The following is a 115,343-nucleotide window of genomic DNA, read 5'->3' as shown; positions in this document are numbered from 1 at the left end:
CCAGGGCCAGCCGCACCACGCGGCGCGGTCCGGCCCGTCGGCCCAGCCGGGCGGCGAGCAGGGAAGTGACCAGCATGGTGACGGAGACGGGGAGCAGCCGCAGTCCGGTCTGGAAGGCGTTGAAGCCCTGCACGACCTGGAGGTAGAGCGGGATGGTGAAGAACAGCCCGAGCAGGATCAGGTTCTGACTGAGCAGGGCCAGCAGTCCGGATCGCAGCGGGGGCCGGTGCAGGAGGTCCAGGTGGACCAGGGGTTCGGTGCCATGGGCCGCCCGTCGGTGCTCCCAGCGCGTGAAGGCGGCCAGGACGAGCACCCCGGCGCCGATGACGAACAGGGTCGGTGCGAAGCCCATGACGGTGAAGGGCGGGTTGCGGGGCTGCACCCAGCCCCAGCTACTGCTCTGCAGCACACCGAACACGCCCAGCCCGAGGCCCGCCGCCGACAGCACGGCGCCGACGGCGTCCATCGGGGGGCGGGGCCCGGTCCGGGGCGCTTCGGTGATCGCCCGGCGGAAACACAGCATGGCCAGGACGACCACGACCTCGCCGGCGAAGACGAGCCGCCAGGTGAGGTACGTCGTCACCCAGCCGCCCAGCAGCGGGCCGACGGCGATCCCGGCCCCGGCCAACCCGCCGATGACGCCGTAGGCGACGGCCCGGTCCCGGCCCCGGTAGGACTCGGCGACGAGGGCGGCCATGGCCGGGAGCACCATCGCGGCGCCGAGTCCCTCGATGACCGACCAGCCGAGGGCGAGGACCCACAGAGTGGGCGCGACGGCGGTCAGGGCCGAACCGGTGCCGTAGACCACCAGCCCGAGGAAGAAGAGCCGGCGGCGGCCGAGGATGTCGCCGAACCTGCCTCCGATGATCATGAAGGCGGCCATGACCAGCGCGTACAGCGTGATGACGGCCTGGATGGCGGTGACCTCGGTGTCGAAGTCCTCGACCAGCTGGCTGATCGAGACGTTCATGACGGACGTGTCCAGAACCATCAGGAACTGCGCCGTCCCGAGCACGATCAGAGCCCGCCACCGCTTCACGGCATCCACCTCGCCGAGTCGGCCCGGGACGCCGACGGGCGCCACCCGAGCAGCGCCCGTAACCGACCGGCCGCCACCCTCCATCCCAGCTCAGAACCCCTACTGCCGCCTCACCCGCCACGGGCGAGGCGACGCCTCACAGGCCCGATGACGACGATCCGCCGGACCGACGGGCCCGTCGCGACGACGGCAACCCACGCATCCGGCGCACCACCTCAGAATCGGCCACGATCAGCCCCGGGGAGAATCTGGGGAGTTCCGACCGCAATCCCTCAGATCCTGGGCCTGCCCGCGGTTCAGTCGGCGCATCCGGATCGCGTTCAGGAGGGCCTTCTCATCGACTTTCTTCCTCCGCACCGCTGTGTCGGCCAGCCCGGTTCTTCAGAGGAGCACTCGATCGGAGCCGGTGTCCGCGAGGAGTCGTGTGGTCTGCGGGGACGGGTAGTGCAGTCGCAGGGACGTGTGGGTCTCGGCGGCGTGCCGCGACGCGTCGAGGAAGACGCGCAGGCCGCTGGTGTCGCAGAGGCCGACGGTGGTCAGGTCGACGTCGATGGTGGTGATGCCGTCATACAGGCACCGCTCCAGGGCGGTCCGCACCTGGGGCGCGGTGACCGGGTCGATCTCGCCGGCCAGGGTGATCAGTGCGCGCGTGCCCCGGTCGTGCCGGTAGATGTTCAGCTGCGGAAGAGTCATGATGCCTCGGTTCGTAGGCCCCGGCCGCCACTCGCAGATTCGACGGCCTGGTGGAAACCGGCTGGTCACCTGTGGTGAGTGGTAGGGCTGCGTCGGCGGCGCGGCGGGAAGCGGCCACGGCCCCCGTCGCGGTGGTCCCGTCGCTCGCCGGAGGTCGGCGACTGGGACCGGCCGGGTTCCACGGGTGGTAGTGGCGTGCCGCGTCCGCGGCGGCCGGGCAGGGGGGCGCTGTAGCGGTGCACGGCGATTCTTTCGGCGTGCTGGATGTTGAGCCGGTGGATCACGTATGCCGCCGCTGCGATGAGGACGATGAAGGCGGCGGCCGTCAGGAAGGCGTTCATGGCGGCCGCCTCACATACCGACGATCAGGCGACTGGGCCGACTGGCTCGACTGGGCGGACCGGGCTGGTGCGGGACGGCCGCGGAGGCGCCGCCCTCGTATTCCCATGCCTCGTCCGGGTCCAGTGGCTCGTCGGTCGCGGCGACGCCGTGCCGGGCCTCGTCCGCGGCGATGAGCGCGCTCGCGGTCAGGGGCGGGCCGTCGCAGTGGGACGCGGCAGCCATCAGCCGGGCCGCCGACTCCGCTCCGGTTTCGGGCGGGATGATCAGCAGGTCCCAGCGGCCGGTGCCGTAGGAGAGCAGCAGCAGCTTGTGCGGGTCGATTTCCGGGGTGAACCAGCCGATCTTGACGTTGTGGCCGTCCACGGGAATCCGGCGCGGGATGACCGGCCAGTACTTCGGGTTGACGGCGATGCGGGTGATGCGGCCCCACAAGGGGTCCAACACGTCGGTCAGCGCGGGCAGTTCACTCAGCAGATCCCGGGAGCGGGGCCACCAGGCACCGTCCAGGAGGCCACGGGAGGCGCCGTCCGTCTTCAAGGCGAGACGTGCGGCCGGGGTTGCGACGGGCTCGGGGTGCGGCAGGGTTGGGTTCAAGGTCGCCGACATGATGCGGACCCGTCTCCGGGCCACCTCTGCGGCGGCCCGGGTTTCATCTTTCGCCGAGAACGACCCGGCGTGGAAGCCGGTGTGCGAAATGCCCTCGGTACTGTCGACACTACTCCGCGCTCGCCCGCGACGCGGAGTAGTGGCCGCCTAGATGTGGAGCAGTCTCTGGGTGATCTCCCGGTACTGCCTCAGTGCGTGCCGAAGTTCTTCGGACTGTGCGTTGGGGTTCTGTTCCTGCCAGCCCGCGCGCAGGAGACGCCGTCGTTCCGCGAGGGCGTTCACGAGCTGTGCGGTGGCTTGGTCATAGGCGCTCTCGGCCTCTTCCAGCGCCTCGAACGGGGTGTCGGCGAAGGTGTTGAGGGCGTGCCGGAGGCGCTGGACGATCTTGTCCTGTTCGCCCGACGGGAGCAGCGGCTCCGGGCTCGGGCTGCGGCGTCCGGCCGTGCCCGAAGTCTGGCCGACGGACTGCCGGGCGCGTGTCTGGTCGTACATCATCGGGAGCCACTTCCGTTCCGCCTGAAGGCGTCCTTGGTCTTCTCCACGGCCTGTTCCAGGCTTCCGGAGACGCGGTCGTTCCTGCCTCGGCGCTCCAGTCGCGTGTTGCGGGTGACCCGGCCGAGCTCTTGCGTCATCCTGCCCTTCATCGTCTGCGCCTGGTTGCTGATGCTCCGTGCAACGGTCATGACCGGCCTCGCTGTTGTCCGGTGAGTGGGTTCTCGCGGGGACCGGGCGAGGCGGAAGGGCGGAAGGCTTCGCCGTCTGTTCCGCAGGTGCATGACCCGGCACCCTGCGGCCTTTCCGCCTCCGGCGACGGTCCGTGTCAACGCGGTGGCCACGCGATCCGGGCCGCCTCGTTACGGCCGGAGCGGCGGCGCATATGGCCGCATCTCCGCCGCCAGCCGGTCGGGCCGTCCGGTGTCGGCGTCGGCCGATGTGGAGGAGGCGTCGACCAGTTCCGCCGTCATGAGAGCGGTCGCGGTCGACTGCGGGGCGGTGCTCGCGCTCGCCGCGGCCATCAGCCGGGCGGCCGATGGGGCGCTGACCTCCGGAGGTATCACCAGGAGGTCCCAGCGGCCCGACGTTCCGGACAGCAGCAGGATCTTGTGCGGGTCCAGCTCCGTGGTGAACCAACCGATCTTCACCACATGGCCGTTGACGAAAATCCGTTGCGGGATGACCGGCCAGGAGCGGGGGTTGACGGCGATACGGGTGATCCGCCCCCACAGCGGGTCCAGTACGTCGGCCAGCACGGGCAGTTCGTCGCTCAGGTCACGGGAGCGGGGCCACCAGGCGCCGTCCAGCTCGACCTGCCCCGGGGAGGGGCCCACGGGTTTGAGGGCAAGGCGTGCGGACGGGGCCCTGAAGGGCACGGCGCGCGGCGAGGGATGGTCGGTGATGGCGGACATCGTGCGAACCCGTCTCCGAACCCCTGCGCGTGAGCAGTTGCCCGGTGCCGTTGCTCACCAGGAACGACACCGGTATCGGGGCCGGTGCGCGAAGTGCTCCCGATGGGTTCACGCTACTCCCCGAAGCGGCCGAACGGACCGCTTCCGGAGATACCCTCACTTCCGGCGGCCGTCCTTGCCCGAGGAGCGGCTGGTCTCCAGCCAGAAACGCGCCGGTTCTGCCGCGCTGGTGGTGTCCACGGTGAGCTCGAGGCGGGGTCCCTCCCTCGAAGACTTGACGCCGGTCAGCCGAGGTGGCCGTCGTGCCAGTCCGGTGCCGACGCCGGGATGACCGTGCTGTCGAAGGCGCCGGAGATGACCTGTGCCGCGAGTTCGGACAGGCGCAGGTGAGCCAGGACAGTGACCACGGCGGTCACCTCCCCACGATGCTCTGCTGAATTCCGACGCTTCCAGGCGGGGACGCATGGGGCTGTTCCTCCATTGACCGTACGGTCCGTTCGGCCTACCCGGGGAGTACGCTGAAACCACCGAAGATATTTCGCGCACCGGCTTCCACGCCGTGTCGTTTTCGGCGATCGAATATGCCGGGCCGGTTGCGGCCGGCCCGGGGCAGGGTCCGCGTCATGACCGCGACCATCTCCCCCTCGCCGACGCTCGAAGCCGTTGACCGGTCCTCCTCGTCCTCGCCCCGTCTGTCACTGGCTCCCGTGGGTTCCGCACCGGCCCTGCTGGACGGCACCTGGTGGCCCCGCTGCCGCGATCTCGGGGCGGAACTCCCCTCCCTGACAGCCGTACTGGACCCGTTGTGGGGGCGGATCACCCGGGTCACGATCAATCCCACCCACTGGCCGGTCGTCCCGGCCAAGGTGCCGGTCGCCGGGCACGTGGTGAACGTGGGCTGGTTCTTGTCCGAGCAGGACCCGCACGAACTGCTGCTGCTCTCCTACCGCATGGGCCGCTGGAACCTCTTGGTACTCCCGCCGCAGACCACTCCCGTCACAGCCGCCTGGCTGATGGCCGCCGCGAGCGACCCACTGGGTACGTCGACCGCGAGTTGGTTGATGGAGGAGGCGGCGCGCCTGCGGATGGTGTCCGAGACCGACCGGGCCGTGGAAGCGGTCTGGGACTCCGAAGGAGGACATGAAGCCCGCGAGCCGGCCCCAGGCCCACGGATCCCGGCCGCCCCCGCCCCGCTGCCGCATCAGCCGACGGGGTGGTGAGGACCGTGGAGATATTCGTGACCGTGGTCGTGATCCTGGCGATGATCGCTCTTGGGGTGCTCCTCATCCACTTGCTCAACGCCCAGCACGGCGATCGCAGCGCAGCCTTCCACTACGGCCGCTCCGGAATGCCTGCCCCGGGACCGGCTCGGTCGGTTCCCCGCAGGACGTCACGGCCGGACGAGGACGAGCGGCACCGGCGACGGGTGCGGCTCCGCACGCAGCGCCGCACCCGTCAGAGGGCGGGGTGAGCCCATGGCTCCGGCAGGCTCTTCCGGACCGTCACTGAACTGATCACACGGACCGAACCGACAGCACAGCCCGCAGCCCGAGACCCAGGCCGCAGCACCGCACAGGACGGGGTTTTCGCGTGTCCCGTGCCCGAATCACCCGGGCTGCTCCGGCCCGGGGTCCGCGCCCCTCCAGGACACGATGCCCGCCGGGCACGGACCTTCCGTCCGATCCTATGGCGCATCCCCGGACCCCCGATCCGCCACCGCGTTCGCGAACTCGGGCTGGCGGACCGGCCATCCACCCACCACCGCGCAGCCCCACATCGGCGGAACGCCGCGAGGACCGGGCCCGTCCCTGCCACGCGGCACTCTCCGACAGACACTCCGAACCGAGGAGCCATGCCCCTTCCCCGGCTGAACGTCCACCGGCACGACCTCAACACCCGCGCCCTGATCACCCTCGCAGGAGAGATCGACCTGAACACCGCCCCGCTCCTCAGCGCCGCACTGGCCACATGCGCGCGCGACGGCATCCGCACCACCGACGTCGATCTCACGGCGGTCACCTTCTGCGACGTCAGCGGACTCAACGCCTTCCTCGCGGCATCCCGGCACGCCACCGAGGCCGGAACGACCCTCCAACTGCACTATCCGCCGCCGGCCATGGCCCGCATCATCGAGATCACCGGCTCCGGCTTCCTGCTCCCCGAACTCCACGCCGCTCGGCCACCATCACATCGGGTTCTCGTCACCGCGGGCGGTGCGCCGTGACGGCCCCGCTCTCCCCGAAGTCGCCACAAGGAGAGGGAAGCACCCGGACTCCCGCCCACGCGCTACGTCTGCGCCGGCTGAACCGCTGGCAGACCGAAACCCTGCGAGAAGACCTGGCAGATCTGTACGTGGAGTCCACTCGGGCACAACCAGGCCAGGAGTACCGGGGCCGGGAGGCGTTTCTGCGGCGGCTCACCCGCGACATCCGGCAGCTCGGATTCTCTCTGCTGATCGCGGAGGACATGACCTTCGCCGGATGCGCCTACGGCTTCCCCGTTCCACGCCAGGGGACATGGTGGAGGGGGTTCGACGGGCCCCTTCCGCAGAGCGTCGAACAGCTCACCGCGTCCGGACACGTCTTCGCCCTCACCGAGATCGTGGTGCACCCGCACACGGACGACCAGGGCCTCGCCCGCAGACTCCAGGAACGGCTGCTCGCCGACCACCATGCCTCGCTCGGGGCGACGCTGGTCGCCCAGACCGATGCCCCGGCCTGCGACGCGTTCCTGTCGTGGGGATGGCAGGACATCGGGACGATTCGCCGAGCACCGGACCCCACCGCCCTGCGGCCGTCGGACCCCGAGTTACTGCGGGCCCTGGTCCTGCCCATCGGCCCACGCACGGCCGCTCGCCCGGACGGCCTCGCCCACGACAACCGCACCCAACGACCCGGCTGACGACCACCATGTTGCCGGTTCAGGAGACCTACGTGCAGATCCGGACCCGGCAAGCCCGTCGGTTTGGACTGAAGGATCTACCGCTCGCTGAACAGAGCGTCGTGATCCATCTGACGGTCCGGCGCGCTCGCTGTCCAGAACTGGATACCGCGGCCGAACATGTCGGCGGCTTCGGCGAGATCCTGGCTCACCGGCTGGGCCACACGCTCCCCGCATGGATCGAAGCCGTCAGTGCCAGCCAGCTGCCCGGTCTCAAGGCGCCGTGAACCGCATCAAGAAGATCAAGAGGCAGCTCTACGGCCGTGCCGGATTCGAATTGCTCCGCAAGCTGATCCTGCTCCAATAGCGTCGCGCCCAGACTCTGCAGCCAACCCTGGTCACGTCAGCGAGTGTGGTGGGCCGAGGAGATCACCGCGAGGCCGCAGATTCCGTCGAGACCGCGAAGGACAGAATGTCGGAGAGACCGCCCTTAGACCAGGCCGAGGAGCGACTCCAACATGAGCTGAGCCGTGGACAGCAGCCCCTCGCCGAACTGGACTTGGACGAGGTGTGGCTCAGGTTCGTGCGCTTCGGCTCCCAGCGCTTCGACACCGCGGACACGCCGGACGCCGATGGCCTTCTCTTCCAGTACGGGACTCACGCCTTCGAGGGACCGCCCGTCTTCACGCTGGACCTGGCCCGGCAGTTCGAGATCAACGACGCTTCCGGCGAGCATGATCATCACATCCAGCTCCACTGCGAACTTCGCTACGAGCCCGTCCCCCAACTTCGGGCGCTGGGGCACTTCGAGACCTGGTTCTTCCACGACACAGACGACGAACTCGACGCCTGGGCCGACAGCCTTGGCCGCCAGGAATTCTGGCCGATCGTCCGCAACTTCCACCCCCAGGAAATCCGGGTCTACCAAGAGCAGGCGTGATCACAGCCGCGAAGCGAGGGTGAGGTCGGTGGTGGGTCAGTAGGGTTGGGCGTGCGGAGGTTGCGGCACGGGCGGGGAGCTTGCCATGTTGTGTGGGTCGCGGGCCGGGTTCGGTCTGGAGTTCCACGTCGAACAGGACCCGGGGCTGCTGTGCGTCGATGTCTTCGTCGGCGGGCTTCATGTGAACACGTGGGACAACGCGTTCTACCCGCCCCTCCTGGTCAAGAAGCTCAAGGACGAGCTCGCTCGCTTCCGTACGCCGACCCCGCCGCCGGTGGACCTCACCTCGCCGTCCGAGTCCTTTCGCACGGCCGAGAGTTGGATGTACGACGACGCCGGCACCGAGGCCGAGCCCGGGGCGGCGCTCGCGCGATGGGAGTTCCTGGAGTGGGGGGAGTGCACCGACGAGGTGACAGCGTTCGCGTTCCCTGACGGGGACCGGGTGCACCTCGCCTGTCGGCTGCGTGAGGGAGGCGGCGCCGCCTCGGACACTGGGGCCCGGCACGAGCCCACGGTGGTGTCGCTGCACCGGACGGTCCTCGTCGAGACGCTGGAGCGCGGCCTCGCCATCGCCGAACGTGAGTGGGCCGCCCGGAAGTCCACGCGTTGATCAGGCCTTCGTCGGCCATGCCTCGCGGTCCAGCAGATCCAGGACAAGTGCCGCGATGTTCCACGCGTCGTCCTCGCCCCGGTGATGGCGTCCCTCGAGCGGCAGTCCGGCGATCCGCAGCGCCTGGCTCATGCCGGGCTTCCTGCGCAGCCCGTACGCCGCGGTGAACACGGCCTTGGCATTGGTGTGCGTGCGCTCCGTCGGATAGCCGAACGGGTAGGCCACGCCGTCGGCCTGACTCTGCCGAGCGAACTGCCGACGGTCGTACTCGCCCCAGCTCGCCCAGGGCCGCTCCCCCGCCCCGTACTCCTCGACGAGGATCCGGCATGCCTCGGCGAAGGTGACGCCCCGTTCCACCTCGGCCTGCGTCAGGCCGGTCAGTTCCGTGCAGAAGTCGCTCACCGCCGATCGGACGGGGCGGACCAGGACACGGTGCCGGGACACACGGCACCGTGCCGACACGTCCACGACGGTGAGACCGATCTCGATGATCTCGTTCACCGAGCCGGGCGGTGGTTGTCCGTCCCAGCAGGTAGCCTCCACATCGATGACGTTGAGCAGGGCAGGTTCGTGGCGCATGGGGACGAGGGTAGGGATGCGCGCCCTGTTCCGGCACCTCGATTTCCTGTCGCGCTACCGTTGCGCGTCGTCCCCACGAGAGCACCGGGAGAGCGCATGACCGACTCGGCTACGGCCCGCGTGACCTTGCTGGTGTTGTACTCGCCCCGGCTTGAGGAATGCCGGCGCTTCTATCAGGACCTCGGCCTGGACTTCACCGCGGAGCGACACGGCCAGGGTCCCGAGCACCATGCCGCCGTCCTGGGCGACGGTACGGTCTTCGAGCTCTACCCGGCCCGTCCGGACCGGCGGACGGACGCGCTGCGTCTGGGCCTGGCCGTGGACGGCGCGAGGGCCACTCCCCCGCTCGCCCGGGGGCGCCATCTGCTCACCGACCCGGACGGCCGCACCGTCGAGGTCCACGTCACCTGAACACCGCGGCCGTTGGACGGATCGTGTGGGAAGCAGGCGCCGGTCCTAAATTCCGTTGACGGGCGCGTCGGCCGGCCCGGACGATCAAGCGCGTGTCTGCCGCCCTGGCGCCGCTGCGCCACCGCCCGTTCCGTCACCTCTTCATCGGTACGACGGCCAACCTGCTCGGCAACGGAGTGGCGCCGATCGCCCTGGCGTTCGCCGTCCTCGACGCCACCGGCTCGGTCGGCTCGCTCGGGTTGGTGGTCGGCGCCCACTCCCTCACCAGCATCCTCTTCCTGCTGTTCGGCGGGGTGTTGGCGGACCGGCTGCCGCGCGGCCCGCTGCTGGTCGGCAGCAGTGCGGTCTGCGGCCTGAGCCAGGCGGTGATCGCCGTCCTGGTCCTCACCCACAACGCCGCCATCCCCCTGCTCATGGTGCTCGCCGCAGTCTCCGGCGCGTCAGGTTCCTGCTATCAGCCCGCCGCCCAGGCCTTGTTGCCGCAGACCGTGCCGGCCGAGTCCCGCCGCGCGGCCCTCGCGCTCTCCCGCATCGCGGCCAGCAGCGCGGTGGTCGTGGGTGCCTCGCTCGGCGGCGTACTGGTCGCCGCGATCGGCCCGGGCTGGGGCCTGGCCGTCGACGCGCTCAGCTTCGCGCTCGCCGCCACGTCCTTCGCGCTGGTCCGCGTCCAGGCCGCGCCGCCCCCGCCCAGCCCCGGTGTGGTGCATGAACTGCGCGTCGGCTGGCTGGAGTTCACCTCCCGTAGCTGGGTGTGGGTGATCGTGGTGTGCTTCTGCTTCCTCAACGCCGGCCTCACCGCCTCGTTCACCGTCCTCGGCCCGGCCGTCGCCGACAGCACCGGGATCGGCCGCAGCGGCTGGGGCCTGGCCCTCGCCGCGGGCTCGCTGGGCGCGGTCGCCGGCGGCGTACTGTCGCTGAGATGGCGGCCCCGGCGCGCGATCCTGGTCGGCTGCGCGCTGATGGGCCTGACGGCGACGATCCCGCTGCTGCTCGCGCTCGCCCCCTACACCTGGCTGCTGGTCGTGGCCAACTTCGTGGCGGGCGTGGGCGGTGAACAGGCCGGCGTCGCCTGGTACTCGACCCTCAACGAGCAGATCCCCGAGGACCGTCTCGCCCGCGTCTACGCCTATGACGACCTCGGCTCCTACCTCGCGCTCCCGCTCGCCCAGTTCGCCGCCGGATCCGCCGTGCTCCTCCTCGGCCTCCAGGCCACCCTCTACGCGGCTGCCGCGCTCATCCTCCTCGCCACTCTGGTCATGGTCGCCACCCCCTCCATCCGCGCGCCGGCTCCGGCCACCGCGCGGCCGCTGCCCGCCGCGGAGTGCCTCACGCCCCGTACGGTGGAGCCATGAGCGATCACTCCGACACGGCTGTCGTGCCCGTCCAGGCCTATGAACCCCCTTAGAGGTCGTTTCTTTTGGTGTGCATGAGGGCTGGCTGCTGGTGAGTGGTGGGTGTGGCCGTGGCTGGTGTCACTGCGTGTGTGGGAAGGCTGTTCCAGCCAGAGTCTTTGCGGCGAGGCGTACAGCGTTCTCCCAGGCCCGGACCTCTTCGGGGGACATGAAGTCGAGGTGGTACTCCAGGCCCACGGCCGCCACGAACTCCCGCTCAGGATCTGTCAACGCCTCGATCCCCTGCCAGACTCGATCTGCGGCCATCTTCGGTGACAAGGCACCGGCGGTCAGCTCTGTCGCCATGTGATGCAGGAGGCAGCGTTCAGCGGTCTCGCAGTCCGGGATCTGGATCCCGAGCTCGTCCATGGTGTGCCCGAAGAGCTGGCGGATCTCTGCTGGGTGCTCGCGCCGGGAACGGCCGGCCAGGTCGCGCAGTGAAGGAGAGTCGTGGCCGGCAGCCAGTAGGTGGGCCGCCAACATGGGCAGGTCTTCCTCGCAGATGAGGTTCGCCGCGTACTTCCAGGCGATGGTGGCTGGCTCGTCCATGAGCGAATCCTGACCGAGGGGAACACCTCTGACCAGTGAGTTATCGGATCCGTGTGAGGCGCCGATTGCCGATGAGGAGGGCAGCGATGCCCACGAAGGCCAGGAAGTGCTCGGGCTTGCGCTCGTAGCGGCGGTGGAGACGGCGGCAGCCTGCCAGCCAGGACACCGTTCGCTCGACCACCCATCGGTGGCGGCCGAGTCGTTGTGAGGATTCGATGCGTTTGCGGGCGATGCGGTGGCGTATGCCGCGGCTGCGGAGCCATCGGCGCAGGTGGTCGTAGTCGTACCCCTTGTCGCCATGGAGTTTCCCAGGTCGCCTGCGACGCGGGCCCCGGCGGGACCGGATCGGCGGTATGCCTCGTACGAGCGGCACCAGGCCCTGACTGTCGTGCAGGTTGGCTGCGGAGATGCCCAGGGACAGGGGCAGTCCTTTTCGGTCGGTGATCAGGTGGATCTTCGATCCCGGCTTGCCGCGATCGGTCGGATTCGGTCCCGTCAGTAGCCCCCTTTTGCGGCCCTGACGCTTACCGAGTCGATTGCACATCGGGACCAGTCCAGCTCACCGAGCGCGCCGAGTTCGTCGAGGATGACGCGGTGCAGCCTGGCCCAGACGCGGGCACGGCTCCACTGCGCGAAGCGCCGGTAGACCGTGGGCCACGCCGGGCCGAAGACCGGCGGGAGTTGCCGCCAGGTGCAGCCCGACGTGGCCACGAAGATGATCGCCGCCAACGTCTCGCGGTCGCCCGCCCGTCGTCGGCCCCCGCCCTGGGGACGTATGACCTCCGTAGGAGGTACCACCCGGCGAAACAGCTCCCACAACTCGTCCGGTACCAGCCGCTGGACCAGGTCTGCCATGCACTGACCAACGACCACCCCAGGCCAAAAGAAACGGTGTCTTACTACGCGGCTGTGTTCACCACGGTGCGCACCCAGGAACAGGACGGCTACGCCGAGACGAACGCGCGCATGGAGGAGTTGGTGAAGGACATCCCCGGATACCTGGGGATGGACCATGCGCAGACCCCCGGCGGGATCGGCATCACGGTCAGCTACTTCCGTGACGCCGACGCGCTGACGCGGTGGCGTGACGACCTGGAGCACCGCGCGGCGCAGAAGCGCGGGCGGGCCGAGTGGTACCAGAGCTACACGCTGCATGTGGCGAAAGTGGAGCGGAGCAGCGGATTCACGCGAGCGGAGGTCGCGCAGGGCCCGACGGCGGGCTGACCGGGACGGAGGGGGTCAGCGGGCGGGGGCAGCGAGAACCTCCGCGAGGTCTTCGGCCGACTCGGGCGTGAGGCGGTAGAACCCCTGGAGACTGACCGCCCGCTGCAGCCGGCCGTCCACCACGTATTTGAGACCCCTGGTCTGTTCTCGGCGGTTGCGCCAGGTCAGTCGGCCCAGGAGGTCGCCGGGTATCGCCATGTCGAAGCGCACGGGCGTGGCGTCCACGTGCACGGCCTCGGCGCCGCAGCCGCCCGCGCCGAGCGCCGCCCAGTCGTGGTGTCCGGGGAAACCCGGGTCCCGCCAGGTCGCCGGAGCGGCGCCGCAGCAGCCGCGTCGCTCCCTGTCGACCACGCGCATCCGGCTCACCACCAGCACCTCGCCCCGGTTCACGTGCAGCGCGTACACCTCGTCCCCGGGGCGGGCGCCCGACCAGGCGGGCAGCGAGGAATGGACGCCGCTGAAGGCGACGGGCGGGCGCTCACCCTCGCGCCCCGCGGCGCGCAGGGCACGGCATGTGTCATGGGTCCACAGGACCGTGAAGGCATCGGACATGCCGAGATCCTACGAACGGGCACTGACACCGCCGGCCGCCTCCCGCGCGATCTGGTCGAACTGGGCACCCATCGCCTCGGACAGGGCCTGGGCCGCGGAGAGCGGGCGGACCATCACCGTGAACTCGTCGATCTTCCCCTGGTCGTCGAAGTGCAGGAAGTCGCAGCCCTGGAGCTGCTTGCCGGCGACGGTCGCGGTGAAGACGAAGGCGTGGTCGCGCCCGTCGGGGTCGGCTATCTCGCGGACGTAGGTGAAGTCCTCGAAGACCCGGGACACACCGCGCAGGATCGCGGCGGTCATCGCCTTGCCCGGGTACGGCTTGAACACGACCGGGCTGGTGAAGACGACGTCGTCGGCCAGCAGGGCGGCGACGGCCTCCATGTCACCGTTCTCCACAGCCTCACGGAAGGCGTGCATGAACCCACCTCTCACAGATAGTCATATACAAGAAATTGATTAGGTGAGGAGGAGAGTAACAGCACTGCTAGCGTGTGCTCATGGCTTTGCGGAACGCGGTGATGGCCGCGCTGTTGGAGGGCGAGGCGTCCGGATACGACCTCGCGAAGGCGTTCGACGCGACGGTCGCCAACTTCTGGATGTCGACTCCCCAGCAGCTCTACCGGGAGCTGGAACGCATGGAGGCCGAAGGGCTGGTCACGGCCCGCGTCGTCGAGCAGGAGCGCCGGCCCAACAAGCGGCTGTTCTCGCTGACCCGGGCCGGGCGCGAGGCCGTGCACGCCTACACCGCCGAGCCGCCCGGGAAGCCGGAGGTGATCCGGGACGAGCTGATGGTCAAGGTGCAGTGCGTGGACGTCGGCGACAGCGAGGCGGTGCGGGCCGCCGTCGCCCAGCGCATGGAGTGGGCCACCGCCAAGCTCGCCCGCTACGAGAGGCTGCGCCAGCGCCTCCTCGACGGGCGCTCGGAGGAGGCGTACTTCGCCGAGGCCGAACGCGTCGGACCGTACCTCACGCTGCTGCGCGGGATGGCTCTGGAGCGGGAGAACCTCCAGTGGGGGGACATGGCCCTGCGCAGACTCGACCAGCGCGCGGCCGCCGCACGCTCACGCTCCTAGCGAGGCCGTGGCCGCACACCCGGCGAGGCCGTGGCCGTACGCCTAGCGCGCGGGCGCGGTCACCGGCAGGAGGGTCGGTCTCTTCGCCCGGCGGCCGTCGCCGGAGGAGCGGCCGCGCAGGCGGCGGCCGATCCAGGGGCCGAGGAAGGCACCGGCCCAGCGCACCTCGGCGCCCACGGCCCGCCAGGCGGCGGCGTCCGTCCCCTCGGCCGGCAGCGGGAGCGTCCAGGTGTCGTCACTGCCGGGCAGGTCGAGCGCCTGGGCCACGGCGGCCGCGATACGCGCGTGCCCCAGCGGACCCGCGTGCAGCCGGTCCGCGCTCCACAGCCGTGGATCGGTCACGACGGGGTGCGCGGCCGTCTCCGCGACCACCACTCCGTGGCGGGCGGCGGCCTCCCGTACGCGATCGTTGAGCGCGAGTACCCGGCGGCCGATCGGGCGGGCCAGCGGGGTGATGCGCCCCACGTCGGGGGCGGTGAGGGTCACGACCGTGGCGCCCTGAGCGGTGAGAGCCGCGAACATCGCCTCCAGATGGCCGGCCACCTCGTCGAGGTCGACGCGCGGGCGCAGCACGTCGTTGACCCCGGCGACGACGGTGGCGAGGTCCGGCCGCATCGCGAGTGCCGGGGCCAGTTGTTCAGCGCGCACCTCTGCGGCCTTGCGGCCGCGTATCGCGAGGTTGGCGTAGCGCAGGCCGGGGCGGTGACGGTCGAGCAGCTCGGCGAGCCGGTCCGCCCAGCCCCGCAGACCGCTTTCGTCGTCACCGTCCCCGAGCCCCTCGGTCTGACTGTCGCCCAGGGCGACATAGCGCAGATACGCACCGCTCGGCACGGACCGACCGCCTCTCGTCGACGCCGACCGCTCGTGGCGTCGGCGGTTCGTCGTCTTGTTGGTCAACGATGCACCTAAGTGCATCGTTGACCAACAAGATAGCAGTCGGCTCACGGCCGCGCAGGGGGTGCCGGGACGTCGGAGACCGTGGTGAGGACCGCCTCGCCGAACACCTCGGCCACCTCCTTCCACTCGACGAGGGACATCGTGAGGGGCGGCAGGAGTTTCAGTACGTGGCCCCGCCCCGACGTCTCGGCGACGATCCCGGCGCGGAACAGCGCACGCCGCACCCCTTCGGCGGTGTCCGCGTCGGCGAACCGCAGCCCGCTCATCGCGCCCTTGCCCACCACGTCGGCCACCCGGGCCGGGAGGGCCGCGACCAGGCCGGCGAGGCTGGTGCGGATCGCCGAGGCCAACTGCTCGGCGTGGTGGGTGAATTCGGGGTCGGTCCAGTGGTCCAGGGCCGCGGAGCCCGCCACGAAGGCGAGGTTGTGGCCGCGGAAGGTGCCGTTGTGCTCGCCCGGCGCCCACCGGTCGATCTCGCGGCGGATCAACAGGGCCGCCATCGGCAGCCCCATACCGCTGAGCGACTTCGACAGGCACACCAGGTCGGGGCGGAGTTCGGGGGTGTCCTCGAAACTGAAGAAGGTCCCGGTGCGCCCGCAGCCCGCCTGGATGTCGTCCACGATCACCAACGCGCCCACGGAGTCGGCGAGTTCACGGATCCGTACGAGCCAGTCATGGGGGGCGGTGTGCAGGCCGCCCTCGCCCTGGACGGTCTCCAGCAGGATCGCCGCGGGCGGGGCCGTCCGCGCGTCCCCGCCGAGGGCCCGTTCCAGGGCGGTGACGGGGTCGGTGCCGTCCGGGTGGGCCGCGTCGCCGTAGGGCAGGATCGTGACGTCGGTCAGCGGTACCCCGGCCGCTCCGCGCAGCAGCGGGGAGGTCGTGGCGGCGAGGGCGCCCAGGGACGCTCCGTGGAAGCCGCCGGTGAAGGCGATCACCTCGGTGCGCCCGGTGACCTTGCGGGCCAGCTTCAGCGCGGCCTCCACCGCAAGCGTCCCGGCCGGCCCCGGGAACTGCACCACGAAGTCGCCCAGCCCCCGGGGCTCCAGGACGAGGCCGGTGAAGCGTTCCAGGAAGTCGGCTTTCGCGGTGGTGTGCAGGTCCAGCGACTGGACCGGCCCGCCGGCCGCGAGGTAGGCCGTCACCCGTTCGACGATCGCGGGCGGGTTGTGGCCGTAGTTGAGGGATCCCGCCCCGCAGAGCAGGTCCACGTAGCGACGCCCGGTGGTGTCCCAGAGGTGGTGTCCGATGGCGCGTTCGAAGACCACCGGGAAGTCGCGGCAGTAGCTGCGTACGTTCGACTCGTGACGTTCGAACACCGTACGGGGTGCCCGGTCGGTCTCGGTCATGTCAGCACGTACCTTTCATCGGTTTCGGGGCCGCGTCACTTGACCAGGACCGTTCCGTCGCCGGGACGGTGGTCGCGGGAGCGGCGGAGGTCGCTGAACGCGAAGGTCCGCTGGAGCCAGCGGTCCGCGCCGTCGTAGCGCGGGGTGAACGCCGAACGCCCGTGCAGGGTCACCCTGTTGTCGACCACGGCGAGGTCTCCGGGACGGAGCAGCACCCCCGTGTACGTCGCGTGGGCGACCGTCGCCAGTTCGGTGAGGGCGGCCTGCCCCTCGGGGGTCAGGGGCCGGGTGGCCGCCTCGTCGAAGCACAGGTCCGGGTCCTCGGGGTCGCCGGTGAGGACGGCGTGGACGGTGCCGGTGTCGCCGCGGCCGAAGGACGGGGGTGCCTGGGTGACGTACTCGGGGCGGCCGAGCGCCTCGCGGGTGGCGGGGGTCAGCCGGGGCAGTACGCGCCGGACGCAGCTGGTACGCAGTTCCGCCACGCCCTCGTGGTCGGGGCGCAGGCACAGCAGCATGACGTAGTCGGGGCGGTGGGGGTGGAAGGCGTTCTCGGTGTGGAAGGTGAGCTCGACCGAGCCCACGTTGCCCTGGACCTCCTCCTCTCCCGGCACGGGGACCACGTCCTGGACCAGGGCGCCGGACTTCTCGGCCGCGAACGCGGCCGGATCGCCGAGGCCCGCCGCGAACAGCAGCAGGGTCGCCGCGGGCAGTGACGGGACGCGCTGCACCGAGCCCTTCACCATGGGGGTGGGCGGCAGGTCGGCGGCGCCGATGGGCAGGCGCCGCAGGACGAGGGCGCCGTCGGGGCCGGAGTTCCTGCGGAACTCCCGTACCAGCCGCCTCACTTCGGCCGGGGCGTCCTCCCAGGCGTGGCGGGCGAGGGCCGGCCAGTCGGGGTCGTCGACCCGCTCCCCCGCCCGGTCCAGGAGGTCACCCGTCACCAGGGCCAGTGCGGCCAGGTCGGGGGCGGCGAGGCGGACCGTGTCGTCCCCGGCCGTGGGGTGCGGGGTCCGCGCCGCGCTCGCGGGCGCCGTCGTCGATTCGACGCTGATCACGTCGTGTTCACTTCCGTTCCGTGCGTTGCGTGGTTGACGTGGGGTGGTCAGGCGTTCATGGCGTCGATGAGGCTCTTGGGGCGCAGGTCGGTCCACTCGCGCTCGATGTGGTCGAGGCAGGCGGGGCGGGTGTCCGGGCCGAAGGCGATGGTCCAGCCGGCGGGTACGGCCACGGAGTCGGGCCACAGGGAGTGCTGGCCCTCGTCGTTGACCAGGACCCGGTAGGTGCCGTCGGGGTTCTCGAAGGGGTTGGTCATGACGGGTCGGTGTCCTTTCGGGAGCCCGGGAGGCTCTTCGCCTCCCGGGTGCGGGTGTGGGTATGGGGAGTGGGGCCGAGGGCGCGGTCCGCCGGAGGCGGTCCGCGCGGCTCGCGTCAGCGTTCGACGAAGGCCCAGTAGCGGGAGATCGCGTCCTCGTCGATGTCCGGGATCGCGACCGCCAGGTCGCGCAGCCGCTGGAGCGTCCGGTCGTTCTCGAACGCCAGGGTCGGCCGCTGTGGGTCCGGCGTGTTCCTCGCGTGCTCTTCGAGATAGGCCTGGTAGGGCAGGATCGGCAGGTCCTCGCCCCGTTCGCTCGCGCGCCGCAGGCGCCGCAGCCATACGGTGAGCGGGACCGCTTCGGTCACCGTCCCGCGCATCCGGTCGTAGCCGCTCATGAAGGCATCGATTCCGACCCGGTGCGGGTGGTGGAGGTGGTGCACGCGGGCGGTTCCGGTGCCGGTGAGGATCAGCCCCACCACGGCGCGGGCCAGGACGTCGACGGGGAGCAGTGCTTCCTCACCTTCCGGTCCGGCCGGATGGCAGCCGAGCGCGGCGCTGCTGGTGAGCAGCCGGGAGAACATGTCGTCCGTGCTGACGGCACCGGTCGAGGTGTGCGCCCAGATCCGGCCGAGCCGGTGGATGCCGCCGGTGGCCCCCCGCTCGAAGGCACGCTCCACCAGCCTGTCCGCGACCCATTTGCTCGCCGCGTAGCCGTCGCCGAACAGGTGCTTCTCACCGTCGATCGGGGAATCCTCGCTCACCAGCCGGGGGGCTCGGCCGGGCCCGAACACGCCGAGGGTGGAGAGGTGGTGGAACGCCTTCGGGCGGCCCTCGGCGGCCAGGCGCAGCAGGGTTCGGGTGCCCTCCACGTTGGCCGGCTTCAGCAGGCCGTACGGCGAGAGGTGATGGACGTGTGCGCCTGCGTGCACGATCGTGTCGACGCGCTCGCGCAGGTCCGCCCAGTGCGAGGCGCCGAGGCCGAGGTCTCCTGCCGCCAGGTCGCCCCGGACGATGTTCAGCCGCGCTTCGTCCGACGCGGGCCCGAGGTCGATGCCGTAGCGCAGCAGGGTTCCGGTCAGCCGCTCGCCGGCCTCGGCGTCGGTCCGGGCCCGGACGAGGCAGTGCACGCGCGCCGACGTCCGGTCCAGCAGCTCCGCCAGCAGGAAGGCTCCGACGAACCCAGTGGCCCCGGTCAGCAGGATCTCCCGAGGGCTGTCGGCGTCCGGGGCGGCCTGCCGCGCGTCGGGCGGACCGGCAGGGGATGCGCCGGACGTGAAGCGCAGGGCGGGGCTCAGCTCGGCCTCCGAGTCCGGCACCCACGACGCGGCTCGCGGTCCGTCCTCCGTGAGGTGGCGGGCCAGTCCCGCCGGGGTGGGTGCTTCGAGGAGCGCCGACAGGCTGAAGCGGATTCCCAGAGCCTCACCGATGCGGCCTGCCAGCCGGGTGGCGAGCAGGGAGTGGCCGCCCAGCGCGAAGAAGTCGTCGTCGGCGGAGACCTCGGGCACGTGCAGTGCCTCGGCGAACAGGGTGCACAGCTGGGCCTCTAGTGGGGTGCGGGGTGCCCGGCCGGTGCCGGCGGCGACGTCCGGCGGGGCGGGCAGCCGCCTGCGGTCGAGCTTGCCGTTGGGGTTCAGTGGGATTTCGGCGATCTCGATGATGGTGGAGGGGATGAGGTGGGAGGGGAGGGTCGTGGCGAGCTTGGTTCGTAGGGCGTCGGGGTCGAGGGGGGTGTGGGGCGCTGAATGGGTTGGTTTTTCGCCGCGGGTGAGTGGGGGCTGGTCGCGCCCCGCGGCGAAGCCGCTATTCGATGCTGCCCCGCGCCCCTTACGGGGCGCTGCTTGCCCGGGGGCTTTGAGTGGCACGACGTAGGCGACCAGGCGTTTGTCGCCCGGGCGGTCCTCGCGGGCTATCACCGCGGCCTGGGCTATGCCGTCCAGTGCCGTCAGGGCGGACTCGATCTCGCCCGGCTCTATGCGGTAGCCCCGGATCTTGACCTGGTCGTCGACGCGGCCGGCGTACTCCAGGACCCCGGCGCGGTTCCAGCGGGCCCGGTCGCCCACCCGGTACATGCGGGTGCCGGGCGGGCCGTACGGGTCGGCGACGAAGCGTTCGGCGCTCTGGCCGGGCCGTCCGGCGTAACCACGGGCGAGTCCGGTGCCGGCGAGGTACAGCTCGCCCCACACCCCGTCGGGGACGGGCTGGAGGTGGTCGTCGAGCACGTACACGCGTGCGTTGCCGATGGGGCGGCCGATGGGTACCGGGCCCGCGCCGAGGTCGTCGTCGGGTTCGAGGCGGTGGACCACGCAGCCGACGGTCGCCTCCGTGGGCCCGTACTCGTTGACCACCACGGCCCCGGGGTGCCTGGCGCGCCACGCCTGGAGGGCGGTGCCGTCGAGGGCCTCGCCGCCGATGACCAGGTTCCGGGCGTCGCTGACGCGGTCGGGCAGGGGCTCCAGCAGCCGCAGATGGCTCGGGGTGACCTTGAGCAGGTCGGGGGTCTCGGTGTCGTGGTCCAGGTCCGCGAACCGCACCCGGCCGCCCGTGACCAGCGGGGTGAACAGGGTGGTCACCGGCATGTCGAAGGCGAGGGACGTGTGGACCAGGGACTCGCCGGACGCGGCCGGGTACATCGTGGCCGCCTCGCTCAGATAGGCCGCGAGCGAGCCGTGTTCGACGACGACTCCCTTGGGGCGGCCGGTCGATCCGGAGGTGTAGATCAGGTAGGCGGCCTGGTGGGGGTGGACGGGCAGGCCCAGGTCGTCGTCGGGGAGATCGTCCAGGCCGACGGGGAAGGTCTCCTCGTCGAGGACGATCCGCGCGGCCGCGTCGGCGACCAGCGCGTCGATCCGTGCCCGCGGGTTGGCCGCGTCGATGGGCAGATAGGCCGCGCCGGTCTTCAGGACCGCGAGCAGGGCGACGACCACCTCGGGGCGGCGCGGCAGCACGACGGCGACGACGGTCTCGGGTCCGGCGCCGCGCGCGATCAGGTGCCGGGCGAGCCGGTTGGCGCGGCGGTTCACCTCCTCGTACGTCAGCTCCGTACCGTCCGCGACGACGGCCACGGCGTGCGGGGTGCGGGCCACCTGGGCCTCGAACATCTCCGGCAGTGGCGCCCCGGGCAGCGGGCGGGCCGTGTCGTTGCGGCGGACGAGCGTGTCGTCGCGTTCGGCGGGGGTGAGCAGGGGCAGGGCGTGCAGGGGGCGTGCCGGGTCTGCGGTCACCTCCTGGAGCAGGCGCGGAAGGCGGGCGGCGACGCTCTCGGCGGTGGCCCGGTCGAACAGGTCCGAGGCGTACTCGACCGATCCGGACCAGCCGCCGTCGCCGGTCTCGACGAGCGTCAGCGACAGGTCGAACTTGGCGTGGTCGCCGGGCACGTCCCCGACGGTCACCGCGAGGCCGGGGAGTTCGGGTGCGACGGGCTCCTGGTTGACCGTCAGCATGACCTGGAACAGGGGGTGCCGGGAGCGGGAGCGCGCCGGGTTGAGGACCTCGACCAGGTGCTCGAAGGGCACGTCGGTGTGGTCGTACGCCGCCACGTCCGCCGCGCGCACCCGGTCGAGGAGTTCCTCGAAGGTGGGATTGCCGGAGGTGTCGGCGCGCAGGACCAGGGTGTTGGCGAAGAGCCCGACGAGGCCTTCCAGCGCGGTGTCGGGACGGCCCTCCACGGGTGTGCCGATCACGATGTCCTCGCCGGCGCCGAGCCGGGTCAGCAGGGTGACGAGCGTGGCGTGCAGCACCATGAAGGCGCTGGCGCCCCGGTCGCGGCCGAGCGAGTCGACCCGGCCGCGCAGCCCGGCCGGGACCGTGAACGGCACCGTGCCACCGCGCCGGGAGGCGACCGCGGGTCGGGGCCGGTCGGTCGGCAGCTCGATCTGGTCGGGGATCCCGGCCAGTTCCCGCGTCCAGAAGTCGACCCGGTCCGCGGGCAGTTCGCGCTCCCACAGGGCGTAGTCGGCGTACTGGACGGGCAGCGGGGCCCAGTCGGGGGCGTGGCCGGCGAGGCGGGCGGCGTAGGCCGTGGAGAGGTCCTCGGCGAGGGGCCGCATGGACGAGCCGTCGCCCGCGATGTGGTGCAGGAGCAACAGCAGGGCGTGTTCGCGTCCACCGTCGGTGAACAGCACGGCGCGGACCGGGAGTTGGTGGTCGAGGGAGAACGGCGTCCGGGCCGCCTCCGCCAGCCCCGCGGCGAAATCGGCCGGGTCGCAGGACCGGACCGCGAAGCGCGGCTTGGTGTCGACGACGACCTGGTGCGGGCCGTCCGGCCCCTCGGCGATCACCGTGCGCAGCACCTCATGGCGCTCCACCAGGTCGCCGAAGGCGTCCCGCAGGGCGTCCCGGTCGAGGGTGCCGGTCATCCGCAGGACGACGGGGATGGTGTACGTCTGCGACGGGCCGTCGAGCCGGTCGAGGAACCACATCCGCCGCTGCGCCGCCGACAGCGGCACCCGGTCGGGGCGTTCGCGCCGGACGAGCGGAGGCCGGGGTGTCCGCGTCGGCCGGTCCGACAGCAGGTCCGCGAGTCCGGCGACCGTGGCGTGCTCGAAGACCTCCCGGATGGACAGCTCCGCTCCGAGGTCGGCGCGGATCCGGTTGACCAGCCGGGCGACGAGCAGGGAGTGGCCGCCGAGCCGGAAGAAGTCGTCGTCGGCGAAGACCTCGGGGACTCCGAGGACGGTGGCGAAGAGGTCCGCCACCCGGCGCTGAAGGCCTTCGGCGGGTGTCCTGCCCGTGCCCTCGGCGGTGCGGTCCGGCGCGGGCAGTGCCTTGCGGGCGATCTTGCCGTTGGCGGTCAGCGGCAGCGCGTCCAGCGGGACGAACGCGGAGGGGACCATGTAGTCGGGCAGGGCCCGGGCCGCGGCGGCGCGCAGGGCGGTCGGGTCCGCCGGGTGCCCCTGGCCCGGTACGACGTAGGCGACGAGGCGCTTGTCGCCGGGGGTGTCCTCGCGGACGACCACGGCGGCGGCGTCGATGCCCGGCTGGGCGGTGAGGACGGCCTCCACCTCGCCGAGTTCGATGCGGAAGCCGCGGATCTTCACCTGGTCGTCGACGCGGCTGACGAACTCCAGCCGTCCGGCGGCCGTCCAGCGGGCCAGGTCTCCGGTGCGGTACATGCGGGTTCCGGGCGGGCCGAAGGGGTCGGCGACGAAGCGTCCGGCGGTCAGACCGGGGCGGCCGTGGTAGCCGCGGGTGACGAGGTCGCCCGAGACGTAGAGTTCGCCGGCGGTGCCGACGGGTGCCGGGCGCAGCAGCGCGTCGAGCACGTACATCCGGGTGTTCCAGGCGGGCGTGCCGATGGTGACGACGCCGGGCGGCACGGGGTCGCCGGGTTCGATGCGGAACAGGCTGCAGCCGACGGTGGTCTCGGTGGGGCCGTACTCGTTGAGGACGGTCACGCCGGGATGCCGGGAGCGCCAGGCGTCGAGGACGTCGCCGAGGAGGGACTCGCCGCCGAGGACGAGTTGGCCGCCCGGGGAGTACGCGTCGGGGACCGCGCTCAGCAGATGCAGATGGGTGGGGGTGGCCTTGACGAAGTCGGGGCGGGTGACGTGGGCGTCCGGGTCGGGGCCGCTCGCGGTCCAGCGGACCAGTTCGACGGTGCCGCCGGAGATCAGTGGGCCGAACATGCCGGTCGCGGTGAGGTCGAAGGAGACCGGCGAGTGCACCAGGACGCGGTGGCGCAGGCTCTCGTACTCGTGGGTGGCCCAGGCCAGGTAGGCGACCAGGGAGCGGTGTTCGACGACGACCGCCTTGGGCCGCCCGGTGGAGCCCGAGGTGAAGATGACGAAGGCGGTGTGGTCGGGTCGGCGGACCACATCGGTGAGGGGTCCGCCGGGCCGTCGCGGGATCTCCGGGTCGTCCGTCGTCACGACGGGCGCCTCCGTCAACGCGCCGACACGTGCGGCGAGTTCGGCGGTGGTGACCACGGCGGCCGGTGCGATGTCCTCCAGCATGAAGGTGAGGCGGTCGTCCGGGTGCGCGGGGTCCAGCGGGAGATAGCCGGCGCCGGCCTTCAGGACGGCCAGCAGGGTGACGGGGACGTCCTCGGAGACCGGCATCAGCACGGCGACGTGGCGCTCCGGGCCCGCTCCCAGGTCGACCAGGTGGCGGGCCAACCGGTTGGCGCGGGAGTCGAGTTCGGCGTACGTCAGCTCGGTGGTACCGAACACGACGGCCGGCGCGTCGGGGGTGCGGGCCACCTGGGCCTCGATCAGGTCCGTCAGGGTCTGTGTGGGCACCTCGTGGCCGGTGTTGTTCCACTCGGTGAGCAGCAGTCGACGCTCGTCGGCGTCGACGAGGTCGAACTCCCTCACCGGGCGCTGGGGTTCGGCGGTGAGGGCGGCGAGCAGTCGGGTGAATCGCTCGGCGATGCGGGCGGCGGAGTCGCGGTCGAAGAGGTCGGTGGCGAACTCCAGGAGCCCGTTCACCCCGCCCTCGGGCCGCTCGGTGAGGAAGAACGACAGGTCGAACTTGGCGGTGGGGGACGCGACGGGCCGTACGCGTGCTATGAGGCCGGGCAGGTCGACGGCGAGGTCGAGGGCGGCCTGCTGGTCGGCGCCGCTGAAGTTGAGGCCGGTCTGGAACAGCGGGTGGCGGGCGGTGGAGCGGGCCGGGTTGAGGGCTTCCACGACCCTCTCGAACGGCACGTCCTGGTGGGCGTAGGCGGCCAGGTCGGCGGCCCGCACCCGGCGCAGTACCTCGGTGAAGTCGGGGTCGCCGGTGAGGTCGGTGCGCAGGACGAGGTTGTTGGCGAAGTAGCCGATCAGGGGCGTCAGGGCGTCGTCGGTGCGGTTCGCGACCGGTGAGCCGATCACGATGTCGTCGCCCGCGCCGAGCCGGTGCAGCAGGGTAGCCAGGGCGGCGTGCACGACCATGAAGACGGTCGTGTGGTGCGCGCGGGCGAGCCGGACCAGGGCCTCGTGGACGGCGGGCTCGACCGTGAAGGGCACCGTGTCGCCGCGGTGGGTGGGGACGGCGGGCCGGGGCCGGTCGAAGGGCAGCTCCAGCTGCTCGGGCAGCCCGGCGAGCGTCGTCCGCCAGTGGTCGAGCTGGTGGGAGAGGGTGCTGTCCGGGTCGTCGGGCTCCCCCAGCGACTGTCGCTGCCACACCGCGAAGTCGGCGTACTGAAGAGGCAGTTCGGCCCGGTCGGGGGTCTCGCCCCGGCTGCGGGCCGCGTACGCGGTGGTGAGGTCGCGGGCGAGCGGGGCCATGGAGGCGCCGTCGCCGGCGATGTGGTGCAGGACGAGGAGCAGCACGTTTTCGCCCGCGCCGAGATCGAACAGGGTGGCGCGCAGCGGTGGTTGGGCGGTGAGGTCGAAGGGGGTGCGGACGGCGTCGGCGAGCCGCTCGTCCAGCGTGTCCTCGTCGGCGCGGACGACGGTCAGCGGCGGCACGGACGGCAGGACCACCTGGTGGGGGCCGTGCTCGTCCTCGGCGAAGACCGTGCGCAGGGCCTCGTGCCGCTGTGCCAGGTCGTCCAGGGCCGCTGTCAGCGCGGCCACGTCGAGGTCGCCGGAGAGCCGTAGCGCCACGGGCAGGTTGTACGTCGGGGAGGGGCCCTCGAAGCGGTGCAGGAACCACAGCCGTTCCTGGGCGTACGACAGTGGCAGGCGTCCCTCGCGCGGCCGGGGCGCGATCGCGGAGCGGCGCGGTCCCCCGGGGGCGAGGCGGGAGGCGAGCCTCGCCACGGTCGTGGCCTCGAACAGCACCGACAGTTCGAGGTCGGTGTCGAGGGCGGCGCGGATGCGGCTCGCCAGCCGGGTCACCAGCAGGGAGTGGCCGCCGAGCGCGAAGAAGTCGTCGTCGATCGAGACCTCGGGCACGCGGAGGACCTCGGCGAACAGGCCGCACAGGATCTCCTCCTGCGGGGTGCGCGGGCCGCGCCCGGTGGTGTGTCCGAGGTCGGGGACCGGCAGGGCCTTGCGGTCGAGCTTGCCGTTCGGGGTGAGCGGCAGCCCGTCCAGGGGGACGATCTGGGCCGGGACCATGTACTCGGGCAGTCGGGCGGCGAGCCGGTCACGGAGGTCGTCGGCGTCGACGGGCACCGGCCCGGCGGGGACCACGTATCCGACGAGCCACTGGCCGTGCACGGCCGCGGCCGCGCGGGCGACGGCCGGGTGGTCGGCCAGGGCGTCCTCGATCTCGCCGAGTTCGACGCGGAAGCCGCGCAGCTTGACCTGGTTGTCGGCGCGCCCGAGGTACTCCAGCTCGCCGTCGGCCGTCCAGCGGGCCACGTCGCCCGTGCGGTACATGCGCGCCCCGGGTGGCCCGTACGGGCTCGCCACGAACCGTTCGGCGGTCAGCGCGGGCCGGTCGAGATAGCCGCGGGCCAGCTGGACGCCCTCGACGTACAGCTCGCCGGGCGCGCCGGGGGCGACCGGCGCCAGCGTCGCGTCGAGGACGTAGGCGCGGGTGTTGGCGACGGGCCCGCCGATCAGCACGGTCTCGACGTCCGCCGGCGCGGGCCAGGCGGTGACGTCGACGGCGGCCTCGGTCGGGCCGTAGGCGTTCAGGAGCACGGCGTCCTCGTTCGCCGTGAACTCGTGGAAGCGGCGGACCAGTTCGGCGGGCAGGGCCTCGTCGCCGGAGACGATCAGGCGGACGGAGTCCGGCAGCCGGGTCTCGGCCAGGTAGGCGCCGAGCATGGACGCGCTGAGGTGGACGACCGCGACGGAGTCCTCCCGCATCAGCCGCTCCAGGTAGAGCGGGTCGCGGTGGCCGTCGGGCCGGGCCACGACGAGGGTGCCGCCGTACATGAGGGTCCAGAAGACCTCCCACACCGACACGTCGAAGCTGACCGGGGTGGACTGCAACACCCGCTCGCCCGGCGTGAGTCGGTGGTCGCGCTGCATCCACCACAGCCGGTTCGCCATGCCCGCGTACGTGTTGACGGTGCCCTTGGGGCGGCCGGTGGAGCCTGAGGTGTAGATGACGTACGCCGCGTTGTCGCCCGAGGCCGTGACCCCCGGGCTCTCCTCGGGTCCTTCGGCGTCGGGGGCGATCCGCTCGAAGCCGTCCACGTCGCGGTCGGAGACCAGCAGCCGGGCGCCGGAGTCGGCGAGGATGTACGCGATCCGGTCGGCCGGGTAGCCGGTGTCGATCGGGACGTACGCGGCGCCCGCCTTGAGCACCGCCCACAGGGCCACGATCAGGTCGACCGAGCGCGGCAGCATCACGGCGACCCGTGACTCGGGTCCGACGCCCCGCGCGCGCAGGGCATGGGCGAGCCGGTTCACCCGGGCGTCGAAATCGCCGTAGGTGACGCTCTCGCCCTCGAAGCGGACCGCCTCGGCGTCCGGGGTGCGCCGCGCGTGCGCCTCCAGCAGGTCGACGGCCGAGCCCTCGCCGTCGAAGCGGATGGTCGTGTCGTTCCAGCCGGCGAGCACCAGGGCGCGGTCCTCGGCACCGAGGACGTCCACCTCGGAGAGGCGCAGGCCGGGGTCGGTGGTGACGTGCTCCAGGACGCGGACGAAGCGGGTCGCGAAGCTCTCGGCGGTGCGGCGGTCGTACAGGTCGGTGGCGTACTCCAGGCGGCAGAGCAGTCCCCCGTCCTCGTGGACGTGGCAGTCGAAGTGGACGTCGAACTTGGCGGTGCCGCTGGTGACCGGGCCGGGGTCGGCGGTGACGCCGGGCAGGTCGAAGCGGGCCTCGGTGAGGTCCAGCCAGGCGAGCATCACCTGGAAGAAGGCGTGCCGGGAGCGGGAGCGCTCCGGGTTCAGCTCCTCCACCAGCCGTTCGAAGGGGACGCCCTGGTGGGCGTAGGCGGCCAGACCCGTCTCGCGGACGCGGACGAGCAGCTCCTCGAAGCTGGGGTCGCCGGAGGTGTCCATGCGGTAGACGAGGGTGTTGATGAACACGCCGACCACGTCGTCGAGGACCGAGTCGGGCCGGTCGGCGATCACACCGCCGAGCGGGATGTCCTCGCCGGCGCCGAGTCGGGTCAGCAGCAGCGACACGGCCGCCTGGAGGACCATGAACGGGGTGGTGCGGGTGCGGCCGGCCAGGTCCAGCATCCGCCGGTACAGCTCCGGGGCGACGGGGAACTCGACGTGGTCGCCGCGGTGGGTGGCCACCGCCGGGCGGGGGCGGTCGCCGGGGAAGGAGACCTCGGGCGGCAGCCCGTCCAGGTGCTGCTTCCAGTACTCGATCTGGCGGGGCAGGTCCGCGGCGAGCGTCTCGCGCTGCCAGATCGCGAAGTCCGGGTACTGGACCGTGAGTTCGGGGAAGCCCGGCGTGTCGGCGCCGGTCCGGGTGCGGTAGCCGGTGGTGATGTCCTCGGCGAGCGGGCGCAGCGAGGCGCCGTCCGCCGCGATGTGGTGCACGACGAACAGCAGGACGTGGGTGTCGGGTCCGGTCTCGTACAGCGTGGTGCGCAGGGGCACGTCGCACGTCAGGTCGAAGGGGCGGGCCGCGTCGGCGGCCAGGTCGGGGGCGGCGTCCCGGACGAACTCCGTGGTGTAGGGCGTCTCGGGCGGCAGGACGACCTGGTGGGGGCCGTCGGCGTCCTCGGGGTAGACGGTGCGCAGCGCCTCGTGGCGGGCGACGAGGTCGGCCAGCGCGCCGGCGAGGGCGTCGGTGTCGAGGGTGCCGGTGAGCCGGATGGCGAGGGGGATGTTGTACGTGCCGGAGGCGCCCTGGAGGCGTTGCAGGAACCACATGCGTTCCTGGGCGAAGGACAGCGGGATGCGGCCGGGCCGCTCCTCGGCGGTGATGCGCTTGGCCTGCGGGGCCAGCCGGGTCAGCCGGTCGGCGACACCGGCGACGGTGGGGGCGGCGAAGAGGTCGCGCAGCGACAGGTCGACACCGAACTCGTCGCGGACTCGGTGGACCAGCCGGATCATCAGGATCGAGGTGCCGCCGAGCGCGAAGAACTCGTCGTCCACGCCGACCCGTTCGACGCCGAGGACCTCGGCGACGATGGCGCACAGCGACGTCTCCTCGGGTGTGCGGGGTTCGCCGCCGCCGGCCGGGGCCACGGGGGCGGGGCCGGTCTCCGTGTGCGCGGTGCCCATGACGAGCAGCCGGTCCTCGTCGCTCACCTCGATCAACTCGGTTGTCCGGCGGTCGAGTCCGGCCGCCGCTCCGTCGAGCAGGCCGGTCAGGAGGTCGGCGAGGCGGGTGACGGCCGTCGCGTCGAAGGCGCCGGCGAGGTAGGAGAAGCGCAGCCGCAGCCGGTCGCCGGGGAAGACGGAGAGCGTGACCGGGTAGTGGGTGCGCTCGACGAGGTCGGCGTGGGCGAGGCGCAGGCCGCCGGCCTCGATGCCGTCGTCCATCGGGTAGTTCTCGAAGGCGACGACGGTGTCGAACAGCGCGTCGAGGCCGGCGGCGCGGGTCAGCTCCGCCAGCGAGACGTGCTGGTGGGCGTGGAGGGAGCGCTGTTCGTGCTGGAGCCGGGCCAGCAGCGCGGCGAGCGTCTCGTCCCGGTCGATCCGCACCCGGACCGGCAGGGTGTTGACGAACAGCCCGAGCATCGACTCCGCGCCGGGCAGCTCGGGCGGGCGCCCGGAGACCGTCGCGCCGAACACCACGTCGTCCCGGCCGGTGAAGTCGCTCAGCAGCAGCCCCCACAGGCCCTGGACGACGGTGTTGAGGGTGAGGCGGTGCGCGCGGGCCGTCGACGTCAGGGCGTCGGTGAGCGCCTCGGACAGGACCAGTTCGTGGACGTCGTGTCCGTCCGAGTCGCGGTCGGGACGGGCCAGCAGGGTGGGCGCCGTCAGACCGGTGAGCCGCTCCCGCCACACCTCGGCGGAGGCCTCGCGGTCCTGCCGGTCGAGCCAGGCCAGGTGGTCGCGGTAGGGGGCGGCCGGGGGCAGTTCGGTGCCGCCGTACAGGGTGAACAGTTCGCGGACGAGCAGCGGCAGGGACCAGCCGTCGAGCAGCAGGTGGTGGTGGGTCAGGACCAGGCGGCGGTCGCCGAGCGCGGTGAACCTGAGCAGGGGCGGCCGGACGACGCTGAAGCCGCGGGCGCGGTCACGGGCGAGGAACGCTTCCAGGTCCTCCTCGTCGCGCTCCTCCCAGGGGACCTTCACGTCGCTGGGGACGACCTGCACGGGGGCGCCGGTCGAGCGGCTGCGGAAGGCGGACCTCAGGTTGGGGTGGCGGTGCAGCAGGGCGGTGGCGGCGGCCCGCATCCGCTCGGTGTCGAAGGCGGTGTCGGTCTCCAGGACGAGCTGGCCGACATAGGGGTCGTCGGGCTCGTACAGGGCGAGGAAGAGCAGGCCCTCCTGGAGCGGGGCGAGCGGCAGGACGTCGGCGGCGCCGCGGAACCGGTCCAGTTCCTCCTGGGTGATGCGGACGAGGGGCACATCGGAGACGGTCAGTCCGCCGCGGGTGTGCGGGGCGAGTTCGGCGAGGGCCCGCGTCCACGCCTCGGCGAGGGCGCGTACGTCGGTCTCGGTGAGGACGCCCGCGGGCCAGGTCCACTCGGCGGTCAGCACGCCGTCGCGGACGTAGGCGTCGATCTGGAGGGCGTGGGTGAGCGCGAGGTCGTCGTCGGCCAGCAGCTCGACGGCGCCCTCGTCGTCGGCGAGACGCCAGCCGCCGAGGTCCTGGGCGTCGAGGCGGCCCAGGTAGTTGAAGGAGATCTGCGGTGCCGGCAGTTCGGTGAGCCGGTCGCGCAGCAGGTCGTGGCCGCGGCCGCCGTGCGGGATCGCGCGCAGTTCCTCCTTGGTGCGCTTGATCAGGTGGGCGTCGGTCGCGGTGCCGGGGCCCAGGCGCACGGGGTGGATGCGGGTGAACCAGCCGACGGTGGTGGACAGGTCCGTTCCGTCCGGGAGGTGGTCGCGGCCGTGGCCCTCCAGGTCGACCAGGACCGGGCCCTCGCCCCGGTGGCGCTGTACGGCCGCCGAGAGTGCGGCGAGCAGGATGTCGTCCGGGGTGGCCCGGTAGGCGGCGGGCAGGGTGGCCAGCAGGGTGGTGGTGAGGTCGGCCGGGACGGTGACGCTGATCGAGCGGGCGGTGCCGTGGACGTCCTGGGCGGGGTCGAGGGGCCGGCTGCCGAGCACGGGTTCCGGGGTGGACAACAGGTCGGTCCACAGCGGGAGTTCGCCGACGGGGGCCTGGAGTTGTCCGGCCCAGCGGCGCAGCGAGGTGCCGGGCGGGGACAGCTCCCCGCCGTTGAGCGCCTCGGTGAGGTCGGTCAGCAGGATGCGCCAGGACACGCCGTCGACGACCAGGTGGTGCAGGACGAGCAGCAGGCGGCCGGACGCGAACCACACCGCCCGGACCATCACCCCGTCGTCGGGCGACAGGGCGCGGCGCGCGGCCTCCTTCTGCCCGGCCACGTCCTCGTCGTGGGCGCGGCTCAGGCAGTCCTCGGCCCGTACGGCGCCCACGGGCCGGATGTGCCGGCCGCGCATCCGCAGGGCGTCGTGGCGGTCGAGCACCTGCTGCAGGGCGGCGGCCAGCCGGTCGTACGACAGTCCGGGTTCCGTGGTCAGCAGGAGGGACTGGGCGAAGCCGGCCGTGGGGCCGCCGCGTTCGGCGAGGCGGCGGGCCATCGGGGTCTCGGGGAGTTCGCCGACCGGGTCGTCCTCGGCCGGTGGGACCGAGGCGGCCGTGGGTGCCGGTACGGCGACGGTGGCGAGCCGGGCGACGGTCGGGTGGTCGAACACGTCCTGGGGGGTGAGGTGGAGGCCCTGGCGGCGGGCCCGACTGACGAGCTGGATGGCATGGATGCTGTCCGCGCCGAGGGCGAACAGGTCGTCGTCCACGCCGAGTTCGGGACGGTGCAGCAGGGCGGCGGCGAGGGTGTGCAGGGTGCGCTCGGTGGCGGTCGCGGGGGCGCGTCCGCTCACCGGGCGGGCCGGGGCGGGCAGGGCACGGCGGTCGACCTTGCCGTTGGGGGTCACCGGAATCGACGGCAGCGTGAACACAGTCACCGGCACCATGGGGGCGGGCAGCCGCCGGGCGAGGTGGGTCCGGGGGTCGGTCTCCGGGGCGCCGGTGACATAGCCGACGAGCTGCCGGGCGCCCGCGGCGGTGTCATGGACGAGGACCACCGCCTGCGTCACGCCGGGCACCGACGCCAGGACGGCCTCGACCTCGGCGGGCTCCACCCGCTGTCCGTTGATCTTGACCTGGTCGTCGGCTCGCCCGGCGAACTCCAGGCTGCCGTCGGCGCGGCGGCGCACCAGGTCGCCGGTGCGGTACATGCGGCCGCCGGCCTCCGGAGCGTAGGGGTCGGCGACGAACCGTTCGGCGGTGGCGCCGGGCCGGTCGAGATAGCCGCGCGCGAGCTGGACGCCCGCGAGGTACAGCTCACCCGTGATGCCGTCCGGAACCGGCCGTAGCGCCGGATCGAGCACGTAGGCACGGGAGTTGTGGGTGGGCGTGCCGATGGTGACGGGCTCGCCGGGCGCGCAGGCGTGGGAGGTCGCGGTCACCGAGAACTCGGTGGGGCCGTAGGAGTTGTGCAGCCGGGCGCCGCACTCGCGGTGGAAGCGGTCGGCGAGCTGGGCGGGCAGCGCCTCGCCGCCGCAGCTGACCATGCGCAGCGAGGGGGTCGGCCCTGCCTCGTTCTCGGCATTCGCGGCGTTCTCGTTGTACTCGTCGTACTCGTCGTACTCGTCGAGGAAGGGGCCGAGCATGGCCGGGACGAAGTGGATGACGGTGACGCGCTCGTCGCGGACCAGCCGGGCCAGATAGGCCGGGTCGCGGTGGCCGTCGGGGCGGGCGACGACGAGGGTCGCGCCCCGGGTGAGGGTCCAGAACACCTCCCACACCGACACGTCGAACCCGACGGGCGTCTTGTGCACGACCCGGTCCGCCGGGGTGAGCCGGTACTCGTCCTGCATCCAGGCGAGCATGTTGGCGATGCCGGCGTGGGTGACGATGGTGCCCTTGGGGCGGCCGGTGGTGCCCGAGGTGTGGATGACGTACGCGGCGCCGTCCCCCCGCGGGACGACGCCGGGGTTGCTGTCGGGCCCGCCCTCGCCGAGGGAGCGCACGGCTTCCTCGTCGAGCACGAGCGCGGCGCGGGAGTCGGCGATCAGGTACGCGATCCGGTCGTCCGGGTAGCCGGTGTCGACGGGCACATACGCGGCGCCGGTCTTCAGCACCGCCCACAGCGCGACGATCAGGTCGAGCGAGCGCGGCAGCTTCACCGCGACCCGCGACTCCGGCCCCACGCCCTTGTCGCGCAGGGCGTGGGCGAGGCGGTTGACCCGGGCGTTGAGTTCGCCGTACGTGAGCCGCTCGCCCTCGAAGGCGACGGCCTCGGCTGCCGGGTCCTGGGCCTCGAAGAGTTCCACCAGGGAGCGCGGGTCGGTGGCGCGGGCGGTGGCGTTGCGGGCGTGGAAGCGCTCCCGCTCCGTGTCATCGAGCAGGTCTAGGGCGCCGATGGGCAGGTCGGGGCGGTCGGTGGCGGCGGTGAGGAGGCGGGTGTAGCGGTCGCGGTGGGCGGCGGCCGTGGCGGGGGTGAAGCGCCCGGGGTGGGCGTTGACGGTCAGCTCGATGCCGTCGCCGGCCTCGGGATCGCCGAACGCGTGCAGGGCGAGGTCGCGCACCGGGCCGGAGGCGAGCTGGTGCGCCGTCGCCTCGGTGGGGCCGAAGGGCAGGCGGGCGGAAGCGAAGGAGAGGACGTTGACCGACGGGCCGTTCAGGGTGCCCGGGTGGGCCGTGACGGCGAGGTCGCGGCGGAGTTCGTCGTGCGGGTAGCGCTGGTGGCGGCCGGCCTCGGCGAGGCGGGCGGCGACGCGGTCCAGGAGTTCGGTGAAGGTGGTGGAGCCGTCGACGGGGATCCGCAGCGGGACGTCGTTGACGAGCATGGCGGGTGTGGCCAGCGCCCGCGGGCTGAGGCGGGCGGCCATGAACACGCGGACGACCACGTCGTGGGCCCCGGTGACGCGGTGGGTGTGGGCGGCCATGGCGGCGATCACCGGCAGGGACCAGCGGGACCCGGCGAGCGCGCGCACCCGCGCGGCGGTGGCCTCGGGGAGGCGGCCGGTCGCGGAGGGCAGGCTGGGCGCGAGTCCGGTGGCACCGGAGGCGAGTGCCGGGTCGGTCTCGTGGGAGCCGGGGCCGGTGACCGCCGGGCCGGCTGTCGCGGAGCCGAGCTCGGTGGCGTCCGGCAGGTCGGCGAACTCCCGTCGCCAGTAGGCGCCGTCGCGCTCCCTGCGGGTGGAGCCGAGGTAGGCGTGCTCCTCGTCCAGGACCTCACGCAGGGTGCCGAAGCCGCTCGGGGGCGGCTGTTCGCCCGCCGCCAGTGCCGTGTAGACCTCCAGCAGACGGCGGCAGTGCAGGACCTGTCCGTAGCCGTCGAGGAGGATGTGGTGGTAGCGGAAGTGGAGCCAGTGCCGGTCGGGGCCGAGCCGCAGCAGGGTGTGCCGGAAGAGCCGGTCGGCGGTGAGGGGCACCGGCCGGGCCTGGTCGGCGTCGATCCAGGCGCGGGCGGCGGCGGCCGGGTCGGCCGCGCCGTCGAGGTCTACGTACTCCAACTCCCCCTGGACGGACGGGTCGACGCTCTGGTGGACCGTCTCCCCGTCCTCGAGGAAGCGGACCCGCAGCGCCTCGGTCTCGGCCACGGTCCGCTCCACGGCGCGGGCCAGCAGGGCGCGGTCCACCGGTCCGGGGACGTCGTAGTAGATGCCGCAGGTGTACAGGGGGCTGTCGGGGGCGAGGCGCTGGGCGACCCACACGCCGTGCTGGGCCGCCGTCAGGGGCAGGGCAGTGGTCATCGTCAGGCCTGCTTCTCGCTCGTGCTCGCCGCCGCTGCCGGCTGCCCGCCCACCAGCTCGGACAGGGCCGCGCTCAGCGCGTCGACCGTGGGGTGGTCCCAGGTCAGCGCGTCGTCGACGGTGACCTCGAACTCGTCCTCGATGTCGGCGGTGATGGCCAGCGCGGTGAGGGAGTCCAGGCCGTAGTCGGCCAGCGGTACGGACGTGTCGATGTCCTCCGGCGAACGGCGCAGATAGGTCGCCACGCGCGCGGTCAGCCAGGTGTGCACGTCTCGGTTGCCAGCGGTCATGAGGGGGTCTCTTTCTGAGCGGGTGAGTGAGGAGGAACGAGGGCCAAAGCGCACGGCGGTGGGCGGCCGGGCGCGACGACGGTCCGCGTGACGGTTGCGGCGCGGTGCCGCCTGTCACGGGCGAGGGGTCATCGGAGGGCGTACGGCTGACGGCGGGCGCGGCCTTCAGCGGCGTACGGCTCCCGGTTCGGCTCGGGTACGAGGCCTGCCGGGGGTCGTCAGAGGGCGAGCGGCCTGCCGGTCAGGCCGAGGGAGCGGCCGGTGTCCCGGCGGTCCAGGAGCTCGGCGAAGAGCGCGCTCTCCACCTGGGCGGGCAGTGGGCCGGGTCCGTACGGGCCGGGGGCCGAGCGGTGCAGAGCCGCGCGCAGCCAGGCGGGGTCGGCCAGGAAGTCGCCCGGCGGGGCGTGCCGCCAGACCTGCACGCAGACGGTCCGGGACAGCAGGCGCACATACCGGGTGACGAGGTCGTAGTGCTCGGGGCGGGCGTCGACACCGAGGTCCACCGGCGACAACCCCCCGCACACGGCGGCCAGTTCCGCCAGGTCGGTGCGGTCGGTGCCGACCGCCGTACGCAGGTCCGCGTGCTCGGCCGCCCAGGGCGCGTCGGCCAGGGCGTGCAGCGACCCCGTCACGGGGTCGCGGCCCCCGGCGTGCAGCGTCAACCGGTCGGGACGCAGCGGCGGCAGGGCCTCCGCGAGCGCGAACAGGTCGCCGGGCGGCTCGGTGCCGGGCCGGGACCAGGTGCGGCGGGACAGCAGCGGGAGCTGGGGCAGCAGGCTCATCTGGCAGGCGGCGCGCGCGATGTGCCCGAAACCGACGGGCGCGAGGTCGCGCAGCAGCTTCTGGAACAGCGCGGTCGGCCCCTCGCGCAGATAGAAGTGGGCGCCGAGGAGTTCCGCGAGCCGGTCCATGGCGCCGAGGAGCAGCCGGGACACCTCGAACTTGACCGCCGAGGCGTACACGCTCGCCGCGCCGGGCACCAGGTGCAGCGCACGGGCGCCGACCGCGCCGAGCGCCTCGGCGCGCAGCAGATCGGCGAAGACGCCGGTCAACTCCGAGCGGACGTGCGGGAGGTCGGTCGCGGCACCGCCGTACAGCCGGCGCGCCGTCAGATGGTCGACGGCGATCCGCAGTCCGGTGTCGAGGATGCCGGTGGCCATCGTGGGCAGGACGGTGCGGGTGATCTGCAGGGCCTTCAGCGCGGTTTCCAGGCCGGAGCCGACCGGGCCGAGGATCGCGGCGGAGGGCACGGGCAGGTCGTCGAAGACCAGGCCGCCGAGCTGGACGCCCCGCATGCCCACGGTGCCGAAGCGCGGCAGGTCGGTCAGGCGTGCCGGGTCGGCGCCCGCCCGGTCGACGAGGACCAGGGAGTGGCTGCGCGGGCCGGGCCGGGGGTCGGTGCGGGCGAGTACGACCAGGGCGTCGGCGCGCCGGATGTTGGTGACGACCTCCTTGCGGCCGCTGAGCCGCAGCGAGCCGTCGGCCTCGGTGGTCGCGGCGAACTCCGTGCCTGCCATGTCGTTGCCGTGCGCGAGTTCGTGGAAGGCGATGGCGATGCGCCGGCCGTCCAGGAGCAGTCCGGCGGCGTGTTCGCGCTGCTGTTCGTCGCCGGCGGTCCACAGGGTGACGCCGGCGATGAGCGAGCTGGCGCCGTAGCCGAGGCCGAGCGCGGGGTCGCGGCGGTAGAGCGCGCGCATGACCTCGGCCAGGTGGTCGACCCGGTCCAGGCGGCCGCCCAGCTCGGGCGGGACGAACTCGGCGTTCAGTCCGTAGGAGTGCAGCAGCGACTCGCCGGCGGTGAGGGTCTCGGCGCGTTCGTCGGCGGCGAGGATCGCGTGCGCGCCGGTCGGGTTGGCCGGGTCGGCGAGGCTGCCGAGCAGGTGCTCCAGTTCGTTGGCACGTTTCGGGGCGAGGCCCGTGGCGGTGGTCATGCGGCGCCTCCCGTCAGGGTGAACTCCGGTGCGGGGCACCGCAGGACGGTCTCGGCGAGGGCGTCGAGGACGTCGTCGCCGTCCGCCCCGAGCAGGGTGGTCAGGCAGGCCCGCAGCCACAGGTCGTCCCCGCCGAGCCGTCCGGTGCGCAGGGGTGGGTTCTCCAGCCACAGCAGCAGGCAGGCAGCCGCGGCGTAGGCGCGTTCGTAGGCCTCGGCGAGGCTGAACGCCGTGCTGGGGAGGCCGCCCGCCACCGGTACGAAGTCCGCCGACTCCGCCTCCAGTCGGGCAAGTTCGACCAGCAGCCGGTCCAGGAGCGGTCCGGTCTCCGGGGTGGTCCGCGTCCGTGCGCGGGCCGCCAGGTCGGGCAGGGCCTGCACGGCGCTGCATCCCGTCACGGACAGCAGGGTCAGCCGGGCCGGGTCGAACGGGGGCAGGGGTGCGGTGAGGTCGGCGGCGGCGCGCAGTCCTTCGGCGTCGGTCCTGCGGCGGCTCAACTGGCGTGTCAGGCGCGGCATCTGGTTGAGGAGGGCGGCGCGGTTGACGGCGGTACTGCCGTCGAAGATGCCGCAGATGCGGTGGTCGCGCTCCAGTTTGGCGAAGCCGCCGCCGGGGGGTGAGGTGAGGAAGCCGCGTACGCCCAGCAGTTCACCGAGCGAGCCGAGCGTCTCCTGGGTGAGGGTGGGGACGTACGCCTTGGTGATCGCGGAGATCGCGCTCAGTTCCCCGGGCAGGGTGTGCACCGAGCGGACGGAGAGCAGGCTCACCGCCTCGGCGGTCAGTGCGGCCGCGGCCGCCCGGCCGAGGATGCGGCGGACGTGCGGGACGTCGGCGAGACAGCGGCCGTACAGTTCGCGGCCGTTCGCGAAGTCCCGGGCCAGGCCGAGGGCGTGGTCGGCGGCGCCCAGGGAGAGCGCGGCGCAGGTGACGCGGGTCAGCTGGAGCGTCTTGAGGACCACGGGGATCCCGTCGCCCTCCTCCCCGACGAGCGCGTCGGCGGGGACGGGGGCGGCGTCCAGGGCGAAGCCGCTGATATCCGCGCCGCGGATGCCGTGCGTACGGACCTTCGGCAGGTTCCGCCAGGCCCCCTCGGGCAGTCGGCGCCTGTCCACCAGGAAGAGGCTGAAGCCACGTGCGCCGCCCGCCGGGTCGGTACGGGCGAGGACACAGGCGAGACCGGCGCGGGAGGCGTTGTTGATGAGCCACTTCTCCCCACTGAGCCGCCAGCCGGCGGGCCCACCGGCTCCGGTCTCGTCGGTGGTCGTCGCCGTGAGCTCACCCGCCAGCAGGTCGGCGCCGTGGTCGCGTTCGGTCAGGCCCCAGCAGACCGGTTCGCCGGCGCGGACGCGGTCGGCGAGGGCGGCGGACTGTTCCGGGGTGCCGGCCACCCACACCGGTGCCGCCCCGAGGAACGTCTTGCCGTGGGCGATGGCGACGGTCAGATCGCGGCGGGCGACCGCGCGCAGCAGCCGTACCGTCTCGGCGAGGTCGCCGTCCTGGGGCAGCACATAGCTCGCGGGCAGGCCGGCGTCGTCGAGGACACGGACGGCCCCGTCGGGGAACTCCTCGCGCTCGTCGAGCCCGGCGAGCGTCTCGGGCGAGAAGACGTCGTCCTCGTGGGCGGTGAGCAGCGACTCCAGGTCGGCCGTGGTGGTCATCGTCCGCTCACCCGCCGGTGTTCGGCCAGGGCCGCGGTCAGCAGCGTGTCCTCGCCGAGGTGCAGGGTGTCGAGGTCCCCGGCGAGGTAGAGCGCGCGCATCGCCGCGCGCTGCACCTTGCCGCTCGTGGTGCGCCGGACGCCGCCGGGCCGGACCAGGGCGACCGCCGCGACGGGCACGCCGAACTCCCGGGCCACGGTCTGTTTCATGTCGACGGCGATCTGGCCGAGCCGCTCCGCCCCCCAGTGGGCGCGGATCTCGTGGACGGCGACGACCGAGGGGGTGATGTCCGCTCCGTCGCCGTCGCCGACCATGAAGACGGCTCCGTGCAGGCCCTCCAACTCCTCGTGCTGGGAGCGGAGTTCGTATTCGATGTCGGAGGGGTGCAGATTGCGTCCGTGCAGGACCAGGACGTCCTTGCGGCGGCCGGTGATGTAGAGGTCGTCGTCGAGCAGCGCCCCGAGGTCGCCGGTGCGCAGGAAGGGTCCGCGTCCGTCGTCGGTGCGTGCCCGGAACGTCGCCTCGGTGACGGGTTCGTTCGCCCAGTAGCCCGCGGTGACGCAGGGGCCGCTGAGCCAGATCTCGCCGATGCGGCCGTCGGGCAGGGCCTCGCCGGTGCCGGGGTCGACGATCAGCACGTCGGACCCGGTCGGCGCCCCGCAGCCGACGAGCACCCGGGAGGCTTCCGTGCCGGTGGCCGGCCTGAGGTCACGGTTCTCCAGGGCCGCCGCGTCGACCGTGGTCCGCAGGGGCGGCCGCCCGGTGGTGCCGGACGCCATCAGGGTCGCCTCGGCCAGGCCGTAGACGGGGATGAGCGCCTCGGGCCGCAGGCCGGCGGCGGCGAACCGCTCGGTGAAGGCGGTGACGACGTCGGCGCGGACCGGTTCGGAGCCGTCGGCGAGTTTGACCCGGGAGAGGTCGAGCGTGGCGAGCTGCTCGTCGGTGACGCGGCGGACGCACAGCTCGTAGCCGAAGTCGGGCGCGGCGGTGAATCCCACACCGCAGGCGTCCAGCATCCGCAGCCAGTGGTACGGCCGGCGCAGGAAGGACATGGGGTCCATCTGCACATAGCCGCTGCCGGACAGGAGGCCGGGCAGCATCAGGCCGATGAGACCCATGTCGTGGTAGAGGGGGATCCAGCCGCCGTAGACGGTGTCGCTGTCGTTGCGGAAGGTCTCCACCATCCGCTCGACGTTGGCGACCAGGTTGCCGTGGGTGACCATGACCCCCTTGGGGTCGCCGGTCGATCCCGAGGTGTACTGCAGCAGGGCCAGGGTGTCGGGGGACACCTCGGGGACGGTCCAGGCCTCCGGGTCGCCTTCGCCGGTGTCGGTGGTGTGGCAGACGGCGCCGACGATGCCCTCCTCGGCCACCCACTTCTCGACGTCCGGCAGATCGCCGCTCTGCGTGAGGACGGCGCGCACCCCGGCGTCCCGCGCGATGGCGGCGAGCCGGCGGCGTTCGTGCCGGTAGCGGCCCGGCAGCGGGGCGGGCACGGCGACGACCCCGGCGTACACACAGGCGGAGAAGGCGGTGGTGAATTCAATTCCCGGGGAATAGAGGAGAAGCGCCCGCTCCCCTGGAGAGAATCGTTCCTGGAGCCACGCCGCAATACGCCGGGAATGCCGGTCGAGTTCCGCTCGATTGCGTACCGTGCCACTGAAATCGCTGAAATCGGAAACGAAGGTCACTGCAGGCTGCCGCGGATTACGCGCTGCCCGTTCCGTCAGCTCCGTGAGTAATTCTCGCACGACAAGAACCGTACTTGATCATGGTTCTCGAATCTGCCCCGAAGTCTTCAAGCGCATCTAAAGCAAGTCCATCGAACGGGCAAGAAACCTTGACGTTCCCATGATCGACCGAGGTCGGGGAGGGGCGTAGAACGGTTCCGTGCATGCGTCAACCAGGTCGGCCGTCGTCATCGACGACCTCCACAAGAAATATCGGGCGAACCATGCGTTACGCGGAGTCGAGCTGGAGGTGAGAACCGGTGAGGTCATGGGCCTGCTGGGACCGAACGGAGCAGGCAAGACCACTCTGGTGAAGATTCTGACGACGCTTCTCAGGCCGGATCGGGGACGCGTTCTCGTGAACGGCTGGGATGTGTCGGAAGAACCGGAGAAAGTGCGCTCGACCATGGGAATGGCCGGCCAGTATTCGACGGTCGACGGGCTGCTCACCGGTTTCGAGAATCTGTATCTCCTCGCGAAACTGCGCGGGGTCGGGCGCCGTACGGCGCGCCGTGTCGCGGATGATCTGCTGTCCCGGTTCCGGCTGATCGACGTGGCGGGGCGCCCGGCCGGCGCCTACTCGGGCGGGATGCGCCGGCGGCTCGATCTGGCCGCCGCCCTGGTCGGCTCCCCGCCCCTGGTCGTGCTGGACGAGCCCACCACGGGCCTCGACCCCGAGAGCAGGCTGGACACCTGGGAGGCGGTCGGTGAACTCGTGGCGGGCGGCACCACGATCCTGCTGACGACCCAGTACTTGGAGGAGGCGGACCGCCTCGCCGACCGGATCACCGTGATCGACCGGGGGGAGGTGGTCGCCGAGGGCACCAGTGACGCGCTCAAGGCGACCGCCGGGAACCGGCTGGTCGTGCACGTCGCCGAGGACCACCAGCTCGACGCCGCCGCCCGCGCCGCCGGGCGGGCCACCGGCACGGCCCCGACCGTGGACCGCCGCGCCCGGCGCGTGGAGGCGGCCGCCTCCGACGGGCGGGCCGCGCTCGGCCGCGCCCTCGCCGCGCTGGAGAGCGAGGACGTCGAGGTGCTGGAGATCGGCCTCAGCCGCTGCACCCTCGACGACGTGTTCCTCGCCCTGACCGGGCACGCCGGACGGGAGGCCGCCCGATGAACGCCCCCGTACGCGCCCCGGACACCGGCGGCACCCCGGACGCTCTTCCGCGCCGGACCGATCACGCCCCGGTGGCGGCCGCCACCGGCACCGGCACCGGGAGCGGGAGCGGGAGCGGCCTTCCCGCGAGCCGTCCTCCCGGGATCCGCCGGACCGCGGCCCGCCGGATCCCCGTGCTCCGCGTCGTCGCGGAGAGCGCCGACCTCGCCCTGCGCAATCTGCTGCACCTGCGGCGCTCCCCGGGCCTGCTCATCTCCTGCCTGGTCGAGCCGGTCGTGTACGCCCTGCTCATCGGCTACGTCTTCGGCAACAGCCTCGGCGGCCCGGCCTACCGCTCCTACATGATGGGCGGTCTGATCGCGCAGACGGTGGCCTTCACCACCACCTTCACCACCGTCGGACTCTCCAGGGACCTGGAGCAGGGGATGGTCGACCGCTTCCGCGCGCTGCCGATCTCCCGGGTGGCCCTGCTGCTGGGCCGGACCACGTCCGACCTCGTCACCTGCCTGGCGAGCGTCGCCGTCACCACCACCTGCGGCCTGCTGATGGGCTGGCGGGCGCACACCGGGCCCGTCGAGGTCGCCGCCGGGGTCCTGCTGGTGCTGCTGTTCTCCTTCGCCATGTCGTGGGTCGGCGTGTTCGTCGCCCTCGTCGCACCGAACGCTCAGGTGGCCGGCAGTCTCGGGCTGATCTGGCTGTTCCCGGCGACGTTCATCTCCTCCGGGTTCGTCTCCGGCTCGAGCCTGCCGGGACCGCTGTCCACCGTGGCCGCCTGGAACCCGATTACCTCGCTCGCCAACGCCCTGCGCCGACTGTTCGGCAACACTCCCCCGCCGGACTTCCACGTGCCGCACGACTGGCCCGCCCAGCACCCCGAGCTGTACACCGCGGGCTGCTCGGTGCTGCTCGTCGCCGTCTTCATCACCCTGTCGACCTGGCGCTACCGCACCCGCACGAGCCGCTGACCGCTACCGCGCCCCACCACCGCGCATGAGACCGCGCCCCGTGACCGCGACAACGATCGCGACCGCGCTTTTCGTACGCCCCTCACAGGAGCCCCCATGCCCGTCCCCGCCCTCCGCCTCGGCCTCAATCTCGGCTACTGGGTCGGCGGCAACGACGCCTCCAACCTCTTCCTCGCCTCCCTGGCCGAGGACCTCGGCTACTCGGCGGTGTGGGTCTCGGAGGCCTACGGCTCCGACGCCGTCACCGTCATGTCCTGGATCGCCGCCCGCACCTCCCGCATCGACGTCGGCAGCGCGGTCCTGCAGATCCCCGCCCGCTCGCCCGCGATGACGGCGATGACCGCCGCCACCCTCGACACCCTCTCCGGCGGACGGCTCCGGCTCGGCCTCGGGGTGTCCGGCCCCCAGGTCTCGGAGGGTTGGCACGGCGTCAGGTTCGCCGCGCCGCTGGGCCGTACCCGCGAATACGTCGGCCTCGTACGCCAGGCGCTGCGCCGGGAACCCCTCGCCCACGAAGGCCGCCACTTCACGCTGCCGCTGCCGGACGGCCCCGGCAAGGCGCTCGCCCTGACCATCCGGCCGCCGCGCGAGCGGATCCCGGTCTACCTCGCCGCCCTGGGCCCCAGGAACCTGGAGCTGACCGGGGAGATCGCCGACGGGTGGCTCCCGGTGTTCTTCTCCCCCGACCACGCCGCCCAGCAGTTCCAGCCGCTCAAGGCCGGCCTCGCGACGTCGGGGCGCACCCTCGCCGGGTTCGACATCGCGCCCGGGGTGCCCCTGGTGACCGGCCCCGACTGGCGGACCTGCGCCCGCCGGGTACGGGGGTACGCCGCGCTGTACCTCGGCGGCATGGGCGGACGGGAGGACAACCACTACACCCGGCTGGCCGAGCGCATGGGCTTCGGCGACGGGGCCCGTGCCGTCCAGGAGAGGTTCCTGGCCGGCGACTACCCCGGTGCCATGGCCGCCGTACCGCTCGAATTCCTCGACGCCACCTCGCTGCTCGGGCCCCGCGAGCGCATCGCCGAACGGATGACGGCGTTCGCCGAGGCCGGCGCCACCACGCTCAATCTGATGCCGGTGGGCCCGGGGCTGCCCGGGCCGGACCGCGCCGCCGACGCGCTGCGGATCGCCGTCGAGGCGGCGGAACTCGCCGGCCTGCTCACGACCACCCGAGTCCCCGAAGGCCCCCGTACACGAGGGCCCTACGACGTACAGGACGCACAGGACTCCCGAGGAAAGAAGCCCACCCATGACCACGCATGACACGACCAAGCTGATCTGCCTGCCGTACGCCGGTGCGGGCGCCTCGTTCTACCGGCCCTGGAAGACCCTCGCCGGGGACGCGCTGGAGATCGTGCCCCTGCAACTGCCCGGCCGTGAGCGGCTGATCGACGAGGACCCGTACCGGGACGCGCACCGGGCCGTCGACGGGCTCCTGGCGCAGCTGAGGGAAGAGCTCGGCGAGGGCGGTGGGCATCGGGTCGCCGTCTTCGGGCACAGCCTCGGTGCCGTGCTCGCCTTCGAACTCGCCCACCGGCTGGTCGACGAGCCGGGCGTCGAGCTGCTCCACGTCTTCGTCAGCGGATCGCCGGAGCCGGCCCGGGGGCGCGAGCGGCGGGCCACCGGCCTGTCCGACGAGGAGTTCCTCGCCCGGGTCGGCGACTTCGCCGGCTACCACCATCCCGCGCTGGACGACCCGGAGATGCGCGAGATGATCCTGCCCGCGCTGCGCGCGGACGTCGAGATGCACGAGAACTACACGCCCTCCACCGACCTTCCGCTGCAGGCACCCCTCACGGTGGTCCGGGGCGAGGACGACGACCTGGTCGGCTACGACGACGCCGAGTCCTGGAGCAAGGTGGCCGGCCGCGACTTCGAGCACGTCGAGGTCCCCGGGGGCCATATGTACCTCACCGACGCCGCCCCCGCGCTGGTCCGGCTGATCGTCTCGACGGTGCTGTAGCCGCCCCGCGTCCTGCTCCCTCCCTCCCTCCCCCAACGAGCCTGATTCCCCTAGGAGTTCTCGATGCGTCTGCACGGCAAGTCCGTCCTCGTCACCGGCGCCGCCCGCGGACTCGGCAGGGCGACCGCCCTCGCCTGTGCCGCCGAGGGCGCCGACCTCACCCTGCTGGACCTCTGCGCCGATCTGCCCGGGGTGCCCTATCCCCTGGGCACACCCGGGCAGTTGGAGCACACCGCCGCCCTGTGCCGGGAGGCGGGCGCCGCCGTCCTCACCGCCGAGACCGACATCCGTGACCTACGGGCCGTACGGGAGGCGGTGACCCGGGCCGAGGACCGGTTCGGACGGATCGACGTCGTCGTGAACAACGCGGGCATCGCGGCGCCCTCGGGCAAGCCGGTGCACGAGATCGACGAGGAGGAGTGGTCCCTGATGATCGACGTGGACCTCTCCGGGGCCTGGCGGGTGATCCGCGAGGTCGGCAAGGCGATGACCGCCCGCCGGGCCGGGAGCATCGTCAACGTCGCCTCGACGGCCGGGCTCGTCGGCTACCGCCACTTCGCCGGGTACGTCGCCGCCAAGCACGCCGTCGTCGGGCTGACCAAGGCCGCCGCGCTCGACTACGCGCCGTCGAAGGTACGGGTGAACGCGGTCTGCCCGGGCTCGGTGCGCGACGACGCGAAGGTCGAGGGCCGCATGCTCGGCGAGATCGCCAGGGCCCTCGACGTGCCGGTGGACGAGCACGAGAAGACCTTCGTCGAGGCACAGCCGATGAACGCGCTGATCGAGCCCGAGGACGTCGCGTCGGCGGTGCTCTTCCTCGCCTCGGACGAGTCCCGGCAGGTCACCGGCTCGGTCCTGACCGTGGACGGCGGATTCAGCGCCCGCTGAAGCCCGCGCACACCGTCCGACCTCCCCGAACGACAAGGAGTACCACCCGTGTCAGGCTCCCTCCCCTCCGCGGCCCGCTGCCACGCGGTGCGCGTCCGCTGGGACCGCTCCCCCGACCTCGCGGCCCTTCCCGGGGTGTGGATCGAGGACGTGCCCGTGCCGGCGGCCGACCCGCTCGCCGAGCGCCTCCGCCACGCCGAACTCGCCCGCCCGGCCGACGCACCGCGCAGGGTCCTGCTGCGCTACACCGACGGCCCCTGCGATCTGGTCGTCGTGGCCCCACGCGACGGGTGGGACCGTACGGCCCTGGGCAGGCTGGCGGCCGGCGACCCGCTCGGACCTCGAACCGCCCGCGCCGAGCCCTCCGTTCCCGCGACCGCACCCGTTCCCGTTCCCCCCTCCGCGACCACTTCTGCCCCCGCGCCCGCCTGGGGACTGGCGGACGGTGGCCCCGCAGGCCCCCACCACTTCGCCCTCGGCGACGGGGGTGACGAGGCGAGCTGGCTCGTCGCCCTCGCCGTCACCCTGCGGCGCTACGACCCCGACGGCACGCCCGTCATCGGTACGGACCACGGCTCCTTCACCGTCGAGGACGCCCCCACGCTCGGTGAGCTGAAGCCGTCCTGCGCGGACGGGCCCGCACTCGTCGGTCTGCTCTTCGACGAGGCGGAGGTGCCCGGCGCGTACGTGCCCTGTCTGGCACCGCCGTTCCCGCTCACCCTGTCGGTCTTCAGGGACGCCGACGGCTGGCGGCTGCGCTGCGACCATCTCGGCACGCACGTCTCCACGGAAATCGCCACCCAGTTCACCCGGCACCTCGTACGTGCGCACCAGCGCCTCCTGGCCGCGCCGGGGACCGGTGTCGGTGACGTCGACCTGCTGGACGACGCCGACCGCGACCGGGTCGCCGCGCTCGGCCGACCGCCCCGCCCGCTGGTCACCACCCCGGTCGGCGTGCCCGAGGCGTTCGCGCGGATCGCGGCGGCGACGCCCGACCGTGTCGCGGTGACCGACACCGGCGCGGAGCTGACGTATCGCGAACTCGACGAACGGTCCGCCCTCCTGGCCCATGGCCTACGCGCGCACGGCGTCACCGCCGGGGACCGGGTGGGCGTGTGTCTGGAGCGCACCGCCGAGCTCGTGGTCGCCGTGCTCGCCGTGCTGAAGGCCGGCGCGGCCTATGTGCCCGTCGACCCCGCCTACCCGGCGGACCGCATCGCCCACACCGCGCGGGACGCGGGCCTGGGCGTGGTGATCAGCCGGTTGCCCGAGTTCCCGGACGTACCGGGCTGCGCGGCCGTGACACCGGACGACCTGTGCGCGGTGGCGGACGGGCCCGGGGACGCCACCCCCCTGCCCGCCGTCGACCCCGACGCCGCCGCCTATGTCATCTACACCTCGGGTTCCACCGGCCGCCCCAAGGGCGTCGAGGTGCCGCACCGGAACGTGCTCGCCCTGATCGACGCGACGCGCGACGAGTACGGGTTCGGCTCGGACGACGTGTGGACCTGGTTCCACTCCAGCGCCTTCGACTTCTCCGTGTGGGAGATCTGGGGCTGCCTGCTGACCGGGGGACGGCTGGTCGTGGTGCCGTATTTCGTCTCCCGGGAACCGGACAGCTTCCGCGATCTGCTGGTGTCCGAGCGGGTCACCGTGCTCAGCCAGACCCCATCGGCGTTCGCCCAGCTGCTGGACGTGGACCACGCCCAAGTAGGCGTCAGGCTGGTGGTGTTCGGCGGTGAGCCGCTCGACGCGCGCATGCTGCTGCCCTGGTTCGACCGGCACCCCGAGTCGGTCTGCCGGATGGTGAACATGTTCGGCATCACCGAGACGACGGTCCATGTCACCCAGCAGACCCTCACCCGGCGGCTGGCCCTCGCCGGCAGCCGGTCCGTGGGGCGCGCGCTGCCCGGTTGGCACCTGTACGTGACCGACGACGCGGGACGGTTGCTGCCGCCGGGTGTGGCCGGTGAGATCTGCGTCGGCGGCGCCGGTGTCGCCCTCGGTTATCTGGGCCGGCAGGAACTGACCGCCCGCCGCTTCGTGCCGGACCCCTTCACCGGCGGGACCATGTACCGCAGCGGGGACCTGGGCCGTCTGCGGCCGGACGGGCGGCTCGAACACCTGGGCAGGATCGACAGCCAGGTCAAGATCCGCGGTTTCCGGATCGAACTCGACGAGATCCGCTCGGTCCTGCTGGAGGACCCGGACGTGCGGGCCGCGGCCGTGGTGGTGCGCCGGGACGACCCGACCGACGCCGCCACCGCCGGGATCGACGCCTATGTGGTCCTCAACGGCGGCAGCACGTCGACGGTCCGCGACCGGGCGGCGGGCGTCCTGCCCGACTACATGCTGCCCGCCACGGTCACCGCCGTGGACGCGCTGCCGCTGACGGCCAACGGCAAGCTCGACTCGGCACGGCTCCCGGCGCCGGGGGCCGCCGGCGCGCCCGCGCCGGACAGCGGACCCGTCACGGACGACGACCTCACCGGTCGGCTGCGGGAGATCTGGAGCGAGGTCCTCGGCAGGCCCGTCGGCCTGGACGACGACTTCTTCGAACTGGGCGGCAACTCCCTGTTCGCCGTCCGCATCGGCGCGGCCCTGCGTGCGCACGGTCTGCCGGCCCTGCGGCTGCGCGAGCTGTACCGCCATCCGACCGTCCGGGACACCGCCAGGAACCTGTCCGCCACGAGCGGCTGACGCGGGGGCATCACCACAGCCCCGGAGGGGCATCACCACAGCCTTGGAGAGGCGTCAGAGCAGCCGCAGCTCGCGGGCACGGCGTACGGCGTCGTTGCGCCGGTTGACCGCGAGCTTGCGGAAGACGCTCTTGAGGTGGGTCTTGACGGTGTTGACCGACAGGCACAGGTCGGCGGCGATCTCCTCGGTGGACATCATCCGGTCCAGACGCCGCAGCACATCGCGTTCGCGGCCGCTCAGCTCCTCCACCACCGGCGGCCGGTCCTCGGGCCGGGGCGGCCCGGCGGGTTCGGGGGTGAGCCAGCCGGCCGCGAGGCCCCGCAGGGGGGCGGTGTCGAGCACGGGCCGGAGCCATCCGCCTGCCTCGGCGAAGGGCCGGCGCAGCCGCTCGCGCCGGGCCTCGTGCAGCGCCTGGGCGAGGAGCCTGCGCACGGCGGCCGGGTCGCCCATCGCGTGCGCGGCCTCCGCACGGACCAGCAGGGCCCGTACGGTCACCGCGGGACCGGTGGGGCTCTCGGGGCGCAGCCCGTCCAGCAGTTCGAGCGCCGCGAGGGGCGTGCCCGCGGCCAGGCGGGCGCGTGCCTCGCCCACCGCGCACACCGGCTGGTGGCCGGGCACGGCGTGCAGCAGTTCGGCGGCGGCCTCGGGCCGGCCCCGGGCCAGGTGGGCGGCGGAGGCGACCAGGGCCGTGTGCCCCTGCGCCCAGGGCGAGGCGACGTCGGCGGTCACGGCCGGTTCGGCCACCGCCAGGGCGGCCCGGGTGTCGCCGCGGGCCAGCAGCAGCCGGGCGGTGGCGAGGGCCCGGCCGGCCTCGGTCACCGGGTCCCGCATCGCGGGCCGGGCCTCGGCCGCCGCGTCGAGATGGGCGCGGGCCAGCCTCAGCTCGCCCCGGTCGACGGCCACGGCCGCGAGGACCAGCCGTGCGACACCGAAACCGGACGGCTGCGGCAGGCTGTACCGCTCGGAGACGGTCAGCGCCGCCGTGGCCTTGCGTTCCGCCCTGCCGAGCCAGCCGTCGAGGTAGTCGATGAGGGCCAGTCGGCCGAGGGAGTCCTCGCGGGGGAGCGCGGTCGACACGCCGTCGGTGCCCTCGGCGACGAGGGACAGGGCGGCACGCGCCTCCGCCAGGTGCCCGGCCCACAGCCGCGTGGAGCCCAGATGGGCGAGGAGCAGGGCGGTGAGTTCGGGGTGCCGGTCCAGGAGGTGGGCGGGGACCTGGTCGCGCAGCCGCTCGGCGGTTCCGGCGGCCTGTTCCGCCCGGTCCGGTGAGCCGGTCAGCCGGGCCGCCAGCGTCTCCAGCAGCAGCGCGCTCAGCCGGGCCGCCGCCGGGCCCGGTTCGTCCCGGGCCTCGGCCCGGTCCTCCTCCCCCGCCAGGCTCCGCTCCGCGTGCCGCAGATGGGTCAGGCCCCGGTCGAGTTCGCAGCGGGAGAGCTCACGGGCCGCCCGTACGAGGTCCGTGGCGGGGCTGGTGGCCCCGGGGTCCATCCGGGAGAACAGGTCGGTGAGGTCGTCGGAGCGCAGGCCGGTGAAGAGCTGGCCGATGGCGAGGTCGTCGACGAGGGCGCCGGCGGTGAACTCCCAGTCGCCGGCGGCGGCGCCGTGGCCGAGCGCCTCCGGGAGCATTCCCGAGTGGCGCAGCCACTGTGCGGCGCGGCGGTGGAGCTCGGGTTCCAGGCCGGGGTCGCGCATCCGCAGATGGGCGCGGAGGATCTCCGCGAAGAGGGGGTGCAGGCGGTACCAGGCGTGGCCGAGGTCCTCGACGAACGCGTTCCCCCGGTGCAGGGCGGTCAGGATGGCCTCGGCGTCGGCGCGTCCGGTGAGCACGTCGGCCAGCTCGGGGCGGAACCGTTCCAGGACGCTGACCCGCAGGAGGAGGTCCTGTGTCTCGGGGGTCTGCCGTTCGAGGACCTCCGCGAGGAGGAAGTCGGCGACCGCCGTGCGTTCGGCCTCGAACCGTTTGAGATACGTCTCCGGGTCCGGGGTCTCGCGCGCGGCCAGGGCGCACAGCCGTAGACCGGCCGCCCACCCCCGGGTGCGCTCCACCAGCGCTTGCGCGACGGGCACCGGGAGCCGTAGGCCGTGCAGGTCCAGCAGGACGGCCGCCTCCTCGGGGGTGAAGGCGAGCTCGGCGTTCCTGATCTCCGTGATGTCGCCGGCGGTCCGGTGGCGGTGCAGCGGCAGCAGGGGTTCGGTGCGGGTGACGAGGATCAGGCGGACACCGGACGCAGCGTGGTGCAGGACGAACTCCAGTTGGTCCGCGATCTCCGGGTCGGTGACCCGGTCGTACTCGTCGAGCACCACGATCACGGGCCGTTCCAGGGCGCCCAGTTCGGTGGCGAGCCGGGTCAGCAGGGTGCGGTCCACTCGGCCGGCGTCGGCCGGGCAGCCGATCCCGGCCGGCAGGGGCACGTCGGCGGCGCGCAGGGCCTGGAGGAGGTACGCCCAGAACATGCCGGGGCCCTGGTCACCGGCCTCGGTGGTGAGCCAGGCGACCGGCCGGTCCCGCCGCGCCGCCCAGTCGGCGACCAGCAGCGTCTTGCCGGCGCCGGCGGCTCCGTTGACCACGGTCAGCGGCGTGTCCAGGGCCTGGTCGAGGTGGTCGAGCAGACGCTCGCGCCGCAGGAACGTGGCGGGCCGGGCGGGTACGGCGAGCCGGGTGGGCAGGAACGGGTCGCCCTGGGGATCGACACCGGGGACGGCCGACCCCGCGACTCTCTCCCCGGACCTCACCATGGCTCCACCACCATCGGTCGTCGGACATCGAGCAGCACTCCTGGTCCCCGTTCAGGATCCCAGCGTTCCCCCGGGCCCGCGCGCCGCGCAGCCGCAGAGGGCGCCGCCGGGGCTTCGGTGACCGTCACACCCCGTACTCGATCACCGACCCGGCACGGCTGCGCATGGCGCTAGAGAGCGTCAGTGCGACTCCCGGCTGACCTCGGAGCCGCTGGAGCCGAGGAGGAAGTCGAGGTCGGCACCGGTGTCCGCCTGGAGGACGTGGTCGACGTAGAGGCGTTCCCAGCCGCGCCGGGGAGCGGCGAAGCCGTCGACGGTGGCCGGGTCCGGCTTGCGCGCGGCGAGTTCGTCGGCGGGTACGTCGACGTCGATACGGCGGGCCGCCACGTCGAGGGTGATGAAGTCGCCGGTCCGGACGAGGGCGAGGGGGCCACCGGCCGCGGCCTCCGGGGCGACGTGCAGGACGACGGTGCCGTACGCCGTGCCGCTCATCCGGCCGTCGCAGACGCGGACCATGTCACGGACGCCCTGTTCGAGGAGCTTCCTCGGCAGGGGCATGTTGGAGACCTCGGGCATGCCCGGGTAGCCCTTGGGGCCGCAGCCGCGCAGGACGAGGACGGAGTCGGCGTCGACGTCCAGGTCGGGGTCGTCGACGCGGGCGTGGAAGTCCTCGACGGAGTCGAAGACGACGGCCCGGCCCCGGTGCCGCAGCAGATGCGGGGAGGCGGCGGCCGGTTTGACGAGGGCGCCGTCGGGGGCGAGGTTGCCGCGCAGGACGGCGATGCCGCCCTCGGCGACCAGCGGGGCGGCGCGCGGGCGGATGACCTCGGCGTCCCAGACCTCGGCCTCGTCGAGGTGGGCGACCAGCGGTTCGCCGGTGACGGTCAGCGCGTCGGGGTCGAGCAGATCGCGGACCTCGCGCAGCACGGCGAGCAGTCCCCCGGCGCGGTGGAGGTCCTCCATGAGGAAGCGCCCGGCGGGCTGCAGGTCGACCAGGACGGGCACCCGGGAGCCGATGCGGTCGAAGTCGTCCAGGGTGAGGTCGACACCGAGGCGGCCGGCGATCGCCAGCAGGTGGACGACCGCGTTGGTGGAGCCGCCGATCGCGGCCAGCGCGACGATCGCGTTGTGGAAGGAGGCCCGGGTCAGGAACGTGCCCGGCCGCCGGTCGGCGCCCACCAGGTCCACGGCCAGCCGGCCGGTGTGGTGCGCGGCCTCCAACAGCCTGCTGTCGGCGGCCGGGATGCCCGCCACACCGGGGACCACCGTGCCCAGCGCCTCCGCCACCAGGGCCATCGTCGACGCGGTCCCCATGGTGTTGCAGTGCCCCCGGCTGCGGATCATCGCGGACTCGGAGCGGGTGAACTGCTCCTGGGAGAGCGTGCCCGCCCGGACCTCCTCCGACAGCTGCCACACCCCGGTGCCGCAGCCCAGCAGGCCGCCGCGGAAGGTGCCGTTGAGCATCGGCCCGCCCGGGACCACGACCGCGGGGAGGTCCACCGAGGCGGCGGCCATCAGCAGCGAGGGGATCGTCTTGTCGCAGCCGCCGAGGAGCACGACCCCGTCGATGGGGTTGGCCCGCAGCATCTCCTCCGTGGCCATCGCCGCCATGTTCCGCCACAGCATCGCGGTGGGCCGCACGTTCGTCTCGCCGAGCGACACCACCGGCAGGTCCAGCGGGATGCCGCCCGCCTCGTACACGCCGTTGCGCACCGAGGCCGCGACCTCGTCCAGGTGCGCGTTGCAGGGGGTCAGGTCCGAGGCGGTGTTGGCGATGGCGATCTGCGGCCGTCCTGTGAAGGCGTCGCCCGGCACTCCGCGCCGCATCCACGCCCGGTGGATGTAGGCGTTGCGGTCCTGTCCCCCGTACCACTGCGCGCTGCGGAGCGTCACCCGGCGTCCCTTCCGACTATCGGTACGGCGGTCTACAGTCTGGAACGCGATGAAGCATACGCAGGCGTACGGGAGTGCGACAGACCCCCCGGAGGGTGGCCCGGCGGGCCCCGGGGGCGGCCGAGTGGTCGGGGCGGACCGGGTGTTGGCGGTCCTGAAGGAGCTGGCCAGGTATCCCGGCGGGGTGGGGCTGGAGGAGCTGACCCGGGTGGTCGGCAGCCCCAAGCCGACGGTGCACCGGGCGCTCGGCGCGCTGCGCCGGGCCGGGCTCGCCGACCAGGACGCGCGCGGTCGTTACGGGCTCGGCGACGAGTTCCTGCGCATGGCGTTCGCGCACCACGAGGCGCGGCCGGAGCACGTCCGTGTCCGCCCGGTGCTCGAAGCGCTGGCGCACCGCTTCGGCGAGACCGCGCACTACGCGGTGCTGGACGGCCGGGAGGTCGTGTACCGGGCCAAGGTCGACCCGCCCGAGGGTGCCGTCCGGCTGACGTCGACGGTCGGCGGACGCAACCCCGCCCACACCACCGCCGTCGGAAAGCTGCTGCTCGCCGGGCGGTTGGGCACCCTGGCGGAGGTGGAGGCGTGGACCGGCGGCTTCCCCCTGGACCGCCGTACGCCGCGGTCGCTGTGCACGTCGGCCGCGCTGCACCGGGAGCTGGCGGCCACCCGCGCCCGGGGCCACGGCGTCGACGACCAGGAGAACGAGACCGGGGTGACCTGTCTTGCGCTGCCGGTGTTCCTGACCTCGCCGACGGTCCCGTCCGGTGCGGTGAGCGTCAGCGCGCTCGCGTACCGGACACCCCTCACGACCCTGGTCGGCGCGCTCGACGAGATCCGCGCGCTCCTCGGGCCCCTCGGCGAGCCGCAACGATGAGGCCCCGCCCGGCATCCCCTCTGAAGACCCCTTTCCCGGCCGCCCCGCATCCGACCGCCCCTGGAGAGACCCGTGAACCTCATGCGCGCGTTCGTCCTCACCGCCCCCGGCTCCTACGAGGTCCAGGAGGTCCCGGCGCCCGTGGCCGGGCCCGGGGAGGTCGTCGTCGACGTGGAGCGGGTCGGGGTGTGCGGCACCGACATGGAGTTCTTCACCGGCACCATGGCCTACCTCCACCAGGGGCACGCCGCCTATCCGATGCGGCTCGGCCACGAGTGGGCCGGGCGGGTCTCGGCGGCCGGGGAGGGTGTCGACCCGGGCTGGGTCGGCCGGCGGGTCATGGGCGACACGATGCTGGGCTGCGGTGACTGCCGCCGCTGCCTGCGGGGTCACCAGCACGTCTGCGAGCGGCGCCTGGAGGTCGGCATACGCGGGGGCCTGGCGGGCGCCCTGGCGGAGCGGCTCGCCGTACCGGCGACGTCCCTGCACGCCCTGCCGGACTCCGTGGACGCGGTGCTCGGCGCGCTGGTGGAGCCGGGCGGCAACGCCCTGCGCGCGGCGGAGGCGACCGCGACCCGGCCGGGGGACCGGGCGCTGGTCCTGGGTCCCGGGACGATCGGGCTGCTGGTCGCGCTGTTCCTCCGGGCGGCGGGTGCGGAGGTCCACCTCATGGGCCGGGACGCCGGTTCCCTCGCCTTCGCGCGCGGTCTGGGCTTCGCCCACACCTGGACGGAGGACACCCTCCCGGACCTCCCCTTCGACGCCGTCGTCGACGCCACGAACGCGGCCCATCTGCCGGAGCGCGCGCTGGAGTTGGTGGAACCCGGCGGTCGGGTCGTCCACATCGGGCTGGCCGCCGTGCCCAGCCGGATCGACACCCGCGCGCTCGTCCTCAAGGACGTCACGGCCGTCGGTGTCCTCTCCGCCTCCCCCGGCCTCGACGCCACCGTCCGCGCGTACGCCTCCGGCACGATCGACCCCCGTCCGCTCGTCGCCGCCACGGTGTCCCTCGATGAGGTCGGCCCGGTGCTCGCCGGTGAGCGTCCGGCGAGGGCCGGGGCCGGGCCGAAGGTGCACGTCGATCCCCGGCTCCGGCCGCTTCGGCGGGGCGGTTCCCGCCCGTGGGAGGACCCGGCTTAACGTACGGGGAGATCACGATCTGCCCGGGAGTCCGCATGGCCGGGAGCCGCCGGAAGAGACCTGTCGAGTCCGTCGACGCCTTCGAGGCCATCGAGCCGCCGCGCAACGCCGAACTGATCCTCGGCGTGCTGGCGGTCACCGCCGTGGTGGAGGCGCTCGGGGTGCTGTCCCGGTCCGAGGTGTGGCTGCTCGGGCTGCTGGTGTTCCTGCCGGGCACGGCGTCGGCGCTGTGCACGGTCCGGCAGACGGCGTTCGTCGCCGCGTGGACCACGCTCGTGGTCACCACCACGGCGGTGGTGCGCAACGTCGACGCCGACCGGTGGCTCGACCGGCTCCTCCTGGTGCTGCTCACCCTCGCCCTGGGCACGGCGTCGGTGTACGCCTGCCACCGGCGGATCGGGCGCGAGCACGAGATGTTCCGACTGCGTTCCACGGCCGTGGCCATGCAGCGGCACATCCTGCACCCGCTCCCGCTGCTCACCGACGACGTCCTGGTCAACGGTGTCTACGAGCCCCTCCAGGAGGACCGGCTGGTCGGCGGGGACATCTACGACGTCGTCGCCTCGCCCTGGGGGACGCGGGTGCTGATCGGAGACGTCCAGGGCAAGGGACTGGCCGCCGTGGGCGCCGCGTTCGCCGTCATCGGCACCTTCCGCGAGGCCGCCCACCGCGAGCCCACGCTCACCGCCCTGGTCGACGCCCTGGACGCGGCGGTCGTCCGGCACAACTCCTACGCCGAGAACACCGGTGACGACGAGCGCTTCGTCACCGCCCTGGTGGTCGGCATCGACGCGCACGGCGAGGAGGTGCAGGCCGTCAACTGCGGGCACGTCCCGCCGCACGTGCTGCACGAGGGCACGGTCACGACGGCCACGCTGGACTCCGGGGTCCCGCTCGGCCTCGCCGAACTGGCCCTCGAACCCACGATCGTGAGCTGGTTCGCGTTCCCGGAGGGCGCGACGCTGCTGCTGAGCACCGACGGCCTCACCGAGACCCGGGCCGCTGACGGCACGTTCTACCCGGTCGACGAACGCCTCGCCGAGCATCTCGACGTCTCCCCCACCGACCTGCCCCGGACGCTGTACGAGGACGCCCGCGCGTACGCGGGCAGCGGCGGCCGGCACGACGACGTGGCCGTCCTGACGGTCCGCCGGTCACCACGCCACTGAACTGGGACCGAAAAGGGTTTCCGCAGCGAGGGACGGGGGCGCGTGTGACGTCTGCGTGTCCTGAACCGTTTGCCCCGTGAACTCGCCTCTCTCCCACCTCCCTTGACACTTCAACAGCCCGCTCCTACGTTGCGAAAACCTTTCAGGTCGCTTTTCCGCACTCCCCGGTTCACGCGCACGTGTCGTCAACGGGACAGGGAGCCTGTCGATGAGAAGACCGCACGTCCTCCTGGTACGACGCCGGCGCACGAGGTGTCTCCTCGTGGCCCTGGCCCTCAGCGCATGTTCCGTCGTCGCCGCTCCCCCGGCCGCGGCGGCGCAGACCATCGGGTTCCCCACCTTCGGCGGGCCCGCGATCCCGGCACCACCGGTCGCCCACACCTCCGGCGACATGATGAAGGCCGTCTACGACGCGGAGAGTTCGGGCACCGACTTCTGGATGGACCGGCTGCTCGCCCGCTCCGGCAACGACCCGGCCGGGCCCTGGCTGATGAGCCGCGGCCGGGCCCTCTTCATGAAGGAGCACAACCCGGCCCAGCTCGGTTTCGGCGGCAAGTCCGCCTACTGGGAGAGCATCAGCGACAACAACGCCTACACGGTGGCGATCACCCCGGGCACCTTCACGGAGCAGGTCACCCAGCGGCGGCAGACCCCCAGCCACTGGAAGAGCGTCCACACCAGCGGCTCGATCACCGTCGACCAGACGAAGTTCATCACCGACAACAACGTCGCGGTGACCAACCTGTCCATCAGGAACAACGGTTCCGCGTCGACGACGCTCCAGCTCCGGGCGACCTCGCCGTACGCCACCTCCGGCAGCGGCAGCGAGCTGACCGGCCAGGTCAACGCCTACAACAACCTGACCACCCTGCGCCCGCGCCTCACCGGCGACGGTTTCGCCGTCTCCGAGGCGGGCCTGAACCGGTCGGTGACGATCGCCGCCGGGGCCACGGTGACGGCCAAGGTGGTGATGGGCTTCGTCGCCGACGAGATACCCCAGTCGCTGACCGAGTACAACGCCTACGCCGGGTACTCGTCCGCCACCGCGTTCGCCACCCACGTCAGGGCCTACAACCTGTGGTGGGCGCAGAACGTGCCCTACATCGACGTGCCCGAGCCGGCGATCAAGAAGAACATCTACTACCGCTGGTGGCTGATGCGCTTCAACAGCCTCGACGCCGACATCCCCGGGCAGACCTTCCAGTTCCCGACCTCCACCGAGGGCGTCCTCGGCTACAACAACGCCATCGCGCTCACCCAGCCGATGCACATCGACGACCTCAAGTACCTGCGCAACCCGGCCTACGCGTACGGGGACTGGCTGAGCGTGGGCCAGACGTCGAAGGGCGGCCGCTTCCTCGACAATCCCGGCGACCCGGAGAACTGGTCCAACAGCTACACCCAGTACATCGCCGAGGCGGCCTGGAAGAGCTACCAGATCCACGGCGGCCAGCCGGGCATCGCCGCCAACCTGGCCCGCTACGCCGAGGGTGACGTCAAGGGGCAGCTCGCGCACTACGACCACGACAACAACAAGCTGATCGAGTACGACTGGGGCGCCCTGACCGGCAACGACGCCGACGCCGTCTCCTTCCACTGGAAGCCCGGAAACATGGACCGCGCCGAGTCCGCCTACCAGTACAGCGGCGCACTCGCCGCCGCCCAGGCGTACGAGTCGATCGGGAACACGGCCAAGGCCACCGAGATGCGCACGCTCGCGAACCAGATCAAGGACGCGATCGTGAACGTGCTGTGGAACCCGAACCGGCAGCTGTTCGAGCACCGGCTCAAGTCGACCAACGAGTGGGTTCCCTGGAAGGAGATCAACAACTACTACCCGTTCTCCGTCGGCGCGGTCCCCAACACCGCGACGTACCGGCAGGCACTGCGGCTCTACGACGACCCGGCCCAGTACCCGATCTTCCCCTTCTACACGGCCAACCAGGTCGACAAGAAGGCGGCGGCGGACGCCGGGGAGCCGGGCTCCAACAACTTCTCGACGATCAACTCGACCGTGCAGTTCCGGCTGTACTCGTCGGTGCTGCGCAACTACCCCAACTCCTGGATGAGCGCGACCGACTACAAGAAGCTCCTCTACTGGAACACCTGGGCGCAGTACGTCGGCGGCAACACCCAGTGGCCCGACGCCAACGAGTTCTGGGCGGACTGGAACGGCAGCTCGATCAACTACCGCTCCTGGATCCACCACAACATCCTCGGCAGCAGCAACTGGACGGTCATCGAGGACGTCGCCGGACTGCGGCCGCGCAGCGACGCCAAGGTGGAGCTGTCCCCGATCGACATCGGCTGGAGCCACTTCACCGTCAACAACCTCCGCTACCGGGGCGCCGATCTGTCCATCGTCTGGGACGACCCGGCCGACGGCGTGGTGCGCTACCCCGGCATCCCCGAGGGCTACTCGGTCTACGTCAACGGCGACCGGGTCGCCACGGTCGACTCGCTGGTGCCCCTGACCTGGGACCCGGCCACGGGTGATGTCACCACCGGCGGCACGGTCACCCACCACGCGGCCAAGTCCGGGCTGAAGGCGCCCAACCAGGTCGTGCAGGACAGCCCGCAGATGGTCGACATGCTCGCCAAGGCGGGCGTCGACCTCACCGCCGACCTCACCAATCTGGCCGCCGGCGCGACCGCGACCGCCTCCCACACCGGCTCGGGCAGCACGGTCGCCGGCGCGGTCGACGGCTACCCCACCAACGAGCCCTTCTGGGGCGCGGGCGGCTCGGCCAACAGCCAGGACTGGTACGAGCTGAACTTCGGCACCTCGCGCACGCTCAACGAGGTCCGCCTGCACTTCAAGGACAGCCGCCCGGCGAACACCACCTATCGGACGCCCGCCGCGTACACGATCCAGTACTACAACGGCAGTTCGTGGGTGGGCGTCCCCGACCAGACGAAGAGCCCGACGACGCCACGCGCCAACTACAACCGGGTGCAGTTCCCCTCGATCAGCGCCCAGCGCGTCCGGGTCCTCGCCACCCACGCCTCCGGCGCGAAGACGGGCCTCACCGAGGTCAAGGTGTTCAACCGGGGCGGGGTTCAGCCACCGGCCAACCAGGCGGCCTCCGCCACGGCGTCGGCGTCGTACACCTCACCCTGGGAGAGCGTCACCGCCGTCAACGACGGGATCGACCCGCCGTCGTCCAACGACACCGTGAACCCGCGCTGGGGAACCTGGCCGGAAACGGGCCAGCAGTGGGCCGAGCTGACCTGGCCGTCGGCGAAGACCCTGAACAAGGCGGAGGTGTACTTCTTCGACGACGACCAGGGCATCGACATGCCCGCCTCGTGGAAGCTCCAGTACTGGAACGGCAGCGCCTACGTCGATGTGCCGGGCGCCGGTGGCTATCCGCTGGCCAGGAACCAGTACAACACCGTCTCCTTCGACGCCACGAGCACCACCCGGCTCCGGGTGCTGCTCACCGGCAACGGCACCAACTCCGTCGGCCTCCTCGAAGCAAAGGTGTACGGACCGTGACCCGTTCCAGATTCCCGTCCGCGACCCGCTCCAGGTTGCTGTCCGCGTTGATCGCCACGGTCGCCCTGGCGGTCGCCTTCCTGGTGGCACCGCAGCCTGCGGCCGCCGCCGTCTCCTTCACCTCGACGGGGGTGAACCAGAACGGCGGCAACTGCCTGGACCTGCCCGGTAGTTCGACCACCAACGGGACACAGCTGCGGGCCTTCGCCTGCGCCGGCGGGGCGAACCAGAGCCTCTCCTTCACACCGGTCGCGAACACGGCCGATGTCTACACGATCACCACCCGGTCCGGGCAGTGCGTCGATGTGTACGGTGCGTCCGCGGCGGACAACGCCGCGATCATCCAGTGGCCCTGTCACGGCGCGACCAACCAGCAGTGGCGGCTCACCCCCGTGTCGGTGTCCGGCACCGACAAGACCTTCAACCTGGTCTCCGTGGGCTCGGGCAAGTGCGTCACGCCGAGCGGCGGTTCGTCGGCCTCCGACACCAACCTGGTGCAGCTGCCGTGCGCCACGGCGAGCGGCAGGGTGTGGCGGCTGCCCGGCTTCACCGGCGGCGGCACCGCCCCGAAGACGTTCACCAACCCGCTGGTCCCGCGCGGCCCCGACCCGTGGCTGACGTACCACGACGGCTTCTACTACCTCGCCACCACGACCTGGAACTCGACGATCACCATGCGCAAGTCGAGCACGCTGGCCGGGCTCTCCAGCGCGACCGAGCAGGTGATCTTCAACCTGAACCGGCCCAACGGGGCCGGCACGATGTGGGCACCGGAGTTCCATCTGCTCGACGGACCGAACGGCAGGCGCTGGTACTTCTACTACACCGCCGGCCGGGAGCCGTTCGACCTGGGCACCCAGCGGATCCACGTCCTGGAGAGCGCCGGGCTGGACCCGATGGGCCCCTACAGCTTCAAGGCCGACCTGCTCGACCCGACCCAGGACAACACCTGGGAACTGGACCCGGGGATCCTGCAACTCGACGGCAAGCTGTACCTGTTGGGCACCTACTACAACGGCTCGCAGCCCATGTTCATCCGGCCGCTGTCGAACCCGTGGACCGCGAGCGGCACCCGCCGGGTGCTGTCCACGCCGACGTACAGCTGGGAGACGGTGGGCGGCGCGGTCAACGAGGGCGCCGAGGTGTTGCAGCGGGGCGGCAGGACCTTCATCGTCTACTCGGCCAGCCACTGCTCCACACCCGACTACAAGCTGGGCATGCTCACGTACAACGGCGGCGACCCGCTGAACTCGTCCTCCTGGGTCAAGTCCCCCAACCCGGTCTTCCAGCGGTCCAACGCCAACGGGGTCTACGGGCCCGGCCACAACGGCTTCTTCAAGTCGCCCGACGGGACCGAGGACTGGATGGTCTACCACGCCAACAACTCCGCCTCCGGAGGCTGCGACATGAACCGGTCCACCCGGGCACAGAAGTTCACCTGGAACGCCGACGGCACCCCGAACTTCGGCACCCCGGTCGGCCTGGGTGTGACCCTGACGGCACCGTCGGGCGAGTAGCCGGATTCGAACGCCTGGACCCTTTTCTCCCGATCGTCCCAAACCGCTTGCCCGGCGCGGGCGCCCTGCCCATCCTTGAGCGGTGACCGATGAGCAGGAGCAGGCCGACCCCGACGTCTCGACGGCGTCGCACAAGCTGGTCGACGAACTGGGCCGGGTCCGGGCACTGGGTCTGCTGCGGCTGCACGAGGCGAAGCTCGAGACCCTGTACGCCTGCGTCGCGGCCAGGACGCCCGGTGCGGAGACATCCGCACCGGGCGTCCGCGTGGCACCGGAGGCCGTCGAGCGACTGCTGCACACCGTGGTGCTGGGCCTCGACGGGGCACTGTTGCGCGACGCGGCCCTGCACTCGTTCGGTTTCGCCCCCGGCACCCGCGACCTGTCGGGCAAGGAACGCCGGGAGCGGGCGGCGCACGTCTACCGGGTCGGCGCGGAGCGGTTCCGCAAGCATCAGGAGAAGCTGATGCTCCAGCAGGTCGCGCGGGCGCTCCTGAACGGGGAGGGTCGCGACACCACGCCCCTGCCGGGTTCCCGGGAGGGGGCCTCCGCGGGTGTCGGCGCGGCGCCGACACCCGCGGAGGCCGTCGTGCCCGTCCGGGCGGGACGCCATGTGGTGCGGACCGCCTTCCCCCACGGGGACGTGCTGCTCACCGTGCATGTGGCACCCATCGAACTCGTCACCGGCGTGGACGTCCTGGTCTCCTCGGAGAACATCTACTTCGAGATGTCCAAGACGTTCCGCCGCACGGTCTCCGGCAGTCTGCGCCGGGCCGGTGCCGCCAAGGACTCCGTCGGCCGCATCACGGACGACGTGATAGCCCGGCAACTCGCGGCCTGGGTACGGAAGTTCGGGGTGCCCGGGCTGCCCGTGGCGGCGGGCACGGTGGCTGTCACCTCACCGGGGGCCCTGTCGGCGCAGGGGGTGCGGCGGATCCTCCACGCCGCGGTCGCCACGCCCTCGGCGACGGGCGACGGCTACGAGACCGCGCCCGATGCCGTCGCGGCGGCCGTACGGCGCGTGTTCGAACTGGCGGCGGCGGAACGCCGTGCGGGCCGGGTCCCGCTGCGGTCCGTCGCCCTGCCCCTGCTCGGGGCCGGCCGGGGCGGGCTCGACGCGCGGACCAGCGCCGAGACCGTCGTCGGAACGCTGGAGCAGGTGCTCAAGGCCGACCCCGACTGGTCGGTGCATCTGGTGACGCGCAATCCGGTCAGTGCCCGCGTGGTCTTCGACGTGCTGAGCGACAGGCGTCCCTGAATCACGAGGGAGCACGGTATCCGAATCCTCTCGCCCGGGAATCTCGAATACCGTGCTCTATTCCTGCCGCATTCCCCCGACTTTCCCCCGCCATTCCCCGTGTTCTCACTGCGGCCTTTCGATCAGAAGTATGCACGCACGCCACGGGTGCCGGAACCCCCTTTGGCCGATCCTCCGGGGAAATCCGGAAAGCTACCGGTTCCCGCCCGGAAAGCGCCCGGGCGGGGGCGTACGGGGCCGGGGCGGGGGCGGGTGTCAGGAGCCGATGCCCGGCGCGGGGTCGACCGTCCCGATCTCGACGCGGTAGTCCTCCAGGGTCGCGGCCAGCCACCGCAGACCGTCCTCGTCGTCGAGGACCCTCGGCGGCTCGTCCGTCTCCGTCAGCAGGTCGTTCTCGGCGGCGGCACCGAAGAGGACCAAGGACTCGTTGGGGCCGTCCAGCCGCGACCGCCAGACGAAGCCGTCCGCCCAGTCCGCCTCGCCGCGCAGCCAGTGCCCCCAGCGCCGGGTGAACGCGTACTCCGTGGGCTCCGACTCCACCAGCCACCAGTCGCTCTGCTGCACGGCGTTGAGGTGGACGATGCTGCACAGGGAGACCAGCTCGACGTCCCGGGTGAGCCGCACCTGGGACAGCAGCCTGCCCTCCAGTTCCTTCAGCGGCAGGACCCGGTGGTTGCCCTGCCCGTCGAAGCGCAGGGTGCGGACGAACCTCTCGATGATCGCGGTCTCGGGTTTGGGGGCCGCGTACAGGTACGCGTAGGAATCGTTCGGAGTGCTGTCGAAGCGACCGCCGCCGAAGTGGTGGTCCCGCGGCTCCGGATTGAAGTGGTGCGCCCGGCGGTGCCCCGAGTGCACCCGGTAGAAGACCTCGCCCGCCCGGCGGACCACCTTCCGCGCGTTCGCCGTGCCCTTCTCGGGCAGTTTCGCTCCACGGGCCATGTCAGTCGTCCTCCCCCACCACGCTCGCGGCGGCGAGCAGTTGATCGTCCAGCCCCGTGCCGAGCAGGGTCGCCGGCGCGGCGTCCAGCCACGGATTGGGGCCCAGCCACCAGTCGGCCACCCCCCACGGGTCCGCCGCCGCCCCCAGCATCGCGTTGATGGCCAGCACCAGTGGCCGAGGGCGGCCCTCGGCGTCGAACTGGAACGCCGGCAACTGCTCGGGCCCGGCCGACGCGCGCAGTCTGATCAGTCCGGGCTGGTCGGCCGCGACGCCGAAGAGTTCCGTCAGGTCCGTCTCCGTCAGGGCGGGCTCGGCCAGGAGCCGCTCACGCGCGGAGGCCCAGCGCACCGGCGCTGGCGGTGTCCCATGGACGTCCCGGGCCCCTTCAGCGCCACCGCCCGGCACTCCCGTCCTGCTCGGCACGCCCGGCGCTCCCGTCCCGCCCGGTGCGAAGCGTTCCAGGAGCACGTCGTGCGGCGGCCGCTGGACGAGCGACGAGGAGGTGTAGCGCCGGCCCACCGCCCGTCCCTGGTCGCCCGGCAGGGCCGCGCGCAGATGGGCGGCGAGGGCGCGGGCGATCCCCCGCAGCCGTTCCTCGCTGCCGCCCTCGGCGACGAGGTCCAGCAGGACGTCGAGTTGTTCCCGGTCCTCCGGGGAGAGTTTTTCCCGGATCGACTGTGGTTCCGACACGAGCGCGGCGATTAGTTGCTGCTCGTACTCGTCCATTCGTTCCCCTCCTGGAATCCGGAATCCGGATGCGGCCGTACGCTAGTGAGCTACGATCCGATTGGCAATTCGGGAGCCGGTACGGGGAGCATTCCCCGAAACGGGCAGGGGGATTTCGTGTACACCGAGAATCAGGGAATCGATGATCACTCCGGGGATTCCGGGAGACCTGATCGTTTCGCTCGGATCGACCTCGTCGTCCAACTCCTCGAAGCGGCCGAGGACGCCCTGGAGCAGGGGGACCGAGGACCCGTCGTGGACCTGCTCGACGAGGCCGAGTGGAACCTGACGCAACTGTCCGGCTCCCCCACCGGCCCGGACGAACTCCGGCTGCTGCTCGGGATGTCCGCCGACGCGGCCCGGCTCCGCTACAGGCACGGACAGGCACCCTCGGATCTGGACGACACGATCGCCCGCCTGGAGCGCGCGCATTCCCTGGCCACCGAGGCGTACCACTCCACCGGACCCGGCACCCCGCCCGACCGCGGCGATCTGGTGCTCGTCCGCTGCGAACTCGCCCTCGACCTAGCGGAACGCTGGCGCACGAGCGAGGCCGGCCCCCGGCGGTCGGCCGACGCCGACCGGGTCGTCGACCTGCTCGGCCCGATCCTCGGCGGCCCGGACGAGCGCCACGTACCGGTCGCCACCCTGTGCCGCGCGGTGCTGGGTCTGGTCCTGTCGGACCGCTGCCGCTGCCCCGACCACTCCACTCCGGAACGGCTCGCGGACCGCCGCGCCGCCGTCGTACACCTGCGGGCGGCACACGACTCCGACGACCTCGACCCGGACCTGCGCCCCACCGTGGCCTTCGACCTCGCGCTGCTGTCCTTGCTCGAACTGTACGACCGCTACGAACAGGAGGACCGCCCCGGACCCCGATCCCCGGAGGCCGCCGCGGAGTTCGGTGCCGTACTGGAGGTGCTGCGGCCCCTCGTGACGGACCCCGGTCCGGACGGTGCCGACGCGGCCGAACTGGGCGCGGACGTGTGCGACGCGCTGATGCAGTACGACTCGGGGCAGCGGGCCCAGGCGATGGCCGTGCACTGGTACCGGACCGCCCTCACCCACCCCGCGCTGCCGCAGGAGGCGGCCCACCGGATCGCCACGAACCTGGGGCTGGCCCTGGCGGACCGGTCCGAGCGCAACCGCGAGGCCCAGCACCCCGACGACCCCGCCCCGGCCGACGACCGCGCCGAGGCAGAAACCCTGTGGGAAGAGGCGCTGACCCGGCTCCCCGAGGCCGGCGAGGAACGGGTGGCGTGTCTGGCGGCGATCGTCGACCTGCTCTGGATCGAGTTGTCGAACGGACTGCTGGACGGCGACGGCGTCGACCGTCTCGCCGCCCGCGCACGTGAACTCGCCTCCCTCATCGGGCCCGACGACGCCGACCGGGCCGAACTCGTCCTCAAGACCGCGATCACCCTGAACCAGCGGGCGATCGACCGCGGCTCGCCGTACATGTACGACCTGTCCCACGGCGCGCTGCGGACCGGCACCGCCGACCCGGCCCTGTCACCGGCCCGTGCCGAGCCCCGCATGATGGCAGACCTCCGGGAGGCCATCGACCTGCTGCGCACGGCGACCGGTCTCTATCACCACGAGGACGAACTCCATCTGGGCGCCCAGTGCGTGCTGGGCATCGCCCTGCTGCTGGACTTCGCCTGCACGCTGCCCGAGGTCCGGCACGCATCCCTCCGCGACGCCCTGCGGATCCTGCGCGTGGTCCTCGAACGCGCCCCGGCCGACAGCCAGTTCCGCGACGAGGACCTCTACGGCTCCTTCCGCGCCGCGATGGTCTACCGCGTCTGGTACACGGACCCGTTCACCGCCCCGCAGGACCCCGAGCGACCGCTTCCGGACGTCAGCGGGTTCCCCACGGTCGAGGACGATCTGCAGCTGCTCGCCGGGCTGTTGGACCCCGCCGACGCGGAGCAGGAGCCGTACTTCGTCTTCCTCTCCGTCATGGTGGGCATCCTGCGGTCACCCGGCGGGATGCCTCCGGCGGCGAACTGCCGTGCGTGGTCGGACCGGTTGCGGCGGTCCGCCCCGCTGCTGGAACCCGAGGCCTGGGGGATGAAGGCCGTCATGCTGGCCATCGCCGGCACCCTGGGGCTCGTCCTCGACCGGACGGGAGAGGCCACCCTCACGGACCGGGCCACCACCACGGCGACCCTCCGTCAGGCCCGCGCCCTGCTCCCGCCGGGCTCCACGACACGCGGGCTGATCGACGAGGCGTTGCGCCAGGGAGCGGTCACGGACTTCCAGGCGCTGTTGCGTACGTTGTTCCCGGCGGCCTCGGGTCAGGAGCGGCCGGGCCGGCCGCCGGGGACCCGGCCGGAGAGCCCCGCTCCTCCGCCGTCGACCCCCGCCCCTGGTACCCCCGCCCCGTCGGAGTCGCGGCACGACGGGGACGTGCTCACCCCGCCCACGATCGACCCGGCGGCGACCGTGCTGCTCGGGGACGGAACGCCCGACCCGTTCGCCCTTCCGTCGGGCCGGGTCGCCGAGATCCTGGCCGGCGACGACAAACCGGCGAGCGCGGCCGTGGCCGCCGCACGGGCCCTGACGCACTACCGCCGCTGGCTCCGGGAACGCGACGGCCAGGACCTGACGCGGGCGATCACCCTCGTCCGGCAGGCACTCGCCACCTCGACCACCACCGCACTCCCCGCCCCGGCCACCACGGCGCTCATCGACCGGTGTGCCGAGTTCCTGGCCGGTCTCCTCCTCGACCGGCATGTCCTGCTGGGCGACCACGCCGATCTGGACGCCGCCGTCCACGAGTACGACGTACTGCTCGATCGCACGCCGGAGCACGTCGTCCGACCGCCGCTGCACACCGTGTTGGCCGAGGCGGGCGACCCTCGGGTCCCGCCGCATCTCTTCCGCGCCTCGGAGCCGACGGGCCACGCCCCCTTCCGGGCCGAGCTGCTGGCCGCCGCGGGAACGGCGTGGCTGCTGCTCGCGCGTGCCCGCCGGCGCCCCTCCCCGAGGCTGGCGGCCGACGCCGTGCGCGCCTGGCAGGAGGCCGGGCGCACGCTGCCGCCGGACCATCCCCGGGTGCCGGCCGTCCGTACCGAACTGGCGGCGCACGCCCTGCGCGAGGCGCGCGAGGCGGGGAACACCGAGGCCGTCGGGGCCGCCGTCGGCGCGCTCGTCGAGGCCGCGACGACGTGCCCGGCAGGGAGTCCCCACCGCCCCGCCCTGCGTCTGCGCGCGGCGGCGGCCCTGGCGCAGCACACGGTCGTCGAGGGGCGGCCGACGGCGGTGCCCGGCCGGCTCGACGCTCTCGGTCAGGGCATCGCCCTGCTGCGGGGTGCGGCGGAGGAGGGTCCGCACGAGTTCCACGGGTCGCGCGGGCGGTGTCTGTACGGGCTGGGCACCCTGCTGCTCACCCGGTACCTGGAGTCGGGACGGCGCGAGGAGCTGGAGGAGGCGATCGCCGTCCTGCGTGAGGCGTGGGTGGTCCTCAACGCGAGCCCGGGCGACCCCTTCGCCATCGCGCTGATCCGGACGATCGCCCTCGCCCACCGCGCCTTCGGCCCGCGGGACGCCGAACACCGGCGGCTGGCCCGCGAGACGGGCAGATCGGCTCTGACCGCGTACGGCCGTTCCGTGCTGCTGCAGTCGGGCGCGGACCATGGGCTCGAAGCCGCGCGGGCCATCGCACCGGACATGCTGCGGCTGGTCCGGTGGAGCCTTGCCGACCAGCTGCCCGAGGCGGCGTTCGAGGCGCTCGAACTCGGCCGGGGGCTGGTGCTGAACGCGGCGACGATGAACGTCACCGTCCCCGATCTGCTGCGCGACGCCGGTCATGCCGAGCTGGCTGAGGCCTGGGTACGGGCGGCCGTCGACGGCGGCCGACTGAGCGAGGTGCCCGACGATCTGCGGCGCCGTGTGCTGGAGGCACTGGCGGGCAGTGCCGCCGAGAAGCGGCTGCTGTCCGCGCCCTCGCCGGGGGTGCTCGGGCGCACGCTGCGCCGGCTCGGGACCGACGCGCTCGCCTATCTCGTGCCCGGGGAGGACGGGGCGGGTGGCCATGCGGTGATCGTCACAGCGACGGGTGCCGTGCGTTCGTTGCGGCTGCCCGGGCTGACCTCGCTGTCCACCGGCCCGGTCGGCGCGTACGACGCCGCTCTGCAGGCCTTCCAGGAGGAGGGGCGCAGGGAGCCGCCCGGCCCGCACGCCCCGCTGGTCATGCGTGAGCGCGGCCGGCGGGCTCTGCTTCTGCTGGAGGGGAGGTGGCGGTCGGCGCTGGAGCGGCTGTGCTCGTGGGCCGGTGAGGTCGCGATGGCACCCCTCCTGGAGGCCGCCGAGTCCTGGTGGCCGGGCCGCGTTCCACGCATCGTCCTCGCGCCCGTGGGCCCGCTCGGCATCGTCCCCTGGCACGCGGCACGCTGCCCGGCGTCCACGACCTCGACGGCCGGTGGGCGGGACGCGGCAAGGACCGATCACGCGTGCGCGCGGGCCGTCATCTCGTACTGCGCCAGTGCCCGTCAGCTCATCGAGGTGGCGGCCCGCCCCACGGCCGTCCTGGGCGAGGGTGCCGTGGCCGTCGTCGTGGACCCGGACGGGTCCCCCACCATGCACCGGGAGGCGACGCTCGTCGCCTCCCTCCATCCCCGGGTCACCGTGATCGGTGGGATGGGCGAAGGCGCGGGCACCGGCGGGGCGCTGCCGCCGGAGCCCCGGTCGCTCGAACCGTTCCTGCCCGGCCGGGGTCCCTCGCCGACCGCGCTGCTGCACGTCAACTGTCACGCGGACACCGGCGCGACCTCCAACGACTCCGTCCTCAAACTGGACGCCACGCACACGGTCTCGGTGCAGGATCTGCTGACCGGCGCCGCGGGCCGCGATCCCGGGATGCCCGGCGGCACGGTCCTGCTCGCCAACTGCACGAGCGATCTGACCCTCAGCGACCACGACGAGGCCCTCACCCTGGCAACGGCCTTCCTGGGCGCGGGCGCCACGGCGGTCGTCGGCTCCCGCTGGGCCGTCGCGGACGACCCCCGGACCACGCTGCTGGTGCTCCTCGTCCACCACCACATGAGGCAGGGCACGCCGCCCCGGGACGCACTGCGGGCGGCCCAGCTGTGGATGCTGGACCCCGACCGGGTCCTGCCTCCCGAACTGGCCGGGTGCGAAGCGCTGTTGGAGGACACCTCGCACGGGCCGCCGGACGAGTTGGAGATCTGGGCGTCGTTCACGCACCACGGGCAGTGAGGCGGGACATCACGCACCGACGTCGTCGACGCCCAGGTCTCGGCGCATCTCCTGACGCATGTCCGCCAGCAGCGCCCACGCCTTGCGCACCTCCGGGTCGAACGCGTCCAGGGTCGCTGCGTCCACGGGCGCGGCGGCGACGAGCTTGCGGAGCGTGCCGTATCCGCTGTTGAGCTGTCTGCTCGCGGCGCCCGCGGAGACCAGCACGGGGGTCGGCAGGATCAACTGCGCCTCGGCGTAGGCCTCGCGGTGGGCGACGCGGCGCTCGTCCAAGCGGTCCGCGCAGTCGCCCACCCCGCTGTCGTCCCGCAGGGCGTGCCACAGGTTGACCTGGGCGGTCTGGTACTGCCGGGCGGCGGTGTTCAGGGCGACGCAACAGGCCCGCCGCAGTTCGTGCCGTTCATGTACGCGGGCCGCGGACAGCTCGGCCCGGCGCAGTCGCTCGGCGTGTTCGCGCTCCTCGCCCTGCTGCCGGGCCAGGGCCTGGAGCTCCAGGCGTTTGGTGCGGTCGGCCCTGCTCTGCGTCAGCAGCGCGGCGCCCAGCGTGCCCACGACGCCGACCGTGGCCACCGCCAGGGCCACCCACGCCTCCCCCATCAGGCGTCGCCCCTCTCAGGTGTCGCCGAGGACGACCACCCTGCGCGGGGTGCCCGCGCCGGGGGTGGTGGTGGCGAGGCCGGACCGTCCGGCGGGTACCGCGCGCTCCCGGCCCCAGGCGCGGATCTCCTCGATCTGTTCGGGGTTGCTGCGGCTGAGGGGAGCCGTGTTGGCGAACGTCTCCTCGACGAACGACGGTTCGAGCCGCTCCACCCCGCCGCCGAGCAGGACCTCGGCGCCGACGTCGTGGAGGGCGGACTCGATGTCGGAGCCCGCGAAGCCCTCGGAGAGCTCGACGAGCCGGTCGACCTGGTCCGGGTGGGGTTCGGCCTTGACGTAGCGCCGGTAGTAGAGGGTGATGATCTCCCTGCGGTCCTGGTCGTCCGGCAGGTCCACGAAGAAGAGTTCGTCGAAGCGTCCCTTGCGCAGCAGCTCGGGCGGCAGGCTGCGGACGTCGTTGGCGGTGGCGACCACGAAGACCCGGGAGTCCGACTCCTGGAGCCAGAACAGGAACTGCCCGATGATGCGCTGCTGGACGCCGGAGCTGTCGTGGCTGCCGGCCAGTCCCTTCTCGATCTCGTCGATCCACAGGATGCAGGGGGCGACCCGGTCGGCGGCGTCCAGCGCCTCCCGCATCCGTCCCTCGGACTCGCCCAGGTAGCGGCCGTGGATGCTGGCCATGTCCAGCCGGTAGAGCGGCAGCCGCCACTGCTGGGCGATGGCCTTCGCCGACAGGGACTTGCCGCAGCCGGGGACACCGACGAGCAGGACACCGCGCGGCGGGCGCAGTTGGGTGCCGCGCAGGTCCGTGTGGATGAGCCGGTGTTTGCGGTCCAGCCAGCCGCGCAGGTTGGTGAGGCCGCCGACGGAGTAGTCGACGTCCTTGAGGGCGAGGCGTTCGAGTCCGGCGAGGTTGTTGAAGATGCGGTCCTTGGAGCTGGCGAGGGTCAGTACGTCGGCGGCCTCCACGGACCCCTTGGCGATGAGCGTGGCCATGAGGTTCACCGCCTCGCCCTCGGTGACTCCCTGGAGGAACTCGGCGGCCCTGCGGGCGTCGTGCTCGGTCCAGGCGATGGAGACCACGCCCCGGTGGTCGGTGAGGAACGCGCTGATGGTCGCGTACATCTCGTCGGCGTTCGGCAGGTCCAGCTGGAGGCTCATGCCGAGTCGTTGCAGACCGCTCCAGATGGGGTTGTCCGTGATGAGGACGACGCATCCGGCGTGGGTGTCGGCGATACGGGCCAGTTCGGCGACGTTGCGGGTGAAGGGGGTGTCGGACTCCAGCTCCCCGGGGTCGACCAGGACGAGGGTGGCGTGGGGGCGGGCGGCGAACTGGCCGGCGGCGAAGTCCATGGCGCCGGTCAGCGAACGATCGTCGAGGACCGCCGCTCCCGACCGCAGGTCACGCAGTCCGGTGGCTCTGGTGTGGATCCAGAACTGCTGGTTGGCGCGCCGCGGTTGGGTCGCCACCTCTTTGAGCATGCGCAGGGCACGGGCCTGTTCGATGGTGCGCAGTCCGACGACGGGCACCCGCGCGGTGAGGTAGTGGTCCAGGTCACGCTTGCTGTCGGAGTAGTTCGACATGGTGGGTTCTCCGGGGTGCCGTTGCCGTCAGTCGGGGGTGACGATGCGCCGTCGGCCGGTGGGCTCGTACCAGCCGACCGGGGGCGGGGCGGTGGGTTCGGACAGCACGGCGGTGAGGGGGTTGTCGCGCAGGGTACGGCGCCGGGTCTCGACGGCGTGGGGATCGGCACCCTCCGCGAGCAGTGCCCGCACACTCCGTTCGAGTTCCTCCTGGAGCAGGCGGGTGTGCTCGTCCATGAGGGTCGCCATGCGGGCGCGGAAGTCGGCGGGCAGGCTCGGGTGGGTGACGACGGAGCGGACGGAGCGCAGTACGTCACGGCCGCGGGTGAGGGCCCGGCCGACGGAGAACTCGTCGGCCGCGTCGTTGACCTCACGCACCATCAGGTCGAGTCCGGCCTGGAGGCGCCGGTCGACGGCGGAGGCGATACGGGTCAGCAGCCGCTGCCAGGTGTCGGGGGGCAGGTCGTCCGGGGACAGCGAGGGCAGGTCGAGGGGGTCGGTGCGGGTGCCGTCGGCCCACTCGTCCAGGGTCCGGGCCCAGCTCCGGTAGGCGCTGTCGCCGCCCCACCGGGCCCCGTTCACAGGTCCCTCGGGGGCCGGCGTACGAGCTGTTCGCCGGGCGGCAGGGGCTCCCAGGCCGGGAGGTCGGTCACGGTCCGCCGCAGCCTCCGGGTGACGGGTTCCGGCGCGGGTCGCCCCGGCGGGTGCGCCGGCGCCGAGGCCCAGGGGGCGGGTGCGGCGGGCGGGGTGGTGGATGCGGGCGGCGGTGCCGCGTCGGTGTCGCGCTGGTCGGGGACGGCGGGGGGCCGGTCCGGCCTGGGGGGTGCGGCGAGCGGGCGCAGGTGTTCCGGGACCTCCGGTCTGAGCCAGGGCGGCGTCGCGTCCGCGGAGAAGGCGAGATCGTCACTCATGGTCGTTTCCTCTCGTGCCGGCGACGCGGCCCTCGAACGGGGAGGGTGCGTGGGTGGCGGTGTTCAGGGACGCGATGAAGGTGCGGGCCTCGGCCTCGACGAAGTCGGCCGCCCAGTACCGCTGTTGCCAGTCGGTGAGCTCGGCGTGGGCGCCCCGGAGCCGGGTGAGGGCCTCCGACATGTGCCGGCTGAGGAGTTCGCGGGCCTTCTCCTGTGCGGTGCGCGCGGCGTCGGCGCGGTTGTACAGGACGATCCCCCAGATCCCTCCGACGGCGATGGCCGCGATGAGGGCGAAGCCGACGTGGACCCCGAGGAAGATCATGAGGATGCCGGCGACCGTGGCACCGAGGAGGGCGAGGGAGGAGGTGTAGTTGTAGGCGAGGGACTTGACGTACATGTCGACGTAGCCGCTCCAGTGCCGGGTCAGCGACGCCTCCAGATCGGGCAGGTCGTCGGAGAGCGGCTTGGTCCAGGTGGTGAGTTTGAACCGCTGGGTGCCGTGGCTGACGCCGTAGGTGTTGCGCAGCGAGACCTCGATCTTCGGGGGCATGGCGGCCCGGTAGTCACGGCTGAATCCGGCGTGCGCCTGCGCGAACCACTCCTGGCACGATGCGACGGCCATCCGCTGCGCGGCGGGCGAGGCGCCCACGGCCGCGGGGTCCAGGGCGGCGACCGACTGCACACTCAGGTAGTTGCGGGTCTCGTCCAGTGCCTCGGAGCGCATGTCCGCCTCCTGGCGCGCGGCGTCCTCGTCCCCGTCGTGGCGCACGATGGCCTCGTTGAGCAGCAACTTGCGTTGCAGGGGGAGCTCTTCCTCGTCGGAGTTGCGGACCAGGCCGTCGAGGATGTCGTCGACCGTGTCCTCCAGGTTGGTGGCGGGGAGTAGTTCGCTCTCCATCAGGGTGCGGAAGCGTTCGAGGAGGGCCTCGTGCGCGCGGGCACGGGCGAGGAGGTCGTCCAGCACGGGCCACTGGGGGCACACGTCGGCCAGGCGCGGGAAGTCGTCCTCGGCGGACGGGGCCCGCAGGGAGTCGATCTCCTGACGCCAGCGTCCCACCTGGGCGGTGCGTACGACGTCGTCGTCCAGCAGGCGCCGGCGCCACTCCTCCAGGGTCTCACCGAGCAGTTGGCGGCCCGCGGCTCCGAAGGCGCCCTGGGAGACGCACTCCAGGACGACCTGGAACTCCCGGCCGAGCACGCGGGGGTCCTGGCCCTCCAGATAGTGCCGCAGCCAGCGGACGGACGCCTCCTGCCGTCCCTGTCTGCGCAGGATCAGCGCGAAGAACAGGGAGGTCTTCGATGTGGAGCGCCGGAACGCCTCCTCCACGGCCCGTGCGCACAGGGCCTCGTCGTCGCCCGCCCAGGCGGCCAGCCCGACCAGGGCGGGGGCCAGCCAGTAGCGCGGCGTCTGGATCATCAGCTCCTCGCTGACCTGCCGGACGGTCTCCTCCTGCACGAGCCCGGTGTCGAACGCCTGGAGAATGCCGGTGGCGGAGCGGCGGACGACCTTGTGGTGGCCGTACTTGTGCTCGATCTCGTCGTTGATCTGGACGATCCGGACCTCCGCGCGTTGGGCGGCGGCGATGCGTTCGGTTCTGGCGACGTGTTCCAGGAACTGGCCGTGAAACGCCGCCAGGCGGGCGTTCGTCTCCACCTGGTCGGCTCTGACGTCACGGACCTTGCCATCCACGTTCTCGATCTGAGTGCCGAGCGAGGTGACGGATTGTTCCAGTTGGGTCTGCAGGTTGTTGATTCCATTGATGATCGGGCCGAGGTTGATCTCGCTCACGCGGGTCTCCGTTCCGTGCAGGGCGGTGCGGTGCGGTGCCGTGCCGCGGTGTGCCGGCTCAGGGCCTGACGACGCTGCCGTCGGGCAGGACGGGCAGGACCAGCCCGTCGGTGTACACCTCGACGAAGGCGTACGCGCCCGAGCGGGCCAGCATGCGGGCGGCGTCGAACGGCGGCGGCATCACGTCGCGGGCCGCGCAGTGCTCCTGAATGCGCCCGTCGAGACCGAGCCGATGGTCCACGTAGGGGGAGCCGAGCAGGCAGGCCGCGACGAATCCCACGGGCACCGGCGCGCCCCGGCCGACGTACTGCTCGCGCAGCCACGTGGCCATGTCCCGGACCGAGGCGTCGTCCACGGCGGCGTCCAACCGGCGCAGGCACCCGAGGAGTTCGGGTGTCCGGGTGGCGAACAGCTGCCGGGTCGCGGCCGGTCCGGGCGTGTACGGCGCGGTGATCCGGGCGCCGCTGTGCGCGACGGGTGTGCCCGGCGGGACGACGACGCGGCGAGGCCGCTCAACGGAACCCATGAAATGCCCCCTGCTGAACATGGACCGACAGGCGTCCCGTCGGTGAAGCGCGGTATCCGAAGGGTAGTGACGCCCCGTCAACAGCGCCTAAGTTGAGCGGTATCCATCGACAATGACCGTTTACTACCCGGATAAGTACCGGATAACTACCGGGCGCCGCGCCGAGACCCACTCCGGGGGCCTCAGTGCTGGACGAGTTGGTCGGCCAGGCGATGGGCCTGGGCCAGCAGCGTCCCGTACGTCACCAGCGCCTCGGGGTCGTCGGCGACAGCGCCCGGCAGGCGCGCACGGAAGTCGTCGAGGGTGCGGTGGAGTTCCGCGACCGTCTCGCGGAGTTCCTCCGCGCCGGCGTCGTCGGGGCCGCCCGGGGCGAACCGGGTCCGTCCGTAGAGGCTGACGGCGCGGGCGGTGCGGTGCAGGAAATCCGCGTAGGGCCGGGCGATCGCCGCGTCCGGGCGGGCTGCCTTCCCCCCGCCGTCGGCGGCCTCCCACACCGTCCGGGTCACGCCCGAGGTGTGGACGGCCACATGGTCGAGCACGGCCAACGCGTCGGCGTACGCCTTGCCGGGCGGGGCGGTGGCGTGCCTGCGGCGTCCCCACGGATTGACCCGCATGCTCTCCCGGCTCCACCCGATGGCCTGCCGGGCCTGGTCGACCAGGCGCCCCAACCGCAGTGCGCGCTCGTGCCACTCCCCAGCCTGGTGCCCCTCCCATTCGCCGGAGGCCAGCCCCTGCGCCACCGAGTCCAGGATCGCCTCGGCCTCCTGAACGGCGTCCCGCAGCGCGGCGCGGGTGTCGCGCAGATACACCGGGGGCCTGATCAGCGCGTTGACCGCGACGCCCACCAGCGCGCCGAAGACCGCCTCCGCGATGCGGGCGGCCGACGCGGCGACGGTGACCTGACCGCCGGTCAGCACGAAGAGCGCGCCGGTGGCCGCGTAGACGCCCTGGCTGCCCAGCCGTTGCCACTGGCCCAGCAGCAGCACCGTCGGCAGCACCAGGGCCATCGTGACCAGTGTGTGGTCCACCAGCAGCGCCACGGTGGTGGCCACCACCGTGCCCACCGCGATGGCCCCCAACTGCTGCAGTCCGTGGGCGAGCGACCGGAACACCGTCGACTCCACCAGGACGACCGCCACCCAAGGCGCCACGAACGCCATCGGGGCCGCGAGCCACCAGCCCGCGACCGCCCAGGCCACCCAGGCGGCCAGCGCCGCCTTGCCGGCCTGCGCCACCAGGTCCCGTTCCCGGCCCGGTTCCGCCCACGCCATCCGCACCGTCCGCACGGCGGCCGCCCCGCGCCGCCGCGCCTCCCGCATCACCCTGCCGGTCCACTCCATGCCCCACCAAGTGCCACGTCAGCGGCGAGCCGCACCTGCCGATCGCGATGTCACGGCGGACGGGCCCGGCGGCGCGGGGCTCGGGCCGCGTCGAGGTGGGCACGCGGTGCGTGCAAGCACGGCGCGGCCCGGCCGACGGCGCCCCGCCGTGGACCGCACCGGCGAAGGCACACCTTGCCCTCCCAGCACGAACAGCCCGCACCACAGGTCGCCGCCGAGCCCTCCCCGCCCTACGACTCGGACAGGCAGCGGCGGCCCGGCCTGGAGGCCGACATGCGCACCGCGCCGCGCTACCGGGCCAACCGGTACCGCGCCGCCGGAAAACTCGAGGACAAGGTCGCGCTGATCACCGGCGGCGACTCCGGTGTCGGACGGGCGGAGGCGCTGCTCTACGCCAGGGAGGGCGCCGACGTGGCCGTCGTCCATCTGCCGGACGAGCGCGTGGACGCGGAGCACGTACGGCGGGAGGTGGAGGAGCAGAGCCGGCGCTGTCTGCTGCTGCCGGGCGACCTCAAGGACCCGGAGTTCTGCCGGGAGGCCGTGGAGCGCACCGTGGAGGGGCTCGGCGGGCTGAACGTCCTGGTGAGCAACGCCGCCTACCTCAACAGCAAGCTCGAACTGGAGCAGCTGACCGCCGAGGACTTCGACCGGACGTACAAGACCAACATCTCGGCGCAGCCGGAGGAGATCGCGCCGACGTACGTCTATCTGGCCTCCGACGCCGGCTCCAGCTACACCGTCGGCGAGGTCATCGCCGTGACCGGCGGCATCGTCGACACCCGGTGACCTCGCGCACGCCGTGACGACGGGTGGCGTACCGCGCCCCGGCCCCGGGAAGACGCTGAGGCGGCTGTCGTAACCGCCTCTGCACGGGGCTCGCGTGCAAGGCTGAGTACGAGTACCTTCCGGGCCGGGGTGAACGGAGGACGGCGTGGACTGGGATCGGTTCGCACAGCAGATGGCGGCGCTGGCGCGCGACCTGCTGGCACAGCCTTCGGTCGACGCCACACTGGAGCGGATCACGACCTCGGCCACCGAGCTGGTGGAGGGCTGTGACGCGGCCGGCATCCTCGTGCTGCACGGCACGACGGTGGAGACGCTCGCCCCCACGGACCCACTGGTCGTCGACAGCGACCGGCTCCAGGAACGGCTGCGGGAGGGTCCCTGCTTCGACGCCGCCCTTGATGCGGAGGGCGACCGAGTCTTCCGTATCTCCGATTTCTCCGCGGAGCAGCCGCGCTGGCCCGTCTACGCCCCTGAGGCCCGCCGTCTCGGTGTGGGCAGCATGATGGGCTTCCTGCTGTTCACCGAGGACGAGGACCTAGGCGCCCTGAATCTCTACTCCCGGAAGCCCGGCGCGTTCACCGAGGTCAGCGAGTTGGCCGGCTGGCTGCTGGCCTCGCACGCGGCGGTCGCCTTCTCCAGCGCGCGTACGCACGCCCAGTTGGAGCAGGCCGTCGCCACCCGGCATGTGATCGGCGAGGCCATGGGCATCCTCATGGGCAGCCACCACCTGACCGAGGACCAGGCGTTCGACGTCCTGCGCCGCTTCTCGCAGGAGCACAACATCAAGCTCCGTGAGGTCGCCCGCCGGGTCTGCGAACAGGGCGGCCTCTGACGTCGGAGCCCGTCGAGGGGGACGGCTCCTCCGGCACGTTGTCAGAACCAGAGAAGCCTGGCCGGGCCGGCCCCCAGGGGAGCGCCGCCGAAACTCGGCCTGCCCACCAAGTCCCCCCACCTCGGCTCCCCACACCCCGGAACGCCGACCACTCGCGCACCGCCGTCCGGCCGCGACCGGCGCCGGCGTCCGCGCGGCGTCGAGCAGGTCGGTGCGGGTACCCGGCACGGGTCACGCGGGGCGGACGTCCTCCGCCCACCCACCCGACGAAGGGCCGTACCCATGAACGACGACGTGCGGAACCCGGTCGAGCGGCACCCACGGCCGGACCTCCCGCAGCAGGACCAGGACCATCCCGGCTGGACCGGGCCGATGGACCCGCCGCCCGACCACGGCGAGGAGTCCTACCGGGGCAGCGGACTGCTCACGGACCGCAGGACGGTCCTGACCGGCGGTGATTCCGGGATCGGCCGGGCGGTGGCTCTGGCCTACGCCCGGGAGGGCGCGGACGTCCTCTTCACCCATCTGCCGGAGGAGATCGAGGACGCCCGCGAGACGGTACGGCTCGTCGAGGAGGCCGGGCGGAAGGCGATCGCCGTCCCCTGCGACATACGCGAGGAGGAGCAGTGCCGTGGCCTGGTCGACCGGGCCGTCGCCGAGTTCGGCCGGATCGACGTGCTGATCAACAACGCCGCGTACCAGATGGCACAGCCCGACGGTATCGGCGCCATCACCACGGAGCAGTTCGACCGGGTCGTACGGACCAACCTCTACGGCATGTTCTGGCTGTGCCGGGCGGCCCTGCCGCACATCCCGGCGGGCGGTTCGATCATCAACACCACGTCCGTGCAGGCGTACAAGCCCAGTCCGCACCTGCTCGACTACGCCATGACCAAGGGCGCGATCGTGACGTTCACCCAGGGGCTGGCGCAGATGGTCGCCGCGGACGGCATCCGGGTGAACGCGGTGGCGCCGGGGCCCGTGTGGACGCCGCTGATCCCGGCGACGCTCCCGGACACGCAGGAGTTCGGCAAGCAGGCGCCGCTGGGCCGGCCCGCCCAGCCCGCCGAGATGGCACCCGCGTACGTGTTCCTCGCCTCCGACCGGGCGAGCTTCGTCACGGCGGAGATCCTCAACGCGACCGGCGGCACCCCGCTGCCCTGAGGGCCGTTTGGCCGCCGCGTCACCGGGCACCCGTGGGCGCACACGCCGCAGACCAAGAAGCGGTTCGCATTCGGTCCGGAAAGAAGATGAGACGCCGTGAGCACGCACACCGTCGAAAAACTCCTCGTCCGCGAGAGCGGTTGGGCCGAGGCCCGGCGCCGGCGCGGGAAGGGCGTGCGCCTGTGCCTGCCCGCCCTGACGGACCGGGACGGCACGCGTGCGGCGAGGCCCGGGCCGGACTCGCACATCGTCAGGGGTGACGACTGACGGACGCCGGACGTCGGACCACGAGGGGTGACGCGAGGCAGGGCGGGAACGACGGCGGCGGCCGGTGGAACCAGGATTCACCTGGTGCCACCGGCCGCCGCCGTTCCGCTGTCTTCCCGCCGGCTTCCGGCCCGGCCGCCGCCGTCGTCGGCCGTGTCGGTCGTCCGTGTCAGTCGTCCTTGCCCCGGCCGCTCAGCGCGTCGCGCATGCGGTCGACCAGGCCCATCCCAGGGGCGAGCAGCTTGTTGGCCGGCGGGGTGTCCGGAGCCGCCGGGTGGGGCCGGGTCGGGGCCGTCTTCTTGGCCGTGCGGACCTTGTCGCCGAGGCTGTTCAGGGCGTCCGCCGAGCAGGCCGCGCGCAGCCGGGGGAAGAGGTTGTTCTCCTCGTCCTGGATGTGCGACCTGATCTCGCTCATCAGCTGGGTGGCCAGCAGGTCGAAGTCGGGGTCGTCGGCCTCGCACCGCTCCAGCGCCTTCATGGTGCGCTCGGCCTCGGCGTGGTCCTCCAGCTCACGGTCGGCGATCGCGTCGCCGTCCGGGAGGTGCTCGCGGACCGCCGGGTAGAGGTAGGCCTCCTCGGCGACCGAGTGGCGCACCAGCTCGATGGTGACCTGGTCCATGTGCTGCTTGCGCTGGGGGTCCCCGGAGGGCAGTGCCTCGATCCGGCCGAACATCTCCTCCACTTCACCGTGGTCCGTGGTCAGTTCGTCGATGACGTCTCCACCGTGTCCCATGTCTCCCGCTCCTCTCCTCGTGCATCGCTTCCGCCATCCGTACCCGCAGGCCCCGTCGGACCCTCGGCGCGACCCCGAGTACCCGCGAACGGCCCAGCCACGCGACCCTCACGGGGAGGTCCCCGAGGCAGTCCTCCGAGCGGCGGTTACGACCGGGCGGGCTGGTCGGCGATCAGGAGGGTGCAGTCGGCGGGGCGGAAGCCCAGGCGGGAGTAGATGCGGGCCACGGTGTCCTGCGCGTAGGCGAGGAAGACGGTGTTCACCCCGTGGTCGCGGGCATGGGCGACCAGGGCCGCCGTGACGGCCGCGGCCAGGCCCTGCCGACGGGCGGCGGGCAGCGTGCCGATGCCGCCGATCTCGGTGGTGCCGTCCATCGGGTGGTAGTGGCCGACGGCCAGCGGCGTACCGTCCGCGGCGACGGCGGCGACCAGCACCTTGTGCCCGGCGCGGAGCACGGGGCGGACCGTCTCCACGGTGCCGTCCGCGAGCAGTTCCCCGGCCACCGCCGCCAACCGGGCACGGCCCGCCGCGCCCACGGCGGTGCCCTCGTCGGCGAAGGCCAGCCGCGGCAGGGCGAGGGCGGCGGGCAACGCCGGGTCGTCGGCTGTCAGGGCCCGGACGGTCACACCGTCCCGCCCCGGCTGCGGGTCGACGCGGTGGTGCGGACCGAGCGCCATCAACGGGCGTTCCAACACCGGGAGTCCGGAGTCCTGGATCGCGGTCCGCAGCGCGGGCGCCGACTCGGCCAGCCACTCGAACGCTTGCGGGACACCGAGTTCACGCTGCCGGGCCCGAACCCGGGCGATGTCGGCGGCACCGATCGCCGCGGCCCGCCCCGTGGTGGGCTGAGCGTGGCCGGGCCCGCCGTAGTACGGGGCGCCCGGCTCCTTGCGCACGAACAGCCGCAGCGGCCCGAACTCCTCGACCTCCGCGAACAGCGAGGGCACGGTGGTGTAGTAGCGCTCGATACGGGCCCGCAGTGTCTCGCTCACGTGCCGCATCCCACCACGGGAAGCCGCCGCCCCGCATCCGGGATTCGCGGCCGTCGACGGGCAGTTGGCCATCGGGTGGTCATCACTGTGCGAGACGGGCCGGCACGGGCCGGTCGAACGCGTGCGCCTATTACGATCTCCAGGGTCAGTTCGCGCACCCACTCGAAGGACTCCGTCATCGCGATGCTTCACGGCCCCCGACCGACCACGGCGTCCGTCGAACGGATCGACCGTCTGCGCCCGTTCGGGTATGTGGGGCGGCCTCGGAGCGACCCGCGTGAACGCCTGGTGCCGCCCTTCCCGGAGCCGGGGGCCCGGATCTGGGAACGCGTGGGGCTCGGGCCGGAGCCCGCGTACCGGGTCGCGAGCGCGATGGAGTGGCTGGGGCCGCTGCTCGTCGCCCTGCTGGCGGGAGCGATCCGCTTCTGGCGCCTGGGGCAGCCGCACGAACTCGCCTTCGACGAGACGTACTACGCCAAGGGCGCGTGGTCGCTGCTGCGCCTCGGCTACGAGGGCACCTGGCCGGACCGCAAGATCGCCGACCCGCAGGTGCTGGCCGACCCGCAGGTGATTCCGCTCTCCGACCCCGGGTCCTTCGTCGCGCACCCGCCGGCGGGCAAGTGGGTGATCGCCGTCGGGGAGTGGATGTTCGGTCTCGAGCCGTTCGGCTGGCGCTTCATGACGGCCCTCCTGGGGACGCTGTCGGTGCTGATGCTGTGCCGCGTCGGACGCCGGCTGTTCCGTTCCACGTTCCTGGGCTGTCTGGCCGGCACGCTGATGGCGGTGGACGGCCTGCACTACGTGATGAGCCGGACCGCGCTGCTCGACCTGATCGTCATGTTCTTCGTGCTGGCGGCGTTCGGCTGCCTGCTGCTCGACCGGGACCACGCCCGGGCCCGGCTCGCGGCGGCGTTGCCGGTGCCCCCGGACGGGCATGTCCGCCCGGACGCGGACACGGGTGACCACGCCGGTACGGGATGGCGCCCGTGGCGGATCGCGGCCGGAGCCTGTCTGGGCCTCGCCGCCTCGACCAAGTGGAACGGCCTGTACTTCCTGGTCTTCTTCATGGTCCTGACCCTGCTGTGGGACGTCGGAGCCCGCCGCGTCACGGGGGCACGGCACCCCTACCGGGCGGTGCTGCGCAAGGACCTCGGCCGGTCGGTGCTCTCCCTCGCGCCGGTCGCCGTGGTGACGTACGTGGTGACGTGGACCGGCTGGTTCCTGTCCGACGGCGGCTACGGTCGGCACTGGGCGGACGGCCGCGGCGGCGATTGGTCGTGGATCCCCGCCCCGCTGCGCAGCCTGTGGCACTACGAGTCCGCCGTCTACCGGTTCAACGTGGGACTGGACGCCTACCACAAGTACGAGTCGAACCCGTGGAGTTGGCTGGTCCTCGGCCGTCCGGTGCTGTTCTCCTACCGGTCGCCCGAGCCCGGTGAGGCGGGCTGCCACGCGCTGACCGGCTGTTCCCAGGCCGTCGTCGCCCTGGGGACGCCGCTGCTGTGGTGGACGGCGTGCTGCGCCCTCGGGTATCTGCTGTTCCGGTGGGCACTGCGCCGGGACTGGCGGGCGGGCGCCGTGCTGTGCGCGGTGGCGGCCGGCTATCTGCCCTGGTTCCTCTACCAGGACCGTACGACCTTCGCCTTCTACGCCGTCGTGTTCGTGCCGTACCTGTGTCTGGCCGTGGCCATGACGCTGGGCGCGTTGCTGGGTCCGCCGGGCGCGGGCGCCGACCGCCGCAACCGGGGCGCGGTGGCGGTCGGCACACTCGTCCTGCTCATCGTCTGGAACTTCGTCTACTTCTTCCCGATCTACACGGGCCTGACGATCCCGTACCCGGACTGGCACGCCCGGATGTGGCTCGACACCTGGATATGAGTCAGCGTCTCGGGCCCGCGAGGGCGTACACCGTGGTGCCGGTGACCGCGAGGGCCAGGGCCGTCCAGGTGGCCGTCGGCGTACCGGGCGGCAGCATCATCCAGGTCGCGACCTCCATCGGCACGTTCGTCGGGGGCGGGGCGAAGACGGAGAACGACAGCCAGACGACCGCCGGGGTCCACGCGTACGCGGCCCCGCACACCACCGCTCCGAGCGCGACGAGCCCGGCCAGCCCGGCGCTGTCCCGGACGACGAAGGCGGTCGTGGCCAGGTCCGTGTCCGTCGCCGTCCCCACCGCGAGCAGCACGGCGCCGACGACGGCGCCGATGAGCAGCACGTGTGCCGCCCTGCGGGGCCGCCAGCGGATGGCGGCCGCGCGGTCCAGCGCGAGGTCCTGCCCGCCGAGCCCGATCGAGGTGGCCGTCACCCCGGCGACGAGGACGAACACGGGCATCCTCGGATCGACCGGTCCCCCGCCGCCGTCCCGGGCGATCAGCGCCCACACCCCGGCCGTGCTGATCACCACCGCGGCGAGCGACGCGGGCACCTGCCGGGAGCGCGCGTACAGGGTCAGCCATCTCATCGGGCGGTACCGCCGTCCAGGATGTCGAGCGGGTCGCCCGAGCAGGAGACCGCGGCGGTGTGCGCGGCCTTGACACGCGCGACCTGCCCGGACCACGGCAGGGCCTTGAGTTCCTTGAACACCGGGCCGGCCGTGGCCAGTTGGTCGGCCGGCGTATGTATCGCGCCGGGGAACGGCCGCAGATCCCCGAGGACCCAGCCCGCGACGACGCCCTGCGCGGCGAGTTCGCCGACCGTGCCGCTCTCGTTGGCGCTGCGGGCGGAGCAGTTCGGTGCCATGCCCTGCCCGAGGAGGGCCCGCGTCAACTGCTCGCCCCGCACGTCGCCGAGGACGCCGTCGCCGAAGTCGACGAGCACGGCCCTGCGTGACCGCTCCGGCGCGTCGAAGATCCCGCGTCGGGCGGTGCTCTCCCGGACGGACGTGGGTGCCTCGCCGCCGAGGGCGTCCCGCATGAGGCGCAGCGCCTCCTTCCCGGGGCCCGCGAGACCGGCCAGCCGGTCCTGGTGCACGGCCGCCACGCACACCGGTCCGTCGCAGACCTGGGCCGCGGCGGCCTCGTCGACGACATAGACCCGGCGCGGGTCGGCGGGCAGGACGAGCAGGGCGATCACCGCGCCCGCCAGGACCGGTGCGAGGGCGAGCAGCCGGGCGCGCGGCGTCGCGGCGGCGAGCAGCGCGAAGCCGGTCACCGCCATACCGAGGAGCCAGACCGTCTGGCCGAGGTGCACGGGGGCGGAGAGGGTCAGGAACACGTCGCGCACCTCGTCCACCGCCGGTGAGAGCAGCGTGACCCGGCTCGACGCCCACATCGGGCTCGGCACCGTCGACTCCGTCGACATCCGCAGCAGGTTGACGAAGACGAAGGCGGCCACGGCCAGCGCGGGCGGGGTCAGCGGGGAGGGGAGGTTGCGTCCGATCCCCATGCCGAGCAGGGCCCCCGCGACGAGCGCGAGCAGGGCGACCAGTGAGATCGGCAGCCAGCCGAGGTGCGTGTACTCGGCGGCGCCGACCACCTGGGCCGCGCCCAGGAGCACGACGAGCGCGAAGGCCGAGGTCACCGTGATCGCCATGGCGCCCGCGGTGGTGGCCGCGCGGTGGCGTGCGGGTCGCGGGGTGCTCGTCAGCAGTTCGGACATGCGCGACCGGTGGTCGCGCAGCCCTTGGAGGGCGCCGAGCGCCAGGGCGAGCGGCCACAGGACGGCCAGCAGGAACCGGGTCCACAGGGCCATGGACGTCCACTGGCTCGTCCACAGCGCGGCGCCTTTCCACCACGGTCCGCTCACCAGGTAAAGGAACGCCAGGGCGAGGCAGAAGGACAGCACGCCGGCCCAGGGGGCGACGGAACGCCTCAGTTCGATGCGCAGGACACGGCCGTTCACCAGGTGCCCCTTTCCTGGCGGGGGTCGAGCAGCAGCGCCGAGTAGCCGCGCTCCAGCGGGCTGTCGCCCACGTGGTCGGGTCCGCCCGCGGCGGCCAGTTCGTCCGGGGTGCCCTGGAAGACCAGCCGGCCCTCGGCGAAGAGCACCACGTCGGTGCAGGCGGCGGCGACGTCCTCCACCAGATGTGTCGAGACGACCACACAGGTGTCCGTGCCCAGCTCCTGCAACAGCTCACGGAACCGCAGCCGTTGGGCCGGGTCGAGGCCGACCGTCGGTTCGTCGAGGAGCAGGATCGCGGGGTCGTTGACGATGGCCTGGGCGATGCCGACGCGCCGCACCATGCCGCCCGACAGGGTTTTCATCCGCTCGTCGGCGCGGTCGGCGAGGCCGACCCGCTCGATCGCCCGCTGCACCGCACCGGGGATGTCCGCTTTCGGTACTTCCTTCAGCCACGCCATGTACTCGACGAACTCGCGCACGGTGAAGCGTTTGTAGTAGCCGAACTCCTGCGGCAGATAGCCGATCCGGCGGCGCAGCGCCCGGTGTTCGCCGAGGCCTCCGGCGTGCTCGCCGAGCAGTTCCAGGGTGCCCTCGGCGGGGCGCAGCACGGTGGCCAGTGCCCGGATGAGGGTGGTCTTGCCGGCCCCGTTGGGTCCGAGCAGGCCGTGCACGCCGGTGCCGAGCGACAGGTCGAGTCCGTCGACGGCCATCCGTTTCCGACCCACCCTCACCTTCAGCCCCGTGGCCCGGATCTCCCAGGCGTAGGGCGTCGGCGCGAGGTCGGCCGCGGTCAGCGCGGACATCACGTGTGGTTCCTTCCCGTTGGTCATCGATGGGCTCCCAGCACGGAGTACGCGCCCCTGCGGGCGATCACGACACCGATGCCGAGCGTGAGGATCAGCCCCCAGACGGGCAGGCCGTCCGCCCGGAGGGCGAGGGGGGTGCGGCCGGTGGCCAGGGCGGGCGCCACGACCACGACGGCCCACACCGTGACCAGCGCGAGGGCGGCGCGGGTCACGCCGACGACCCCGCCGAGTGCCAGGGTCGTCGAGGTGAACGCCAGGCAGGGCAGCAGCCACTGGGCGGCCGTCACCCCCGTCGCCCATCCGCCCACGAACAGCGCGGGCACGACCAGGACGAGCACGGCCACGGTGCGCCGCAGCACCAGTGGCAGACCGGCCCTGGGCACGGAGGCCGTCAGCTCGTACGCCGGGTCCAGGCCGCGTGACCACGAGGCCGCGACGCCGAGCACGGGCAGGACGGGGGAGAGCAGCAGCACCAGCGACACCTCGCCGGGGCCGGAGCCGTCTCCCGTGCCGGGGTCGGCGAGGTCGAGCAGCAGCGCGAGCAGGGTGACGCTCATGACCATGGCCAGCCACGGCACCGTCGTGGGCGTCAGCCACGTCGCGAGCCGGGCCCACAGTCGTCGGCGGCGGGGCATCGTGGCGGTGGTGGCAAGCCGGGGTTCGAGATCGGCCCAGACGGTGCCGACCAGGGCGGTCACGGCGGGGGCGGTCACCGTGACGGCGGCCGACAGCCGGTCCCGGCAGCTCCGGCAGGCCTCCAAGTGGGCTTCCAGCGCCCACACCTCGTCGGCGGCGAGGTCCGTGTCGCCGCGCGCGTAACCGTCGATGAGCCGCGTCGAGGCGTGTTCCACGCTCATGCCAGGGCCTTCCGCATCTCGGTCCGGGCCCGACGGGCCCGGGTCTTGACCGTGCCCTCGGGCACGCCGAGCAGGACCGAGGTCTCCCGGACGGTCAGTCCGTCGAGCACCATGGCCTGCAGTACCGCTCTGAGTTCGGGTGCGAGGCGGCGCAGCGCGTCCCCGACGTCGCCGCAGACGGTCGCCGCGAGCGCCTCGTCCTCGGCGGCGGGCGCCACGGGGTGCGCGGCAGCGACGGGCGGGGGTTCCGCGTGGTGGGCCCTGCGCCGGAACGCGTCGACGAGCCGGCGGGCGGCGATCGTCCACAGCCAGCCGACCGCCGTCCCTCCGACGGCGGCCCCGGCGAACGCGCCCGCCGCGCGCCACACCGCCAGATACGTCTCCTGCATGACCTCGGCGACGATCTGCTCGTCGGCGCAGCGGCGCCGCAACCGGACCGCCAGCCACGGCGCGGTGCGCCGGTACAGCTCGTCGAACGCCGCGCGGTCGCCCTTGGCCACGAGCCGGACGAGGCGCTCCTCGTCCGGCTCGCCCGCTGCCTTCCTGAGTGATCTCACACCCCCTAGACGTGGGGTCCGCGCGACGGGTTTTCCGTTCCGCGTGATCCCCGTCACACCCTGCGGGTCACCGCGGGAAGCGGTACTTCAGGTGGGTGGCGAGCGGGGTGTGGACCACCCTGACCGTTTCGAGGTCGTGCCCTCGTACCTCCGGGTCGTCGAAGAGCCGCAGTCCCGCGCCGAGGAGCGCGGGCACGACGTGCAGCTGCAGTTCGTCGACGAGTCCCTCCCGGAGGTACTGCCGCACGGTGTAGGCGCCGCCCGCGATGTCGACGTTGCGGTCCCCCGCGGCGGCCCTGGCCCGGTCGAGGGCGCTGTGGACACCGTCGGTGACGAAGGTGAAGGTGGTGCCGCCCTCCTTGACCAGGGTGGGCCTCGGGCGGTGGGTCAGCACGAAGACGGGGGTGCGGAAGGGCGGGTTGTCGCCCCAGAACTCCTCGCCCAGGTCGTACATCGTCCGGCCCATGACCACCGCCCCGGTGGCGTCGAACCATTCGCGCATCAGTTCGGAGTCGCGGTTCTCCTCTCCGCCGGTCAGGCCCTGGCGCTCCCGCCAGCCAGCCAGGTTGTGGATCCACTCGAAGAGCGGCTCGGCGCCGTCGCCTCCCGGATTGTCGGGGGAGACGCCGGGGCCGGCGACGTAGCCGTCGAGGGAGATGGCCAAATCCGCAGTCACGGTCACAGTCACGGTGGGGTACTCCTGAAGTCTGGGTCGTTCTGTCTTCACTCTCACGTCGATCGGCGACCGCCGCCTTCGACATCGCCCGCCACATCCGTCGCCGCGACGGGCTCGGCACCGCTCGCACGGGGATGCGTTGGCGACAGAAGTGCAGAGATGGGACTATTTGTGCGTTTGTCGGGAACTCGCACCACGCAGCGGTCGTCGAAGGGCTCAGGCCCGGCGGGCGATCTCGGGTACGGATGAGGGAGAAGCCGTGACCGTTCGTGTAGGCGTAGAGGAAGAGTTTCATGTTCTGGACGCGGAGAACGGGCGGTTGGTCCCCGGGGCCGGCGCGGTTCTCGGCCGACTGCCCGGACCCGAGTTCAAGGCCGAGCTCCAGCGGTCCGCGGTCGAGTGGAACAGCCCCGTCCACTCCGCGCTCGACTCCCTGCACGACGATCTGCGCGGGGCACGGCGCCGGCTGGACGACGCGGCCACCGGGCTCGGGCTGGCCGTCGTCGCGGCCGGGACCGTACCGTTCGCGCGGGTGACACCCGGGGACGCGACCCCCGATTTCCGTTACCGGGCGCTGGTCGACGAGTACCGCAAGGTCGCCGACGAGCAGCTCGTGTGCAGCGCGCAGGTCCATGTCGACGTGCCCGACCGGGACACGGCCGTCCGGATCATGTGCGGTGTCTCCCCGTGGCTGCCCCCGCTGCTGGCCCTGTCCGCCAGCTCGCCGTTCTGGCTCGGCGCGGACACGGGCTACGCGAGCTGGCGCACGATGCTGTGGCAGCGCTGGCCCACCGCGGGGCCCGTCGGCTGCTTCGGCGGGGCCGCCGACTACGACGCGGCGGTCGAGGACCTGATCCGCTCCGGCGTGATCAAGGACCCGGGGATGGTCTACTACGACCTGCGGCCGAGCGAACACCAGCGGACCCTGGAGCTGCGCATCTGCGACGCCTGCCCGCGCGCCGAGACGGTCGTCCTCATAGCGGGCCTCTTCCGCGCCCTCGTCGAGGACGCCAAGGCAGGCCTGGAGCAGCCCGGCGCGGGCTGCGACGGCAGGCACGAATGGCTGAAGGCAGCGGTCTGGCGGGCCGCCCAGGCGGGTCTGGAGGGCACCCTCGTCGACCCGGTCACCCGCTTCGCAGCGCCCGCCCCCGAGGTGGTGCGCGCCATGGTCCGCAGGCTGCGCCCGGTCCTGGAGGCCCTCGGCGACTGGGACACCGTCCGCACCCTCACCGAGGAGGCCCTGGCCCGGGGCAGCGCGGCCCACCGGCTGCGCGAGGTCGCCGAGCAGGAGGGCATGCTCGCCTGCGTCCGGGCGGCGGTCGCCGAGACCCGGGGCGAGTACGGGCAGGGCACCGGTCCCGGAGCCGTCCGCCGGCCCGTGGCCGCGGCCGGCGGGGCCGGCCCCGCCGGGACCTCGGCGGCGTACTCGGTCGAGTCCGTCGGCAGCTGACATCCGAGCGGCGGCGCAAGAGGCAGGCACCGGCTCTCGCCCCCGCGACAGGTCACGGCGCGGAGATCCCGACGCGGCAGCGTCCTCCCCCGTGGTGCCGGTGCCACCGTGATCAAGGAGTGGCTCGCATGCCCAGCAAGACGGAGACGCACCCGAAACGCACCGGCTCGTGCTCGATCGAGGCTTCGCCTCCGGGACCGGCCGACGCAGACCCCCTGCGAGGAGGTGCGGTCTGATGTGCGGTCTCAGCGGAGAGATCCGCTTCGACGGCGGACGGCCCGACCTGGCCGCCGTCGAGCGCATCACCGACCGACTCGCTCCCCGTGGCCCGGACGGCAGGGGCCTGTGGTCGCAGAACGCCGTCGCCCTGGGGCACCGCAGGCTGAAGATCATCGACCTGTCCGAGTGCGGGGCCCAGCCGATGACGGACCCCGCGGGCCGGATCGCCGGAGTTTTCAACGGCTGCGTCTACAACTACAAGGAGTTGCGTGAGGAACTGCGCGGCCTCGGCCACCGCTTCTTCTCCGGCTCCGACACCGAGGTGGTGCTCAAGGCCTACCAGCAGTGGGGCACCTCCTGCGTCGACCACTTCTTCGGCATGTTCGCCTTCGCCATCGCCGAACAGGACACCGGCCGCCTGGTGCTGGCCCGTGACCGGCTGGGCATCAAGCCGCTGTACCTGGCCCAGGCGCCGGGGCGGCTGCGGTTCGCCTCCTCGCTGCCCGCGCTCCTGGCGGGCGGCGGCGTCGACACCTCGCTCGACCCGGTCGCGCTGCACCAGTACCTGAGCTGGCACGCCACGGTCGCCGCACCGCACACCGTGCTCGCGGGCGTGCGCAAGCTCCCCGCGGCCACCGTGCGGGTGGTGGAGCCGGACGGCAGCCACCGCGACATCCGCTACTGGCAGCCGTCGTACACCCGCAGGCCCGAGGACGCGGGCATGGACGCGGACGACTGGCGGGACGCGGTGCTCGACGCGCTGCGCACCGCCGTACGCCGCCGCATGGTCGCCGACGTGCCCGTGGGCGTCCTGCTGTCGGGCGGCCTCGACTCCAGCCTGATCGTGGCGCTGCTGGCCGACGAGGGGCAGCGCGATCTCGCCACGTTCAGCGTGGGCTTCGAGTCCGAGGGCGGCGAGGAGGGCGACGAGTTCCCCTACTCGGACCTGGTCGCCCGGCGTTTCGGCACCGACCACCACCAGCTGATGGTGCCCTCGGACCGCGTGTCGACGGCCCTGGACGCGGCGATCGGGGCGATGAGCGAGCCGATGGTCAGCCATGACGTGGTGGCCTTCCACCTGCTCGCCGAACAGGTCGCGAAGGAGGTCAAGGTCGTACAGAGCGGCCAGGGCGCCGACGAGGTCTTCGCCGGCTACCACTGGTACCCGGACATCGCCGTCGCACCGAGGAAGCGGGCGGCCGAGGCGTACGCCGAGACGTACTTCGACCGGCCGCACGCCGACCTCGCCGGAATGCTGCGACCACGCTTCCTGCCCGACCACGACGTGTCCGACCGCTTCGTACGGGAGCACATGGCCCGCCCGGGCGCCGAGACCGCGCTCGACGCGGCGCTGCGGCTCGACGCCGAGGTGATGCTCGTCGACGACCCGGTCAAGCGCGTCGACAACATGACCATGGACTGGGGCCTGGAGGCCCGGACCCCGTTCCTCGACCACGAGCTGGTGGAACTGGCCGCCGCCTGCCCGCCGGAGCTCAAGCTCGCCGACGGCGGCAAGGGGATCCTCAAGGCCGCGGGCCGGCGGGTCCTGCCCGCCGAGGTCGTCGACCGGCCGAAGGGGTACTTCCCGGTCCCCGCCGTCAAGCACATGGCGGGCCCCGTACTGGGCAGGGTCCGTGAGGCGCTGTCCGCGCCCGAGGCCAGGTCGCGCGGCGTCTTCCGGGGCGACTACGTGGCCCGGCTGCTGGCGGCCCCGGACGAACACCGCGCCAGGCGTGGGGCGAACGAGCTGTGGCAGGTAGCTTTGCTGGAGATATGGCTGCAAACGCACGGAATCAGGTGACCGGGGCGCACCCCCGCACGGGCTCCCCCCACCCCTCCCCCGTCGGCGAGGAACTCGTCGACGGGGTGCCGTGGCGCCCGGAGGAGCACGGTCGCACCGCCCCGTCGGCCCCCGGGGCCGACGGCCGCACCCGTAGGTTCACCGTCCCGACGCCGGCGGCCGCCACGGCCCCGGTGCCGGTCCCGCTGCCCGACACCGCCGCGCCGCTGGACACGCCACAGCCGTTGCGGTCGCACGGCTGCTGGTACCCGTCCGTGGACCCGAGCGGCCGGTACGTCGCGTTCATCTGCGACCGGGGCGGGGTGCCCCAGCTGTGGACCGGGCCGGTCGGCGGGGACGAGGTGCATCTGCTGGACTCCGAACCCCACCCGGTCAAGGAGGTGGCCTGGTCGCCCGACGGCCGCTGGATCGCCTACACCACCGCCCCCGGCGGCGGCGAGCACACCAGGGTGCTGTGCGTACGGCCCGACGGCACCGGGCGACGCATCCTCGCCGGTGCCGAACCGGGCAGCTCGGCCCACCTGGGCTGCTGGCAGCACGACGGTACGGCCGTCGCCGTCACCGTCGCCGAACCGGTCCGCACGCCCGGTGGCGCCGACGGGGAGGAAGGGGCCGCTCCCACGGGGCCCGGCCTCGCCGATCCGGACACCTACACCGCCCCCCGCCCGGCGGGCTGGGCCACCCGCGACGGCCGGGCCGTGCTGCTGGGCGGCCCGCACCACGGCGACGCCGGTCCCGGGGCCGGCCGCGAGACGGAGGGCCCCGAGGCCCACGGCACGGGGACGCCCGGCGCACGGGAGGAGGACGGCGAGACGGCCCGGGAGAGGACGTCCGGCGGAGGGCTGGCCGCCTATCTGGTCGACCCCCTGGGCGTGGCGGCGCCCACCCTGGTCGCGGTGGAACGCGGCGCCGCGACCCTGCGCGTGTGCGACCTCAGCAGGGACGGACGGCTGGCACTCGTGCGCCGGGGACCGCGCGGCCGTCGTGAGGCCCTTGTCGTACGGACCGGCGACCTGCGGACCGTCTTCGCCCTGCACGTCGCCGACGGCGACCCGTGGATCGGCCGGTTCTCCCCGGACGGTACGACGCTGTGGCTGCGCAGCGACGCGGCACGGGAGTTCGCCGCGCTGTTCGCGGTCCGCCTCGACGCCGAGGGCGCGTCGCTGGGGCTGACCGTCGCCGCCGAGCGCGCGGACTGCGGGCTGGAGCTGCTGGCGCTCGGCCACGACGGGTACACCGCCGCCCTGGCCTGGAACGTACGCGGCGCAACCGAGCTGGAGGTCACCTCGGTGTCCCCGACGTCCGCCGGGGAGGCCCGGGTCGGGCCGTCGCGGACGGTGTCCCTGCCGCACGAGGTGGTGACGCGTATCCCGCGGGTCGACGGCCGGGCGGGACTGGTGCTGGCCCTGTCCGGCTCGCAGCGCCGCCCCGGGGTGTGGTGGTTCCCCGAGGGCACCGCGCGGCGGACCGCGTGGTCGTCGCGGGACGAGGACGCCGTCCCGCCCGGTCGGCCGCCGGTGCGTCCCGTGCCGCTGCGGCCCGTCGCGCGGGACGGACTGCCGCTGAGCGGCTGGTACTACCGGGCTCCGGACCGGGGCGCCGGTGAGCCCGCGCCCTGTGTGATCCATCTGCACGGCGGGCCGGAGGAGCAGGAACGCCCGGTGTTCAACCCGCTCTACCACGAGCTGCTGGGCCGGGGGCTCGACGTCTTCGCCCCGGATGTGCGCGGCTCGTCGGGGCACGGCCGCTCCTTCGTCGACGCCGACCTCGGCACGGGCCGGTTCGCCGCGATCGAGGACGTCGCCGCCTGCGCGGCCCATGTCGTCGTCGCCGGTCTCGCCGATCCACGGCGGCTGGCCGTCATGGGACGCTCCTACGGCGGCTATCTGGTGATGGCCTCCCTCGTGTGGCACCCGGACCTCTTCCGCACCGGCGTCGCGGCCTGCGGCATGTCCGACTTCGCGACCTTCTACGCCGGTACCGAGCCGTGGATCGCGGAGTCGGCCGCGCACAAGTACGGCCACCCGGAACACGACCGCGAACTGCTGCACGCGCTGTCCCCGATGACCCGCGTGGACGCCCTGCGCGTCCCCGTCCTCACGGTCCACGGCGAGCACGACACCAATGTGCCGCTCGGCGAGTCCGAGCAGTTCGTCCGCGCGGCCCGGGAACGCGGGCTGCGGGCCGAACTGCTGCTGCTGCGCGACGAGGGCCACGACTTCCTGCGCGCGGACAGCCGCAGGCTCTTCCGCCGGACCGCCGCCGACTGGCTCCAGCGCCACATCGCCGAGTAGGGCCGCCGGCGCCCCTCCCGGTCAGGGCAGACGGCGAACGGCGAGGAGGAGCGGCGCGGGAGGCGGCGGGTGACGCTGGCCCAAGTGGGCTCCCACGTGATCGGCAAGCAGCTGATCGACCGGCGCAGGCCGCCGAAGGAGTGGTTCCCGCAGGCCGAGGTCGACGACCGCCCCGCGTCCTCTCCTCGTCCCTCCCTCCGGCCACACGGCCGCCGTCGCGCCCTCTTGGCCTGGGGCTGGCGCCGCGAGTGCGGTCCCCACCGTGCTCGTGGCCGTCGAGCGTGTGCGCCCCAGGCCATCACCGTGGCCGCCGCGGACCAGAGCTTGGCGCTCTCGGCCGTCTCCTCCACCGCCCACAGCGGCTTGCCCACACGCGGGGGCCGACCCGTGCATGCGTTCGTTCATTCCTCCGGCAGGTCCACCGGGGGCAGCCGGTCGTCGGGGACCACGTGCATCGCCGCCTCCTCGGCGCCCGCCGCGCCGCCGTCGATGCCCTCGTCCTCGGCGACCAGTTCCTTGGTGGTGTCCGTCCGGACGCCCTCGTCGGGTGCGACGAGACGGCCGGCGCGGTCCGATCCGGCCTCCGGGTCGACGGGCTCGCCCTCGCCGCCCGGGAGGTCGCCGATGCCGTCCCCTGCCGGGACCTCCACGTCGGGCTCCTCCTGCCGCAGTCTGTCGTCCAGGGACTCGCCCTCGTGCTGCTCGGCCGCCGTGGTGCCGCTCTTGGTGACGCCCAGCGGCCTCTCCGGCGGCGAATAACCCTCGTCCAGCATGTCGTCGTACGTGCGTTCGTCGAGCGCGTCCTGGAGATCCAGCGGAGAGGCGTCCTCCTGCTCCTCATTGCCACCGGTGGGCTGGTAGGCGTCGTCCGCCAGGTTCTCGTCGCTCATGATCGCCTCCGGGGGTTGGTCGGCCGGTTCGTGTCTCCGTGCGGAGTACCGAGTTCCGCGGGGTGTAACACCTCTGTGCCGTGATCGCCCCCGCGTCGCGCCGGCCCGGCAGGTGCTCGGCGGCCCGTGGGGCACGCGCTTCGACCGCCCGCGCGGGGCGGGCTCCGGCCATCCGTGCGGTGCCCGTGCCGCCCGCGTTACCGGCCGACCCGGGCGGGCACTCGGGTCGGCATGAATCCCAGTCCTCGCACTCCCCTGGTCGACAGTTCGCTCGCGGCCCTGGTCAAGGGGTACACCTGGCTGCCCGAGCGCCGGCGCCGCAGCACCGGTCCCCTGGTCCGCACCCGCCTGATGGGACAGCACACCGTCGCCCTGTGGGGCCCGGAGGCCGTGCGGTTCTTCTACGACGAGCGGCACGTGGAACGGGCGAGCGCGTTGCCCGGCCCGGTGCTGAGCACCCTGTTCGGCCACGGGGCCGTGCACACCCTGGACGGTCCGGCCCATCGCGTGCGCAAGGAGCTGTTCCTTTCGCTGCTCACCGGCCCGCAGGCGGTCGCGGGCCTGGTGGAGCGGGTCGCCGAGGCCTGGGACGCGGCCGTGGACTCGTGGCCCGGCCGGCGCTCGGTCGTGCTGTTCGACGAGGCGAGCCGGGTGCTCGCGCTGGGCGTCTGCCGATGGGCCGGCATCCCCCTGGTCGAGCCCGCCGCCGCGGAAACGGCCCGGGACATGGTCGCCATGGTCGACGGTTTCGCCACACCGGGGCCCCGGCACTGGCGGGCCCGCCGGGCGCGCAGTCGTAGCGAGGCCTGGCTGGCGGGTCTGGTGCGGGACGTCCGGGAGGGCGCCGCCACCGCGCCGGCCGGGTCGCCGCTGGACGTGGTGGTCCGGCACCTGGACGCCGACGGTCTGCCGCTCGACCCGCACACGGCCGCGGTGGAACTCCTCAACATCGTCCGCCCCACCGTCGCGGTGTGCTGGTTCGTCACCTACGCCGGTCACGCGCTGCGGCTGCGGCCCGACGTCCGGGAGCGGCTGGCCGAGGACGACCCCGAGTACGCCGTGGCGTTCGCCCACGAGCTGCGGCGCTTCTACCCGTTCGCGCCCTTCGTCGGCGGGCTGGCCGTCACCGACCTGGAGTGGCGCGGCGAGCCGATCCCGGCGGGCGCCATGGTCCTGCTCGACCTGTACGGGCAGAACCACGACCCCGAGCTGTGGGACCTGCCGTACACCTTCGAACCACAGCGCTTCCTGGAGCGGCCGCCCCGCCGCGACGACCTGGTGCCGCAGGGCGGCGGCGACCGCGCCGCCGGTCATCGCTGCCCCGGCGAGGACGTCACCGTGGCGCTGCTGCGGGCCCTGGGGCCGCGGCTGGCCCGGCTCACGTACGACGTGCCCGCCCAGGACCTGCGGATCCCGCTGACGCGGATGCCGGCGCGCGTACGCAGCGGTTTCGTCATGGAATCGGTCCGGGTCCCGACGCGGGTGCACGCGTCCGGGTAGGACACGACGGACCGCGCTTCCCAGACCCACCCCAGGCGCGGCTACGGGCGGGTGCCTGCGCCCGTAGCCTCGCTCCCGGTGGCTTCGGCGCCCCTCCAGCGGCGCCGGTGCCTCCGCACCCGCGCACCCGTCCGGCGGCCCGGCGTCGACCTGACGCCTCCGACATCTACGGCGGCTCCGACGCCCCGCGTGCCTCCGGCGGCTTCGATGCCGCTCCAGCGGCTTTGGGTGCTCCCGGTGGCTTCGATGCGCCTCTTCAGCGGCGCCGGTGGCCCCGGCGGCCTCGATGGTCCCCCACGGCTCCCGCGCCCCGGGGACGACGGTGCGCCTCCAGCGGCCCCGGTGCCCCCGGCGGCTTCGACACCCCTCCAACGGCTGCCGTGCCCCCGGCGGCCTCGGTGGCCCCCAGGGGCTTGGTCGGTTCCCCGGGGCTTCGGTGGTGGTCGCCGGGGGCTTCGGATCAGGCCGTGGTCAGTTCGCGGCCGATTTTGCGTCCTGCGGCGGCCACGCCCGCGCCCACCACCGCGACGACGGCCGTCCGGCGCAGCGCCGTGCGGCGTCGGCCGCCCCAGCCGCCGTGCACGGCTCCCTCGCCGGGAGCGGGTACGTGCAGCGCTCCATGCGTGGCCGGCGCCGTCTCGTCGTGGGACAGATGGGTCCTGTCGGTCTGCCGGGCCATCGCCCGCTCCGCCAGGGCCGGGTTCTTGCGCGCCCTGCGCACCAGAGCCCGCCCGGCGGGGCCGACCACCACTTCACGGTGCGGGTGACGGACCAGGTCGACGACGGCCTTGGCGACCCGCTCGGGGCTGTAGACGGGCGGCATCGCGACCACCTTGCGCCCGGTGTAGTTGGCCGACTGCTCGAAGTGCGGCGTGTCGATGGTCGCGGGCATCACCGTGCACACCCGGACCCCCTTCACCCCTTCCACCCGCAGCTGCTGCCGCAGACTCGACCCGAAGCCCTGGACGGCGTGCTTGGACATGCTGTACGGGTGGCTGTAGGGCTGGGCCACGGCTCCCACGATCGAGGAGATGTTGACCAGCGTGCCCCGCCCCTGCGCCCGCATCACCGGCAGAGCCGCGCGCGCCCCGTGCACATAGCCCATCACGTTCACGTCCAGGACCCGGCGGAAGTCCTCCAGCGGTACGTCCTCGAACCGGCCGAAGGCGTTGACGGCGGCGTTGTTGACCCAGACGTCGATCCGGCCGAACTCCCGCACCGCGCGCCTCGCCAGGTCGTCGACCGCCGTGGCGTCCGTCATGTCGGTCGGCACGACCAGTGTCCGCGCCCCGCGGTGCCTCTCGCACTCCTGAGCGGTCGCCTCCAGCGCTTCCTCGCGACGGGCGGCCAGCACCACCGCGCAGCCCTTGCGTGCGAATGCCTCGGCGGTGGCCCTGCCGATCCCGCTGGACGCTCCTGTCACCACCACGACGTGTTCCCGCAGTCGCATCGCGTACCTCCTCAGGTCCGACGTCCCGGACGTGTCAGGTCCGGCTCCGCGCCCCGAGTACCCGAAACGGCCGGTTCACCTCGCCGACGGAGCTCGCCGACGGAGTACGACCCTCCGGTAGGCACCGCACACCACCCCGTTCCGGGGATGGCGCCGGAGCGGCCGTGCGGTGAGGATGCTCCCTCGCACCACGCATCCGCAGTGGGTCGAAGGGGGCTTTCCGATGGGTTCGCACGCGGCACCGAAACGTCGTGGACGCGCACTGTGGCCCTCCCTGTGTCTCCTGCCGCTGGTGGCGCTCGTAGGCGTCCCCCGTGCCGAGGGAGCACCGGTGTCGGCCGACGCCTGCCGTGTCGCGGGCACCGCGTTGCCCCGGGGCGACTGCGGGCCGTTCTGGCAGGTCCTGGCGGAGGACTTCGACGGCGACCGGGTGCCGCTGGGCGGGTTCAGCGACTGCGAGCACCGGGTCGACACCTCCGCCGCCCACTGCGGGGGCCTGCGCGGCGCATACCGCGACAACTGGTGGGCGTATCCCACGGGTTGGCGCGACACGGCCAAGGACCGGGGCCGGGACGTCGTCGGTGTCTACCACCCGGAGGACACCGTGAGCGTGGGCCCTGCGGAGAACGGCGACGGCCGGATGTTCATCCGGATGTGGCGGCCCGCCGACGGGGGTCCCGTGCATGCTGCCGCGGTGGTACCCCGTGCGGTCATGCAGATGAAGTACGGCAAGTACAGCGCCCGTATCAAGGTGACGAAGCTCGCCCCGGGATACAAGTCGGCCTGGCTGCACTACGGCGGGGGCTGCGAGATGGACCATCCCGAGGGTGAGTGGACCGGCGACCTCACCGCCTTCCACCATCCCTGCGGTGGTGGTGAACAGGGCTACTTCCCCGGGAGCGACGACTGGACGCGGTGGCACACCGTGTCGACGGAGTGGACGCCCGGCCATGTGCGGTTCTTCGTGGACGGACGGCTGGTGGGGCACGACACCCGGAACGTGCCGGACCGGCCGCTGTCGTGGGTGCTGCAGAACGAGAGCGCCCTGGAGGGGCCGGGCGCGGCCCCGGGCAGCAGCGCCCAGCTCGACATCACCTGGGTCGCGGCCTACGCGTACGGGTGGAAGTGACCGTCCCGTCCCGGCCGGGCGGCGCTTGCCCGGGGCGCGCGCCCGGCGCACGCTGGTCGTATGGCTGCGCACGAAGGCCCCGGCCCCACACTCATCACCTCCGTGCAGCGGGCCTTCCGCCTGCTGGAGGCGGTGAGCGCGCACGAGAACGGCGCGCCCGCGAAACAGCTGGCGCGGGAGACCGGGCTGCCGCTGGCCACCGCCTACCACCTGCTGCGGACCCTCGTCCACGACGGCTACCTGCGGAAACTGGCCGACGGCGGGTTCGTCCTGGGCGACAAGGTGACGGCCCTGCACACCACCGGCAGGGGTCAGGCACTGCTCAGCCGGGTCCGGCCGACGCTCGCCGCACTGCGGGACGAGCTGACCACCGCCGCTTACCTCACCTTCTACGAGGACGGTGAGATCAGGGTCGCCGAGATCGTGGACAGCGCCCGGGCGCCCCGGGTGGACCTCTGGGTGGGGTTCGAGGACGCCGGGCACGCCACCGCGCTGGGCAAGTCGGTGCTGCGCGAACTGGACGAGGAGTCCCGCAAGGACTACCTCTCCCGGCACCATCTCGCCGACCTCACTCCCCGGACCATCACCGACGCCCCGGAACTGCTCCGCCGGCTGGACGACTCCCCCATCGCACCGGCCGTCACGGACCTGGAGGAGTACGCCCTCGGCACGGTCTGTGTCGCGGTCCCCGTCTACAGCGGCGACACCCTCGGCTCGCTCGGCGTCTCGCTGCGGGCGGACCGCCTCTCCCGTCTCGACGAGGTCCGGGCCCGGCTGCTCCCGACCGCGAGCCGGGTGACCAGGGGCCTGTCGCTCACTATCTGAAAATCGTCTCCTTGTGGTGCCCGAGCCGATCCTCTTTCCTGGACCAAACGGACAATTCCGGAGTGCATGCTCCACGGACAGGTGAGGACTGCGGGCGAAACATGAGTCACACCCGAGAGCTCGGTGCCGACCGCGGTCCGATCGGGCCGCCCCGGACACGACCGGCCGCCCCGGGCGCGTCGCCCCGGAACCGGGCCGCCGCGCAGCTGGCCTCCGGGACGCCCGTACTGCCCGTGCTGATCGTCTCCGTCATCGTGGTCGTCGGTCTGTTCGGCGGGACCGGGCTGACGTGGCTGCCGCTGCTCGCCGTCGGGCCCGCGCTGGCCGCCACCACCAGCGGGCCGGGCGGCGTCCTCTGTGTCGGGCTGCTGGCCGGCGTGCTGGGCACACTGCTCGGCGTCCGGGAAGGGGCTCCGGGCCGTGAGCTGGCCGCCGTGCTGTCCGCGCTGGCGGCCGTCACCCTGGCGAGCGGCCTGGCCGGCGCGTTGCGGGGGCGGCGCGAGCGGGTCCTCGACGCCGTCCGCTCGGTCGCCGAGGCCGCCCAGCACGCGCTTCTGCAACCGGTGCCGGCGGTCGTCGGCCCGTTCCAGGTGGCCGTCCGGTACAGCGCGGCCGCCGCGGAGGCCCGTATCGGCGGGGATCTGTACGCGCTCGTACCCACCCCCTACGGGGTACGGCTGATCGTGGGTGATGTGCGTGGCAAGGGGTTGCCCGCGGTGGGGGTCGCCGCTCTGGTGGTCGGGGTGTTCCGCGAGGCGGCGTACGAGGAGCCCGACCTGCTCGCCGTCGTCGACCGGATCGAGCGGAGCCTGGCCCGCAACCTCCGCTGCGACGACTTCGTCACCGCCGTGGTCGCCGGGCACTCCGAGCCGGATCGGCTGGAGCTGGTCAACTGCGGGCACGCGCCGCCGCTGCTGGTGCGTGGCGACGGCGTGGTGCCCGTCGAGCCGGCCCTTCCGGCGCCGCCTCTCGGGTTGCGTGCCCTCACGGGCGAGACCCCCGCGCTCCAGACGCTGCCCTTCGCCGACGGCGACCAGCTGCTGCTCTACACCGACGGGGTCACGGAGGCCCGGGACCGCGACCGCGAGTTCTATCCGCTCACGGAGCGCCTGGCACACCACCTGTCCGAGGAGCCGTCCCACACACTCACGGCCCTGCACGACGAACTCCTCAAACACGTAGGCGGCCGCCTCCACGACGACGCGGCCCTACTCCTCCTCCGCAAACCACCCTCACCGACCACAACGACTCCGGAGGCCCCGGCCACTCCGGCGGCCCCGGCAGCTCCGGCAGCTCCGCCAGCTCCGGCAGCTCCGGCAGTCACGATGGACCCCGGCGCTCGATCGCGGCGGCCCTGACTTCGACTCTCGGGGGCTTGGGCAACGTCTCTGCAGGGTGTTGTGGCCGTGGCGCCACGGACCGGCCCAGGTCCACCGGTCCGTGGGCTTCCGGCCTCGGGCACCGCCTCCAACCCGACCCTCGAAGCCCTCGCCCCGCCCCCTCCACGACGCGCCCCGCCCACGCGCCGCCCTTTCCGCCCCGCCCCGTCAGCGTGTTGGCGGTGCGAAGTCGTACACGGTGAAGTCGTCGACCGGGCGGTAACCGAGGCGGACGTAGAGCGCGTTGCTCGTGGTGTTGTCGAGGTTGGTGAACAGCAGCACCTGCTGGGCGCCCGCGGCCGACGCGGCACGGCTCACCTCGGCGGTCACGGCCCCCGCGTACCCGCGCCCCCGCAGGCGGGCCGGGGTGTAGACGGCCGCCACCCGCACCTGACCGGCGATCACCGGGGTCACCGCGGCCATGGAGACGGGAACACCGTCCGGGGTCTCCCAGAGGGTGACACGTCCTTCGGCGAAGCGGGCGGCCGCCGCTCCGGACGGCGCCTCTCCGACGGCGGCGGCGAACTCGTCGTACCAACGGACGAGTCGCTCGCGGTCCCGCGGGCCGGCCAGACGCGCGGCGAGGGCGTCCGCCTCCCCGGGGGTGAGAGGCGTGAGGTTGAGCCGGTGGGGCGGGGTGCGGAAGAACGTGGCGCGGACCTCGCCCGCACGCTCCAGCCGACCGAGAACGGGGGCCTCGGCACCGTAGGCGTCCGCCCCGAACGTACGCAGTGTCTCGGTGACCGTGAGCTGCACGGTGTGCGGGGCGGGACGCGAGCGCAGGAAGTCCCCGGCTCGGGCGAGGAAGTCGTCGACGTCGCCGGTGACATGCCAGTGGCCGTTCTCGTCGGTGCCGCGCGGACCGTTCGGGGCCGTCATTCGTGGTGCGTCGTGGTCCGGTACGCCTGGTGGCGCACATCGGGGTCGGCATGGCGCCGCAGCAGCCGCAGCAGGGCGCGCCGCTCCTCGGTCCAGCCGAGGGACTGCCCCGCCCCCCGCACCAGGCCGACCGCCAGGAGGCCGGTCGCGGTGCCACCGTCGCGGGCGAAACCGTCGGCGGCGGTCATCAGGGCCTCGGCGCACCCCGGAGCGCGGTGCGCCGACGTCCGCAGCCGGTCGGAGGTCTGCACCGCGACACTCACCCCGACGTCCTCGAACGCCGCCGCCAGGTCCCGCAGCCGCCCGAGCAGTTCGGTCGGTTCCACGGCGAGGTCGACCAACTGGCCCAGCAGCTCGGCGTGTTCCGCCGCGAGCAGCGGTTCGCCCGCCAGTTGCGCGGCGACCGCCTCCAGCAACTCGGTGCGGACGTCCGCGGCGTAGGCGAACGACGTCAGGGGCCGCAGCCTCTGCAAGGCAGGCACGTCACGGCTCTCCAGCGCGTCGCAGCCGCCCTCCGGCGTGTGCGTCGCGGCCAGTAGTTCGGCCACCGCGCTGTGGAAGACGCTGCCGGGCGCGGCGCCGCCCACGGGGTGCGGCAGTTCGGAGACGGCCAGATCACGCAGCGCCCAAGCGGCGAAGCTCCAGCGCGTCCGGTCGCCGAGGTCGCTGACCGTCCGGGAGATGCGGTGGGCGATCTCGGGCGAGTAGCGGCACCACACCGCCATCGCACGCAGCACGGCGTGGCCGCCGTAGCCCTCCGAGAGCGCGAGGGCCCTGTCGTACGCCGCGAAGACGGCGGCGGCGTACGCCCGGCGGTGCGTCTCGGCCAACTCCCAGGGGGTGACGGCCAGGAGAGCTTCGTGCACGGGGGCGGTGTCGTCGCGTGCCGCGTCCTCGAGCAGGGCCCGGGCCTCCGGCTCGTCGAGCAGCGGGGGCAGCGCCCGGACGACGGCGGCCCGCACGTCTGGGTGGCCGTCGGGGGCGTGGTAGGTGCGCGCCAGCAGGGGTGCCGCGCTCCGGGGCGGCAGGAAGTGGGCGGTGAGCCGTACGGCCTCCTTGCGGGAGGTGACCTTCGCGGGCCGTTCCCCGGTGAGCAACGGGCCCAGGGCGTGGGCGAGTCGGGACGGGGCGGTGTGGCGGGCGGCGCGTGCCGCCGCGTACACGGCGACCCCGGCCCGGTCGCCGTCGGCCTGGTCGAGCAGCGTCGGCAGGGCGTCGTGGGGCCGGTCGGTTCGGGGCAGGGCGCCGAGCGCGGCCTCGGCGACGACCACGTCCGGGTCGTCCGTGTGCGCGAGCGCCAGGGCCCGCCCGAACTCGGGCACCGGGGCGGCGGCCCGGATCAGCACGGCCCTTTCGTCGAGCGGGAGCGTACGGTCCGCGATCGCCCGTGCGGCCAGCCGGACCGCCGCCCGCTGCTGGCGTGGCAGCCAGCGGTCGCTGTCGCCGAGGTCCGGCAGCGGGCGCCGGGCGCCCTCCACCAGGAAGCGGCCGTGGGGCGGGGTCTCGGCCAGCAGGGTGTCCAGCAGGTCCGTGCGCCGCCGGGACAGTATGTGCCGTACGGGAGGGAGGGCGACGGCCGACGGTTCGCGGGCGACGATGCGGGCGGCCCGTTCGTCGCGGGTCGCCGGTGCGGCCAGCCACAGCCGGGCCGCCGCGTCGACGGTCTCGTCGTCACCGCGTTCCACGGCTGTGGCCAGCCGGTCCTGGAGTTCGGGCAGCCGCCGGGCGCGCGGTCCCAGCGCGGCGGCCAGCCCCAACAGCAGCCGGAAGTCGGCCCGCCCGGCCCCGGCGTCGAGCCAGGGCCGCAGGGCGCCGAGGACCTCGTGCTCCTGCCCCCTGCGCAACTCCCGGTGCAGCTCCCCGAAGTCGGGCACCCCGACCCGCTCGGCGATCCGCACCAACACCCGCAGTGCCCACTCCCCCAGCCCGACTCCGCCGGCCCCATCCCCGGTCGCGGCCTCACCCCCCGTCGCGTGCTCGACGAGCAGGCGTACGGCCAGGGTGCGCAGGGCCGTCAGGGTGTCGGGCGACGTGTCCCGTGCCTCCAGCGCGCCCGTGGCGATCGTGTCGAGCAGCGGGGCGTCGTCCGGGGCGAAGACGCGCGGGGGTGTCGCGGCGAGGGCGCCGAGCGCCGCGGCGCGGACGGGGTCCCGATCGTTGCGCAGCCGTCGTCCCGCCGTCGTCAGCAGCTCGTTGATCGCCGCGCGGCCGCCGTCCCGGGCGGCGCAGGCCACGAACAGCGGCCAGGCGGCGGCCCGGTCGTCGGCGTCGGACCGCCCGATCGCGGCCAGCAGGGCGGGGCGTGCCTCGTCGAGCGGACCGTGGGCGAGGGTGTCCAGGTCGTCCCACCAGTAGTTGGTGCCGTCGAACGCGGCCACGGCGCGCCGCACCTCCGCCCAGCGACGCTCGCGCGGCAGCAGTTCGAGGACGGCCTCCGCGGCGTCGCCGCCGACGGCGTGGACGAACGCGGGGCGTCGGCCCGGAGCCATGGCTCCGACCAAGGCGCCGAAGTGCGGGCCGCGCCGCCGCCAGTGCCGGCCCAGCGCGATCAGTGACGCGGGCTCGGCCCGCACCAGCGCGCGCAGCACTCCGGGGGGCGGCACCGGCTCGTGGCGCTGCCGCTCGCGGTCGGGGGAGGTGATCCAGCGGATGACGCGTTCGACATCGGCGGTGGCCAAGGGCGTGAGCCCCCGGCTCAGGGCGGGCGGCAGGCTGCCGGGGCCGTGCCGCTCCAGCAGGGTCAGCACTCGTTCGGGGCGCAGGGGCGCGAGCGCCGCGACCGTGGTGGCGTGCACCCGCCACCAGTCGTCCCGCTGTTCCCCGCCCGCCCGGTCGGCCAGGGTCCGCTCGGCGTGGTCGAGCACCGGGTCGGGGTGCCGGGACGCGAGCCGGGTCCAGCCGTCGACGGCGTGTGCGAGTCCGGGCAACTCCCGTGCCACGAACGGGGTGGAGCAGGCCGGCAGCAGCCGCGCGGCCTCGGCGTCGCCCCACTCGGCGCGCAGCCGGACCACCATCCGCTCGGCGAGTGCGGTGCGGCCTCCGGCGGCGAGCAGACGGGCCAGCCGCTGTCGCCGCACGGCCGGTGCGTCGTCGTAGGCCGCCTCGACCGCCCGGTCCGGTACGGGCAGGTCGCGTGCGGCGCGCCGCGCGTACCCGGCGACCACCGGGTCCGGGTCGGCCAGTCGCTCCGCGAGGAACTCCACGTCCCGTCCGACGAGGGCCGCCAGCGCCGCGAGCCGCCGTTCGTAGGGTCCGCGGCCGTCCAGGTCGGTCAGGAGCGGGGCGAGGGTCCCCGCGTCCGCGAGCCCGCGGGCGGTCCGTGCCGTGAGGGTGAGGCGGGCGGGGAACGGCAACGGTGCGAGGGCGGACAGCAGTTGCTCCGCGGTGGTCGACATGGCGCCGATTGTGCCCGGCACGATCCGTCCGTGCGATCGATTAAGCACGGCGGGGACGGGTCGGCGCGCACCCTCGGGCGACGGCCTCGTGGACTACCGTCTGCTTCGTATCAGCAGGTGGAGAAAGTACGGCGTGCCGATCACGGCGGTCATCAGCCCGGCGCCGAGCTGGGCGGGGGCGATCACCGTACGGCCGAGGAGGTCCGCCGCGCAGACGAGCGTGGCCCCGAGGAGCACGGCGACCGGGACCACCCGTACATGCCGTCGGCCCACGAGCGCCCGCGCCGCGTGCGGTGCGACGAGGCCCACGAAACCGATGGTGCCGGCGGAGGCGACGGCGGTCGCACTGAGCAGGACGGCCACCACCAGGAACCCGAGCCTGGCCCGGGACAGTCGCAGGCCGAGCAGGCGCGGGGTGTGCTCGTCCAGGGAGACGAGGTCCAGTTCGGTGCGGCGGGCGACCGCGACGACGAGCCCCACGGCCACCACGCACGCGACGGGCAGCACGTCCGGCATGGTCCGGCCGTACGTCGAACCGGACAGCCAGGTCAGCGCCTTGGTGGCGTTGAACGGGTCGGTGAGCACGATGAGAAGACTGATCAGTGCCGTGGTCGCGGCGGCCACACCGATGCCGACGAGGACCAGCCGGTTCTGCTGGTAGCCGCCCCGGGCGGCGAGCCCGAAGACGACCACCGAAGCAAGAGCGGCACCCACGAACGCGGCGCCCGCGACGCCCCAGCCCCCGACGACGGGCACGGTGGTGACGAGCAGTACGGCGCCCAGCGCGGCACCGCCGGAGACACCCAGGATCGCCGGTTCCGCGAGGGGGTTGCGGGTCACGGCCTGCACCAGCGTGCCGGCCAGGGCGAGGGCCGCGCCCGCGCAGAGGGCCGCGAGGACCCGCGGCACCCGGGTGTCCAGGACGAAGGACACGGTCCGGCCGGCCCGTCCCTGTGCCCAGTTCGCGACGTCGCCGAGCAGGAGTTTGCTGTCGCCCAGCAGGACGCCGGCGACGGTGACGCCCACCGTCACGGCCACGAGCACGGCCAGCGTGACCAGGAACGCCGTACGGCTGGGGATGCGCAGCCGGTCGGGCGCCTCGGCTCCGGAGGTGTCCCGCAGCCGTAGCGCCATCACCACCAGGAACACCGCACCGACCAGGCTGGTGACGACGCCGGTGGGTACGGCGACCGCCGTGTCGGAGGGGACGAGGGCGCGCAGCAGGACGTCCGACCCGAGGACCAGCCCGGCCCCCACCAGGCCGGCCACGGGCACGGAGCCCCGGGTGCGCACGAAGCCCCGGAAGCGGCGGGCGAGGGGCCGCACCAGCGCGGGCGCGCACAGGCCGACGAAGCCGATGGGTCCGGCGAGGGTGACTGCCGCCGCGGACAGCAGGGTGGCGAGGACGACGACCGACACCCGGGTGGCGCGAACCGGGACGCCGAGCCCGCGCGCGGCGTCGTCGCCGAGGGCGAGCGCGTCGACCCGACGGGTCGTCAGCAGCAGGCCGACGAGCCCGATCGCGGCGACCGGGAGCATCTGCAGGACGCCGTCGAAGCCGTTCTGGCCGATGCTGCCCTGGTTCCACTGGTAGAGGCCCTCGGTCTGCTGCGGGAACAGCAGCATCAGGCCCTCGGTGAGGGAGTTCAGGCCCAGCATCAGGGCGGTGCCGGCGAGCACGAGCCGTACGGTGCCCGTGCCGAGGCCGGAGAGGGAGAGCACGACGGCCGCCGCCAGTAGTCCGCCCACGAAGGCGACGCCGGAGGAGGCGAGCAGGGGCAGTGAGACCCCGGTGACGCCGACGATGCCGAGGGCCAGGTAGGCACCGGCGTTCACGGCGAGGGTGTCGGGCGAGGCGAGGACGTTGCGGCTGACGGCCTGGAGCACGGCGCCCGCCACCCCGAGCAGGACGCCGACGAGGATGCCGGCGGTCATCCGGGGCAGCCGCGAGGCGATGACGACGGACGCGTCGCCCGGGTCGGCCCGTCCGGTCAGGGCCTTGAGCACCTCGGCGGGCCCGACGGCCGCGGTGCCCTGGGTGAGGTCGACGACGGCGAGGGCGGCGACCAGGAGGACGAGCGCGGCCGTCACCGCGGCCGCGCCCGTCCGGGTCGCCGCTGCCGACGGACGGGTGGCGGGGGAAGTCGCGGTGACGGCCATGGCTCCGTGCTTCTGCTTCGTCGCTACTGCTTCGTTGCTACTGCTTCGTTGCTTCTACTTCGTCTACTTCGTCTACTTTGTCAGTGCGTCGACGAGGCCGTCGATGTACGCCTCCATCGACCCGGGTCCGCCGAACATCCAGATCCCGTCGGGCAGTCGGTGCACGTCGCCGGACTTCACGAACGCGAGGGACTTCCAGACGGCGTTCTTCGCCAGTTCGTTGCCGAAGGGGTTGCTGGTCTCGTCCTCGTCGTTGCCTATGTAGGCGAACTGGACGTCCTTCGGCAGGCCGGTCAGGCCCTCGACGTCGGTGGTGCCGAGGCCGTAGTCGGCGTCGCCCTTCACCTTCCAGGCGTTCTTCAGACCGAGCCGCTCGTTGACGGCGCCGATCAGCGAACCGCTGGTGTACGGGCGCAGGGAGACCTGGTTGGAGGCGACGTAGCCGTCGGCGAAGGCGATGTCCGTGCCGTCGAGTCCGGCGTCGGCGAGCGCCTTCTTGCCCTCGGCGACCTTGGCCTCGAAGCTCTCCCGGGCGGTCTTCGCCCGGTCGGTGGTGCCGGTGGCCTTGGCGATGAGGTCGAGGTTGTCCAGCATCTGCCCGATCTGGTCGGAGGCGTCAGCGGACTGGATCCCCAGTACCGGGGCGATCTCGCGCAGTTGCTTGACGGCGGCGGGCGCCAGGTCGGAGGAGGCCACGATGAGGTCGGGCTTGAGGGAGGCGATGGTGTCCATGCTCGGCTCGCCCCGCGTGCCGATGTCCTTGGGCTCGTTCTTCAGCGGGACCGCCTGGTCCCAGGTCTTGTAGCCCTTGACGTCCGCGACGCCGACGGGGTCGACGCCGAGGGTGAGGAGGAACTCGACCTCGTTCCACTCGGTGGCGACGACCTTGGTGGCCGGGCCGTCGAGTTCGACCTTCTTGCCGGTGGAGTCGGTGAGGGTGATGGCCTCGGAGGCCTTCTCGGTGCTGTCGGCGGCGGGCTCGGTGGTACCGCAGGCGGCGAGGGTGAGCGCCGCGACGACGGTGGTCGCGGGGAGCAGGAGACGTCTCATGAGGTGGAGCGGAGCCTTTCGCTGGTGGTGGTGCGGGTGAGGTGACGACCGATCGGGCGGGTGCGCAGTCGGCCGGTGAGGGGGTCGGTGTCGACATCGATGCGGATGCCGTAGACGGCGGTCAGCCGTTCCGGCGTCAGGACGTCCTCGGGGCGGCCCTCGGCGACGATCCGGCCCGCTTCGAGCAGGGTGATCCGGTCGGCGACGGCCGCCGCCTGGTCGAGGTCGTGCAGCACGACGCCGACGGCGATCCCGTGGTCGTCCGCCAGATCGCGGACGAGGTCGAGGAGTTCGACCTGGTAGCGCAGGTCCAGATAAGTGGTCGGCTCGTCCAGCAGAAGGACGCCGGTCTCCTGGGCGAGACAACTGGCGAGCCACACCCGCTGCAACTGCCCGCCGGAGAGATGGTCGGCGCCGCGCTCGGCGAGGTCGAGGACGCCGGTGAGCGCGAGCGCCCGGTCGACGGCGGCCGTCGCGTCGGGGTCCCTGCGACCGAAGCGGCCCCGGTACGGGTAGCGGCCGAACTCGACGACGTCCCGCACGGTCAGTCCGCTGGGCGTGGGCCGACCCTGGGTCAGCAGGGCGACGTGGCGCGCGAACTCACGGGAGGTCAGGGCGAGTCCGTCGGTGTCGGCGTCGATCCGGAGCGCGGCGTGGCGGGGCCGCTGCAGCCGGGCTACGGTCCGCAGGAGCGTGGACTTGCCGCTGCCGTTGGGGCCGACCAGGGCGGTCACCTCGCCGGGCCGGAGCGCGATCGCGACGTCGTGCACGACGTCGACGCCGTCGTACGACACGGTCACGCCCGTGGCCGACAGTGCGTGCCCGCGGAACCTCGGGGTGTCGGCTGCTTCCTCACCAGATCTCACAAAAGAAGGTTAGCCTAACCTAAATATTGACTGACAAGCGGTCCCCATCGGCCGGATTCAGCCGGTCGACCCCGACTGCAGATCCCACACCCCGACCGGCGCAGCGACCGCGACCGTGCACACCGAGTACAGCCAGTCAGGTCAGCGTCTGGGCTACGCAGTGAGCGTCAAGTGTTCACGAGCAGCAGGAGCAGGCCGAGCCGCCGATTGTGGGGCTAGCGGTTGTCGAGGACGCCGGGGGTGTCGTGCACGACCACACTTTGCCGCAGCGGGATACGTCCCATGTTGATGTCATGCATGGGTGACGTCTGATCACCGATGCCGAAGGCGATACCGAACAGCAGCTTGAGCTCGTCGTCTACACCGAGGGACCTGCGGACTGTGTCGGCGTAGACGCCGAGGACGGCCTGCGGGATGCCCCGGTATCCGCGGGCGGTCAGCGAGAGCAGGAAGTTCTGGGCGTACATGCCGATGTCGCCGGCTGTTCGCACCCCGTCGCCGAGCACCGGCATGAAGAGGAGGGCGACGTGGGGCGCTCCGTAGAACCTCAGGTTCTCGCGGATGACCTCTGTCCTGCCTTCCCGGTCCGAGCGGTCGACACCACGGGCGCCGTAGACGATGGCCGCGTGCTGGTGCGACCGCTGCCGGTAGACGCCTTCGCCGTAATCGGAGCTGAAGTCGGGGGAGGTCAGGTCGTTTTCGTACGCCTCGAGGAGTTCCTCACTCAGGGCGTTGCGAGCCGCGCCGGAGACGATGTGGACGTGCCACGGCTGGGTGTTGCTGTTCGAGGGGGCTGTCTGCGCGTCTTCCAGAACGCCGCGGATGTCCATGGCGGGCAGTGGAGTGGGCAGGAACTGCCGGGGGGAGTGCCGGGTCCGCGCGAGATCGGTGAAGAACGAGGCGGTGGCGGGCAAAGCGGGTCCCTTCCAGAGTGTTGTGTTCAGGCGGGTTGTTGCGGCGTCCCCGTACTCGCATCCCCGGGCGGCACTGTGCGCTTGTCAGCCGAGCGATGGTGGGGATGGAGCCGGATCAGCTGAGTGACCTGGCAGGTGAGGCGGGGGTGACGTCGAGCGCTTGGGCCAGCAGCGCTCGCGAGTGCGCCCGGCCTTCGGGGTCCGAGATGACGTCCTGGACCATGACTTCCTCGACGCCGGTGGCCTTGCGCTGCCGGAGCCCGCTGGTCGCGGGTGCGGAGAACGCGCCGTGGCGCTGCAGGGCACGACTGGCGCCGTCAGGGGATCTTGCCGCGCTCGGCGGCCTGCGCGTAGCGCACGAACTGATCCATGTCCGTGTAGCTGGACAGGTTCGCCCCGGGCAGCCGCCACAAGTGTTCGACGGCCCGGTGCGGCGGCCGGTCCTTCCGGGTCGCTGCGCCTGCGCGCCCGGCGGGCAGCCGTGCACCGTGACCACGTGGGGCCGCGGCACCGGAGACACGACGGGACGTGCCCGACGTCCGCGCACCTCCGGTGCCGCGGCCCCACGCGTGCGCCGCCGTGCGGGAGGTGGGGTGTCAGCGGTGCGCGGCGCGGTTCATCTCGACGATGTCGTCAAGGGTGGGGGCGGCGGGGAGGGCGGCGATCCGCTGGAGCATGCTGTCGCGGACGGCGGCGTCCTTCACGCGGTCGGCCACGGCCAGGGCGGCGGGGAGTTCATCGAGGGTCAGCTCGGTGCAGTAGGCGGGGCCCATCGGCTGCTGGCGCCACGAGTCGGCCAGAGCGCCGGCGTCGTAGGGGTCGAAGCCGGTGTCGTCGACCAGGCTCATGGCTACCTTCTTCGCCTCCGCGGAGTCGCCGGCGACCGGGATGGCGATACGGCCCGCCGTGCCCGCCGGAAGTCCTCGGGTGCGCTGGGTCTCGGCCAGGGCGGCGTTCCACGCCTTGATCACGGGCCGGCCAAGGAGCTCGGATGCGTACACGCTCTCCACCTGGCCGCCGTCCTCCACCGCCTCGATCCGCCCGTTGAGGTGCGGGTAGTAGTTCGAGGTGTCGATCACCACGGTCTCGGCGGGGGCGGTGGCGATCAGCTCCGCCAGCTTCTCGTGCACCCCGAACGGGATCGCCAGGATGACCGCGTCCCGGCCCTGGACCGACGCGTCCAGGACCACCGCGTGGGCGCCCGCCTCCAGCACTTCGGCCGCGACGGCCTCGGGCCCCCGGGCGTCGGCCACCTGGACTTCGTGACCGGCCAGGCTCAGCTTGCGGGCGAGGTTTCCGCCGATCACCCCAGCACCGATAACAGTTATTTTCATGTTTTGTCCCTTCGAAGGTCATACCACCCCTGCGGGCGGCTTGGTGTGATGACGGCGTGGCGGGATCGCCGGGTCATAGCCCGGTCCCGTCGGGCGCCGGGACCTATTCCGGCGGTCCGGTCTTGAGTGAGGTGCCGACCGCTAGGCGCGGTCGTCCGGCTCGCGGTATCCGTGGGCGACGAGCGCCCGCAGCCGGTCGACCGACTCCCCGGTGGCGCCGGTGCCCTTGATCCAGGCGACCGAGCAGGCCGCGAGGAACAAGTCGTGGCCCGTCACCGACGGGCGCACGTACCCGGCGCGCTGTGCGGCTCGCACGTACGCGTCGGTCGTGGCGATGAGCTCGCCACAGGGGACGGTGAGCGGATTATCTGGGTCCTGCGCCCGGGTCGCCGCCATGAGGGGCTCGGGCAGCCCGTTGTAGGCGCTGACGTAGTCCTCCATCGCCCGCAGCCACTGCGTCAGCGCCGCACCGGCGTCGTCGATGCCGGCGATGTCCTCGCGCCGGGCCACCAGTTCCTCGGCGCGGGCCTGGAGGACGGCCGCCAGCAGGGCCTCACGGGTGGGAAAGTGTCGGTACAGCGTTCCCGGCCCGACGCCCGCCTCCTTGGCGACCGCCTCCAGTGACGTGCCGATGCCGTCCCGCAGGAAGTGGCGCTGGGCGGCCTCCAGGAGGGCTGCGCGATTGCGCTGGACGTCGGCGCGGGGCTTGCGTCCCTGTTGCTCCGTGGCGCTCATACACCCTCCTGCACTCTCTCGGTACGGCGACCCGATCAAAACGGAGGCCATCTCCGAATTATCTCCACACTAAAACGGATGCACCCTCCGGTCAAACCTGAGATTCGGCCACCAGGTCGCAACGCCCCGGGTGGTACTCCAGCTCGCCGCGGGTCCCCCGTCCGGCGCTGAACCGGCGCCCGTGCCAGGGGTGTTCGGGGCCGGCCGGATGGACGTGCCGCGCCAGGTCGCGTCGTACGGGGGTGGGCAGGGGCGTGGTGCGGGCGATCAGCCGCAGCTGTCCGGCAGGGTCGCAGCAGGCCGGCAGCAGCGCGACCGGCGCGGTGACAGTCCCGGTGACCCCCGCCGTGGGCATCGGCGGGAAGCCGCCGCAGCGCTGCGTCTGCGACGGCTTCGCGCAGGGCGCGACCAAGTGGCCCTCGCCAAGGGGGCTAACGTGAGGGCAAAGGCGAGGGCGAGACCGGCGCAGCCGATGGCCGCCGCCGGGGCGCCGGCCGGTGCCAGCGAGCCGACGGTCCCGGTCGTGCCCCACAGCACCGCCGCGACGAGGATGGGGGCGGGGCCGTCGAGGAGCCCGGCACGAGAGAGGCCGGTGCGGGAGAGACCGGTGCGGGAGAGACCGGTGCGGGAGAGTCGCGAGCCGGCGGTGGCCGGGCGCGCGGGAGTCAAGGGTGTGGTGCGGTTCGGCACGTCGTGAACTTCCGTCGTCGAATGCGTCTGGGACTGGATCCGGGACGGGCGCACGACGACAGCCCCTGACCGCCCTGCGGGTCGGTCGGGGCCGGGGATCGAACCGTCGGTGTCGGCGCCCGGTCAGGCGCCGAGCGGCGGCAGAACGACGTGCCAGTAGGTGTTCACGCCGGTACTACGGGGTTACGGGGTCACCGGACGCTCGTCCTCGCGCAACGGCGGACGCTCGCCCTCACTCGGCGGCGGACGGCCGGCGCCCCCGTCAGAAGCGCACCGGCAGGTCGAGCAGACCGCGGGCACGCATGGAGGGCCGCCAACGCACCTCGTCCGGCGCGATGTCGAGGGCCAGGTCGGGGAACCGGTCGAGGAGCGCGGCCAGAGCGATCTCGGTCTCCATCCGGGCCAACGGCGCGCCGAGACAGTAGTGGATGCCGTGACCGAGGGCGAGATGCCCGCTCGCGTCGCGGCCGAGGTCGAGCCGGTCGGGGTCGGTGAAGCGGTGCGGGTCCCGGTGCGCGGCGGCCAGGGACAACAGGACGGTCTCACCGGCCGGAACGACCACCCCGCCGAGGGTGACGTCCTCGACGGGGAAGCGCCGGATGGCCAGGGGTACGGGGCCGTCGTAGCGGGCCAACTCCTCGATCGCGCCGCTCAGTCGATCGGGATCGGCACGCAGCGCGCGCAGTTGGTCGGGGTGGCGGAGCAGGGCCAGGGTGGCGTTGCCGATGAGGTGGACGGTGTTCTCGTACCCCGCGAACAGGATCAGGAAGGCGAGGGACATGAGCTCGTCCTCGCTCAGCCGGTCCTCGTCGTCGCGTACCGCGATCAGGGCGGAGAGCAGGTCGTCCGACGGCTCGGCGCGCTTGCCGGCGATGAGCAGCGTGAAGAAGCCCAGCATGTCGCGGACGGCTTCCTTCGCGCGTTCCGGTCGTGTCGGGTCCGGGGCGATCAGGGTGTCGGTCCACGACCGGAAGTCGTGCCGATCGTGCGGGGCGACGCCGAGCAGGTCGCAGATCACGGTGATCGGCAGGGGCGCGGCGTACGACGCGATCAGGTCGGCGCGCCCGTGCGGTGCGATGGCGTCGAGCAGTGCGTCGGCGGTCCGGCGGATGGGTTCGCGCAGGCGGGCGACGCGGCGCGGGGTGAACGCCTGGGACACCAGACGCCGGATACGGGTGTGGTCCGGCGGGTCCATGTTCAGCAGGTTCGCGTCCAGCGCCGGCGGCAGGGCGAGCCCGTGGTAGCCACCGGGGGTCGCGTTGCGTTTGTCGAGGGAGAGCCGGGGGTCGGCGAGGGCCTGGCGTACGTCGTCGTACCGCGTGACAAGCCAGGCGGGAAGCCCGTCCGTCCCGGTGATCCGGTGCACGGGCCCGGCCTCTCGAAGCCGCGCATAGACCGCGTAGGGGTCCGCAACGAGCTCTGCGGGGTCGACGAGGGGCGGCTGTTCGGGCGTTGTGGTGGACATGGGTCTCCACCCTAGTGAGTCGCTCGAAACCCGCCGAGCGCAACGCTTGTTCGGCAGGTCAAACGGCGCTTCGCGAGACCTCACCAATATCTTCCGCACCACTTGACGCACACCTTCTGACTGCGTAGACATGACAGCGCAGTCAGGGCGAGGAACGGCTGACACCGCTTCGAAGTCCACCTTCCGCACGACCGGGGCCGGGAACGCACACGTGCCCGACTCCGGGGCATCCGACCGACGTCAATGCGGTGGGCCGACCGACGTCACTTCGGTGGGCCAGCCAACGTCACTTCGGCGGGCCCGGCCGACGTCACGACGAGATCCCGTCCCGCCGACATCGCGCCGACCCCGGATCCGTGAGCCGTGCGTGTCCCCGTACTTGACGACATCGGCGCCCCACAGTCACCCCGTGGCCCCACCATCCCCCGTGGCCGACGACCCCGGCACCACCGTGTGCATCCCCAGAAGGAGGAACCGTGCAAAGACGCACTGTGAGAAAGGCGTTGGGAACCTTCGCCGCGGCGTCCGCGCTGCTGGCCGTACCCGCCTCCGGCGCGCAGGCGTACAACCCGACGGGCGGCACCCTGTACCAACTCGGCAGCGAGCCGTGCCTGAAGGGACGTGGCAACTGCGCGGTCTACCCCAAGTCGGCGCAGCTGCCGAGCGGGCGTCTGGTGGCCGCGTTCGAGAGGTCGACGGTCGTGTCGGAGACGGGCAGCGCCGACAAGCAGACCCTCCCGGTCTACAAGAGCGACGACGACGGCACTTCCTGGCAGCCGTTGTCGGAGGTCAAGGCACCGGCGTACCTCTCCGGCGACGCCAAGTACGCGAATTACACGAGCAACTGGACCAACCCGTACCTCTACGTCCTTCCCCAGGACGTCGGGGACCTGAAGCAGGGCACCCTGCTTCTCGCGAGTGTCGTCTCGGGCGACGACCACTACTACAAAGAGCACAAGGCGGCCGACCCGAGCTGGACGCCGTCCAACGACGGTGACCGCAAGGACCTGGCGATCGCCCTGTACTCCAGCACCGACGACGGCGTGACCTGGAAGATCCTCAACGTCGTCGCGACCGGCGGCTGGCAGGGCGGCAGCGCGGGTGCCACGGGGCAGAACATCGCCGTCGCCAACACGAACAAGCAGGTGGATCCCCTCTGGGAGCCGTATCTGATGGTCCACAAGGGCCAACTCGTCTGTTACTACTCCGACGAGAACGACTACACGGGCTTCAACGCGACCACCGGCGTGCCGACCCTCGACCCCGCCAACGACACCGCCAAGGACTCCCTGGGCCAGATCCTGGTGCACAAGACCTGGGACGGTCGCAGCGCGAACTGGAGCGCACCCGTCGTCGACATCGCCGGGCTGACCCAGGACATGGGTGGCGGCAAGACGGAGATCGGCGGCGGCCGTCCCGGCATGACCAACGTCGTCCGCACCACGGACGGCAAGTGGCTGCTCACCTACGAGTACTGGGGCGGCGGAGCCAACACCCGGTACCGGCTCGCCGACGACCCGCTGAAGTTCTACACCGGCTCGCCCACCGGCACCGGCGTCAACTCGCTGCCGACCGACACCGGTTCGCGCACCCTGTCGATGAACGGCAGCCCCGTGATCATCCGGCTCCCGGGCGGCCGGCTGGTCTACAACGCCGCGGGCAGCGGCAACGTCTGGGTCAACGAGTCCGGACGCGGCGACGGGACGTGGAAGGAGTACCAGACCACCTCCCAGGCCGGCTACAGCCGAAGCCTCCAGTACGTCGAGGGCACCGGCCGGGTCTCGATCCTCAACAACCAGGGCACCTCCACGCTGAGGTTCGCCGAGGTCGACCTCGGGCACAGCGACGGCGCCTACTACCAGTTGGTGAACCGCAGGACCGACCAGGTCATCGGTACCGGCAACAAGACCAACGA

89 protein-coding genes and 1 pseudogene (2 of these 90 cut by a window edge) are annotated in these 115,343 nt (G+C 72.8%); 37 read left to right on the top strand and 53 right to left on the bottom strand.

The genetic code is table 11. The features are described 5' to 3' along the window. From PUR53_RS39360 to PUR53_RS39325, 8 genes are all read right to left on the bottom strand, one after another. Window positions 1–1,039, bottom strand: partial view of an MFS transporter gene (locus PUR53_RS39360; protein WP_329902216.1) — the 5' portion only. Its footprint begins 617 nt before the window's first position; 1,039 of the gene's 1,656 nt are visible here — the first part of the coding sequence; the start codon lies at window positions 1,037–1,039; its stop codon lies beyond the left edge, outside the window. Between the two features lie 381 nt (window positions 1,040–1,420). Next, on the bottom strand, window positions 1,421–1,732 hold the full coding sequence (locus PUR53_RS39355) for an STAS domain-containing protein (protein WP_329896525.1): 312 nt from the start codon (window positions 1,730–1,732) through the stop codon (window positions 1,421–1,423). A 65-nt stretch (window positions 1,733–1,797) separates the two neighbouring features. Continuing rightward, window positions 1,798–2,073, bottom strand: a complete 276-nt coding sequence (locus PUR53_RS39350) for a hypothetical protein (protein ID WP_329896526.1) — start codon at window positions 2,071–2,073, stop codon at window positions 1,798–1,800. 10 nt (window positions 2,074–2,083) lie between these two features. After that, window positions 2,084–2,680 carry a DUF5994 family protein gene (locus PUR53_RS39345; protein WP_329896527.1) on the bottom strand — a complete coding sequence of 199 codons (597 nt, stop codon included), beginning with the start codon at window positions 2,678–2,680 and terminating at the stop codon, window positions 2,084–2,086. Between the two features lie 147 nt (window positions 2,681–2,827). Then, window positions 2,828–3,175 carry a hypothetical protein gene (locus PUR53_RS39340; RefSeq protein ID WP_329911545.1) on the bottom strand — a complete coding sequence of 116 codons (348 nt, stop codon included), beginning with the start codon at window positions 3,173–3,175 and terminating at the stop codon, window positions 2,828–2,830. Then, window positions 3,172–3,363, bottom strand: a complete 192-nt coding sequence (locus PUR53_RS39335; RefSeq protein ID WP_329896529.1) for a CsbD family protein — start codon at window positions 3,361–3,363, stop codon at window positions 3,172–3,174. The genes PUR53_RS39340 and PUR53_RS39335 overlap by 4 nt, the downstream gene beginning before the upstream one ends. 171 nt (window positions 3,364–3,534) lie before the next feature. Continuing rightward, entirely contained in the window at window positions 3,535–4,086 is a 552-nt protein-coding gene (locus PUR53_RS39330; RefSeq protein ID WP_329911543.1) for a DUF5994 family protein, read from the bottom strand. A gap of 284 nt (window positions 4,087–4,370) precedes the next feature. Next, the gene (locus PUR53_RS39325) at window positions 4,371–4,502 is read right to left on the bottom strand and encodes a hypothetical protein (protein WP_329896531.1); all 132 of its coding nucleotides are present in this window, start codon (window positions 4,500–4,502) and stop codon (window positions 4,371–4,373) included. A gap of 207 nt (window positions 4,503–4,709) precedes the next feature. Between PUR53_RS39325 and PUR53_RS39320 the strand changes: the two genes are divergently transcribed. The 7 genes from PUR53_RS39320 to PUR53_RS39290 all read left to right on the top strand — a co-directional run bounded on the left by PUR53_RS39320 (window position 4,710) and on the right by PUR53_RS39290 (window position 8,516). Beyond that, window positions 4,710–5,306, top strand: a complete 597-nt coding sequence (locus PUR53_RS39320; protein ID WP_329911541.1) for a DUF5994 family protein — start codon at window positions 4,710–4,712, stop codon at window positions 5,304–5,306. Window positions 5,307–5,311: 5 nt separating this feature from the next. Beyond that, window positions 5,312–5,557 (top strand): hypothetical protein, encoded by a 246-nt coding sequence (locus PUR53_RS39315; RefSeq protein WP_329911540.1) that lies wholly within the window; start codon window positions 5,312–5,314, stop codon window positions 5,555–5,557. Window positions 5,558–5,938: 381 nt separating this feature from the next. Continuing rightward, window positions 5,939–6,310, top strand: coding sequence for an STAS domain-containing protein (locus PUR53_RS39310; protein ID WP_329896534.1), 372 nt, complete (start codon window positions 5,939–5,941; stop codon window positions 6,308–6,310). Between the two features lie 128 nt (window positions 6,311–6,438). Then, window positions 6,439–6,987: a hypothetical protein gene (locus PUR53_RS39305; RefSeq protein WP_329896535.1), complete on the top strand. Its 549-nt coding sequence runs from the start codon at window positions 6,439–6,441 to the stop codon at window positions 6,985–6,987. Window positions 6,988–7,019: 32 nt separating this feature from the next. Beyond that, on the top strand, window positions 7,020–7,253 hold the full coding sequence (locus tag PUR53_RS39300) for a hypothetical protein (protein WP_329911539.1): 234 nt from the start codon (window positions 7,020–7,022) through the stop codon (window positions 7,251–7,253). Between the two features lie 185 nt (window positions 7,254–7,438). Then, on the top strand, window positions 7,439–7,906 hold the full coding sequence (locus tag PUR53_RS39295; RefSeq protein WP_329911538.1) for a hypothetical protein: 468 nt from the start codon (window positions 7,439–7,441) through the stop codon (window positions 7,904–7,906). Between the two features lie 85 nt (window positions 7,907–7,991). Further along, on the top strand, window positions 7,992–8,516 hold the full coding sequence (locus PUR53_RS39290) for a hypothetical protein (RefSeq protein WP_329896538.1): 525 nt from the start codon (window positions 7,992–7,994) through the stop codon (window positions 8,514–8,516). Here the strand turns inward: PUR53_RS39290 and PUR53_RS39285 are convergent, their stop codons facing one another. Continuing rightward, the gene (locus PUR53_RS39285; RefSeq protein WP_329896539.1) at window positions 8,517–9,095 is read right to left on the bottom strand and encodes a 3'-5' exonuclease; all 579 of its coding nucleotides are present in this window, start codon (window positions 9,093–9,095) and stop codon (window positions 8,517–8,519) included. Window positions 9,096–9,191: 96 nt separating this feature from the next. Here PUR53_RS39285 and PUR53_RS39280 point away from each other — a divergent pair, with 96 nt between their 5' ends. Then, window positions 9,192–9,506: a VOC family protein gene (locus PUR53_RS39280; RefSeq protein ID WP_329896540.1), complete on the top strand. Its 315-nt coding sequence runs from the start codon at window positions 9,192–9,194 to the stop codon at window positions 9,504–9,506. A 92-nt stretch (window positions 9,507–9,598) separates the two neighbouring features. Further along, complete coding sequence (locus PUR53_RS39275; RefSeq protein WP_329911536.1) at window positions 9,599–10,858, top strand: MFS transporter; 1,260 nt, start codon at window positions 9,599–9,601, stop codon at window positions 10,856–10,858. 120 nt (window positions 10,859–10,978) lie between these two features. On the opposite strand, the gene PUR53_RS39270 is transcribed toward PUR53_RS39275, so the two are convergent. After that, window positions 10,979–11,446 (bottom strand): hypothetical protein, encoded by a 468-nt coding sequence (locus PUR53_RS39270; RefSeq protein ID WP_329911535.1) that lies wholly within the window; start codon window positions 11,444–11,446, stop codon window positions 10,979–10,981. Window positions 11,447–11,486: 40 nt separating this feature from the next. Further along, window positions 11,487–12,301 (bottom strand): IS5 family transposase gene (locus PUR53_RS39265; RefSeq protein ID WP_443080415.1). Its coding sequence is split into 2 segments (ribosomal slippage): window positions 11,487–11,951 and window positions 11,954–12,301, totalling 813 coding nucleotides; the frame shifts between segments, so codons are not numbered across the junction. Between the two features lie 54 nt (window positions 12,302–12,355). Here PUR53_RS39265 and PUR53_RS39260 point away from each other — a divergent pair. Continuing rightward, on the top strand, window positions 12,356–12,670 hold the full coding sequence (locus PUR53_RS39260) for an antibiotic biosynthesis monooxygenase family protein (RefSeq protein ID WP_329911534.1): 315 nt from the start codon (window positions 12,356–12,358) through the stop codon (window positions 12,668–12,670). A gap of 15 nt (window positions 12,671–12,685) precedes the next feature. Here PUR53_RS39260 and PUR53_RS39255 read toward each other — a convergent pair whose 3' ends face one another. After that, complete coding sequence (locus tag PUR53_RS39255; protein ID WP_329911533.1) at window positions 12,686–13,222, bottom strand: hypothetical protein; 537 nt, start codon at window positions 13,220–13,222, stop codon at window positions 12,686–12,688. A 9-nt stretch (window positions 13,223–13,231) separates the two neighbouring features. Then, a complete protein-coding gene (locus PUR53_RS39250) occupies window positions 13,232–13,639 on the bottom strand; it encodes a nuclear transport factor 2 family protein (RefSeq protein WP_329896544.1) in 408 nt (135 codons plus the stop codon). Between the two features lie 80 nt (window positions 13,640–13,719). On the opposite strand from PUR53_RS39250, the gene PUR53_RS39245 reads away from it, so the two are divergent. After that, the gene (locus tag PUR53_RS39245) at window positions 13,720–14,295 is read left to right on the top strand and encodes a PadR family transcriptional regulator (RefSeq protein ID WP_329896545.1); all 576 of its coding nucleotides are present in this window, start codon (window positions 13,720–13,722) and stop codon (window positions 14,293–14,295) included. 42 nt (window positions 14,296–14,337) lie between these two features. Here PUR53_RS39245 and PUR53_RS39240 read toward each other — a convergent pair whose 3' ends face one another. From PUR53_RS39240 to PUR53_RS39200, 9 genes are all read right to left on the bottom strand, one after another. Then, entirely contained in the window at window positions 14,338–15,126 is a 789-nt protein-coding gene (locus PUR53_RS39240) for an SGNH/GDSL hydrolase family protein (RefSeq protein WP_329896678.1), read from the bottom strand. A gap of 110 nt (window positions 15,127–15,236) precedes the next feature. Further along, window positions 15,237–16,538, bottom strand: coding sequence for a diaminobutyrate--2-oxoglutarate transaminase (locus PUR53_RS39235; RefSeq protein WP_329911532.1), 1,302 nt, complete (start codon window positions 16,536–16,538; stop codon window positions 15,237–15,239). Window positions 16,539–16,573: 35 nt separating this feature from the next. Continuing rightward, a complete protein-coding gene (locus tag PUR53_RS39230) occupies window positions 16,574–17,593 on the bottom strand; it encodes a TauD/TfdA family dioxygenase (RefSeq protein ID WP_443080414.1) in 1,020 nt (339 codons plus the stop codon). A 47-nt stretch (window positions 17,594–17,640) separates the two neighbouring features. After that, window positions 17,641–17,850 (bottom strand): MbtH family protein, encoded by a 210-nt coding sequence (locus PUR53_RS39225; RefSeq protein WP_329896548.1) that lies wholly within the window; start codon window positions 17,848–17,850, stop codon window positions 17,641–17,643. A 116-nt stretch (window positions 17,851–17,966) separates the two neighbouring features. Then, window positions 17,967–34,526 carry a non-ribosomal peptide synthetase gene (locus PUR53_RS39220; protein ID WP_329911531.1) on the bottom strand — a complete coding sequence of 5,520 codons (16,560 nt, stop codon included), beginning with the start codon at window positions 34,524–34,526 and terminating at the stop codon, window positions 17,967–17,969. A 2-nt stretch (window positions 34,527–34,528) separates the two neighbouring features. Then, window positions 34,529–34,816 (bottom strand): acyl carrier protein, encoded by a 288-nt coding sequence (locus PUR53_RS39215; RefSeq protein WP_329911530.1) that lies wholly within the window; start codon window positions 34,814–34,816, stop codon window positions 34,529–34,531. Window positions 34,817–35,034: 218 nt separating this feature from the next. Beyond that, window positions 35,035–36,747: an acyl-CoA dehydrogenase gene (locus tag PUR53_RS39210; protein ID WP_329911528.1), complete on the bottom strand. Its 1,713-nt coding sequence runs from the start codon at window positions 36,745–36,747 to the stop codon at window positions 35,035–35,037. Further along, a complete protein-coding gene (locus PUR53_RS39205) occupies window positions 36,744–38,405 on the bottom strand; it encodes an acyl-CoA dehydrogenase family protein (RefSeq protein ID WP_329911526.1) in 1,662 nt (553 codons plus the stop codon). The genes PUR53_RS39210 and PUR53_RS39205 overlap by 4 nt, the downstream gene beginning before the upstream one ends. Continuing rightward, window positions 38,402–40,156 carry a fatty acyl-AMP ligase gene (locus tag PUR53_RS39200; RefSeq protein WP_329911524.1) on the bottom strand — a complete coding sequence of 585 codons (1,755 nt, stop codon included), beginning with the start codon at window positions 40,154–40,156 and terminating at the stop codon, window positions 38,402–38,404. The genes PUR53_RS39205 and PUR53_RS39200 overlap by 4 nt, the downstream gene beginning before the upstream one ends. A 247-nt stretch (window positions 40,157–40,403) precedes the next feature. On the opposite strand from PUR53_RS39200, the gene PUR53_RS39195 reads away from it, so the two are divergent. From PUR53_RS39195 to PUR53_RS39170, 6 genes are all read left to right on the top strand, one after another. Further along, a complete protein-coding gene (locus tag PUR53_RS39195; RefSeq protein WP_443078089.1) occupies window positions 40,404–41,258 on the top strand; it encodes an ABC transporter ATP-binding protein in 855 nt (284 codons plus the stop codon). Continuing rightward, window positions 41,255–42,223, top strand: a complete 969-nt coding sequence (locus tag PUR53_RS39190; RefSeq protein WP_329911523.1) for an ABC transporter permease — start codon at window positions 41,255–41,257, stop codon at window positions 42,221–42,223. Before PUR53_RS39195 ends, PUR53_RS39190 begins: the two co-directional genes overlap by 4 nt. Before the next feature lie 96 nt (window positions 42,224–42,319). After that, window positions 42,320–43,489, top strand: coding sequence for an LLM class F420-dependent oxidoreductase (locus tag PUR53_RS39185; RefSeq protein WP_329911521.1), 1,170 nt, complete (start codon window positions 42,320–42,322; stop codon window positions 43,487–43,489). Beyond that, window positions 43,476–44,189 (top strand): thioesterase II family protein, encoded by a 714-nt coding sequence (locus PUR53_RS39180; protein ID WP_329896556.1) that lies wholly within the window; start codon window positions 43,476–43,478, stop codon window positions 44,187–44,189. The genes PUR53_RS39185 and PUR53_RS39180 overlap by 14 nt, the downstream gene beginning before the upstream one ends. Window positions 44,190–44,252: 63 nt before the next feature. Next, the gene (locus tag PUR53_RS39175) at window positions 44,253–45,077 is read left to right on the top strand and encodes an SDR family oxidoreductase (RefSeq protein ID WP_329896557.1); all 825 of its coding nucleotides are present in this window, start codon (window positions 44,253–44,255) and stop codon (window positions 45,075–45,077) included. Window positions 45,078–45,125: 48 nt separating this feature from the next. Then, the gene (locus PUR53_RS39170) at window positions 45,126–47,777 is read left to right on the top strand and encodes an amino acid adenylation domain-containing protein (RefSeq protein WP_329911520.1); all 2,652 of its coding nucleotides are present in this window, start codon (window positions 45,126–45,128) and stop codon (window positions 47,775–47,777) included. 54 nt (window positions 47,778–47,831) lie between these two features. Here the strand turns inward: PUR53_RS39170 and PUR53_RS39165 are convergent, their stop codons facing one another. After that, window positions 47,832–50,510: a LuxR C-terminal-related transcriptional regulator gene (locus tag PUR53_RS39165; protein ID WP_329896559.1), complete on the bottom strand. Its 2,679-nt coding sequence runs from the start codon at window positions 50,508–50,510 to the stop codon at window positions 47,832–47,834. 180 nt (window positions 50,511–50,690) lie between these two features. Further along, entirely contained in the window at window positions 50,691–52,403 is a 1,713-nt protein-coding gene (locus PUR53_RS39160) for an IlvD/Edd family dehydratase (RefSeq protein ID WP_329896560.1), read from the bottom strand. A gap of 49 nt (window positions 52,404–52,452) precedes the next feature. Between PUR53_RS39160 and PUR53_RS39155 the strand changes: the two genes are divergently transcribed. The 6 genes from PUR53_RS39155 to PUR53_RS39130 all read left to right on the top strand — a co-directional run bounded on the left by PUR53_RS39155 (window position 52,453) and on the right by PUR53_RS39130 (window position 61,857). Beyond that, window positions 52,453–53,277, top strand: a complete 825-nt coding sequence (locus tag PUR53_RS39155; protein ID WP_329911517.1) for an IclR family transcriptional regulator — start codon at window positions 52,453–52,455, stop codon at window positions 53,275–53,277. An 81-nt stretch (window positions 53,278–53,358) separates the two neighbouring features. Next, a complete protein-coding gene (locus PUR53_RS39150) occupies window positions 53,359–54,417 on the top strand; it encodes a zinc-dependent alcohol dehydrogenase (protein WP_329911617.1) in 1,059 nt (352 codons plus the stop codon). A 35-nt stretch (window positions 54,418–54,452) separates the two neighbouring features. After that, entirely contained in the window at window positions 54,453–55,586 is a 1,134-nt protein-coding gene (locus PUR53_RS39145) for a PP2C family protein-serine/threonine phosphatase (protein WP_329896562.1), read from the top strand. Between the two features lie 208 nt (window positions 55,587–55,794). Next, window positions 55,795–59,085, top strand: coding sequence for a discoidin domain-containing protein (locus PUR53_RS39140; protein WP_329911515.1), 3,291 nt, complete (start codon window positions 55,795–55,797; stop codon window positions 59,083–59,085). Continuing rightward, entirely contained in the window at window positions 59,082–60,602 is a 1,521-nt protein-coding gene (locus PUR53_RS39135; RefSeq protein WP_329911513.1) for a family 43 glycosylhydrolase, read from the top strand. The genes PUR53_RS39140 and PUR53_RS39135 overlap by 4 nt, the downstream gene beginning before the upstream one ends. Window positions 60,603–60,684: 82 nt before the next feature. Next, complete coding sequence (locus PUR53_RS39130) at window positions 60,685–61,857, top strand: macro domain-containing protein (protein ID WP_329911511.1); 1,173 nt, start codon at window positions 60,685–60,687, stop codon at window positions 61,855–61,857. Window positions 61,858–62,112: 255 nt separating this feature from the next. Here the strand turns inward: PUR53_RS39130 and PUR53_RS39125 are convergent, their stop codons facing one another. Further along, window positions 62,113–62,796, bottom strand: a complete 684-nt coding sequence (locus PUR53_RS39125) for an RES family NAD+ phosphorylase (RefSeq protein WP_329896566.1) — start codon at window positions 62,794–62,796, stop codon at window positions 62,113–62,115. Between the two features lies 1 nt (window position 62,797). Beyond that, window positions 62,798–63,523, bottom strand: coding sequence for a DUF3168 domain-containing protein (locus tag PUR53_RS39120; protein ID WP_329911509.1), 726 nt, complete (start codon window positions 63,521–63,523; stop codon window positions 62,798–62,800). A 117-nt stretch (window positions 63,524–63,640) separates the two neighbouring features. Between PUR53_RS39120 and PUR53_RS39115 the strand changes: the two genes are divergently transcribed. Next, complete coding sequence (locus PUR53_RS39115) at window positions 63,641–68,746, top strand: CHAT domain-containing protein (protein WP_329911508.1); 5,106 nt, start codon at window positions 63,641–63,643, stop codon at window positions 68,744–68,746. Between the two features lie 9 nt (window positions 68,747–68,755). Here PUR53_RS39115 and PUR53_RS39110 read toward each other — a convergent pair whose 3' ends face one another. From PUR53_RS39110 to PUR53_RS39080, 7 genes are all read right to left on the bottom strand, one after another. Next, window positions 68,756–69,343 (bottom strand): hypothetical protein, encoded by a 588-nt coding sequence (locus PUR53_RS39110; protein ID WP_329896569.1) that lies wholly within the window; start codon window positions 69,341–69,343, stop codon window positions 68,756–68,758. A 15-nt stretch (window positions 69,344–69,358) separates the two neighbouring features. Then, window positions 69,359–70,927, bottom strand: a complete 1,569-nt coding sequence (locus PUR53_RS39105; RefSeq protein WP_329896570.1) for an AAA family ATPase — start codon at window positions 70,925–70,927, stop codon at window positions 69,359–69,361. A 27-nt stretch (window positions 70,928–70,954) separates the two neighbouring features. After that, on the bottom strand, window positions 70,955–71,509 hold the full coding sequence (locus PUR53_RS39100) for a hypothetical protein (protein ID WP_329896571.1): 555 nt from the start codon (window positions 71,507–71,509) through the stop codon (window positions 70,955–70,957). Beyond that, window positions 71,506–71,838, bottom strand: coding sequence for a hypothetical protein (locus PUR53_RS39095; RefSeq protein WP_329896572.1), 333 nt, complete (start codon window positions 71,836–71,838; stop codon window positions 71,506–71,508). Before PUR53_RS39095 ends, PUR53_RS39100 begins: the two co-directional genes overlap by 4 nt. Continuing rightward, window positions 71,831–73,627 (bottom strand): hypothetical protein, encoded by a 1,797-nt coding sequence (locus PUR53_RS39090; RefSeq protein ID WP_329896573.1) that lies wholly within the window; start codon window positions 73,625–73,627, stop codon window positions 71,831–71,833. The genes PUR53_RS39095 and PUR53_RS39090 overlap by 8 nt, the downstream gene beginning before the upstream one ends. A 58-nt stretch (window positions 73,628–73,685) precedes the next feature. Continuing rightward, complete coding sequence (locus PUR53_RS39085) at window positions 73,686–74,153, bottom strand: hypothetical protein (RefSeq protein WP_329896574.1); 468 nt, start codon at window positions 74,151–74,153, stop codon at window positions 73,686–73,688. Window positions 74,154–74,335: 182 nt separating this feature from the next. Further along, a complete protein-coding gene (locus tag PUR53_RS39080) occupies window positions 74,336–75,493 on the bottom strand; it encodes an FUSC family protein (RefSeq protein ID WP_329911506.1) in 1,158 nt (385 codons plus the stop codon). A gap of 174 nt (window positions 75,494–75,667) precedes the next feature. Between PUR53_RS39080 and PUR53_RS39075 the strand changes: the two genes are divergently transcribed. From PUR53_RS39075 to PUR53_RS39060, 4 genes are all read left to right on the top strand, one after another. Continuing rightward, window positions 75,668–76,279 (top strand): SDR family oxidoreductase, encoded by a 612-nt coding sequence (locus PUR53_RS39075; RefSeq protein WP_329896576.1) that lies wholly within the window; start codon window positions 75,668–75,670, stop codon window positions 76,277–76,279. Between the two features lie 172 nt (window positions 76,280–76,451). Beyond that, window positions 76,452–77,111, top strand: coding sequence for an ANTAR domain-containing protein (locus tag PUR53_RS39070; RefSeq protein ID WP_443080416.1), 660 nt, complete (start codon window positions 76,452–76,454; stop codon window positions 77,109–77,111). A 282-nt stretch (window positions 77,112–77,393) separates the two neighbouring features. After that, window positions 77,394–78,275 carry an SDR family oxidoreductase gene (locus tag PUR53_RS39065; protein ID WP_329911504.1) on the top strand — a complete coding sequence of 294 codons (882 nt, stop codon included), beginning with the start codon at window positions 77,394–77,396 and terminating at the stop codon, window positions 78,273–78,275. Between the two features lie 96 nt (window positions 78,276–78,371). Then, on the top strand, window positions 78,372–78,542 hold the full coding sequence (locus tag PUR53_RS39060; RefSeq protein ID WP_329896579.1) for a hypothetical protein: 171 nt from the start codon (window positions 78,372–78,374) through the stop codon (window positions 78,540–78,542). Between the two features lie 169 nt (window positions 78,543–78,711). Here the strand turns inward: PUR53_RS39060 and PUR53_RS39055 are convergent, their stop codons facing one another. Both PUR53_RS39055 and PUR53_RS39050 read right to left on the bottom strand, forming a co-directional pair. Further along, on the bottom strand, window positions 78,712–79,275 hold the full coding sequence (locus tag PUR53_RS39055; protein WP_329896580.1) for a hemerythrin domain-containing protein: 564 nt from the start codon (window positions 79,273–79,275) through the stop codon (window positions 78,712–78,714). Between the two features lie 146 nt (window positions 79,276–79,421). Continuing rightward, complete coding sequence (locus tag PUR53_RS39050) at window positions 79,422–80,276, bottom strand: GNAT family N-acetyltransferase (RefSeq protein ID WP_329911503.1); 855 nt, start codon at window positions 80,274–80,276, stop codon at window positions 79,422–79,424. 174 nt (window positions 80,277–80,450) lie between these two features. On the opposite strand from PUR53_RS39050, the gene PUR53_RS39045 reads away from it, so the two are divergent. Next, window positions 80,451–82,145, top strand: coding sequence for a dolichyl-phosphate-mannose--protein mannosyltransferase (locus tag PUR53_RS39045; protein ID WP_329911502.1), 1,695 nt, complete (start codon window positions 80,451–80,453; stop codon window positions 82,143–82,145). Window position 82,146: 1 nt separating this feature from the next. Here PUR53_RS39045 and PUR53_RS39040 read toward each other — a convergent pair whose 3' ends face one another. The 6 genes from PUR53_RS39040 to PUR53_RS39015 all read right to left on the bottom strand — a co-directional run bounded on the left by PUR53_RS39040 (window position 82,147) and on the right by PUR53_RS39015 (window position 87,009). Continuing rightward, the gene (locus PUR53_RS39040) at window positions 82,147–82,728 is read right to left on the bottom strand and encodes a hypothetical protein (RefSeq protein ID WP_329911501.1); all 582 of its coding nucleotides are present in this window, start codon (window positions 82,726–82,728) and stop codon (window positions 82,147–82,149) included. After that, window positions 82,725–84,107 (bottom strand): hypothetical protein, encoded by a 1,383-nt coding sequence (locus tag PUR53_RS39035; protein ID WP_329911500.1) that lies wholly within the window; start codon window positions 84,105–84,107, stop codon window positions 82,725–82,727. The genes PUR53_RS39040 and PUR53_RS39035 overlap by 4 nt, the downstream gene beginning before the upstream one ends. Beyond that, entirely contained in the window at window positions 84,104–84,937 is an 834-nt protein-coding gene (locus tag PUR53_RS39030; RefSeq protein ID WP_329896585.1) for an ABC transporter ATP-binding protein, read from the bottom strand. The genes PUR53_RS39035 and PUR53_RS39030 overlap by 4 nt, the downstream gene beginning before the upstream one ends. After that, window positions 84,934–85,770: a zf-HC2 domain-containing protein gene (locus PUR53_RS39025; RefSeq protein ID WP_329896586.1), complete on the bottom strand. Its 837-nt coding sequence runs from the start codon at window positions 85,768–85,770 to the stop codon at window positions 84,934–84,936. Before PUR53_RS39025 ends, PUR53_RS39030 begins: the two co-directional genes overlap by 4 nt. After that, window positions 85,767–86,327, bottom strand: coding sequence for an RNA polymerase sigma factor (locus tag PUR53_RS39020; protein ID WP_329896587.1), 561 nt, complete (start codon window positions 86,325–86,327; stop codon window positions 85,767–85,769). The genes PUR53_RS39025 and PUR53_RS39020 overlap by 4 nt, the downstream gene beginning before the upstream one ends. 67 nt (window positions 86,328–86,394) lie before the next feature. Beyond that, complete coding sequence (locus tag PUR53_RS39015; RefSeq protein ID WP_329896680.1) at window positions 86,395–87,009, bottom strand: dihydrofolate reductase family protein; 615 nt, start codon at window positions 87,007–87,009, stop codon at window positions 86,395–86,397. Between the two features lie 253 nt (window positions 87,010–87,262). On the opposite strand from PUR53_RS39015, the gene PUR53_RS39010 reads away from it, so the two are divergent. From PUR53_RS39010 to PUR53_RS39000, 3 genes are all read left to right on the top strand, one after another. Continuing rightward, the gene (locus tag PUR53_RS39010; RefSeq protein WP_329896588.1) at window positions 87,263–88,453 is read left to right on the top strand and encodes a carboxylate-amine ligase; all 1,191 of its coding nucleotides are present in this window, start codon (window positions 87,263–87,265) and stop codon (window positions 88,451–88,453) included. A gap of 235 nt (window positions 88,454–88,688) precedes the next feature. Continuing rightward, window positions 88,689–90,473 carry an N-acetylglutaminylglutamine amidotransferase gene (locus tag PUR53_RS39005; protein ID WP_329896589.1) on the top strand — a complete coding sequence of 595 codons (1,785 nt, stop codon included), beginning with the start codon at window positions 88,689–88,691 and terminating at the stop codon, window positions 90,471–90,473. Further along, window positions 90,446–92,767 (top strand): prolyl oligopeptidase family serine peptidase, encoded by a 2,322-nt coding sequence (locus PUR53_RS39000; protein ID WP_329896590.1) that lies wholly within the window; start codon window positions 90,446–90,448, stop codon window positions 92,765–92,767. The genes PUR53_RS39005 and PUR53_RS39000 overlap by 28 nt, the downstream gene beginning before the upstream one ends. 401 nt (window positions 92,768–93,168) lie before the next feature. Here the strand turns inward: PUR53_RS39000 and PUR53_RS38995 are convergent, their stop codons facing one another. Beyond that, on the bottom strand, window positions 93,169–93,657 hold the full coding sequence (locus tag PUR53_RS38995) for a DUF5709 domain-containing protein (protein WP_329896591.1): 489 nt from the start codon (window positions 93,655–93,657) through the stop codon (window positions 93,169–93,171). 231 nt (window positions 93,658–93,888) lie between these two features. On the opposite strand from PUR53_RS38995, the gene PUR53_RS38990 reads away from it, so the two are divergent. Continuing rightward, window positions 93,889–95,157, top strand: coding sequence for a cytochrome P450 (locus tag PUR53_RS38990; RefSeq protein WP_329911499.1), 1,269 nt, complete (start codon window positions 93,889–93,891; stop codon window positions 95,155–95,157). A 460-nt stretch (window positions 95,158–95,617) separates the two neighbouring features. Here the strand turns inward: PUR53_RS38990 and PUR53_RS38985 are convergent, their stop codons facing one another. Continuing rightward, the gene (locus PUR53_RS38985) at window positions 95,618–96,607 is read right to left on the bottom strand and encodes an SDR family oxidoreductase (RefSeq protein ID WP_329896593.1); all 990 of its coding nucleotides are present in this window, start codon (window positions 96,605–96,607) and stop codon (window positions 95,618–95,620) included. A gap of 331 nt (window positions 96,608–96,938) precedes the next feature. Between PUR53_RS38985 and PUR53_RS38980 the strand changes: the two genes are divergently transcribed. The 3 genes from PUR53_RS38980 (at window position 96,939) to PUR53_RS38970 (ending at window position 99,919) form a co-directional block, all read left to right on the top strand. Continuing rightward, window positions 96,939–97,736 carry a glycoside hydrolase family 16 protein gene (locus PUR53_RS38980; protein WP_329911498.1) on the top strand — a complete coding sequence of 266 codons (798 nt, stop codon included), beginning with the start codon at window positions 96,939–96,941 and terminating at the stop codon, window positions 97,734–97,736. A 60-nt stretch (window positions 97,737–97,796) separates the two neighbouring features. After that, window positions 97,797–98,561, top strand: a complete 765-nt coding sequence (locus PUR53_RS38975; RefSeq protein ID WP_239751616.1) for an IclR family transcriptional regulator — start codon at window positions 97,797–97,799, stop codon at window positions 98,559–98,561. Between the two features lie 101 nt (window positions 98,562–98,662). Next, window positions 98,663–99,919 carry a PP2C family protein-serine/threonine phosphatase gene (locus PUR53_RS38970; RefSeq protein ID WP_329896595.1) on the top strand — a complete coding sequence of 419 codons (1,257 nt, stop codon included), beginning with the start codon at window positions 98,663–98,665 and terminating at the stop codon, window positions 99,917–99,919. Window positions 99,920–100,108: 189 nt separating this feature from the next. Here PUR53_RS38970 and PUR53_RS38965 read toward each other — a convergent pair whose 3' ends face one another. The 10 genes and pseudogenes from PUR53_RS38965 to PUR53_RS38920 all read right to left on the bottom strand — a co-directional run bounded on the left by PUR53_RS38965 (window position 100,109) and on the right by PUR53_RS38920 (window position 113,428). Continuing rightward, the gene (locus PUR53_RS38965; protein ID WP_329896596.1) at window positions 100,109–100,819 is read right to left on the bottom strand and encodes a GNAT family N-acetyltransferase; all 711 of its coding nucleotides are present in this window, start codon (window positions 100,817–100,819) and stop codon (window positions 100,109–100,111) included. Further along, on the bottom strand, window positions 100,816–104,214 hold the full coding sequence (locus PUR53_RS38960; RefSeq protein ID WP_329911497.1) for a hypothetical protein: 3,399 nt from the start codon (window positions 104,212–104,214) through the stop codon (window positions 100,816–100,818). The genes PUR53_RS38965 and PUR53_RS38960 overlap by 4 nt, the downstream gene beginning before the upstream one ends. Window positions 104,215–104,307: 93 nt before the next feature. Beyond that, window positions 104,308–106,383: pseudogene (locus PUR53_RS38955) on the bottom strand (iron ABC transporter permease); the annotation flags it as partial. Between the two features lie 63 nt (window positions 106,384–106,446). Beyond that, window positions 106,447–107,424 (bottom strand): ABC transporter substrate-binding protein, encoded by a 978-nt coding sequence (locus PUR53_RS38950; protein ID WP_329896598.1) that lies wholly within the window; start codon window positions 107,422–107,424, stop codon window positions 106,447–106,449. Further along, window positions 107,421–108,290, bottom strand: a complete 870-nt coding sequence (locus tag PUR53_RS38945; RefSeq protein WP_329911496.1) for an ABC transporter ATP-binding protein — start codon at window positions 108,288–108,290, stop codon at window positions 107,421–107,423. Before PUR53_RS38945 ends, PUR53_RS38950 begins: the two co-directional genes overlap by 4 nt. A gap of 215 nt (window positions 108,291–108,505) precedes the next feature. Next, the gene (locus PUR53_RS38940) at window positions 108,506–109,204 is read right to left on the bottom strand and encodes a nitroreductase (protein WP_329911495.1); all 699 of its coding nucleotides are present in this window, start codon (window positions 109,202–109,204) and stop codon (window positions 108,506–108,508) included. Window positions 109,205–109,800: 596 nt separating this feature from the next. After that, window positions 109,801–110,538 (bottom strand): NADPH-dependent F420 reductase, encoded by a 738-nt coding sequence (locus tag PUR53_RS38935; RefSeq protein ID WP_329911494.1) that lies wholly within the window; start codon window positions 110,536–110,538, stop codon window positions 109,801–109,803. Window positions 110,539–110,679: 141 nt separating this feature from the next. After that, complete coding sequence (locus PUR53_RS38930) at window positions 110,680–111,273, bottom strand: TetR/AcrR family transcriptional regulator (RefSeq protein WP_329911493.1); 594 nt, start codon at window positions 111,271–111,273, stop codon at window positions 110,680–110,682. A 91-nt stretch (window positions 111,274–111,364) separates the two neighbouring features. Further along, window positions 111,365–111,628: a hypothetical protein gene (locus PUR53_RS38925; RefSeq protein WP_329911492.1), complete on the bottom strand. Its 264-nt coding sequence runs from the start codon at window positions 111,626–111,628 to the stop codon at window positions 111,365–111,367. 597 nt (window positions 111,629–112,225) lie between these two features. Continuing rightward, window positions 112,226–113,428, bottom strand: a complete 1,203-nt coding sequence (locus tag PUR53_RS38920; RefSeq protein WP_329896604.1) for a cytochrome P450 family protein — start codon at window positions 113,426–113,428, stop codon at window positions 112,226–112,228. A 476-nt stretch (window positions 113,429–113,904) separates the two neighbouring features. Between PUR53_RS38920 and PUR53_RS38915 the strand changes: the two genes are divergently transcribed. Then, on the top strand, window positions 113,905–115,343 hold the 5' portion of the coding sequence (locus tag PUR53_RS38915) for an RICIN domain-containing protein (protein ID WP_329911491.1). It continues 367 nt past the right edge of the window; only the first 1,439 of its 1,806 coding nucleotides appear in the window; it begins with the start codon at window positions 113,905–113,907; its stop codon lies off the right edge, out of view.

Source organism: Streptomyces sp. SP18BB07, assembly GCF_036322545.1.
Classification (GTDB): Bacteria; Actinomycetota; Actinomycetes; order Streptomycetales; family Streptomycetaceae; genus Streptomyces; species Streptomyces deccanensis.
This window is presented reverse-complemented; position numbering and strand designations above follow the sequence as displayed.

Bases quoted from the DNA above. Each gene is read 5' to 3' on its own strand.
- PUR53_RS38965 (WP_329896596.1), bottom strand. From the start codon at position 100,819: ATGACGGCCCCGAACGGTCCGCGCGGCACCGACGAGAACGGCCACTGG.
- PUR53_RS39125 (WP_329896566.1), bottom strand. From the start codon at position 62,796: ATGGCCCGTGGAGCGAAACTGCCCGAGAAGGGCACGGCGAACGCGCGG.
- PUR53_RS39085 (WP_329896574.1), bottom strand. From the start codon at position 74,153: ATGGGTTCCGTTGAGCGGCCTCGCCGCGTCGTCGTCCCGCCGGGCACA.
- PUR53_RS39155 (WP_329911517.1), top strand. From the start codon at position 52,453: ATGAAGCATACGCAGGCGTACGGGAGTGCGACAGACCCCCCGGAGGGT.
- PUR53_RS38970 (WP_329896595.1), top strand. From the start codon at position 98,663: ATGAGTCACACCCGAGAGCTCGGTGCCGACCGCGGTCCGATCGGGCCG.
- PUR53_RS38990 (WP_329911499.1), top strand. From the start codon at position 93,889: ATGAATCCCAGTCCTCGCACTCCCCTGGTCGACAGTTCGCTCGCGGCC.
- PUR53_RS39140 (WP_329911515.1), top strand. From the start codon at position 55,795: ATGAGAAGACCGCACGTCCTCCTGGTACGACGCCGGCGCACGAGGTGT.
- PUR53_RS39065 (WP_329911504.1), top strand. From the start codon at position 77,394: ATGAACGACGACGTGCGGAACCCGGTCGAGCGGCACCCACGGCCGGAC.
- PUR53_RS39250 (WP_329896544.1), bottom strand. From the start codon at position 13,639: ATGCACGCCTTCCGTGAGGCTGTGGAGAACGGTGACATGGAGGCCGTC.
- PUR53_RS38975 (WP_239751616.1), top strand. From the start codon at position 97,797: ATGGCTGCGCACGAAGGCCCCGGCCCCACACTCATCACCTCCGTGCAG.
- PUR53_RS38935 (WP_329911494.1), bottom strand. From the start codon at position 110,538: ATGAAAATAACTGTTATCGGTGCTGGGGTGATCGGCGGAAACCTCGCC.
- PUR53_RS38925 (WP_329911492.1), bottom strand. From the start codon at position 111,628: ATGCCCACGGCGGGGGTCACCGGGACTGTCACCGCGCCGGTCGCGCTG.
- PUR53_RS39105 (WP_329896570.1), bottom strand. From the start codon at position 70,927: ATGTCGAACTACTCCGACAGCAAGCGTGACCTGGACCACTACCTCACC.
- PUR53_RS38920 (WP_329896604.1), bottom strand. From the start codon at position 113,428: ATGTCCACCACAACGCCCGAACAGCCGCCCCTCGTCGACCCCGCAGAG.
- PUR53_RS39235 (WP_329911532.1), bottom strand. From the start codon at position 16,538: ATGACCGAGACCGACCGGGCACCCCGTACGGTGTTCGAACGTCACGAG.
- PUR53_RS39150 (WP_329911617.1), top strand. From the start codon at position 53,359: ATGCGCGCGTTCGTCCTCACCGCCCCCGGCTCCTACGAGGTCCAGGAG.
- PUR53_RS39225 (WP_329896548.1), bottom strand. From the start codon at position 17,850: ATGACCAACCCCTTCGAGAACCCCGACGGCACCTACCGGGTCCTGGTC.
- PUR53_RS39145 (WP_329896562.1), top strand. From the start codon at position 54,453: ATGGCCGGGAGCCGCCGGAAGAGACCTGTCGAGTCCGTCGACGCCTTC.
- PUR53_RS39195 (WP_443078089.1), top strand. From the start codon at position 40,404: ATGGGCCTGCTGGGACCGAACGGAGCAGGCAAGACCACTCTGGTGAAG.
- PUR53_RS39040 (WP_329911501.1), bottom strand. From the start codon at position 82,728: ATGAGATGGCTGACCCTGTACGCGCGCTCCCGGCAGGTGCCCGCGTCG.
- PUR53_RS39000 (WP_329896590.1), top strand. From the start codon at position 90,446: ATGGCTGCAAACGCACGGAATCAGGTGACCGGGGCGCACCCCCGCACG.
- PUR53_RS39255 (WP_329911533.1), bottom strand. From the start codon at position 13,222: ATGTCCGATGCCTTCACGGTCCTGTGGACCCATGACACATGCCGTGCC.
- PUR53_RS39355 (WP_329896525.1), bottom strand. From the start codon at position 1,732: ATGACTCTTCCGCAGCTGAACATCTACCGGCACGACCGGGGCACGCGC.
- PUR53_RS39290 (WP_329896538.1), top strand. From the start codon at position 7,992: ATGTTGTGTGGGTCGCGGGCCGGGTTCGGTCTGGAGTTCCACGTCGAA.
- PUR53_RS39215 (WP_329911530.1), bottom strand. From the start codon at position 34,816: ATGACCGCTGGCAACCGAGACGTGCACACCTGGCTGACCGCGCGCGTG.
- PUR53_RS39205 (WP_329911526.1), bottom strand. From the start codon at position 38,405: ATGACCACCACGGCCGACCTGGAGTCGCTGCTCACCGCCCACGAGGAC.
- PUR53_RS38960 (WP_329911497.1), bottom strand. From the start codon at position 104,214: ATGTCGACCACCGCGGAGCAACTGCTGTCCGCCCTCGCACCGTTGCCG.
- PUR53_RS39335 (WP_329896529.1), bottom strand. From the start codon at position 3,363: ATGACCGTTGCACGGAGCATCAGCAACCAGGCGCAGACGATGAAGGGC.
- PUR53_RS39245 (WP_329896545.1), top strand. From the start codon at position 13,720: ATGGCTTTGCGGAACGCGGTGATGGCCGCGCTGTTGGAGGGCGAGGCG.
- PUR53_RS39080 (WP_329911506.1), bottom strand. From the start codon at position 75,493: ATGGAGTGGACCGGCAGGGTGATGCGGGAGGCGCGGCGGCGCGGGGCG.
- PUR53_RS39045 (WP_329911502.1), top strand. From the start codon at position 80,451: ATGCTTCACGGCCCCCGACCGACCACGGCGTCCGTCGAACGGATCGAC.
- PUR53_RS39095 (WP_329896572.1), bottom strand. From the start codon at position 71,838: ATGAGTGACGATCTCGCCTTCTCCGCGGACGCGACGCCGCCCTGGCTC.
- PUR53_RS39330 (WP_329911543.1), bottom strand. From the start codon at position 4,086: ATGTCCGCCATCACCGACCATCCCTCGCCGCGCGCCGTGCCCTTCAGG.
- PUR53_RS39285 (WP_329896539.1), bottom strand. From the start codon at position 9,095: ATGCGCCACGAACCTGCCCTGCTCAACGTCATCGATGTGGAGGCTACC.
- PUR53_RS39280 (WP_329896540.1), top strand. From the start codon at position 9,192: ATGACCGACTCGGCTACGGCCCGCGTGACCTTGCTGGTGTTGTACTCG.
- PUR53_RS39175 (WP_329896557.1), top strand. From the start codon at position 44,253: ATGCGTCTGCACGGCAAGTCCGTCCTCGTCACCGGCGCCGCCCGCGGA.
- PUR53_RS38950 (WP_329896598.1), bottom strand. From the start codon at position 107,424: ATGAGACGTCTCCTGCTCCCCGCGACCACCGTCGTCGCGGCGCTCACC.
- PUR53_RS39165 (WP_329896559.1), bottom strand. From the start codon at position 50,510: ATGGTGAGGTCCGGGGAGAGAGTCGCGGGGTCGGCCGTCCCCGGTGTC.
- PUR53_RS39055 (WP_329896580.1), bottom strand. From the start codon at position 79,275: ATGGGACACGGTGGAGACGTCATCGACGAACTGACCACGGACCACGGT.
- PUR53_RS39350 (WP_329896526.1), bottom strand. From the start codon at position 2,073: ATGAACGCCTTCCTGACGGCCGCCGCCTTCATCGTCCTCATCGCAGCG.
- PUR53_RS39295 (WP_329911538.1), top strand. From the start codon at position 7,439: ATGTCGGAGAGACCGCCCTTAGACCAGGCCGAGGAGCGACTCCAACAT.
- PUR53_RS39320 (WP_329911541.1), top strand. From the start codon at position 4,710: ATGACCGCGACCATCTCCCCCTCGCCGACGCTCGAAGCCGTTGACCGG.
- PUR53_RS39270 (WP_329911535.1), bottom strand. From the start codon at position 11,446: ATGGACGAGCCAGCCACCATCGCCTGGAAGTACGCGGCGAACCTCATC.
- PUR53_RS39025 (WP_329896586.1), bottom strand. From the start codon at position 85,770: ATGAGCGTGGAACACGCCTCGACGCGGCTCATCGACGGTTACGCGCGC.
- PUR53_RS39050 (WP_329911503.1), bottom strand. From the start codon at position 80,276: ATGCGGCACGTGAGCGAGACACTGCGGGCCCGTATCGAGCGCTACTAC.
- PUR53_RS39220 (WP_329911531.1), bottom strand. From the start codon at position 34,526: ATGACCACTGCCCTGCCCCTGACGGCGGCCCAGCACGGCGTGTGGGTC.
- PUR53_RS39110 (WP_329896569.1), bottom strand. From the start codon at position 69,343: ATGGGGGAGGCGTGGGTGGCCCTGGCGGTGGCCACGGTCGGCGTCGTG.
- PUR53_RS39340 (WP_329911545.1), bottom strand. From the start codon at position 3,175: ATGATGTACGACCAGACACGCGCCCGGCAGTCCGTCGGCCAGACTTCG.
- PUR53_RS38985 (WP_329896593.1), bottom strand. From the start codon at position 96,607: ATGCGACTGCGGGAACACGTCGTGGTGGTGACAGGAGCGTCCAGCGGG.
- PUR53_RS39210 (WP_329911528.1), bottom strand. From the start codon at position 36,747: ATGACCACCGCCACGGGCCTCGCCCCGAAACGTGCCAACGAACTGGAG.
- PUR53_RS38995 (WP_329896591.1), bottom strand. From the start codon at position 93,657: ATGAGCGACGAGAACCTGGCGGACGACGCCTACCAGCCCACCGGTGGC.
- PUR53_RS39345 (WP_329896527.1), bottom strand. From the start codon at position 2,680: ATGTCGGCGACCTTGAACCCAACCCTGCCGCACCCCGAGCCCGTCGCA.
- PUR53_RS39185 (WP_329911521.1), top strand. From the start codon at position 42,320: ATGCCCGTCCCCGCCCTCCGCCTCGGCCTCAATCTCGGCTACTGGGTC.
- PUR53_RS38930 (WP_329911493.1), bottom strand. From the start codon at position 111,273: ATGAGCGCCACGGAGCAACAGGGACGCAAGCCCCGCGCCGACGTCCAG.
- PUR53_RS39180 (WP_329896556.1), top strand. From the start codon at position 43,476: ATGACCACGCATGACACGACCAAGCTGATCTGCCTGCCGTACGCCGGT.
- PUR53_RS39070 (WP_443080416.1), top strand. From the start codon at position 76,452: ATGGCGGCGCTGGCGCGCGACCTGCTGGCACAGCCTTCGGTCGACGCC.
- PUR53_RS39030 (WP_329896585.1), bottom strand. From the start codon at position 84,937: ATGACCAACGGGAAGGAACCACACGTGATGTCCGCGCTGACCGCGGCC.
- PUR53_RS39190 (WP_329911523.1), top strand. From the start codon at position 41,255: ATGAACGCCCCCGTACGCGCCCCGGACACCGGCGGCACCCCGGACGCT.
- PUR53_RS39005 (WP_329896589.1), top strand. From the start codon at position 88,689: ATGTGCGGTCTCAGCGGAGAGATCCGCTTCGACGGCGGACGGCCCGAC.
- PUR53_RS39120 (WP_329911509.1), bottom strand. From the start codon at position 63,523: ATGGACGAGTACGAGCAGCAACTAATCGCCGCGCTCGTGTCGGAACCA.
- PUR53_RS39310 (WP_329896534.1), top strand. From the start codon at position 5,939: ATGCCCCTTCCCCGGCTGAACGTCCACCGGCACGACCTCAACACCCGC.